The sequence below is a fragment of the Bacillus sp. GM2 genome, assembly GCF_056155945.1.
In genome coordinates this window covers 1,100,515-1,215,857 of sequence record NZ_JBRKSZ010000008.1, presented here as the reverse complement: position 1 = coordinate 1,215,857, position 115,343 = coordinate 1,100,515, and the positions used below count along the sequence as shown (strand labels likewise).

Below are 115,343 nucleotides of genomic sequence, written 5' to 3'. Positions count from 1 at the left end.
CCAAAGTTCATTAAGAGATACCATGGTAAACCTCCTGATCAAACGGGTCTGTCGATACGGAATCATCATGATGGTGGTCATGGTGTGCAGCCCCTTTTTTAATCTCCCGCACAAACAAGTAGACAAGAACGAGCGCCAGTACAAGATAAATCGCTGTAAACGCGATGACGGAAAACAGCAGCATTCCCGCTGATACGTTCGGCGACACGGACTGCGCCGTTGTCAAAATACCGAACACCGTCCACGGCTGGCGTCCAATTTCAGTCATGATCCACCCCGCCGTATTTGCAATGAATGGAAAGGCGATCAAAGCCACCATCGTCCGCAAAAACCATTTGCTTGTTTCGAGTCTTTTGCGGAAGCTGAGATAGAGGCCAGTCAAAGCGGCAACGATCATTAAAAGTCCTGAGCCGGCCATGATTCTGAAACTCCAGAACGTCGTTTTCACCGGCGGAATATAATTTCCTTCTCCGTATTTTTCTTCATATTGCTTTTGCAGCGTCTTCATTCCGGGCACATCGCCGCTGAATTGTTTATAAGCCAAATAGCTGAGCGCATACGGGATGCTGAGCTCTGATTTGTTTTCCTGCTTGTCCGCGTCAATGTTCGCAAGCACCGTCCAAGCTGCAGGATCGCCGCTGTCATCCCAAAGCGCTTCGCTGGCAGCCATTTTCATCGGCTGGCTCTTCATCAGATGCTGTGCCTGCTCATGTCCGCTGAACGCTACGCCGATGCCGGAAACAAGCGCCACAATCATCGCGATTTGAAAGGATTTTTTAAAAAAGAGCAATTCCTGTTTTTTCAGCATTTTATACGCGCTGACACCGGCAATGAAAAACGCACCGGTGGCAAGCGCACCGAAAATGACGTGCGGAAATTCAACCCATAGCTGCGGGTTATTAATAATCGCAAAGAAATCGGTCATTTCCGCGCGGCCGTTTTTGATCGCGAATCCGACAGGCTCCTGCATAAACGAGTTGGCCGCTAAAATCCAAAACGCCGACATGATCGTTCCAAGCGAAACAAGCCAGATGGACAGCAAATGGATCTTCTTCGGAAGCCGGTCCCAGCCGAATATCCACAAACCGATAAACGTCGATTCCATAAAGAAAGCGAGCAGCGCTTCCACCGCGAGCGGAGCGCCGAATACATCACCGACAAAGCGGGAGTACTCCGACCAGTTCATTCCAAACTGAAATTCCTGTAAAATCCCGGTGACCACACCGACTGCAAAATTAATTAAAAATAAGTGCCCCCAAAATTTAGCCATCGTTCTGTAAATGTCTTTTTTCTTTACGACATAAAGAGTTTCCATTAAAGCAACCATAAAGACAAGCCCGATTGACATCGGCACAAAAATAAAGTGAAAGATCGTTGTTGAAGCAAATTGAAATCTTGCCAAAATGAGTTCGTCCACTGTTCCAGTCTCCTCCTCTTCGTTCTAGCCGGACCCGTTGCCGAATGGGCATCACCCTTGCTCAAAGTTTCACATGAATTTTATGAATATGATCACAGACAAAAGGGTGACCTCGGCCCACATTGATGTTCTGTTATTATCCGGATGGTTATTTATACCTGTACTTTACCGCGAATTCCTTCTTAAATAAAGTACATATTCCCTAATTTATGGATGTCATTGTGACAATTATACGAAGAAATTATAGCTATTTTGTGACGTGATGGTTAACAAGAACTAAATCAACATGAGAAAAATGCCCCTCATCCACGCGGAGCATTTCGTCATTCAACATTTGCGATTTTCTGTGCAAAGCCTTGCGGGTCAAAAGAATACCGTGATATGCAAACAAACAAATTCGGCGCTTTCCTTCAGTTTGAAAACGCCCGACGGAAAGTCCTGTTATTTTGTCCAATCTGTGAAATCTTCCTTCAGCCTTCTGCGCACGTCCTTCATCTATGCCTTCATGCAGCACCGGCTGACTGGACTGCGCATTTACCTGCTTGCTGCCGTATCCCTCCCTGTACAGCTATCTTTGAAACATCGCTCCCTCAGGCTTTAACGAATGGATGGAATATTTATGACTTAAAAATAAACAATAACGATACCCTGTTTATTCTATGAAAATCGAACCATACATTTGTTCAAACAAAATACACAAAATTTGTGAAATGTTTCACAATATCCTGCTATACTTAGGTTGTATTTATGATAGATACTTCTTAGTAAACACTTGATGGTGGTGGAAAACATGGAATCAAAATCACTTGTTCTAGTCGAAGAGCTTGCCTTAAAAAAGCAAAGCATCTTTATGCAAAGCCCGCTTCGTTATCTTTTACGGGCTATGCTGGCCAGTATGTTTATCGGGTTCGGAGTCATTGTAGCGTTTAAAACGGGGAATCTCTTTTATGTTGAACATTCTCCGTTCACATATCCAATTGCAGCAATCACATTCGGGGGCGCCATTATTCTAATTGTCTATGGCGGAGGAGATTTATTTACGGGAAATACATTTTATTATACATTGGCTGCGCTTCGTAAAAAAATGCGTTGGCCCACTGTTATCAAGCTGTGGATTTTCAGCTATGCAGGAAATTTAATGGGCGCCGTGTTTTTCGCAGGCCTCATCTTTGCGACCGGTTTATTTAAAGATCCTTCTTCCACCGGCTTTATTCTTAGCGTGGCGGAGCATAAAATGAATACGCCGGTGACCGAATTGTTCTTCAAAGCGATTTTGTGTAACTGGCTTGTCTGCCTTGCGTTCTTTGTTCCGATGGCACAAAAAGGAGACGGAGCGAAAATGTTCTCTATGATGCTGTTTGTTTTTACTTTCTTTATTTCCGGTTATGAACACAGCATCGCGAACATGGCCACTTTTGCCGTCTCCCTGGTGACCGAGCATCCGGATACGATTTCGATTGCAGGCGCAATCCATAACTTGATTCCAGTAACCCTCGGGAACCTGATCGGAGGCGCGTTTATGATGGGCTTCATGTACCACTATGCAAACAAGCCGGGCGGTGAAGAAATCATCAAATAAAAGGATCGTCCATTTTTAAAGGATTCTAAATATGCGGGTTCCCTTCATAAAATCGTGGTAACTTTAAAAATGGAGGTTCAGCAGATGCAAAGTTTTCATTCGCTTTGCCAGCAGTTTGGACATATTTTAAATGGGGAGCCGCACATTGAACACGGTGTCTGTTCTGTCAGCATCAAACGGAATTTGCGCGTCACGATTCAAGGAAGACCAAGCAAGGGAGTCGGCATGGAAGAAGTCATGTTCGAGTCGCTCGATCAAAACGGAACCGCCTTGAATATGGCCGAAGTCGCAATTTTGCCTGAAGAAATTCCGCTGTTTACAAAAAAGCTTGTCGATCAAGGCATCATCATCAGCGCTCTCCACAATCATTGGATTTTTACAAAACCGAATATCTTATATATTCATTTTCAATCTGTAGAACCGCCGCTAACATTCGCAAGAAAAACAGCTGCCGCTTTATCCGTATTGCGATAAAGCAGCAGCTGTTTTCTTTATCCGTTCATTTTTCCCATCTCTGAAAGTGCGACCCTTTCGACTGCTTTGGCCACAATCTCGTGAACATCAGGATTCAGCGGATCAGGCACGAGATCGCCTTGTTTTGTGCAGGATGCGATCGCTTCGGCGGCCGCGACCAGCATCGGGTGGCTGATCGATTCCGCTCCGGCATTTAACACGCCCCTGAAAATACCGGGGAACCCCAGCACATTGTTGACAGACCGTCCATCCGCAGCGTAGGCTGCCCCGGCCTCGAGCGCATCCTCAGGCTCAATCTCCGGCTTCGGATTGGACAGAGCCAAAATCACCTGGCCTTCCCGAACCCATTTCTTATTGATCAATCCCGGAACACCGGTTGTCGCAACGATGATATCGCAGCTTTCCATCAATTCTTCGATGCTTTCAGCCGCATGACCGCCATAGTTCTCTAAACGCGCCATCGCCTCAAGCGATTTATCCGTTCCGACGACACGTTTTACCCCATATGCCATAAACATTCTGCAGATCGCGACCCCTGCCGCACCCAGGCCGATTTGGCCGACATGGGCCTGCTTCAGATCGACCCCTGCACTCTTGGCGGCTGAAATGGCGGCCGCCAGCGTCACCACCGCAGTACCGTGCTGGTCGTCATGCATGACCGGAATATTCAGGTCGTTTTTCAGGCGCTCTTCGATTTCAAAACAATGCGGTGAACCGATGTCTTCAAGCAAAATACCGCTAAATCCGGGCGCGATGTTTTTAACCGTCCGCACGATTTCGTCAGGATCATTCGTATCAAGCAGAATCGGAATTCCGCTGATGTCTGCTAGCTGGTCGAAAAGTGCGGCCTTCCCTTCCATAACAGGCATTCCCGCCACAGGCCCAATGTCTCCCAAGCCAAGGATGGCCGTACCGTCCGTGACAATTGCAACCGAATTGCCGATGCCAGTATAGATATTCGCTTTTTGCGGCTCTTCTTTAATAAGCTCGCACACATTCGCGACACCCGGCGTATACACCCGCCGCAGATCAGCGAGCGAGCGGATCGGCATCTTGCTTTTCATGCGGATTTTGCCGCCTTCATGTGCAGCCAGCACGTCATCTGAAACGGTATGAAGATGGATGCCTTCTTTTAAGTTGCGGATCACTTCAAGGATCTCGGTAAGCTGTTCTTCATGCTCAACTTGAACCGTAATGTTCCGCATCGTATAATTCGGCCCCACCTTGATCGTTTCAACCTCTCCGATATCACCGCCGGCAAGGCCGATCGCCGTTGTCACCTTTCCAAGGTTTCCTGGTGCTGAAGGGATTTCCAGCATCAAATTCCGAATAATATTGTTGCCATTCATAACAGAATACCTCCATCAATTGTTTTAAAATCGGCTACTGAACCGGCGAGTCTTTTTTATCGGTGTACCAAATAAATTTACCTGTGTATCCGTACAAAATCGCAAGGCCGATTGAAACAAAGCTCAGCCACATGAACGGCAGATAAGAGAAGGTTGACACGCCGAGAATCCCCGCCATATATATGCCGTTGTCTGACCACGGCACCATGCCCGACGTCATCGTACCGCCGACTTCCGCGTTTCTGGACAGCACCCTCCGGTCAATTCCGAGCTTGTCATAGCTTTTCTCCATAATTTTCGGCGTCAAAATGAGCGAGACGTACATCGCGCAGCCAAACACATTCGCCAGGAAAGCGACGATAATCGTCGAGAATGTGACGTTGCCGGCAGAAGTCAGCTTTTGCTGGAACTTGGACACGATCACTTTTAAAACGCCTAAGTGCTCCAAAAGGCCGCCAAAGCCCAGACCGAGAATGATGACGACGACCGAACCGAGCATGCCTTGAATTCCTCCGCGGTTTAAGAGCTCGTCCATAAATTTGATCCCGGTCTCGATGGAAAAGCCGTTGTAAGCCGTGCCAAGTGCATCCGCAAAGTTCATGCCTTGGAAGACCGCAGCCCAGATCGCCCCCAAAAGTGCGCCGATCGCGATCGTCGGCACAGACGGCTTTCTCATGGCCAAAAGAACGATAACGATAACAGCCGGAACAAGCATCCAAATATGAATATCAAACGTGTTTTGCAAAGAAGTTTTCAAAAATTCGACTTTCTGCAAATCGACATTTTTACTACCGTAAATAAATCCGGTAATGGTGAACAACACCGCCGTGATCAAATAGGCGGGTACCGACAAGTACAGCATCGCTCTGACATGAGTAATCACTTCGACCTTTGAAAGAGATGACGCAAGCACTGTACTATCGGAAAGCGGTGATAATTTATCTCCGAAATAGGCTCCGGACAGCACGGCTCCGGCTACAAGCGGAAGCGGTAGCCCCAGCCCTTCACCGATTGCCATCATGGCGATCCCGGCCGTTCCTACAGTACCCCAAGACGTACCTGTGGCCACAGAGGTGATCGAACAAATAATGAGCGTGGCAAGCAGGAATATGCTCGGGTGGATAAACTCAAGCCCGTAATAAATCAAAGTCGGCACAACGCCGCCGGCTATCCATGTGCCGATCAGCGCGCCGACGGCAATCAGGATCAATATCGCTTCGAGTCCGTTTGAAATTCCGTTTGTAATCGATTTTTGCAAATCTTCATACCGGTGTCCCAGGCGCAGACCGAGCAAAATCACTAAAAACCATGAAATAAACAATGCCAGCTGAATCGGCAGATCAAATTTGACTGTAAATGAACAAACTATCGCTAAAAATGCACCTAATACACAAATGATTTCCAACATTGATGGCAACCGTGCTGTTTTCAACCTAAATCCCCCTTATTATTGAAACGCTTTCAAAATAAACTACATAAAAATAGCAATCTGCTTCAATTTTTTCTTAAAAATTTAACTAACAACGAACAGTATACCATGAAAAAGGCTTATGCGGTACCACTTCACCGCTGTTATCCTTTCTCTTCATAAAGTTATTGAAGGAAAGCGAAAACACTCTGTGTTTCTATCCCGGTAAAATGCTTCAGAGTGTTTTCGCGTACTGTTTTTTTCCAGCTTAATCCCGATTTAAAAGTTCAGCCCCGGCAATTCCCGGTTTTGTCATTTCATAAGGATTCAAAATCAGATCAAGCTCTTCTTCAGTCAACACGTCGTTTTGAAGACAGAGATCGCGGACGGATTGCCCTGTTAAAATCGCTTCTCTTGCAATTCTTGCAGCTGCTTCGTAGCCAAGATGCGGGTTGACCGCAGTAATGACGCCTGCGCTTTTTTCTACATATGCCTTTAAGCGTTTTTCATTCGCTTCGATTCCTGCTACACAGTGATCGGTAAACGAACGGAATCCGTTGTTCATGATGCTGATGGATTGCAGGAGATTAAAGACGAGCACAGGCTCCATCACGTTCAGTTCGAGCTGTCCGGCTTCAGAAGCAAGACAGATCGTATTGTCGTTTCCGATGACTTGGAATGCGATTTGGTTGATCAGCTCAGCCATAACCGGATTGACTTTCCCCGGCATGATGGATGAACCCGGCTGTCTTGCCGGAAGGGAAATCTCGGCAAGTCCTGCGCGCGGACCCGATGCCATCAACCGAAGGTCGTTGGCTATTTTCGACATGTTCATCATGCATACTTTTAATGCAGCCGAAACTTCTGTGTACGCGTCCGTATTTTGCGTCGCATCCACCAGATGGTCAGCGCCGATTAGCGGAAGACCGCTGATCTCAGCCAAGTGCTTGACAACATTTTCAATATAGCGCGGATCCGCGTTCAATCCCGTTCCAACCGCAGTAGCGCCCATATTGACTTCATACAGATGCTGGCGCGATTGTTTAATCCGTTTGATGTCGCGTTCAATCACGCGGCTGTAGGCTTCAAATTCCTGTCCAAGGCGGATCGGCACGGCGTCTTGAAGATGTGTGCGGCCCATTTTAATGACGTGGTCAAAGTCGCGCGCTTTTTTCTTAAACGCGTCAAGCATGTATTCCATTGTGTCCAGCAGCTTTTCCAGCTGCTTGAGCGTTGAAATGTGAATCGCCGTCGGGAATACGTCGTTTGTCGATTGAGACATATTGACGTGCGTATTCGGACTCAGATGAATATATTCGCCTTTCTTGTGGCCGAGCAGTTCAAGTGCACGGTTTCCGATGACTTCGTTCGCGTTCATATTCATTGAAGTGCCTGCGCCGCCTTGAATCGGATCAACGATGAATTGATCGTGCAGCTTTCCTTCAAGGATCTCATCAGCGGCTTGGACGATGGCATCTCCAAGGCCTTTATAAAGACGTTTTGTCTCCATGTTGGCAAGCGCGGCCGCTTTTTTTACCACTGCCAGCGCCTTGATCATTTCTTCGTGGATTTTATATCCTGTAATCGGAAAATTCTCCGCTGCCCGCAATGTCTGAATACCGTAGTAGACATCGGCCGGAATCTTTTTTTCTCCGAGAAAATCCTTTTCCGTCCGGTATGTCATTTCAGTTTTCATTTTTTAACCCTGCTTTCTTTTTTTAGATGATGATATCGTCTGCAATTGGCGTTTCCATAATCTTTTTGACTTCAGCTTGTTGTCCGGTTTTTCCTAGTGCCCACATCAGCTTCGGAACGATCGCTTCGGTGTTCATATTCCTCGAGCGGATGATGGCATCCTGGTTTACCTTGCGGCCGACCTCGTAAATGCTCATATCCTCTCCTTCTTCAAGGCATTGCGTCGTAATCGCTACGACTACTCCGGAATCGATCAGCTCGTTCACTTTTTCTAAAATGTTTCTTTTCTCAAAAGGAATGCCGCCGCTTCCGTAGCTCTCAATCACAATACCTTTATATGAACCTTTCAGACAATCAAAAAACTCAGGCTTTAATCCGGGATGAAGCTTCACCAGACAAACATCGGTATTTAAGGAAGTATCAAGTTTCAAAGCGCCTGGCTTCACTTCGGGAACCCGTTTGTTATACTCGATCTCCTTGTCATGAATGAAAGCAACGTAAGGATAATTGATGCTTTCAAATGCATCGTAGCTTTTCGTTCTTAATTTGATCGCTCTCGTGCCTAAAATGACGCGGCCGTCAAAGACGACGTAAACTCCGCCGATACCGTCGCACGCGAAGCGGACCGCATCTTTAATATTTTTTTTCGCATCCGTTTTCTTAAATGTAATCGGAACTTGGGAACCCGTAATCGCAACAGGCTTATCAATATTCTGCAGCATGTATGAAAGCGCCGCCGAGGTGTAGGCCATCGTATCGGTTCCGTGCGTGATCACAAATCCGTCGTAGCGGCTGTAATTCTCATATACAGCCTCAGCCATCATCACCCAATGTTCAGGTTGCATGTTGGTGCTGTCTATATCCATTAAAGATTGGCAATCTATCGTATAATTAGAATGGTCATCAGATAAATAGTTGAGAAGCTCTTCCGCTTTAACCCCCGGAGCCAGTCCGTTTTCGCCTTCTACTGAAGCGATGGTCCCGCCGGTGGTCAACAGCAGTAACTTTTTCATGTGCTACACCTCTTTAAGAAGTAGTTTTATACAGTATAAAGCAAGATCGATTTTATCTAAGAAGGCTTGATGCATCAGGAATGTATACGCTTTATGCGTACCTTCAATGCAATTATAGTCCTCAAATGTGAAATAATCAAGAAACTTTATTCATTTCGCGTACACTTTTACTGATAATGTGCTATAATCACTGTGTATCAAAAGGAGCGTAAGATATGAATTTAGATCGATTAACAACACTGAGAAAAAATAAAAAATGGTCATTGCAATATACTGCCGACCGCCTCGGTATTGCGAAAAGCACTTACGCGGGCTATGAATCGGGCTACCGCCGTCCTTCTTTAGAGGCGCTTATCGAAATCGCTGATTTATTCAATACTTCCACTGATTTTTTGCTTGGCAGAGTTGACGATCCCCGGGATGAAAAGGCTAAAAACGAAGCCATTGAACTGACGGAATGGGATAAGCTCAAGCTGGCAGTCGACGGGACGCTTCTTTCCGAAGAAGAAATCAAGCAGATGGTTGCGTTTATCAAGGTCAAAAAAGAGCTGGATGCGGGGTAAAATGACAGCGGTTAACCGCATGCTGCAAGTGTTATAAAAAGAAAAAAACTTGACTGGCTAAAAAGGCCAGTCAAGTTTTTTTGCTTTTATTGATGTAAAAATTTAACGCAAACCGCTTCAGGAGCAGGAACTCCGGACTGCAAAAGCGTCAGCCGGCCCGTTGTCCGGTCTCTTTCAAACAATGTCAATGTCCCTGTTTCCTGGTTGGAAGCGATTAAAAATTGCTCTGAAGGATCAATCTCAAAGTCGCGCGGCCATTCCCCTTCAGTTGATACGTGTTCAACCAGGGAAAGTTCGCCCGAATACTCGTTGATGCTGAAGACGGCAATGCTGTCGTGTCCGCGGTTTGAAGCGTATACAAATTTGCCGTCTTTAGTGACATGGATGGCGCCGCCTTGGCTCGCACCGTCAAAGCCTTCCGGCAATGCCGAAATGACTTGAATCTCCCTGAATTCACCCAAATCAGGGTTGTATGCCAACACGATGACTTCATTGCTCAGCTCCGTTAATACATACGCATACTTTTCCTGCGGATGGAACTCAATATGCCTCGGCCCTGACCCCGGTGCAGTTGCGTGTTTTTTCACCGCTTCAAGCCGGTCCTCTTTCAATTGATACGTAATGATATGATCCGTACCGAGATCGACGGCTACTGCATACTTCTCATCAGGTGTGAATCCGGAATAATGGGTATGCGCTTTTTCCTGCCTCTCATGCGGTCCTGTTCCCTCATGCTGCACTTTTGCTGAAGGCTCAAGCAAGCCGCGGCTTTCATTTAAAGGGTATGCCATGATCGTCCCGTTGTGGTAATTGGCGGACAGAACATAATGGTTATTCTGATCGACGCTGACATGGCAAGGTGACGGTCCTTCCCCGGCCTGCTGGTTGACGAAAGTCAGCTCTCCTGTGGAACCGTCAACACGGTATGCGGCAACCCCGCCTTTATCGCCGTCTTTGACCACTGCATAGAGCATTTCATTGTCTTTGGCGATATTCAAATATGTCGGACTGCCCAGCTTTGCTGCCGGCTTCGGCGTGCTTAACGCCTTTTTTTCCGTATCAAGCTCAAATGTATAAATCCCTTCGCTGTCAGCTTTAGTATATGTTCCGATATAACCTCTGTATTTTGCCATTTGATCCTCTCCTTTTTAGACAGTCGTCCATTCCTATTTTAACTCACAGAAACTGAATTATCATGATCTGGTATGCAAAAACCTTAAGCGCTCACATGAAAAACAACTTTTTATGATATTCTTAACATAAGAGATCTTCACTGCCGCTTTTATAATGGAATCGCTCATTTTCGGCAGCGGAGACTTGTTCATAGGAGTGTTCAAAATGACGAAAATCATGATTGTCGAAGACAGCGAAGACATTCGGAAGCTTTTACGCGATCATTTAGAAAAATACGGATACGAAACGGTTGCAGCGACTGATTTCACCTCTATCCTTGAAATGTTTCTTCAAGAGAAGCCCGATCTGGTATTGCTTGACATCAATCTGCCGTCATACGACGGGTACTACTGGTGCCGGCAAATCCGCCAGCATTCGACTTGTCCGATCATTTTCATTTCAGCGAGAAGCGGAGAAATGGATCAGGTCATGGCGATCGAAAACGGCGGCGATGATTATATAGAAAAGCCTTTTTCATATGAGGTGGTGCTCGCTAAAATTAAAGGCCAAATTCGCAGGGCATTTGGAGAATACGCCGTTAAACAAGGAGAAAAAGTGATTGAATTTGAAGGCGTCCAGCTGTTTGTCGAACGTTTTGAGCTGCGCTGCCGGGATGAGAAGCTCGAGCTTTCAAAAAAGGAAAGCAAACTCTTGGAAGTGCTGCTTGAAAGAGGAGAAAAAGTGACAAGCAGAGACCGGTTAATGGAGAAGACATGGGAAACCGATACATTTATAGATGAAAACACGTTAAATGTCTATATTACAAGGATTCGCAAAAAATTGCGAAGCTTGGACGCGCCCTTCTCAATTGAATCAGTGCGGGGCGAAGGGTATCAGCTGAGGGCGAAATCATGAAGCTGTTTCTAAAAAACCATGCCGTTCTCATTCTTCTGTTTCTTTTTCAGGGCGGATTCGTGTTTTTTTACTATTGGTTTGCCGGCATGCAGACTTTCACTCACCTTTTTTACATTCTCGGCGTTCAGCTTCTGGCGCTGGCGCTTTATCTTTCGTACAAATGGTATGAAGAACACAGAGTCTACCAGTGGGTCAGCTCAGAACAAAAAGATACAGAAATTCCTTTTTTGGGGACGTCTGAATTTTGCTCAGAGCTCTATGAAAAACATATGGAGCTGAGCCGGCTCCACCACCGCAAAATACATGAGATGGAGTCCAAGCTGGAAGACAGGGTAACCTACATGAATCAATGGGTGCATCAGGTGAAAACACCGCTTTCCGTCATCAATCTGATCATCCAGGAAGAGGACGAACCCGTTTTTAAACAAATCAAAAAAGAAGTCCAGCAGATTGAATACGGACTGGAAACGCTCCTCTATTCATCAAGACTTGACCTGTTTGAAAAGGATTTTAAAATTGAAGCCGTGTCACTTGGCGAGCTGCTTAATTCGCAGATTCAGCGCTATAAACGCTATTTTATACAGCACCGGGTCTATCCAAATAAACAGGTTCCCGCTGAAGACGCCGTTATTTACTCTGATCGAAAATGGCTCAAATTTGCCGTTGGCCAAGTCATCACCAACGCTGTGAAGTATTCGTCAGGAAGAAGCGAACGCATCGATATGACGATATTCCGTAAAGGCGAACGCATCATCCTGGAAATCAAAGATTATGGAGTCGGAATTCCTTCACAAGATTTGAAAAGGGTATTTGAGCCTTATTACACCGGGGAAAACGGACGGCGCTTTCAGGAATCAACAGGCATCGGCCTCTACCTTGTAAAAGAGATTGCGGAAAAGCTCAATTATGATGTGAGCATCGCTTCAGAAGTTGGAAAAGGGACGGCTGTTCAATTTTCGTTCCTTACAAAAATGTAAGTCTTCTTTAATAAAACCGCATAGCTCATCCACATCCTCCTTGATATGATTTGTTTACAAAACAAACGTAGAAAGGAGGATTTTTCATATGCAGTCCAAGTCTTTGAAAAGAATCGACACACTCGACTATATACGAGGATTCGCTTTATGCGGAATCATTTTTATGAATATAGATGTGCTGGCGATGATCGACTCCAGAACAGGCGGGCCCATCAGCCATTTGATCGCCCAAATCAAACCGTATGTGTTTGAACAGCGCTTTTATGTCATTTTTTCCTTTTTGTTCGGAGTAGGCTTTTATTTGTTTTTATCTCGCGCTGAACAAAAAAACGCAAATGGGCATTTAATGTTTTTTCGACGACTGGTTGCACTCGCCTTTTTCGGAGCAATTCACCAGCTGGTGCAGCCGGGTGAGGCGCTGCTTCCTTATGCGATATTCGGATTTATCCTTTGGCCGTTTTATTCAATGCGACCCAAATGGATCCTGATCAGTTCATTCGTATTTATGGCAGCAGGAATCGGCTATTTTTACATGCTGAATACGCTGGCGATGTTTTTGCTTGGATTATGGGCAGGAAAAACCCGTATATTCGAGAACCTGTACGTCCATTTGCACGGTCTGCGGCGGATCGGCATCATTTCACTCATCGCCATCCCGGCGGCAATATATTTGCAGTACAAGTTTTACACCACTGAACACTTTGACCGGTTGACCGCTCTAGCAGGACTTGTCATGGGAGTTTTTTATGTATCAGCCTTCATTCAGATTTTGCAGGCGCCGTTTTTCAAGAAAATGCTTAAGCCCCTTCAATACATGGGGAGAATGTCTTTAACCAACTATATTGGACAAACCCTGATCATAATAGCATTTCTTCGCCTGACAGGAATGTATGGACACATCACCCATGCACAGGCCGTCATTCTTTGCATCTGCACACTGGCCATTCAAGCTTTCATAAGCGCATTTTGGCTGAGAGCATTCCGGATGGGCCCGCTGGAGTGGATGTGGAGAATCGCAACATACTGGAAGCGGGCACCACTAAAAAGCACCGCAAAAGGAGGATATCATGACAGACATGCTGATTGTTAAAAACATCAATAAAACATATAAAGGACAAGTCTCTCATCAAGCCTTAAAAGATATTTCATTCAATGTCGAGGGCGGTGAGTTCACGGCGATCATGGGGCCGTCCGGATCCGGAAAAACGACGCTTCTCAATATCATTTCGACGATTGACCGCCCCGATTCCGGCGACATTTTAATTCGCGGAGAAAATCCGCATCATCTGAAGAGGGCCAAGCTTGCCCACTTTCGCCGCAGGCAGCTCGGATTCGTATTCCAGGATTTTAATTTGCTGGATACGCTGACGATCGGTGAAAATATCATGCTGCCCTTAACGCTTGAAAATAAACCGCTTTCCGTCATGGAAGATAAACTTCAGGCGATTGCTGAAAAACTCGGCATCGAACAACTTCTGAATAAACGGACGTTTGAAGTATCCGGCGGACAAAAGCAGCGGGCGGCCATCGCAAGAGCAGTCATTCATCAGCCCGCTCTCATCCTCGCCGACGAACCGACGGGAAACCTCGATTCGAAGGCGTCAAAAGACGTGATGGAAACGATGCAGCACCTTAATGAAAACGACAATGCCACGATATTGATGGTCACGCATGACCCTGTTGCCGCAAGCTATTGCCGGCGCGTCATTTTTATTAAAGACGGAACATTATTCAACGAAATTTACCGCGGCGCCAACCGCCAAGTATTTTATGAAGAGATTCTGAATGTGCTGTCCATGCTGGGAGGAAACGCCAATGACCTTTCTTCAGTTCGCTTATAAAAACGTCGTCCGGAATAAAAGAGCCTATCTCGCCTTCTTTTTAAGCAGCGCGTTTTCAGTGATGATATTTTTCACATTTGCGATGCTTTTGTTCCACCCCGCTTTAGAGAAAGGCTATTTAAACAACATTGCAAAACGGGGATTATCGGTGGCTGAATGGATGATTTTCGCCTTTTCTATTCTGTTTGTGCTTTATTCCGTCAACGCCTTTCTCAAGTCGAGAAGCAGGGAATTCGGGATCCTCACCATCCAAGGAATCGCTCCGGGTCAATTGAGAAAGCTGATTACCGCAGAAAACATCATCATCGGCGTGCTTTCGATCGTTACAGGGATCATCGGCGGTCTGGTTTTTGCAAAAACATTCTTTACGGTCGGCGCTTATATTCTGGAAATGGACGCTTTGCCATTGTATATGCCTTGGAAAGCGCTGGCTCTCACAGCCGCCTGCTTTCTCACGCTGTTTATTTTGCTGTCGCAATTTACGGTTTTGTTTATTAAATCAAAAACCGTTACCAAGCTGATCAAAGGCACCGGGAAAATAAAACCTGAGCCAAAACCGTCCGTTATCTTTTCGGTCATCGGCATCGGCTGCCTCGGCTCAGGCTACTGGCTTGTATTGTTCGCCGACATCCATTTTCCCCAAGCCGTCACGATCTTAATTCTGACGATCATCGGGACTTATTTCTTCTTTAGCCAAAGCAGCATTTGGCTGCTCAGGTTGTTAAAAAAGCGGAAATCATATTATTTGCGTGGAAAAAACGTGCTATGGATATCGGATCTTGTCTACCGGCTGAAAGATAATGCCCGCCTGTTCTTTCTTGTCTGTATTATTTCAGCGGTCGCCTTTACCGCCACAGGCACATTGGCGATATACAAGACCTCTCTCGGAAAAATGGATTCTCAATATGAGATAGAGTACTTATCATACAGCGGGAACCACAAAGAACAAGCACACGTTAAGCTGATTGAACAAAAGCTGACGGACGGAGATTTTTCGTATACAAAGGAAGAAACAAAAGGAATCTATATCAGCTACAGCCAGGGAGATCTCGTTCCTCCGGTGCTTCTGATCTCTGAAGGCGAATTTCAAAAGCACTTCAAGTCAGATTCTGGTGAACTGAAAGACGGCGAGGCACTGTATTATCCGAACGCCTTTGAAGCAAAAGAAAAGCGGGAAGTTCCCGACACCTTGAACATGTTGAACAAAGATCTGAAGCCGGCAAGTGAACAGCTGAAAGTGAAAGGCATAAAAAAACCGCTCATTTCGTTAGACAGCATCGTCGTCGTAAACGGCAAAACCTTCGAAAAGCTGAAAACACAAGGCGAAGCCGTCACATTGTACGGCTATAAGTACAGCGGCTGGAAAAACAGCCTTGATATCAGCCAATCACTGAAAAACAGTATTTATGGAAACTATGCCAATATCCATTTTCAATTTGACGCAAAGGCTATTTCTTATTTTGAAACTGTTCAGCTTCCAAGCCTGAGTCTGTTTATCGGCCTTTTTATTGCGGTTCTCTTTTTTACGGCATCCGGAAGTTTTCTCTACTTCCGCCTGTTTACCGATCTTGAAGAAGATCAAGAGCGCTACCTGTCGCTCTCAAAAATCGGCCTGAGCGAAAAGGAAATGTCGCAGAGCGTGACGATTCAATTGGCCATCCTGTTCTTCTTTCCGTTCGCTCTTGCAGCAGTTCATACGTATTTTGCGATGAAGACGCTCGAGGCGCAGAGTCTTGGTCATTTTGCAGCTCCGGTCTTGATGACGATAGGCGGATTTCTGACCTTCCAACTATTATTCTTTATGATCATTCGAAAAAGCTATTTGAAAAAATTAAAAGGATTTTTAAGGTGATAAAATATGAAAAAAACAATTTCTCTGATTACAGCCGGTTTGGCTGTTGTATGCATCGGCTCTTTTCTGTTCATTCATAATGATGTGACAGACCGGTTCAATCCGCTTGTGAAGAAAGAAAACGTGTATGTCCAGATCAACAAAGACGGTAAGCATCTGAGCCCGGGCGGCTATGAGTACACGCTGGAAGGATATAATGACGCCGGTAAGGAAAAGGAAGTTACATTCTTCGCCGGCGGCTCCCTTCGAAAAAACGCCTACCTAAAGGTACACGCGAAAGGAAAATACGTTCAGACATGGGAAGAAGTGCAGCCCGGCGATATGCCGAGTGCAGTTCGGGCCAAATTGATCAAGCAGTAAAAAAACGGCGTCTAAGCCGTTTTTTCTATGAATCACTATATTTTTACAAAATTCCGAAACTTCTCGGCCTGTTGTTCGTATAAAAACAAAGGTCATATTGGTTAGGAGGTTTTCATATGATTGTTGGAATGATCGGTTTTATCTTGGTAGTATTCTTCCTCTACGCCGCCATGGCACCGTCTGACGGAAACAACAGCGGCAGCAGCTCTTCAACTTTTTTTGTCGGGGGTCCTGATTCATCCGGCGACAGCGGAAGTGATTGCGGTGGCGGCGGTGATGGCGGCGGTGGCTGTTAAGACCTGCGGGCTGCCTTTACCCATCTTCTGCTCGGACCCTTAGGCTGTATGCAGTTCTTGCTGCAGTCAGCCGGGTATGTTCCAGCCATCTCACTTCATCATTCATTCACCATCTAACTCCAAATACGGGATCATCAATCCAGTTGTTTAACCAGACTTCCGATTGGGAATGATGTAAAGACAGCAGATTCCCGATCTTCAAACGATTTAAAAGTCACAATTAATCGATTCTGTTACAAAATATATAAAACTTTGCACCTACTTGTTCGATATTAAAAGAAGACATTCACGATAAGGAGGGTTTTTTCCAGATGATTTTTTTACTGGTTTTATTGGCTCTGTTTATTTTGTATTCATTCTTTTTTGACAAGAACAACAAAAGTTCTTATAAAAAAGCGGCACCGAAAAGCAGAATATTGATCCGCCAGGCAGCCGTGCCGACCGGATTTTTGAGGGTAATCGAAACCGCACCCGGGCAGACGGCAAACCGCCGAACCTCCGAAAGTATGCGCCCGAATCTGCGGCTTGTCATGAGCCCGACGCACCAAAACGAAAAAAAATAAGGAAAGCGGCATCATGATAAATGCCGTCTTTCCTATTGTCTGCTGTGTTCCACCATTCTCCCAAAGGCGTCCGGCGACATCCCCGGCGAGATTCGGACGCGGTGGAGCGCATGCATCCCCTGCTCCCTAGATGCCGCTCCCGGTTCTGTCGTGACAGCCATTTGATAGCCTGCCTCGTTTGCCAGCTTCAGCGTATCTTCGTTATAGCGCCCGACCGGATAACTCAGCATAACCGTGTTTTGGCTGAACATGCGATCAAACAGCGCTTTGGAACGCGTCATTTCATCGAGCTGCTGTCCCGGTGCCAGCCCGTTCAATTCAACGTGATGAATGGTATGGCTTTGAATCGAAATGCCGTTTCGCCTCATCTCATTCATTTGTTTCTCTGTCAAATGGTTCTTTCCGCCGACCGATTTGCCGATCATGAATACGGTCGCCTTCTGACCATATTCTTTAAGGATCGGAAAGGCTTTCGTAAAGTTATCTGTATAACCGTCATCAAACGTAATCAGCACGCATTTTTCACTCGGCATTTTATCTTGTGTTAAGACAATATAGGCTTCTTCAGGTGTCAGTGTGTAATAGCCGTTATCCTTCAGCCATTTCATATGTCCGCGGAACTCCGCCTCCGGTACGCGCAGGCTGTTTCCTGTGGAAATGCTGTGATACATGAGAATCGGAATGCGGGCGGGGCTCTTCACTTTGAGCCAATTGGATGATGGATCATGTTCTGCCTGCTGTTTTGATTGTTTTGCCGCTTTTTGAGCCGTATTTGGTTCTGTTTTTTCCTCTCCTTTTGTTTCATGACCGGAACACCCGTACAGCATCCCTATCAACATAAGCAGCACAAGTAACAGTTTCGTTTTTTTCACAATTATTCCCGCTTTCTATCTATTGAATCCTTTTTAATATCGGTGCGGAACTGGCATTTTTCACTGTTCCTGCTTTGATGAGGAGAGCCAAGCTTTACGCAGTCTGCTGATCCCTTCTTCAATTTCCGTTGCAGAAAGACCCCCAAATCCCGCCATGACGATGGAAGAGCTGCTTTCATGAGGCTCAAGCCAGAAATCTGATACCGGGTAAACTTTCACACCGAGTTTTTCCGCTTTATGTATGAGGTCTTGCGCATGTCGGCCTGTCTTCATCAAAATATGAAGCCCCGCTTTTTCGCCGATGATTTCCACTTCATTTCCGAAATGCGTTTTAATGGCCGAAATTAATGTTTTGTGCTTTTCTTGATAGACTTTTTTCATTTTTCGGATGTGCCTTTCGAAAAAACCTTCTTTCATAAATAAAAACATCGCTTTTTGAATGATGGGTGAAGCAGACTGGCTGTAGCGTCCAAGCTTTTCTTGAAATTCATCCGCCAGCTTTGAAGGCAGAACGATATAACTCAATCTCGCTCCCGGAAGAAATGACTTTGAAAAAGTCCCTAAATAAATGACATTTTCTTTTTTATCAAGCGCTTTTAAAGATGGAATAGGCCTGCCCTGATAGCGGAATTCGCTGTCATAGTCGTCTTCGATAATATAGGCCTTCTCACGGCTTGCCCATTCAAGTAATTTCAGCCTCTTTTGTATCGGCAGAACCATTCCATACGGAAACTGATGTGATGGTGTAATATAAACGAGTTTGGCCCCGGTTGCAGCAAGCTGTGACAAATTGACCCCATCCGTCTCCAGACCAATTGGCTGAATATCACATCCATGGTTAAGGAAAACAGAACGCACACCATCATATCCCGGATTTTCCGCCGCAACCAATCGGCCGTTCATTGAGAGCAGCTGGCAAAGAAGTCCGACTGCATACTGCGTACCGGAACAGATCACAATTTGCTCAGGTGCACAGCGGACACCTCTTGCCTGAAATAAATATTTCGCCAATTCCGTACGAAGACCGAAATCGCCTTTATGATGACCATACAGTAATAATTCATGATCTTCACTGTCCAATGCATTTTGCAGACAACGCCTCCATGTTTTGAACGGAAAATGGCTTAAATCGATATCACCATATTTAAAATCATACGTTGCCGCTGTAGCTTGTCCTGTTTCTTTGGATGCCCGGTTGGTATGAACCTTCAATTGACCAGGCGGTATCAGCGTTTTCTCCAAGGGAAGCACTTTGATGCCGATCCTTGGCCTGCTTTCTGTATAGCCTTCTGCAGTGAGCTGCTGATAGGCGCTTTCAACTGTATTTTTGCTTAGATGCAAATGCTCGCATAAGTAGCGGATCGGCGGCAAAAGAGTTCCCTCAGGGATGCCGCCGGTCTCAATTTCTGTTTTTATATATTGATATAGCTGCATATACAGAGGCGTTTTAAGCTGTTTATTGAGTAAAGGAGTTAATTCTATCATTTTCTGACCTCATCAAGTTTTCTATTATTGTCTCTTTTTAAAGGGACAATAACAACCTAAAATCATCTTAACAATAAAAAGGAGCGTGAATGTGATGGCTCATTCCATTCGGCAAAAACAGCTTGCCTGCACAGATGAAAAAAAGATTGATCAATTTTTAACAGAAGCGCAAACCGGATACCTCGGCTTGGCCGCAGATCAAGATCCATATGTGATCCCTTTGAATTTCGTCTGGAAAAAAGGCTTCATTTATTTTCACGGTGCCTCAGAGGGACGGAAAATGGACATGCTGCAAGAAAATCCTAATGTATGTTTCACAGTCAGCGAACAATATGGAACAATGGTTCATCCCATTCCCGCTAAAACCGATACCGCTTATATGAGTGTCATTCTTTTCGGCACAGCGTCAATCATCACAGACTTAGATGAAGCAACATCCGCGATGCAGGCTCTTCTCGACAAATACGTACCGGGATACTACAGTTCTCCGCTTCACAAAACACATGTCGAAAAGTACAGATCGAGTTTAGGCAGCAAAACCGTTGTCTTTAAAGTTCAGCCCCGAGAGATAACAGCTAAAGAAAACATGCTGAATCAAAGCATGAAATTCGAAAACGGGCGGACCGTACAGGAAGACCATTGACAAAAAAAGACCCGCAGCTTATGCTACCGGGTCTCCTATGGATTGTGCCGCATATCCATCTATAAATTTCAATCCCGCTGTGTACCGCTTTCTCCGCTTCTTTATCCAGCAGACGAGCGCCAGCCGCTGATCCGGATCCTTCTCATCGATACAAACCAGCACATGTTCATTCATCTCAAGCGGGACGCCGGATTCAATCTGACAGCCTGACAAGCTGATGTCCTTAATCATGATCTCGTGAGCGCCTTTCTCTGCATCATCGGGAAACAGCAGTGTTCCCAGACCTTGAAAGGCCTCGCGGACGTGTTTTCTCTTGAATGCATCCGGGCTTTTTTCAGTTTTCATGAAAAAGCGCAGCACTGTTGACAATGTATCAGCCCGCTTTTCCCGGTCGGCCTTTCTCGCATTTTCTTCATTGAACATAAAACCGATCAGCTTGACATACAATTCCTTGTCCATCTCTTTGAAGTGCAGTCCGATTTCAATGTCGTCCGCGTCTTTCGTCGTCCACATCACCCGAGCCGGCACTTTTCCGACCGCATCTATCATCAGACCGTCCACATGATAGTACATGTCCAAATCAGCCTGATAAGGCAGCCTGATACGCGCGCCCGTGTCGCTCACATCGATCAGTTCACATTCGTGCTCATCTCCTGAAACAGTGGAAAAAGCCGCCGGCTTGTTGACTGTGAACCGTTCAGATCTTCGAAATCTCGGCCTGTCAAAGGCAACGAGCAACGCAAGTATGAGACCTGTCATATTATAGAGAACCCAAAATAAATTATACGATGTGACGTTTATATCAAAAGTATGCAGAAATAAAAATTCATAAAGGGTTTTTCCGAGCGCAAACAGTGTCACTGCAAGCAGAATCGCACACGGCAGCGCCGTCGTATATTTGAATTTTCGCCGATCTGTGTTGACGCCCTTCGGTGTGACTTTAAAATCAAACCGCTTCTTGAAAATGAATTCCGACAAAGCCGATATCGCCATGTGCGGCGCCATCGAAGTATCGTAAATATGGCTCCAGCTCATGCTGCGCTGCCGGTCCGAAACAGCTTTAAATGAAAGGTAAGAACCTAAAAACGCAGGCAGCCAAAACGAGGTGATCGACCACAAATCGGTCTTTAAGCTATGTATGCCAAACAGCAAAAACAAGAGCGGCGCCAGGATGTAGACCATCTTAAAAACGCCGAAAAACCAAAAGAGAATACCGTCAAAATAAAGAATGCGCTGCATTGGTGTAAGACCTTTTAAGAAAAGCGGATTCCACTTCTTTCCGCACTGAATGTTTCCCCTGCACCAGCGGTCGCGCTGCTTCAAAAGATCCGTCCACGTTTCCGGCGAAAGACCGACGGCAAGCACTTCCTTGACGAAAACAGATTTAAATTTCGTTTGCAAAAGCATTCCGGTTGCCATATCCTCCGTAATCACGCCTGTCGCAAAACCGCCGATTTCCTCCAAAGCGTTTCTTCTGAAAACCGTATTGCTGCCGACGTACATAACGGCATTAAAACGGTCTTTCCCGGCCTGGAGCCTGCGCAAAAAAAAGTCCTGCTCATTCGGAATGTTCGCTCCGGAAAATAAATTGTACTGATAAGGATCTTCATTATAGAAGGCCTGAGGCGTTTGAACAAAAGCCACTTTTTCCTTCTTAAAATAGCCGACAGTTTTCTGTAAAAAAGAAGGAAGCGGGACCATATCGGCATCCATCGTCACAATCAGTTCCCCGTTCGAGCAGCTCATCGCATGGTTTAAATTCCCTGCTTTTGCATGCTTATTACTTGGCCTTGTAACGTAATGAACGCCAAGTTCCTCGGCCAGCTTTTTAATATCTGTCCGCCTTCCGTCATCACACAAATAAATGTTGACAAGCTCTTTTGGATAATCGAGGTTCAGACAGCCTGCCACTGACTTTTTCAGTACATGGCGCTCTTCGTTATAAGTTGCAATCAGAATATCAACGCTCGGCCAATGGTCTTGATCACCTAGCATTTCCGGCTCCCGCTTCCTTTCCTTCCATACTAGCGTATAAAAGACCAAGAGCTGTAAAAAGCCGATACATTCAGTTACAATCAGGATCACGCCCATCACGATGTCGGCGGGGCGAGAGACAGGCAGTGTATAGCCGAACCGCCAAACAATATACACGCCGTTCGTCATAAGGCACAATATGATTAAAAATCTCTTGAAACGCGGATTCATCCAAGATCCCAAATACCCGATGAGAATCAGGGCAATCATTGCTGCGGGATAGCAGTGTAAAATAAATTCCATTTTCTTCTCCTTATGTGCGGATAAAAACCCTTCTCAAAGGGTTTCTCCAAAGTATTCCTTTATTTCATTCTTTTGCACTCGAATATATTACCATCTTTAGACCTAAAATTCTTTAAAAATAATAAAAAATATAAGACTATAGACTCTTATTCAAAAAAACCATTAGGTTCATATTGATAACCCTCACATATATGCCATCTCAAGATTGAATCTTTTGTCGCAGACGTCCTGTGTCTGTTCGGAGACGGGAGCTGAATGTATCAACGGTTCACACAAGAAAAAAGGTCTCTGCTCCTAAATGTTTGATTTATTTTTGACGGATTAACAGCTTTTTTGTGTCGATTTTTATTCCAGTAAAAGGAGATTCGGGAATTACCGCATCAAAAAAAGCCTGAACAAGGCCATTAAACAGTGTCCAGACACGTCTTTAACCAAATGGAGCCGCTCTAGATCATCATGGGAAAACGGCTAGGTCTTCCTGCACGGTTGTCTGAATTTTGATTTTTTTAGTATACTTAATTTAGTTAAATAACTAGAGCAAGGGGATAACAAAAAGGATGGGGGAAAGAATATGGAAGTAAAAACAAAGGTACAACATATACCGATTCAAACAACAAAAGAACCGGATGAAAATTTTTTCGCAAGAGCAATGAATGTTAAAATCGGCATCATTCCGCTGCCCGTATACTTGCTGCTCTTCGCTTTGATTGTGACGTTTGTCTATATGCATGATCTGAAAAGCGACATTTTAACAGCCATTGCGGTTATGGGCTTTTTCGGATTCACCTTCGCCCAAATCGGAAAGTCGCTGCCGCTTCTTCGTTCTGTCGGCGGTGCCGCTATACTTGCGACGTTTATTCCTTCAGCTATCGTCTATTACCATCTCATTCCCGATGACATTATCAAATCAACAACTGAATTTACAGAAAACTCAAACTTTCTTTATTTGTTTATCTCAGCCATTGTAGTGGGAAGCATTTTAGGCATGAAAAGAGAAACGCTGGTCAGGGCGTTCATTAAAATTTTCATTCCGCTAATTGCAGGGACAATTGCCGCAGCGGCAGTCGGTCTAACAGTTGGTACAATGCTCGGCCTCGGATTTCAGCATACGCTTCTGTACATTGTGATTCCGATCATGGCCGGAGGGGTCGGCGAGGGAGCCATTCCGCTGTCCATCGGCTATTCGGAGATCATGCACATGTCACAAGGGGAAGCTTTTGCACTTGTCATTCCTTCTATTATGTTTGGAAGCTTAAGCGCTGTCATTTTGTCCGGGGTTTTAAACGTAATGGGAAAGAAAAAGCCTGAATGGACAGGCAACGGAAAAGTCGACCGTTTCGAAAGCGGGGACGCACTGCCGCTTGAAAGCCGCGACAAAGACAAAGAAAGCGTTTTTAATCTTTCCCACTTTGCATCGGGAGGCATTCTTGCCGTCTCACTATATTTAGTCGGTATGCTTTCACATGACTTGTTCGGATTTCCAGCACCCGTCATGATGCTTCTGCTGGCTGTTGCCGTGAAACTGTTTCGTTTGGCTCCGGCGAATTTGGAAAACGGCGCCTACGGCGTGTCACGCTTCTTTTCAACTGCTGTGACATATCCGCTGCTTTTTGCCATTGGCGTCTCCATGACACCGTGGGACAAGCTGATCGCTGCTTTTAATATCGCCAATATTATTACGATCGTATCTGTCGTGGTCACGATGATAGCCGTCGGCTTTTTTACAGGAAAGTGGCTGAACATGTACCCGATCGAAACCGCGATTATCAATGCCTGCCATTCAGGTCAGGGCGGAACGGGGGACATCGCCATTCTTAGCGCCGCAGAGCGCCTCGAGCTCATGCCGTTTGCTCAGGTGTCCACAAGAATCGGCGGAGCGATAACCGTTACACTGACATTGCTGCTGTTAGCCCAGTTTTATTGATGAATGAAAAAGCCTGCAGAGCAAAAAACTGCAGGCTTTATATTGTTGATAAATCCGAAAACGACTTTTAGTTTTGGGATTTTGTCATCCTTTCAGCGTGACCCGCAACCCTTGCAGTCTAGGAAGGCCGAGCATCTGAGCGGACTTTCACAGGAAGTGATGACGGCGGCGTTCAGGCAGGACGCCTGGGCGGTTAGCCGTTGAGTGAGCACCGACTTAGCAGGCCTGACAACGAATGTGAGGGTTTGTCGACACGCTGAAGCCTGCAGAGCGAACTGCAGGCTTTCTTTTTAGTATCTAGCGTACTTTCTTCGGAACATAGTCGGGAAAGTCTGTCACAATCCCGTCCACGCCGGCCTTTAAAAGCGGAGGCACTTCATCGCGGGAGCGGACGGTCCATGGCGTAATTTTCATGCCGAGCGCATGAATCCTCGGCACAAGCGTAGGATCAGCGGCCACATTTTTTAAGTTGGCGTTCACATATTTGGCATAGCCGGAAAATGCCTTGAGCTTTGCATCTGTTAAGTCCGCTGCTTTTGACGTTAAGACACCTGTCGGCATCGATGGGAGCAGCTGATGAATTTTGTATACAGAGTTGAAATCAAACGATTGTACAATGATTTTTCCATTTTTAGGCTTATCAATTCTCCGCTCTTTCAATGCCGCTGATACTTTTTCTTCGATTCCCGGATAGCGTGCAGGTTCTTTTAATTCGATCAGCATTCCAATCTTCCCTTTATACCGGTCAAGCACTTCTTCAAATGTCGGAATGCGCTCCCCGGCGAACTGCGGACCGAAGTAGCTGCCAGCATCAAGCTTGCGCAGCTCGGCAAGCGTCAAGTTCTTTACGGCGACCGGCAGCACTGAGCCGATGTCTGTCGTACGGTTTACGGTCGTATCGTGAATGACGACAAGCTCCCCGTCCTTGGACATTTGAACATCCAGCTCGATATAGTCCGCTTTCATCTGAAGCGCCTTTTCAAAGGCAGCCATCGTGTTTTCCGGAGCATATCCCGAAGCGCCTCTGTGCGCAATGACAGCCACTTTTTTAGGCTTCGCCGCCGGCTCTTGCGCTCCCGCATCCGGTGCAAACAGTGCTGACCCGATAGAAACCCCGATCAATGAAGATAACATCAATTTCTTTAATAAAGCTGACACATCATCCACTCCCCTTTTGCTCTTCTCTTGCCAAAGTATAGGTTCGCACTGTTAAGATTATGTTTCAGCAGTCTTTAATTTTCATAAATTTCCTGATAAACAAAAAAAGACCCCTCAGCAGAGATCTTTTTTGGATATATCAGCGTTCGCAGGCAATTTTGTCTTTATCGCGGTCCAGCTTTTTATTGGCGTCATAAAGCGCTTTTGAAACATACGGCTTGTATTTCGTTTTTCCGCCTTTGTTTTTGACCGACTTCGAACGTGCGACGCCGCCTTTATAGTCTTTGTTTAAAGCTTTGCAGTTTTTGTACGTTTTTACCTTCGTTTTTGCTTCTGCCACATCGCCGGCACCCCAGGAAAAACCGATGATAAGACCGGCAGACAAAAGACTCGCTGCTATTTTTTTCATCCCGTTTGACCCCTTTCGTCTCTTTCTTATGTATCTTTTACCATCATAAAATATTTCTCTTATTCACTCAAGAAAAAAATGACATTTTATTGAATAAAAGGTATGGTTTGAACAAAGGACTTTTCACACAAAAACCGGCGCTTTAAGCGCCGGCTTCATCAACATATTGATGTTCACATGTCTTTTTCAAAACAGCGTTAATCTCATAGGCTAATTCCTTCGGATGGATGCACAGCATGTCTTCCAAAGGACTGTTCCAGTTCCCGTTTTTAATCAATTTCAGCGCATAATGGCCGGCCGGACTGCACTCGGGATACCACTCTACATCGAGCAGAAGGCATTTTTCATCATGCCGCAGCTTCAAAAGATCCCGTTTGAAATCTGACCGCCAGGCCTTGCTGTCAGGCGCCAATTCATCGGGGTTTGTACCGGTTAATGAGTGATGCACAACCGTCCAGCCGGCCGGGATTCTAAGCCTCAGCAAATTGCGTGCGCCACCGGAAGCACGAATCCTATCTTCCAACCGTTCGACCAGCTGTTCATACGACGTGTCTGAATCCTCGCTAACCAGCGTTTGATCAGCATTTAGCATCCTGATGACGTACTTCAGTTCTCCAGCATATTCAACTTGTACCATTTTACCGGAGGTTTCATTCTCCAAGGTGAATAGCATACGGCGGAGATCGCGAATCGGCTTTTGATACAAATGATTTTCTTTCACCGTCCAGCCGGCCGGCACCATCAAAGGATGCAATTTAAAAAAATACTGAGATTTGGTCAACGTACTCACATCCTCTTTCCTTATTCTGTCCTCTTTCCTATCAATCTATGTGCCGGGCCGGCTTCTTAGAACAATGGCGGACCAGCACACAAAAAAACCGCCTGACTGCTTTATGAAGCGTCAGGCGGTTTTTCGTTTTTACTCGCCGGTTTTTTCTTTTCCGTAATGATATTTTGATGGATCAACAGGCTTGAAGTCCGAAATCTCGTGGAATCTTAACAGATCTTTATAGAGTACTTGGTCGGACAGATCCAGCTGTTCGGACACCTGTGATTTCAGGTTTTCCGTTTCCTGGTTGCCTTTGATCTCTTTTCCTGTCTTTGTATCGTATACGGTCGTATCAATCATCGTGTACTTCGGCGTTACATAGTTTCCATTTCTGAAAGCCACGGTTTCGTCGTGGTCTTTAGAAAAGAGGTCTGTACCAAAGTTGATGTATTTTTTGCTGTCAATACCTTGCAGGTGAAGAAGTGTCGGCATGACATCCATCTCACCGCCATACGTATGATTGACTCCGCCTTTTTTGCCCGGAACGCGGATCATAAGCGGTACGCGCTGATTCATCGCGTTTTGATACGGTGTAATCTCTTTACCTAATACTTCCTTCATCGCACGGTTGTGATTCTCTGAGATTCCGTTGTGGTCGCCATAGATGACGATGACGGAATCATCATATAATCCCGATTTTTTCAGCTCTTTAAAGAAATCTTCAAGCGCTTCGTCAAGATAGCGCGCCGTCTGGAAGTACCCGTCTACCGTTTTGTCTCCCGTCGTTCCCTTTTCAAGGGTGGCATCCTTTTCATCCAAAATGAACGGATAGTGGTTTGTCAACGAGATTAAATGCGCATAAAACGGCTGTTTGAGCGATTTCAGCTTCGGAATTGATTCTTCAAAGAACGGCTTGTCTTTCAAGCCAAGGTTGACGAGATTCTCCTCTGACATGTCATATGTGCTGGCATCGAAGAATTTGTCATAGCCAATTTGTTTATAGACCTGGTCGCGGTTCCAGAATGACTTGTAATCCCCGTGCATCACGGCGCTTGTGTAGCCTTCTTTTTGGTTCAGAATCGCCGGCAGGGACTGGTACGTATTTTGCCCTTTTGTTACAAACGCGCTGCCTTCAGGCAGTCCGTAAAGGCTGTTGTCCATCATCAATTCGGCATCCGCGGTTTTACCTTGACCGGTCTGATGGAAAAAGTTATCGAAATACATCATGTCATTCTGGCCGTGCGCCAGCTTGTTCAAAAACGGAGTGACTTCTTTTCCGTTCAGCTTATAATCGATCAAAAACGTCTGGAAGCTTTCCAAATGAATCTTGATGATGTTCTTGCCTTTTGCTGCGCCGAAATACTCGTCATTCGGTTTCGCATAATGCGAATTTGTATAGTTGATGACGCTCGTCAGGTCGTCGCTGCTCGCGTATGCCTTTTGGCTCGCGTTTTGGGCAGCCTGAACACCATCATAGATCATGTAATTGTAAGGCCCCAAATACTTGACGATATAATTCCGGTCAAATGTTCTTGTCAAAAGCTCCGGACGGTCTGTCTCAGCAACTGCAAGGTTGATGAAAAACAGCGCCACTCCGCCGAGAACGACAGTTGCAGCCCATCTTTTTTTCAGTTGTGCCGCCTTCAGTTCAGGCAGCTTCACACATAATGCAATCAGAATGATCAAATCGACGAAATAGATAACGTCATGAAATGCCATGATGTCAAAAACGCCATCCGACATGTTGCCGAGGTTTCCGGCTTGTTTTAAGTTTGCAAACGTCAAAAAGTCATCAAAGAAACGGTAAAACAGGATATTTGCATATAAAGCAAACGTCATCACCGCATCAATGATGATGATCCATATCGCCGACCGGCGGCCTTTTGCAAACAAAGCCAAACCGAGTGCAGCAATCGTGAAGCTGAATGGGTTGATAAACAGCAGCATTTGCTGCGTAGACCCTTTCACACCTAAATTAAACTCTAAAAAGTAGGAAGCATAGGTTTTAGCCCATACAAAAACAACAGCTAACAAAAAAAAGCTTAGCTTATGAGAGAATATTTTTTTCATGATAACCTCTACCTTTTTAACTTTTTTCAGACCGCTTTCTGTTTCAGTCAATGAAGCGTGAGGAAACGATAATATATCATTCTACTAAAAGTCTCGGCGGTTTTTCAAGCACGTCCACGGTGAAATCCCCCCGGCTTCCCTCACTCAAACAGTCCACGTCTGCGTAAAAAAATTCCGCATTTAAGACTACGGCCTCTAATTAAGACGAATGAATTTCCCCAAAGGTTTCAGTTATTTTCATTCACCTCGAAAATTGCTCTTTCCCGGACGATTAAATATCTTTATGAAATTCATTTAAATAAGCTTTTCTTCGCGCTTCTGTGAACCGGCCGATCCAGTCCGCACGCGCTTCCTCCGTCATATAGGGCAGAATGTACAGCTCGACCGCTTTATAAAATTCCGGTTCAGGAAGAATGTTGTACGTCGGAATCCGAACCATGCCGTTCCCGCGCGTCTCTATCAGTATATCCATAAAGAAAATGCCTTTCGGGCTGCAGCGGTGCTGCGCCATTTTAAGGCTTTTGATGTCCTTGAACAACACAGATTTCTTCCCTGAGAACAGCCGCCCGTCTTCTCCCTCGATCATGCTGAAGATGATGTTTCCTTTTTTCGTGAAGACCGGAAATATCATTAGAAAAGTAATCAAACCATAGATGATCCCGAAAAGTCCGACTCCCAGGTACAGCAATGAATATTTCGATTCGAGTTTTATTGCTTCATAAAAGAGCCATGCTCCGACCAACCCGAAACCTGCCGTCCCCGCAAAAGCCCATACTCTAAAGAACATTCGGCTTTTCACATCAATTGGCTGTTTTTCTTCCTGTTCCAAAAATAATAGACCTCCTTTACTTCAGCAAGCGGATTTCTATATTAATGATATTCATGCCACAATCTACCTTACCACAGAAACCGGTTTCTGCATAAAACTTGCAGTGTGAGTGATCACGTATTCGTCCAATCAGCAGACGATCTGTCCCTCATCAGACCCGATGAATACAAAAAGGCTCCCGGCCATCTGCCGGCAGCCTTCCCCTATTTTGAAATATCAACAAATCCCTCGCCGAATACATCCCTGACATCGTGGATGATGACAAATGCTTTTTTATCTGTGCTTCTTATAATTTTCTTGAGCATGGACAGCTCTTGTTTATTAATGACAATGTATAGAATTTCTTTGGAATCGCCCGTATAGTGTCCGCGTCCCGTTAATATCGTGACGCCGCGGTCCATCAAGGTATTGACCTGCGCGGCGATCTCGTTTTTATGCTCGGAAATGATCGTGATCGCTTTTTTCGTGTTGAGTCCTTCGATAATGAAATCCATGACCTTTGTGGCGATGTACAGCATGACAATCGTAAACATCAGCTTTTCAGCTCCGATGATAAAGTAGGAACTGAACACGACAACTAAATCGATCATCAGCAAGGCATAGCTGATGTTCCAGTCAAAATATTTATTGGCGATTCTCGCGAGAATCGCAGACCCGGCAGTGGTTCCGCCGACACGGATGATCATGCCGATGCCGACGCCGGCAAAGACCCCGGCAAAGATCGTGCTGATGATCACTTCATCAGCCGGCACCGTCCAATCTTCAGTGACGTGCAGAAAAAATGAATTGGCCGCCACCGCAATGATGGTATAAATCGTCGTTTTTTTATCCAAAAAGCGATAGCCGATCATCAGAAGAATGCCGTTCAGCACAAAGTTTGTGATGCCCGGAGACCATTCAAAAACGTAGTATAAAATCAGCGTGATCCCCGTGACGCCGCCTTCTCCCAAGTCGTTCGGGATGGCGAACAGATTCACGGCTAACGCAAAGAAAAATGCGCCTATCACAATCAGGATCATGTCCATTGCTTTCTTTTTCATATTTGCATCCCCTTCCTTATCCGTAGTCGATTTCCTGTAAAAAGTAAAAAAGCCCCGGAGAGAAGCTCTTTGATCAAGAGCAAAAACTCCTGGGCTTTTATCCCACCGTGTCATAACGATATCTTCGCTATGTGTTTTCTCTCGGACCAGACCAGCGCGGAACGCACTGCGGAACCCTAGAAAACCACCTTTTCTCTGTTATCAATTTGTCATCTTCAAGCATTATAAGTGAAATTTTGGGGTCTATCAACCCCTTTATCAGCCTGAAAGATTTGTTTTTTTGTAAAATAGCTTCCATCTGCCGGCAATAAAACCGTCCTATAATAATAGATATACGTGTTTTGCCTGGGAGGCGCTCTTATGAACAAACAAAAACGGCAATGGCTCATCAAGCAAACCATTCTCGAACATCCGGTAGAAAATCAGGAACAGCTGGCATCCCTGCTGGAAAAACGCGGCATCGCCGTTTCGCAGTCTACCATTTCCCGCGATATTAAAGAAATGTATCTTGTGAAACAGCCCGGTGAAAACGGAAAGCTTGTCTACACGACAAATGCTTCTTTATCCATCAATCCTTCTAAAATATTAAAAGATAAAATCTCCGACGTTGTCCTGCATGTGCATCGGACGGACAACTTGATCATTATTAAAACGATGCCCGGCAACGCCCATGCCATCGGCGTCCTTCTTGATAAGCTCGGAAGCCCGGAAATGCTGGGCTGTATATGCGGGAACGATACATGCCTTGTGATTTCCCAATCGCCTGAGGCAGCCCAATCATTTTGTGATCACTTATGCTGATCCGGCCGTCCGGATCAGCTTTTTTTCCCCTCAAAAAAAATTTTTCAAAAAATCCCCTTTAAAAATATACACGTTTTATACGTTCTATTCTCTGCTCCTGCAAGGACTCATTTTCGATTTATCATAATTATTCATTTTTATTTTTGCTTCATCAAAAAACATGTGAAATATATCACGTTTTCGTTGTTTTCGCTTTCACATCGCGCTTTTCCTTCCTGTTTTAAGCTGTACATGTAACAAAAAGAGCTTAGGAGGCGGGATGATCATGACAACACCGATACACGTTTACTCTGAAATCGGCCCTTTGAAAACCGTCATGCTGAAGCGGCCCGGTCGGGAACTGGAAAACCTTACACCCGAATATCTGGAAAGGCTTCTCTTTGACGATATTCCCTTTTTGCCAGCGGTGCAAAAAGAGCATGACCAATTTGCAGAGACGTTAAAGAAACAGGGAGTTGAAGTTCTTTATTTAGAAAAGCTGACGGCCGAAGCCTTGGATGACGCTTTCGTCCGCGAGCGGTTTATCGATGAGCTTTTAACAGAAAGCAAGGCGGATATCAACGGCGCTTACGACAGGCTTAAAGAGTTCTTGCTCACCTTTGACGCCGATTCGATGGTCGAACATGTGATGAGCGGCATTCGAAAAAATGAGCTGGAACGCGAAAAGAAATCGCATCTTTATGAGCTGATGGAAGACCATTATCCATTTTATCTCGATCCGATGCCAAACCTTTACTTCACAAGAGATCCGGCGGCCGCCATCGGCAGCGGACTGACCATCAACAAAATGAAAGAGCCTGCTCGCAGGAGAGAGTCGCTGTTTATGCGCTACATTATCAATCACCACCCGCGTTTTAAAGGGCATGAGATTCCGGTTTGGCTTGACCGTGATTTCAAATTCAATATTGAAGGCGGAGATGAGCTTGTCTTAAATGAAGAAACCGTAGCGATCGGGGTATCAGAACGGACAACGGCTCAGGCGATCGAGCGTCTTGTCCGGAACTTATTTCAGCGGCAGAGCCGGATTCGCCGCGTACTGGCCGTCGAAATACCGAAGAGCAGAGCCTTTATGCATTTAGATACCGTCTTCACGATGGTTGACCGTGATCAATTCACGATCCATCCCGCCATTCAGGGGCCTGAAGGAGACATGCGGATCTTCGTTCTTGAGAGGGGAAAAACGGCAGACGACATTCATACGACTGAAGAACACAATTTGCCGGAAGTGCTGAAAAGAACGCTCGGCCTTTCAGATGTCAATTTGATCTTCTGCGGCGGCGGAGACGAAATCGCTTCAGCCAGGGAGCAGTGGAATGACGGCTCCAATACACTCGCGATCGCTCCTGGTGTCGTCGTCACCTATGATCGGAATTACATTTCTAACGAATGTTTGAGAGAACAGGGCATTGAAGTTATCGAAATCCCGAGCGGGGAGCTTTCAAGAGGACGCGGCGGCCCGCGCTGCATGAGCATGCCGCTCTACCGCGACGATGTGAAATAGACAAACCTAAAGAAAAAGGAGAGAGATCCATGAACCAAACGATTGATTTAAAAGGCAGAAGCTACTTAGCTGAAAAAGATTTTTCAGAAGAAGAAATCCTCTATTTGCTCGACCTTGCCCAAAAATTAAAAGAAAAAAAAGCGCAAGGCATCAAGCATCGCTATTTGGAAGGCAAAAACATCGCTTTGCTGTTTGAAAAGCCTTCTACAAGAACGCGCTGCGCTTTCACGACAGCCTGTATCGACCTCGGTGCACATCCCGAATATTTGGGCAAAGACGACATTCAGCTCGGCAAAAAAGAATCGATCGAAGACACGGCCAAAGTTCTCGGCCGCATGTTCGACGGAATTGAATTCCGCGGATTTGAACACGAAAAAGTGATTTCCCTGGCAGAGCATTCCGGTGTGCCGGTATGGAACGGGCTGACCGATTTATGGCATCCGACGCAGATGCTTGCGGACTTTATGACAGTGAAAGAACATACGGGACGCGTAAAAGGGATCAAACTCACCTATATCGGCGACGGCCGGAACAATGTCGCCAACAGCCTGCTCATCGGCGGCGCCAAAGTCGGCATGGACGTAAGAATCTGCTCGCCTCAAGAGCTGTTCCCTGATCAGGACATCGTTAAAATGGCGGAAGCGTTCGCCGAAGAATCCGGCGGAAAAATCACCGTCACAAGCGATACAGATAAAGCCGTGTCCGGAGCCGACGTTCTGTATACGGACGTCTGGGTATCCATGGGAGAAGAAGACAAGTTCGCTGAAAGGATCAAACTGCTCAAGCCTTATCAAGTGAATATGGATCTCGTCAAGAAAACAGGAAACGACAACGTCATCTTCCTGCACTGTCTGCCTGCCTTCCACGATCTTCATACAACTTACGGACAAAACGTTTATGAACAGCACGGCCTTAAAGAAATGGAAGTGACGGACGAAGTGTTCCGCAGCAAACACTCTAAAGTGTTCGATGAAGCTGAAAACCGCATGCACACAATTAAAGCGGTCATGGCAGCGACACTCGGCGATCTTGACTGACAGGAAAAGGGGCTCATTCCCTTTTCCATTCTATACCGAATGAGGTGACAAAAATGGCGGAAGAAAAGAAACTTGGGCTGTTTGCACTTATCGCGCTTGTCATCGGCTCGATGATCGGCGGGGGCGCCTTCAACCTTGCAAGCGACATGGCTTCAGGAGCGGGGGCGGGAGCCATTTTAATCGGCTGGATCATCACCGGAGTCGGCATGATTGCCCTGGCCTTCTCTTTCCAAAACTTGACGACGAAAAGGCCTGATTTAGACGGCGGTATTTTCACTTACGCGCGGGAAGGATTCGGCCATTTTATGGGGTTTAACAGCGGCTGGGGATACTGGTTCGCAGCCCTTCTCGGCAATGTCGCATACGGAACGCTGCTGTTCAGCGCAGTCGGATATTTCATCCCTGCGTTTGGAAACGGACAAAACGTCGCATCGATTATCGGTGCAAGCGTAATCCTCTGGTGCGTGCACTTTTTGATCCTGCGCGGGGTACAGTCCGCTGCCATGATCAACTTAATTACGACCATTTCAAAACTGGTACCGATTTTTGCTTTCATTATCGCCATTATCTTTGTGTTTCATCTTGATTTATTTACGAACGATTTCTGGGGAAAAGGGCTGTCGCTCGGTTCCATCGGGACACAGGTCAAGAGCACGATGCTGGTGACCGTCTGGGTGTTTACCGGAATTGAAGGGGCCGTCTTATTCTCAAGCCGTGCCAAAAAATCGAGCGATGTCGGCAAAGCGACTGTCATCGGCTTGATCAGCGTACTCGTGATTTACGTCATGATTACGATGCTGTCGCTCGGCGTCATGAATCAGCAAAACTTGGCCGGGCTTCCGAATCCTTCAATGGCCACGATCATGGAGCATATCGTCGGCAAATGGGGAGCTGTGCTCATCAACTTGGGATTGATCATTTCCGTATTGGGCGCCTGGCTGGCCTGGACATTATTCGCGGGCGAACTCCCGCTGATCGCGGCGCGCGAAGGGGTCTTCCCGAAATGGTTCGGCAAAGAAAATAAAAACGGTGCGCCGACAAATGCGCTGACTTTGACAAACGCCATTATCCAGCTGTTTTTGCTGACGTTTCTCATTTCGGATGCGGCCTACCAGTTTGCATTCTCCCTGGCTTCCTCGGCCATCTTGATCCCGTATCTGTTTTCCGGGCTTTATCAGCTTAAATACAGCTGGCTGCACAAAGAACCTGACCGGGGCAAAAACCTCATCATCGGGATCATCGCAAGCATTTACGGCGTCTGGCTCGTCTATGCCGCAGGACTTGATTACCTGCTTTTGACCATGATTTTATACGCTCCCGGCATTCTCGTATTCCGGGCTGTCCGCAAAGGAAAAGAAGGCCCCGTCTTCAATAAAGCCGAGCTTTTGATTGCCGCCGCGATTCTTATATTGGCTGTCATCGCCGTGATCAGGCTGGCTGCGGGAAGCATTTCAATTTAACAAAACAGAGGTGATGATCAAATGAAAAAAAGAAAAATTGTCGTGGCACTTGGCGGTAATGCCATCCAAACCGGAGATGCCAGCGCAGAAGCGCAAAAGCGCGCGCTTGAAGAAACGGCCATGTATTTGGCGGATATGATCGACAGCGGTGCTGAATTAATCATCACGCACGGAAATGGCCCACAGGTCGGAAACCTGATGATTCAGCAAAAAGAGGCGGATTCTCCGAAAACGCCGGCGATGCCGCTTGAAACTTGTGTTTCCATGACCCAGGGAATGATCGGCTATTGGCTGCAAAATGCCCTTGACCGGGCGCTGCATGCGAAAGGGAAAGGCGGACATGCGGCAACTGTCATTACCCGTGTCGCCGTCCGAGGCGATGATGAAGCATTCCGCAACCCGACAAAGCCGATCGGTCCGTTTTACAGCGAAGCAGAAGCGAAAGAACTGATGAACAGCCGCAACGGCGGCCTCGTTTTTAAAGAAGATGCCGGAAGAGGCTGGCGCCGCGTCGTACCGTCTCCAGCTCCGGTATCGATCCTTGAACATGATGTGATCAATGATCTTGTCGAACACGGACACATCGTCATTGCGGCCGGCGGCGGAGGCGTTCCCGTCATTGAAAACGGCGATGCCGTCTCCGGTATTGACGCCGTCATCGACAAAGACTTTGCCGCCTGCAAACTGGCGGAACTTGTGCAGGCTGACGAACTGGTCATTTTAACAGGTGTCGACTATGTTGCCGTCGATTATTTAAAGCCGACAGAACGCGCGTTGAAACGCGTCACCACCGAAGAACTGAAAGGTTATATAAAAGAAAAGCAATTTGCAGAAGGAAGCATGCTGCCAAAAGTCAAAGCAGCCATCCAATTTGCTGAAGCCAAAAAAGGCAACAAAACGGTCATCACATCCCTGAAATTAGCCAAAGACGCTCTCCAAGGAAATGCCGGCACGATTGTCGAACAAGCCTAAAAGCAAAAGGAAGGGCTCGGGGAGGGTTCTTCCTTTTGCCAATCGTCAAAAACAAGTAAAATTTAAACTATATAGCCGCAACATCAGAAAATCGATAAGGGTGGTCCATATGAAGAACAAAGACATCGTACATCAACTGAAAAAGTTTCCTCTTCTCGCTTCCCTGAATAAAAGAGATCTGGAAGATATGAAACAGTTTATCTATTGGCGCACTTACCATAAAGGCCAGATATTATTTATGGAAGACGACCCCCGGGAACGAATGTACCTTCTTCTCGACGGCTTTATCAAACTCGAAAAATCAAACGAAGCTGGATCCATGTTTTATACCGACTATGTACGTCCTCATACCCTCTTTCCATTTGGAGGCTTGTTTCGGGATGAGCATTATCACTATGCCGCCGAAGCCTTAACAGATATTGAACTCTACTATATACCCATGAACATCTTCGAAGATCTCGTCCGGGACAACAAAAACCTGCTTTACGATATTCTCAATCATTTATCAGACATCCTTGCCCTCCACGAGGAAAGGCTGAAGCGCATTACACTCTCCCATGCCCATGACAGGGTCACACAAGCCATTTACTATTTAACCGAAAGCCTCGGCCAAAAAGAAAGCAATTCAACCGTCATCAACTGTCCGATCACCGCTGCGGAAATTGCCAAAATCTCGGGGACATCCCGCGAAACCGTCAGCGCCGTCCTGAAAAAGCTCCGCTGTGAAGGCGTTATCAGTCAAATGAACAAGCAGATTATGATCAATCGGCCGGAGTATTTTATGTAAATCATATATGAGAAATCATCCCGGCGACAAGCGGGATGATTCCCCCCGCCGCCTTTATTTATACCGGAATTCCTCTGTTTCAAACCGTCTGTTTTTGATGATATCCCGATAAAAGTAAGCTGATTTTTTCAGCGCCCTGCTGCGGTTGTCCTCCAATCGAATCTCAACAAGGCCGTAGCGGTTTTTAAAGGCGTTCATCGGAGAGACGTTGTCCGTGAACGCCCAAAGCATATATCCTTTGCAGTTTGCGCCGGCGCCGATCCCTTTCATCACCTCCCGCAAATGGGCCGAAATAAAATCGATTCTGTAGTCATCCTGAATGACCCCCTCTTCATTTTTAAAACGCTCCTCATGTTCGACGCCCATGCCGTTTTCCGCAATCAGCCATTCGATATTTCCGTATTCATGTTTGATTCTCATCGCCATATCATAGACAATTTGGGGATAGATCTCCCATCCTCTGAACGGATTCATCTTTCTGCCGGGCAGCTCAAAGTATTCATAGTAATATGCGGGATGAAATGGCGTTGAGTCATTCCACTGTCTTGATGGAGCTTTTACACGGCGGGGGTAATAAAGGTTAATGCCGGCAAAATCTACTGTATGCTGTTTGATGATATCAAGCTCCGTCTCATCATGGTCAAACAGCATATCGTGTTTAACCAAGAGCTCCATCAATTCATCGGGATAGACGCCTTTGATGCTCGGATCCAAAAAAACCCTGTTAAAAAACAAATCATAGATGCGGGCCGCTTTTTGGTCATGAGGCGCGCTTGATCTCGCATACGTGACCTCAGGATTTAAAATGACGCCGATTTTTGCGCCTTCTCTAAAAGCGGGCTTCCTTTCCCGAAAAAGCTCCACGACCTTTGCCGTCGCCAATGCCTTATTAAAATTCCATTGCATCCATTTTTTCGTGTTCTGCTCATATGGATATCGAATCGCATCAAGGAAAATCCGCGTTTGCGGGACAATTGGTTCATTAAAAGTAAACCAATATTTCACCCTGTCTCCATACCGTTCAAATACTTTTTCCGCGTATGCCGCAAATAAATCTATGACATGTTTAGACCCCCATCCTCCGTATTTCTCCATCAAAACTGCGGGAATCTCATAATGCTCAAGGCAAATCATCGGCTCCACACCTGACGTAATCAGCTCATTGATGACATCGTCGATATAGCCTGCGTACACTTCGTCAACTTCTGCTGTTTCATAATCAATCAGAAAGCGGGACCAGTTAATCGATGTCCGGTAATGTGTCAAGCCGATCTCTTTCATATGATGGATATCCTCTTTATAGCGGTTATAAAAATCGGTTGCCACCGCCGGTCCGTATCCGTTATGCCATACATGCGGATCATTCTTGTACCACATATCCAAATAAGAATCTTGTGACGGCCGCTTCCCGTCCCCCCCTCTGTCTGCCACGCCGACGCTGCTGCGCCGAGAATAAAATCGTCGGGAATCTTCCACGTTTGTCTCGCCATTTCGTTCGCTCCTTTCAACGCCTTTACATGGAAACATTTTTTTCAGAACTGACCGTAAGGCTTCGATTCAACAACATTACAAACGGAAGATAAATAAGGGCGGAGACGATGATGCATACGATTTGTGTGACGACGGCGCCGAGGCTTCCTCCTGTCGACAGCCAGGCATTGATAATCGGCGGTGTCGTCCACGGCACCATGACAACAGCTTTTCCGGCAAAGCCCGCCGCTGTCGCGATGTAACCGATCGCACCCGTCACAAGCGGTGTCACAATAAAAGGAATCGCCATTAACGGATTCAACATGACGGGAACCCCGAAGATCACCGGTTCATTGATATTGAAGATGCCGGGACCAAATGAAATTTTTGTAATGCTGCGCATATCCTCCCGTTTCCCCGCGATAAAAATCGCGATCAACAGGCCGATCGTGACGCCGGAACCGCCGATGCTCATGTACACATCCCAAAATGGCATCGTAATGATATTCGGAATCGATTCGCCGGCAGCGTATGCATTCATATTGACGGTAATCGAAGCGAGCAGCAAAGGCTCCCTGATCGGCTTCACCATCTGGTTTCCGTGTATGCCGATGACCCAGAAAAACTGTGCGACAAACACGAGCAGCAAAATGCCGGGAAGGCCTTGAATCGCGCCCTCAAGCGGTTTTTGCACGACATTGTACACAGCTTCATGAAGGTATACGCCCGTCAGCCGATGAAAAGCAAATCCGAAGCTGGCGATGATCGTGACAGTAATAATCGAAGGAAATAAAGTGCCGAACGAGACAGAGACATTGGCCGGCACGCTGTCCGGCATTTTAATCTTGAGCCGGTCCATGCTTGAAAGCTTGCTGAAGATTTCAACAGACACAATCGAAATAAACATCCCCAAAAACAGCGACTTCGGATCCGTAAATTCCTTGGCCAGCACGTTAACCACTTCCTGCATCGAACCGTTCACTTCCAACAGCACCGTCGATGGAATGACAGAGATATAGGACATCAGCGCCATTAAGCCGGGAAAAAATGATTCATGCCCATTCAGCTTTCCGAGCTCTATCCCGATCAAAAACACTGCGCCGATCGTAATAAAGTTCAGCGTCGCATAATTGATCGACGCCATAATCGGCTCAAGCGCAGACAAGAACCGAAAAGGCTTGAAAACCGCAAGTCCCGTCTCGGGGCTCATCACCATATTCTGCATCAAAACCGCAAACGCCCCGGCAATGATGACCGGCATCAGCGTGACAAACGCCGACTTAATGACCATGATGTATTTGAAGCTTGTAATTTTAAAAGCGACCCGCTCAAACACCTCGGTCACCTTCGCCATCCTGCTCATTTGCTCTCCCCCTTTTTTTGGTGGTTTGCTTTTACTTTACAATGAAAACGCTTTCTTTTCGGTGCATATTTTTTCCTGTGGGAGAGGAAATTTTTCAGGTTGGGAGGCCAGCAAAGCAGACAACCCGCCGTTTCATTGAAACAGCGGGTCATCTATTTTACTGTGGCAATTGCACTTTGATCGGCTTAAACGGTGTAGAGTAAAATGCGCTTAAATAACCAAAGTCGACAGCAAGCGAATATTGGTCAAGGCTGAAGCTTTTCGCTCCAAATTCACCATCTAACGTAAAGTCTGATCGGAATCGGAGTTTTTCAGGATCAAGCACTTTTGTAAAATTACCTTTTACGCTGTGTCCCATCGGCGCCTCGTCAAAGCCTTTATAATCCGAATCAACCAGCGACATCGTTTCTAAAAAATTTTGCATGCTGTCAATATCGATCTTAGATTGATCGACATGTTTCAGATGATAGTCGACAGACAGTTTGCTTCCGTTTTGTTTCACCTGATCAACGGCAATCTGGAAATCATGGCGGTCAGCGCTCAGCGCGGCGGGCGTATTTGTGAGAGGCAGCGTCTTTTCGGAATCGCCCATACTGCTGCTCGCCTCAATCTTGAGGTATGTTGTTCCTTTATTCACTTTTCCAAGGATCAGCCTTTCTTCGTGACGAACCTTGTTTCCGTTCTTTGTACTGTCTGTCGTCCACTGCCCTCCGCTTATATGAGGGATTTCGTTCCCTTTATCATCGGTCACTTTTATAATTGATGTACGATCGTTTGGATATTCCTCTGAATTGGATACTTCATAGTCGATGACAGTCGATTCTTTTCCGAGAATTACCGTTTTTACGGCGAGTTTATGGCCATCAGCCGATTGTGTATTGTTTTTGGTTATAGGGAGCGTTTTATACGGCAGTTTATCAACCGGAATGTCGAACTTCCATTTCCCTCTGATTCCGTTAATGTCTGTGATCGTAACCGGGAGTGTCAGTTTATCGGGAATATGTTTGTCTGGATAGCCCATTTGAATGTAGCCGGTATAGCCGTCCTCTGTTTTCTTTATGTCTCCTTGAGAAGCGATAGCCCATTTGCGCTCGCCATTAAATAATGTGAAATGAATCATGCTCGCTCCATCATCTAAATCTTTTCTTGTATCGCTTTTTACCTTAAACGTCATACCGATGATTCCGCCGTCAAAATAAACGCTTGTCGCCGTCACGTCTATGTTGTTGCTGGACGCTTTCTCGTTCAGTTCAGTGACAAGCTGGTCCGCCACCAAGTTTTGACCGACATAGTCGTGGAATTGTTGATACGCTTTTCCAAACAGCGGGACGTCAGCCAACACGCTTTGCATCGCTGGGGAAACGAAGCCGCTCCCGAGAAGGAGCACGGCGGCCGCGCCTGAAACAAAAACGGTCCTTTTCACGGCGCGCTTCGGCCGAAACGTTTTTTCCCGCTTGGCCCGCTTGATGCCTTTATCGATTGATTCTTGGATTTCTTTTGCAGGAACATCGATCTTGTTTACTTCGTTTTTGAACCATTGTTTGTCCATGCGTCTTCTCCCCCAGTCAGTAGTTGTTTTAATTCTAGCTTCGCTCTTTTCAAATAGGTCTTAACGGTTCCTTCGGGAGCATTCATCACCCCGGCGATATCATGAATTGGCAGATCGTGATAATAAAATAGAATGATGGCGGTTTGATATTCTTTTCGCAACCGCTGAACAGCTTCAAGCATCCCCATTCTGTCGTCCGCATCCATCTCCTGCTCCTGGCCTTCATCCTGCAGCGGCCTGTCCATTAAAACCACTTTCTTTTTCTTGTCCAATAAGGCATATGCATGATGAATGAGGATTTTCGTCAGCCATGTCAAAAAGTATTCGGGATTCCTCAGCTGGGCAATCGATAAAAATGCCTTGTACGCCGTCTCCTGTACGATATCTAACGCGTCCTCCTTATTTCGCACATATATGTAAGCTGTTCTGTAAAGCTGATCGCTGTGCTTTTGAAACAGCATTTCAAAAGCTTTGGCATTGCCTGCGACAGCTTTCTTAACTAATCTGATTTGCTTCACTGCTGCGCCTCCTTCAAACATTAGAGAGGGGAATTGATGAGAAAAGTTTCAAAAGAACGGAATTTTTTCTCTGCATTAAAAAAATCCGCTATTTCACCGAAAATAGCGGATTCTGTTTATTTCTTTGTCAGCGTCACTTTAGAAGTTCCGGTTCGGCCGAGCGGTTCCTGTTCATGTTTAAGCTCTTCCCTCAGCTCATTCATACTTGATCGTTTGATTCGATATACGGCTTCAAGCCGAACCAAATATTCGGCCCTTGTTTTGAAAGCATGAATGATTGAGATGATCCAAACGATAAGCAAGGCTTTCATAGCCAAATCGAAGAGGAACGTTCTGGCTGTAAAAGCAGCGAATAAAACAGCCGCTGCATATCCGATCCCGGCAAATAACCATTTTCTTTGTTTCGTTCGCGCTGCGATATAAATAAATGCAAACCAGCTTAAAAATCCAAAAGGAACCCATGTGAACACAAGCCAGAATGAATGTGCAAACTCCCATTTCGTTCCTTCATTTGTATAACCTTTAGCCATTTTGATACTCCCTTACAATTGTGATGATCCTTTAGAACTATATTATACTAAATTTTCCTATACAGGAATAAAAGTTTTCGATTCGCCCGCCATGAATGATAAGATAAACATAAAACCAACAATTGGAGATGAAGGAAACATGAAGAACAAACTGATTGAACGTCTCATTTCTTATGCGAAAGTGGATACGCAGTCAAATGAAAACAGTCAGACGACGCCTTCCACTCCCGGGCAGCTGACGCTTGCCAATATGCTTGTTGAAGAGCTGAAAGAAATCGGCATGAAGGACGTCACAATCGATGAAAACGGCTATGTGATGGCGACGCTTCCTTCGAATACGGAAAAAGAGGTGCCGACGATCGGCTTCCTGGCTCATGTGGATACAGCAACAGATTTTACCGGAAAGAACGTCAATCCGCAGGTTATCGAACAATACGACGGAAAGGACATTGTGCTGAATGAATCCCTCAATGTTGTCTTGTCGCCCAAGGAATTTCCCGAGCTTGCAAATTACGCGGGACACACGTTGATCACAACCGACGGAACGACTTTGCTCGGCGCCGATAATAAAGCGGGGATCTCTGAAATCATGACGGCAATCGAATATTTAATTGCGCACCCCGAAATCAAACACGGGAATATCAGAGTCGCTTTTACGCCTGATGAAGAGATCGGCAGAGGGCCGCACAAATTTGACGTCGAGGCGTTCAACGCCGCATTCGCGTATACGGTTGACGGCGGGCCGCTCGGCGAACTGCAATACGAAAGCTTCAATGCCGCAGCCGCGAAAATCACTTGTAAAGGAACGAACGTCCACCCCGGCACAGCAAAAGGAAAAATGGTCAATGCCGCCAAAATCGCGATGCAGTTTCACGCCGGACTTCCGGAAAACGAAGCCCCTGAATTTACAGAAGGTTATGAAGGCTTTTATCATCTGCTTTCAATCAAGGGCGATGTTTCTGAAACGAGCCTCTCTTATATCATTAGAGATTTTGACAGAGACCGATTTAACGAGAGAAAAGCCACCGTCCAAAAAATCGCAAACGACCTTAAAGCCAAATACGGCGAAAACAGTATTACAGTAGACATGAATGATCAATATTACAACATGAGGGAAAAGATCGAACCGGTCAAAGAGATTGTCGACATTGCCTATGAAGCTATGAAAAATCTGGACATCGAGCCGGTTGTGAAACCGATCCGCGGCGGTACAGACGGCTCCCAGCTCTCATACATGGGGCTTCCTTGTCCGAACATTTTCACAGGCGGGGAAAACTTCCACGGAAAATACGAGTATATTTCCGCCGACAATATGGTAAAAGCCGCGAATGTCATCGTGGAAATTGTGAAGCTGTTTGAAGAAAGAGCGTAATACGAAAAAAACGCGGAAAGCGGCTGCAAGACAGCCGCTTTTTTTGCCAGATCAATCTTTATCTGCGCTTTGCCGAAATTAGAACATGTTGCAAGGCGGTTTCTTTTTGGACCGGCATAAAGTCGATTAACATCTCACCGATGCTAAAAATTCTGCTCATTTGGCTTCATTACCTTTCCAAATATCTTTCAACGTCCAGTAAGTGAACTCTTCAACCCGTACATTGCCTTTCTCAGAAAACAGCTCAATCCCGGCTCTTCCTTCTTTAGGATATATGCGGCTGGTCATTGTCGCTTCACCATGGTTTGCAAATACTTCAATTGACGATCTGTCAAGAAACAGATGCAGGGTGAGCTTCTCCTCCGCTTCAAGCCGTACGTTTCTGACACCGTCCCGTGCTTTGCCGGACTTTGAACAGTCGAGCGTCAGCTTTTGATCAACCAAGCTGTACTGGATGATTGTCTCTTCCTGATCAATCCCCCGAATCTTTAAGCCAACCGTTTCGGCACTGCAAATTGTCAAATCAAAAACGGCTACCACTTCAAGAAGCTTTTCGGCTGTCTTGATCAAATAGCTGCCGGAAATCGATTGATTGGCACATTCATGATGTTCTGATTCACGAAGTAATTGAGTCTCCTCGACGGGGTTCATTAAAATTTTGTGATCATCCTTCAACGTCAATTCACGCGGCAAAGTTAATGCCCCGCACCATCCGTCTGCTTTCGTCGGCATCTCTGACTCCCACATATCCATCCAGCCAATCGCAATTCTGCGCCCTTTGTCATCCAACAAAGTTTGCACGGCATAAAAGTCATGGCCATGGTCCAATTCCTTAAAGGAGCCATGGACAAACTCATTCGTTTCTTCATCATAGTCTCCAACCAAATAGCCTGTTTGATACAGATTTTGATATGAATCACCATCCGCCTCTATACCCTGAGGGGAAATCAGCAAAATGTGTTTGCCGTCTAGTTCAAAGAAATCCGGACATTCCCACATAAAGCCGAGACTTCCGTCGCTTTGGGCGAGGACGCCTGCATATTCCCAATCTACAAAGTTAGGCGAGCGGTATAAAATGACCCGGCCGACATTTTCTTTTGAGGCGTTTCCGATCACCATATACCAGGTCTCACGATGCCTCCATACTTTCGGATCGCGAAAGTGGCGGGAGCTGTCTTCCGGCGGCTCTGCGATGACAGGGTTTTCTTTCAGTTTTTCAAAGGCGATACCGTCTTTGCTGACTGCTATATTCTGATTTTGATAGAAATCGTCTTTCTCTTCATCGATCATATTATGCCCTGTATAGATTAAAGCGAGATCGCCGTTATATTCGACTGCGCTTCCTGAGAAGCAGCCGCTCTCATCAAATGCATCGCCAGGGGCTAAAGCGATCGGCAAGTGTTCCCAGTGAATGAGATCCCTGCTCTTCAAATGGCCCCAATGCATCGGCCCCCAATTCTCATCATACGGATGATGTTGATAAAAGACATGATACTCCCCTTTATATTGAATAAGTCCATTTGGATCATTTATCCAGTTTGCCCGGGGCATCATGTGATAGCCCATTCGGTATCGGTGATTCACTTTTTTCACGGCTTTCTTCAATGCTTCTTCTGCCTGCTGAATTCTATTCATCTGTGACATCCTTTCTATATATGCTTTCTTTGTAGACTTTGAACAAATTCAACGTCCTTCTTTGAGTCTAGCAAGGTGAAAATCGAAATAATGGTGAAACAAAGAACCATTGTTCCCATGATGAGATAAGTGTGGCGAAATCCGATGCTGTCGTATAAACCTCCCGCAAGCGGCGAAAAAATCGACGTGCCTACCTGGGATGCGAATTGAAAGCCGACAAGATAAAGTACGGACGAAAGACGATTATCAAAATTAGTCGCCAAATATTTAAACACCGCAATCAGCATAATCGGCAATTCTAAAGCATGAATGAGTTTCATCGATGAAATTCCGACCGGTCCGCTGACAAGTCCGGAGCCGATAATGCGGAAAGCCATTAACAGCCCCGCTAAAATCAAACTTTTTTTAGGACCAAGCTTATTGACGATGAAAGGCGCAAGAAACATCATGCCCGCTTCAATGAATACTTGGAATGAGTTAAGGTATCCAAATATTTGGTTCCCCAGGGCCGGAGTCGGAAATAAGGAAGCGTAGTAAAGCGGAAACTGCTGGTCATAGACGCCGTATACGCAAGTTACGCCGATCACGTACACCATCAAAAACCAGAAATCTTTTAAGAGAAAAAGAGCTCCCACGTCTTTTAATCCGACCGAGTCTGCTCTTTCCTTTTCATCATCTGTCATCTCAATTTTTACGGAAACAATAATGGCCACCAATATGACTGCTGAAACGGACGCTACCCAGAAGTTGATATTCGGATCGATATTGAACAGCTGACCTGCAAAAAATGTCGCCGCAGCCCAGCCGAGGGACCCCCACATCCTTGTTCTTCCATATTCAAATTGATATTTGCGGCTGACCTTTTCAATAAAAGTTTCAATCGCGCCGATTCCGGCGAGAAAAGCAGTTCCCAAATACATTCCGCCGACGATAGCCCCAAGAAAGACATTGTATTGCAAAAGCGGCCCATAGACGAAAATATAAAAGGGACCCGTCAATACGAGAAGCAAACTGATCATAAATAATATGTTTTTCTTCAGCCCGAGCTTATCAGAGATAAAACCGTACAAAGGCTGCATGCACAAAGTAAAGATAGCGTTTACAGAAAAGATAATGCCCGTCGCGGACCCGTTCAAATTGATTTCTTGCCCTAACCAAATCGCAAATAAAGAATAGCTGGAAGACCAAGTAAAAAAGAAAAAGAAAAAATAAGCGCTTAGTTTCCAATACAGACTGTTTGAGCTTTTCATTTTCATTTGCTCCTTTAACCCGATTTGGATGTATCTATTTGATGCCTGTCCCTGAACCGCCCAGGCCATCTAAAATGTAGCGTTGGGCGACAATGTAGATCAGAATCAGCGGAATCGTGGAAATCGTCAGGACAGCCATTACCTGGTTCGTATAAACCGGCTCGGTGCTGTTGATGGCTGTAATCGCCACCTGGATCGGAAATTTCGACTTATCCGTCAAAACCATCAGCGGCCAAATATAGTCATTCCAGCTGCCGATAAAAGCCAATGTCCCCACCGTAGCAACAGCCGGTTTGGACATCGGCAGCATCACCCGCCAGAAAATCTGCCATGTATTGGCTCCGTCCAGCTTGGCCGACTCAATCATCTCCCCCGGGATCGCCATGAAAAAGTTTCGGAACAAATAAATATTGAAAGCCCCGGCAAGTGCCGGCAAAATCACGGCAAGGCGCGTATCAACAAGTCCGAGCTTATGAACAATTGTAAACTGCGAGATTAAAATCGTTTCCATCGGCACGATTAAAAGCGCCAGCAATATGGCAAACAGCACTTTTTTACCTGTGAATTGCAGCTTGGCGAATGCGAAGCCCGCCATACCGTTGATGATGACCGCTCCCGCTGCCACACACAAACCGTAAAACAGACTGTTACCGATATACATGAGTAAATCAAACCGTGACAGCACTTCCCTGTAGGATTGAAACCATTCCGACGGATGAAAAGACGGGAGAAACGCTTTAATGCTGCTGATATTGTTGTAAATATCGGCTTCCGGTTTCATCGATGAAGCGACCATCCAAATCAGCGGAAATATAAACAGAACCGCCAGCAAAACAAGGCATATATATTCCAGTATCGTCAAAGGTCCGAATTTCCTTCTCATCCGCCTTCATCCTCCTTCACCAACTTGCGCTGCGCAAGCGTCACCAATCCAATCATCGTGCCAAACAAGAGCGCAATTGAACTTGCATAGCCGACCATCCGATCGGTAAATCCCGTTTGATAAATATAATAGACAACTGTCATCGTTGAATTGACCGGTCCCCCCTGGGTCATGACCATTGGCTGCACGAGAAGCTTAAACGCACTGATCAGCGTCGTAATAAAGATAAAAACCGACGTCGGTTTCAACAAAGGCAATGTAATATAAATAAACCGCTGCCATTTATTCATACCATCCAATTGCGCCGCCTCGTAGACATCTCCTGGAATGTTTTGCAGGCCCGCTAAAAAAATCAGCATCTGAAATCCGGCTCCCTGCCAGACTGAAACGAAAACAATTGTAAAGATCGCCTGATCAGGACTTGTCAAAAACGGCTGTGGCGGTAAACCGACATGCGTCAGTACGTTATTGATCATTCCTTCATTCGGATTCAGCAAGTACAGCCACAAAACGGAGATGACAACTAGCGACATGACGACGGGGCTAAAGTATGCGACTTTGAAAAACGTATTGGCCTTGCGCTTTTTATTCAACAGAAGGGCCAGCCCGAGAGCGGCCCCGATCTGTAACGGAATCACAAGGACAACAAATTTCAATGTGTTGCTCAAACTCTTCAAGAAAATAGGGTCTTTGAACAATTTGATAAAGTTGTCAAATCCGACAAACTTGCGCAGGTCAGGTGTTAACAAATAATAATCTGTAAATGCGTAGTAAACCGCCATAATCGAAGGAATCACGAGAAATACTGACAAAATCAGCAAGGCCGGACCTAAAAATGTATAGGCCAGCACATTGTCCCGCCACCCTATTTTATCGGCAGGGGTTTTTTTCAGCGGAAAGGCCGTCCTTGCTTCTTTCAACGGAATTTTATTCATGGCTCCACCTTCTAGTTTGCCTTATCGATGGCTGATTGCATTTCTTTTGTACGCGTGTCCAGCACCGATTGAATATCCTGATGCTGATCAAAGAAGCTGATGTCATCGATCGCTTGCTGAAATGCGCGTGTCACCTGTGGATATGCCGGTGTCACCGGTCGTGCATGCCCCGTTTCTTTCAGCTGCTGTAAGAAGACATTCATTTCATCTGAGAATTCTTTTGCCAGCACTTTCTCTGATGAATAGCGCACAGGCAGCGCGGCGATCGAACGGCTCAATTCCAGGTTGGATTCCTTGTTTGTCATCCAATCGACCAATTTTGCCGCCCATTCCTTGTTTTCAGACGTTTGTGTCATGGCAAACTGCCAGCTTCCTGAAGGGGACACAAGCTTTTTTGTTTTTGGCGAAACAGGATACGGCATCACACCATAATCGACATTAGGAAAATTTGTTTTCATGTCGGTTACCGTCCAGACACCGCTCATTTTCATCGGATATTTTTCCGTTTCAAACGCCTGCTTAACCGGAGTCCGGGTCGTGTAACCCTCTTTCAGCATTGTTTGAATAAATGTCATCGCTTCAACGGTCGGTTTGTCGTTAAAAACACCCTCCGCTTTCTTGCCATCTTTTGAAAGGACATCACCGCCGGCCGACCAAACAAATGGCAAAAGCGCATACGTCAGCATTTCGTCTTTTGACTGCAACTGCATATCGATGGCCGGCTTGTCATATTTATTTTTCAGCTTTTTGCAAAGCTCAAGAAATTCGTCCCACGTCCATGGATTCTCAACCGTTGGCAGCGTTTTCAAGTCAACGCCGGCATCCTTCAGCATTTTTTTGTTATAGTAAATACCGACCGACGATTCGCTGACACCGATCGCATACAGTTTCCCCTCGTAGGTTCCCTGTTGCTTAATGCTCGGCAATAAATCATCCTGGTCTTTGATATACTCATCCAATGGCGCAATTACGCCCGATTTCGCATAAGCCGCCGTATTCGGTCCGTCCAAAGTGATCACATCCGGCAGGGTGTTCGTTGTCAGCGCCGCGTTCACTTTGTCTTCATATCCGCCGCCGTTTCCGCTTCTGGGGATGAAATCAATTTTGGCCTCGACGTTTTCAGAGGCATACTTTTTATTAAAAGCGTCCACCCGCTTTTGATAGACCTTTCCTTCTTCACTATCATCAGATACGTGCACCCATACCGTAAGCGTTTTCCCATCTTGGCTATTTGCACTTTTGCTATTGCTGCAGCCCCACATCGCAAACATCAGCAACAACGAAAAAATTCCGAAGAGCCACCTTTTCATCTTTGTTACTTCCCCCCATTTTTCATAAATTAACAAATAAAAGCGCTTTCAAGTGAATTGTATGTCAACCGGTTTCATATGTCAACCGGTTGACATACTTTTTTCCCATTCATTCATCCCGGTACATTTCTCAGAATCATGGCATTTTCTTGCACATATCGGCCCGATTCTCTAAAATAAGTGCGTGACGAGAATTGTAAGCCATTTCAGTAAAAAAGCAGGGGGAAAAGGGAATGAAGCCTAGCATTCACGACGTTGCAAAAAAAGCGGGAGTTTCACCAACAACCGTATCGCGGGTATTAAATAACCGCGGCTATATTAGTGAAAAAACAAAAGAAAAAGTCTATAAAGCGATGGAAGACATCAATTACTTTCCAAACGATTTGGCCCGCTCTTTATTTCGTAAACGAACCCATTTAATAGGGCTCATCATCCCTAACTCCAGCAACCCGTTTTTCGGCGAACTGGCCTTTCATATTGAGAGCATCTGTGCTGCCATGGGCTACAAACTGCTGCTTTGCAACAGCTTGAACCGCAAAGACAAAGAAGAAAAATACTTGGAAATGCTGATGCGAAATCAAGTGGACGGCGTCATCGCCGTGACTTACAACAGGGGAATTTTAAATTATCATCGGCAAAACCTGCCGATTGTCGCCATCGACCATTACTTATCGGAAACGATTCCCGTCATCGGCTCCGATAACTATGCCGGAGGAAGAAAAGCGACAGAACTGTTAATTGCAAAAGGCTGCCGGCACATCATCCATATCAACGGACCAATTGAGCTGAAAACACCGGCAAACCTTAGAAGAAAAGCATATGAAGATGTGATGCGACAACACGGGAGACAGCCGATTACATATGAAGTTCCCTTTCATCAAAATTACCGGGAAATCATCTCAAAACTGTTTGATGAACAGCCTGCAGCTGACGGCATTTTTGCCAGTGATGACCTCATGGCCGCTACAGTCATCACCGAAGCAAAAAAACGCAAAAAAGACATTCCGGGGCAATTAAAGGTGATCGGCTACGATGGAACGGAAACAGTTCAGTCCATCCTCCCGGAATTGACAACCATCCAGCAGCCGATTGAACTCATTTCCAAGACGGCCATCGAGATTTTGTCCAAAGCCATTGAAGGCGAATTCGATGACTTGCCGCTGGAAACCTATTTGCCCGTACAGCTTTTAGAAGGAGAGACGACTTAAATTAATGGCACAAAAAAAGGAGACTTTGACGTCTCCTTTTTCCATATATCTATTCAATTTTAAAAAAGATAAATTTTACATTACTAACCTAAATTTTAACTTATTTTTCTAGACAAACTCACCTCCACATGATAAATTTAAAGACAAGTTTTCAAAAAATTCTAATTTTGGTACGGAGGTGCCTTTCATTGAGCGTAAGCCACTTTTTTCCTGAAACTGTTGTTGCTCTTGTAAAAGACATGTTAACCAAAACCGATGGTTCAACAACCAAAGAGATTGAAACGCTGATCGGCGGCAAAGCCGAAATCGAAGTTTTTCAGCAAAAGAATATTGATTATGACAAACTGTCACCTGAAGAAGCGAGACTGTTTCAACGCGATGATGACATCTTGTTTAGAACCTCCTCTTTGAAATCAGGCGCTGATTATTTATCTTATAATTATGTCTATGTCAAAACAAACTTACTGCCGCCCGCTATCAAACAAGATTTGCAGGAAGAAAGACTTCCCATCGGGAAAATCATTGCAGAACTGGAGTCAAGGCGTGAAATTTTCAGCACGGGCGACTGCCAGGGAAAACATTTCACACACCTTGTACCTGTTTCGGCAGACCGGACATATGCTTTTAAAAAATATCAGATCATCAGCGGCCGACAGTGCATGTTCTATGTCTGCGAGCTGTTCGATTTAGAAAAAATCTGCGAACTGACGCCGGGCTGAATCATGCCCGTCAGCTGCCGCTTTATGAAAGAGCTTCCAAAACCTCCCCAATCCTTCTTCCCTCAAAACAAAAACCCCTGCGAAACAGGGGCTGTTATTTATTGATACACCGTTTTCGGAACGGCAACGACCGGATTTCCGGCAGCATAAGGGGCTACATCGTATTGCTGGAAGACGATCGCAATGCCGTCTTTTGTGTAATAAAAAGCCGTGTTTTTACCAAGGACGATGTCTTTCTTCTTCACATCCGGGAAGAAAATGTCGCTGTGTTTTTGAATATAGTTGTAAATGTATGTTTTTGTCTTATCCATTTTCGATTTTGTATTTAGGATGTCTGATAAATACACCCGTTTTTTAGAGGCAAGGTCATAGTTGAAAGAGCGGACTGCCGTATTTCCGTGCGCTCCGCCGGAGTAGACGTAATTACTTGTCAGGATGCTCAGCTTTTGGCCGGTCCGGTATTTCACTTCAAAGGACGTTTGGTAATCGGTTTGGTATCCGTGCTGTTGACCGTCTTTCTTGTTTTTTACATAATCTTTGTAGGACTGCTCAATATAACGTTTAAAATCTTTGTTGATCTTATTTTGGAGAGATTTGGTGCTTACATTTGAAACCTGCGGGTATTTCAAAGCCTTAACGTTTTTGTAAGTATGGCTCGTGACCGTCGGCTTTTTTTCATTTGCCGCGTATGCAGAAGGAAGTGCGGCCGCACTGTACAGCGCAAAAAACAATATCCCTGTCATCAACATACCTAACGCTTTAAACACTGTTTTTATGTTCATAAGAACCCTCCTTAATCTTTCATTGTTTATCATACCCACTTTGAAATCAGGTACACATGATAGACCGGTGAACTCGATAAAAAGTTTCAGTTTTTGAAAAATATTCTAATTCAATGCGATTCACATGTATTTTAGAGATTTGGAGTCAGACGATCGACAGCTCCAATATGAAGCATATCAACACATCCTGTCCTTAACCGAAAAAGAAGTCGATTGGGCCTATTAAGTATGGGATCAATTAATAAAAGATCTTGATGGTAAAGACAATCATAAAGCGCAATTTCTCTATCATTGAGCATTAGTGACCCGGAAAACAGAATGCTAAGTGACGTATAAAATTTGGAGAGTCGGATTGGCAGGGGATCAACAGCGGAAAATAGTCGTCAAACACCTCGTTGATTGTTTTAACGGCTGCCTTTACGAAAAAAATTACACGCTGATTCGATTTGATATGATCTAAAGCCTTAGACACTTATACGATCCTTGAAGGATGACGATATCAAAAGCACTGCCGCCGGTTTAATCGCAGAAGAAGAGATTGAAAAATATCAAAAAAAGTACAAAACCGTCTGGAAAAATACTCGAATAAATTAAAAATGCTCTTTTATTAACCATTGACATTTTTATAAAAAGTATTAATATTAAAATTATTAAAAAAATCGCATAAAAAGGTTTTCCTTATCAAGAGTGGTGGAGGGACTGGCCCTGTGAAACCCGGCAACCGCTGTCTATGACAGAATGGTGCTAAATCCTTAAGAGCATGTTCGTGCTCTTGAAGATAAGGAGGAGATTGAATATATCAAGCTCTTCCTTATCGGGAAGGGCTTTTTTATGTCTATAAAGAAAGAGGGATGAAGCATGACACAATCAACTGATGTACTGAAGCAAACGCCTGGAAGAAAAATCGGACCGTACAGAGCTGATCAGGTGGGAAGCCTTTTAAGGTCTGAGCCCGTAAAAAAAGCGCGTATTCAAAAAGCGAACGGTGAAATTAGCGCTGAGCAACTGCGCGAAGTCGAAAACGAAGAGATTAAGCGCATTGTCGAAAAGCAAAAAGAAATTGGCCTTAAAGCCGTTACTGACGGGGAATTCCGCAGGTCATGGTGGCATTTCGATTTTCTTGAAGGACTTGATGGCGTAGAAGGATACACAGCGGACAAGGGCATTCAATTTCATAATGTTGAAACGAAGCCGCGAGGTATCAAAGTAACAAGCAAAGTCGATTTTACAAACCATCCGATGCTGGAAGATTATCAATTTCTTCATGATATTGCGGGCACACATACGCCGAAAATGACGATTCCGAGCCCGAATATGCTGTTTTTCAGAGGAAAACTTGGAGAAAGCCCGTACAAGGATCTGGATGAGTTCCATCACGATGTCGCGCAGGCTTACAAAAAAGCGATCCGCGCATTTTACGACGCCGGCTGCCGCTATTTGCAGCTGGATGATACGGCCTGGTCGGTATTTTTCTCAGACAAAGGACATGAGCAGATCAAAGCATTCGGCCGCCAGCCTGATGAACTGCGCCAGTCTTTCGCCAACACGATTAATGAAGCAGTTGAAGGACGCCCGGACGATTTGACGGTCACCATGCACATCTGCCGCGGCAACTTCCAATCAACATGGGTGGCGGAAGGCGGCTACGATGCGGCTGCTGAAACGATTTTCGACGGACTCAATTTAGACGGACTTTTCCTTGAATTTGATGACGAGCGCTCCGGCGGCTTCGAACCGCTTCGCTATGTCAAACGGAAAGACTTGCAGGTCGTCCTCGGCCTCATCACATCCAAATTCGGTGAGCTTGAAAACCCGGATGCCATTAAGCGGCGCATCGAAGAGGCTTCCCGCTACGTCGACCTGAACCAGTTGTGCCTAAGCCCGCAGTGCGGCTTTGCCTCCACAGAAGAAGGCAACCTCCTGACGGAAGAGCAGCAATGGGAAAAACTGCGCCATGTCGTCGAGATCGCTGAAGACGTATGGAAATAACATCTCATATTTGAGACATGCCTAATGACGGCATGTCTCTTTTTTTTTGCCCCTTTATACAATTTAAAATTCCTTCTTGATTTGTTCATAGTTTGATCATATTTGGCTTCTATAATGCTCTTTAGTGAGGTGATCGAACAATGATTAAAAAAAGGAAAATCGATATATTCCTGGTCTTCATTCTTGTATTATCCGCAGCATTAAACTTGTACGGCATCTGGAATAGTGACACAGACAACGCCTACTATACGGCGGCCGTCGAAAGTATGACCCAAAGCTTTCATAACTTCTTTTACGCATCATTTGATCCGGCAGGCTTTGTAACAGTTGATAAACCGCCTGTCGCACTCTGGATTCAGACAGTTTTTGCACTTGTGTTCGGCGTGCACGGCTGGAGCGTCGTTCTCCCTGAAGCCATTGCCGAAGTGATTTCCGTAGCACTCTTGTACTTTATTGTAAAACCTACTTTTGGCAAAACGGCGGCCAGAATTTCAGCTCTTATTATGGCGTGTACGCCGATTGCCGTTGCCGTCAGCCATACAAACAACGTCGACAGCATTCTCGTCCTTTGCTTGATGACTGCAACCTGGATGTTGTTTAAAGCAGTTCGGAAAGGAAAAATCGGCTGGCTGCTCGGCGCATTCTGTATGGTCGGCGGCGGCTTTAACGTCAAAATGCTGCAAGCTTACATGGTATTACCGGCATTCCTGCTGTTTTACATGATTGCAGCAAAAACGACGATTCGCAAAAAAGTTGTGTCTCTTATCACAGCCGTGATTGTTCTGGCAGGTGTTTCCGTTTCCTGGGCGGTTGTCGTCGACAGCCAGCCGGAGAGTTCGCGCCCTTATATCGGAAGCAGCCAGACCAACTCTGTCCTTGAGCTGGCGTTTGGCTACAACGGCATCCAGCGTCTCACAGGCCAAAACGGTACAGGCGGGGGCGGAACCTCCTCATCTGATCAAGATCAAAAGAACCAGCAGCAGGAAATGCCGCAGCAGCAAAGCGGCGATACCGAAAACAACTCAGACTCGGCAAATGGACAAATGGCTCCGCCGAGCGGGGGCGAAATGCCTTCAGGCGGACCGGATGGCCGGCAGGGTGATGTCCAAAGCGGCGGCGGAGGTCCCGGCGGCGGCACGAGCGGCATGTTTGGCACAGGAACCCCGGGTCCTCTCAGACTATTCCAATCTGAGCTTTCCGGACAGGCAAGCTGGCTGATCCCGTTTGTACTGTTCGGCATCATCTGTTTGCTGATCACGGGCCTTCGCGGGCAACGAAAACTCAATGAAACAACGACTGAAACGATTTTCTGGATGATGTGGCTTCTGCCGGTCGCTGCATTCTTCAGTGTCGCAGGATTCTTCCACCACTACTATCTGATCATGCTGGCAGCTCCAATCGCCGCTTTGTCAGGTGCAGGCTGGACGGCGCTCGTTCGCCTTTATCAGGAAGAAACCGGCTGGAAAAAACAGCTTCTGCCGATCGGCATTTTGCTGACAACCGCATTTGAATTGTATATTTTGAGTCCTTATCTCAGCGAAATCGGCATCATCTGGAGCATATTGATCGGCGCTTTCGGCATTGTCACAAGCTGCCTTCTCATCTTTTTCAAAAAAGGAAAGTCATTCAGCTACTATGTAGCACTTGCAGCGCTGCTCGGCATGCTGATCGGACCTTTCTATTGGACGACAGCAACGCTCGCTGACGGTGTAAACGGCATGATTCCGCAGGCCGGACCTAAATCCGCACAATCATTTGGCGGCGGTAGCGGAGGGAAGATGCAGAATAACAACGGCAGCGGACCTCCCGGATTCGGCAGCCAAGACGGCCAATCAGACAGTGATCAAAACAACAATAACGGACCTGGCTTCGGTCCTGGTTCAAACAGCAATGATTCTTCAGCTGATACCGGTTCCGGCCAAAACAGCCAAAATCAGAACGGCGAAGGCGCAAGCGGCCGTCAACAAGGCGAACCAAGCGGCGGCGGCAGCCCTGGAAGCGGCGAGTCAGTCGATGAAGAACTGTTGAGCTACCTTGAAAAAAACAACACTGGTGAAAAATATTTATTTGCGGTCTCCAGCGCAACATCTGCTCAATCTTACATTATCAAAACAGGCAAAGCTGTGATGGCGATGGGCGGATTCTCTGGAAGCGACCCGATTTTGACGGTTGAAAAACTTGAAAAGCTCGTCAAAAACGGCGAAGTCAAGTACTTCATGGTCGGCGACGGCCGAGGCCAAGACAATTCAGAAATCACCAACTGGATTAAAGAAAACGGAAAAGAAATTTCAAAAAGCGAATACAGCAGCTCTTCTTCAAATAACGATTCCCAGTCAGGCGGACCTGGCGGAAATCAGACGCTTTATAAAGTGGAGCTGGATTGATGAAAGGAAAGGTGATGAATATGCAGAGACAAGTCACATTTTCAATCGTAGTCCCTGTCTACAACGAAGCGGAAGTGCTTCAAAGCACCTATGACCGATTAAAAACCGTGATGGACTCGACAGGCGATCCCTATGAACTGATTTTTGTAAACGACGGTTCAAGCGATGACAGCATTCACATGCTGAAGTCGCTTGCTCAGTCAGACCCGGCAGTAAAATGCATCAATTTCTCAAGAAACTTCGGTCATCAGATCGCCATTACGGCCGGCACCGACTATGCTGCCGGCGAAGCGATCGTTGTGATCGACGCCGATTTGCAGGATCCTCCCGAATTGATTTTGGAAATGGCGGAAAAGTGGCGCCAAGGCTTTGACGTTGTATACGCCGTCCGCACAAAGCGTGAAGGAGAAACATTTTTCAAGAAGCAAACGGCCTCCATGTTCTACCGTATTTTAAGAAAACTCACAGACGTTGATATTCCGGTGGATACGGGAGACTTCCGGCTCATGGATCGGAAGGTGGTCAATGAAATGAACAAGCTCAAAGAAAAAAACCCGTTCGTCCGCGGCCTTGTCAGCTGGCTCGGGTTCAAGCAGACCGCCGTCTATTACGAGCGTCACGAACGGCTTGCAGGTGAAACGAAGTACCCGCTCAAAAAAATGCTGAAGCTCTCGCTCGACGGCATCACCTCATTTTCCTTTCAGCCGCTGAAACTGGCAAGCTACTCAGGAATCGCGCTGTCAGCGGTTGGCTTTATATACGCCTTCATCGTCGTCTGCATGAAGCTGTTTACGACAAGCACCATTACCGGGTGGTCTTCGATAATCATTCTGCAATGCTTGTTCAGCGGCTTTATCCTGATCATCCTCGGAGCGATCGGCGAATACATCGGCCGCATTTATGACGAAGTGAAAGACAGGCCGCTATATATCATTGACGGCAAATACGGATTTGAAGAACAGCGGCGGGCGGCAGCTCCGCAGCGCCATATCATGTAGAAGATAAGAGATCCAAAAGGAGGGATTCCGATGAGCATACTAGTTGTCGGGGGAGCCGGTTATATCGGTTCCCACGCCGTTTACACGTTAATTGAGAAAAAAGAAAAAGTCGTCGTTGTAGATTCTCTGGCAACGGGACACGCAGAAGCCGTTCACCCCGAAGCTGCGTTTTATGAAGGGGATATTCGCGACCGGCATTTTCTCAAGCAAGTATTTGAAAACGAGGAAATTGAAGCCGTCATGCATTTCGCAGCATCACCCATTCCATCACAGTCGAATCGCGTTTTTTCTTCTTTCAACGAAAACATGACAGGCATGGAAACCCTGCTTGACGTGATGAAAGAATACGATGTCGGCCGGATCGTTTTTGCATCAAGCGCTGCGGTCTACGGCTGTCCGCAGGACTTCCCTGTCACGGAAGAAACCGAACCAGAAACCGTTCACCCGCACGGGAAAGTCAAATGGATGATGGAGAAAATGCTGATGGAAGCGGAAAAAGCGTATGGCCTGAAATTTGTGATCCTCCGCTCCTTCAATGCGTGCGGCGCCCACCCATCTGCCATCATCGGCGAAGACCGGGGGAGCGAAACACATCTCATTTCAAATGTTCTGCGAACCGCTCTCGGACACCTTCCTTTTGTTCACATAGATCACCCTGAAAACAGAACAGGCTTCCGCGATTATGTTCACGTTCAGGATTTGGCAGAAGCACACGTGCTCGCCATCGGTCACTTGCGGAAAGGCAAGGATAGCCGAATCTACAATCTCAGCTATGGCGAAAGCTACTCCGCTGAACAAATCATCCTTGCCGCCCAATATGTCACAGGCATTCCTCTCATCGCCGCAAAGCTGACAGAAACGGACATCGATTCACAAGCAACATTTGCCGCTTCTTCTTCGAGAGCCAGAAAAGAATTAGGCTGGACGCCAAAGCACAACAGCCTGATCGCAATCATCCGCGACGCCTGGAACTGGCACTCTGCGAATCCGAATGGATATGCGTCGGAGAAGGTGAAGCAAGGGTGAACATAGAATCCTCCCTTTTTTAGAAAGCCGCCGGAATGGCGGCTTTTAGCTTACACGAGAACTCAATTTAATATAAAAATAATTTATTATTGTGAAAATACTTATTTAGGTTGATTTTCTGAGCGCAAAAGGGATAAAATACAGTCAAAATAATAGAAGCTCACTTCTTGTATATAATCAGTAATAGGGTCTGATTGTTTCTACCTGGCAACCGTAAATCGCCAGACTACAAGGAAGTTTGAATAGATTTGATCATGTAAAAAGTGTATTGCGCAAACAATATATCTATTTTTCATTTGCTCTTATTTTTCATGCTTTCTTTATCGGAACCCATGAAAAGTAAGAGCTTTTTTATTTTCAAAAAACATTCGGGAGTTGGCATCATGTATTTTCTCATTAACATTTTAGGCATTTTCATTGTCATGTCCGTGATTTATTTTTGTTCCCCGCGAAAGAAAAGCGTAAAATGGAGGCCGATTCTCTCCCTTTTCATCGTCGAGCTTTTGGTGACATGGTTTATGCTTGGAACAAAAATCGGCGGATGGGCCATCAACCTGATCGCCTCTTTCTTTTCGTGGCTGATCGCTTGTGCAAGCGACGGTATTGCATTTGCCTTTCCGTCCGTGATGGGCAATGAAACCGTTGACTTTTTCTTCAGCGCCTTGCTGCCAATTATTTTTGTCGTGACATTTTTTGATATACTGGCTTATTTCGGAATTTTAACATGGATGATTGATAAGATCGGCTGGGTGATTTCGAAAGTGTCACGCCTTCCTAAATTAGAAAGTTTCTTTTCGATTCAAATGATGTTTCTGGGCAATACTGAAGCGCTCGCCGTCATTCGCGGGCAATTGGCCGTATTAAAGGACAACCGCTTGCTGACATTCGGCATCATGAGCATGAGCAGTATCAGCGGATCGATTCTCGGGTCTTATTTAACGATGGTTCCTGCAACATACGTATTTACAGCGATTCCGTTGAACTGCCTAAATGCGTTGATCTTGGCCAGCATTTTAAACCCTGTGGAAGTCACTAAGGATGAAGACATCATTTACGTACCGCCAAAAGAAGAGAAAAAGGACTTTTTCTCAACGATTTCAAACAGCATGATGGTCGGAATGAATATGGTCATCGTCATTCTCGCCATGGTCATCGGATATGTCGCTTTAACCTCATGTTTGAACGGTATTTTAGGGTTGGTCATGGACGGTTTGACGATTCAAAAAATCTTTTCTTACATCTTCAGTCCGTTCGCATTCCTGCTTGGACTGGCGCCGGGTGACGCGATGTATGTCGCGCAGCTGATGGGGATGAAACTCGCCACGAACGAATTCGTCGCGATGATGGATTTAAAAACGCAGCTAGATACGATTTCGCCCCATACAGCCGCCGTGGCCACAACATTTTTGACGTCGTTTGCCAACTTCAGTACGATCGGGATGATCTATGGAACATACAATTCCTTATTTAACGGAGAAAAATCGGCGATTATCGGAAGAAATGTGTGGAAGCTCCTTGTCAGCGGAATAGCAGTGTCGCTGTTGAGCGCGGGGATTGTGGGGCTGTTTGTGTGGTAATATAGCGATAAAAAGCCGCCTGAAAAATCAGACGGCTTTTCTTCATTTTATCTTCGATTGAATACCTAGATCCACTAAGTTGGCAGTGTTGTCTTTTTTACTTAAATCTATCATAACATTTGTAAAGCCTGCACTTCCCACTAACTTGCCTCTATAGTTTAAACTTAGCACCACAAAGTCTTCACCAAAATAATTAACTTTTGCAATGCTTGGACCATTTTCTTTCAAACCAAGCTCTTTCGCAATCGCTTGATAATCGATATCGAATTGTTTATCGTATTTTTCTTTTCCTTCTGCATAATCCTCTATTGTTTGAATTCGTTGAGTTCCATCGGCCAGTTTATCTTTCGATCCGTTAACATAAACATATTTACCATCATTACTGAGATAATCATCTTTTTTGATATCAATTAATTGGTTAGTTTTTTGATCTACAATCATATGATCGAACAAGAGCAGATATCTTTCCGACGAAGCGATTTTGGGAAACAAATCATAAAATCTTTTTAATTTACCTGATGAAACGCTTTGTTGCAGCTTATCCTTGTTTAGGATTGTGGTTTCAATATGTTGCAAATCATTAGTCAAGAAAATTCCTATGGTTCTGTTTACAGGGTCCTCAATACTATAATCCTGAATAAATAAAGCAAAGGATTTTTGATTCACTGCTTCTATATTGATCTCTGTCTCATCTGTTTTCTTTACTCCATATTCTCTCAACAGTGATGGTAAATCCAATTTCTTTTCGTTTTCCTTTGTTTTTATATTCAATTGAAGATCAGGTTTCATTTTTATTGAGGGCAGATCATACTTCTCTATGTTTTTGACAGAGTGATGGAGGGATTTTTCAAGAGTCTCGCTCTGCTTTAAATCATGCAATAATTTTTTTGGGTTTTTTTCTTTCATCAAAGGCTGATAATAATCTTTTAATTGAGCATCAGTGTATTCATAGAATTGAATATCTTGCTGTCCATTTGATCCTCTTGAAAAAACGTTGGTATGATCATTTCTCAATAAATATTTATCATTATAATCAGTAAAGTAATATTTCATAAATTCCATTAATGCCGGACTATCTTTAGGAAATCCTTTTTCATACACCGTTGAACTCTGGTCTTTGCAACCAGCCGTCAAGAGCATAATGATCAAAAATAGAGAAAGGATTGTTATCCGTTTTTTTAACATTGACTCGCTCCTATTGTCGTTGTTTTTCATTTGTTTCTTCAATCAAATGAATAAATTCTTCATCTTCTACTTCATATATGTGTCCGGGATTGGTTACACCTGAGCCTTCGACTTCAATTTGCGGTTTTTTATCAATTAAATTCCCGAGTATTTCTCCGTTCTGACTTTCTACTGAAACGGTGTCATCACTGCTTATTTTATGTTTTCCGCTTGCGGTATAGTATGGAGAAAAGCTTACGGTATCTTCCATTCTGTATCCCGCCGCAGCCGTAATGTCCATCTTCAAGAGCTTCTGATAGACTTCAGGATTGGCAGACTTCAAATGGTGAATGTCTTCTGTCATTGGCTCGCTGGCCATATCGGTATAGGCATTGCTGTACTCCATCCCGTCGTTGGTATTTCTATTTTTCTCGTTGAAATCAAGATAATCACTCGTATCCTTCGGATCTTGACCGATCTTTTCCGCAGCCCACCGGACATTATTCGCCATTGTACTTAAGTAATTCGTATCATAAGGCGTTCCGATTGTTGTTATGCTTCGAACATGATCGGGATAGTCCATGGCGAATTGCAGCGATCTTCTTCCGCCGTAGCTGTGTCCAAACATATCTATTTTAGTATTCTCATTCATCAATCCCATTTCATTCAGCTTTTCGGCTAAATCATCGCTTGTTTCTTGGCGGTGTTCATTTTTTTGTTCAGTCTCATAAATAATATGCAGCCGTCCTGTTTTATTTTTATATTGAGCTGTATCTTGTAGTTTTTTTAAATCACTTACCTGCTCGATCACCTTTTCGCCATTTAATATTGTAACTCTGTAGTATTCTTTGCTCCCGTCACGATTTACTCTTAAAATAATATCCCCATCTTTTGCGGCTTCTTTTACACTTTCTAAAAAACCGTTACCCGTATCTTCAATCCCATGCACATAAACCGAAACATTTTTAAATCCGGTAAAATTGCCTTTCACATGATTCACCGAATTATACAAGATTGATATGTCGGTTAGAGCTTCGCGCATAGGGGCGCGGTAGACGCGGACTGCGTTTTTAAAGTCCTGGTCGATCTCGTCAATTTTTCCTTTTAAATCTTGATATGTATCAACCAAGACCGTTACATCCGAAACAATATTGGCATATTTTCTTTCTTCTTCATATGTCGGCTTTTCTATCGATCTAAACTTATTTTCCGCCTGTTGTTTGCAATCTTTTAAATCCCGTATCCACATATCGACTTCGCTTTTTAATTCAGTCGAATCGAAGGCCATGACGTTCCCTGTTAAAGATGATGAAATACTTCCATACTGTACGGTTTCCCAGGAGGTTTTGAACGCTTCGAGAAAACGGTTGGATTGGGCAAGGGCCAGAATAGAATTAGCTTTGGATACATGGCTTTTTAAAATATTTTTAACTTCTTGTTCTCTATAATATAACATGCTTTTTTCCTTTCTATCACTTCACTCTTTGCAGCTGCTGTGAAATTAGGTTATCAACACGCGTCAATTCGGCGATTAGTTCATCCGCTTCTTTGGCCAGCTCTTGCAATCTTTTTCTTACTTCAGAAATGATTGCGTTAATCTGCCGCTTTGCTTCAGGCCAAATATGGTCTACATCGCTCCAGGGAAACTTTGTATCAAACATCATCTGCCGAAGCATCGTTTCAAAATGGTTCAACACCTCATCCAGGGTCGATAAATTTGATTCAAACTTAGATGCGGCTTGGCTCAAGGACCGGGCATTAATCGAAATTTCGCTTTTGACCCTTTCAGCGGAAAACGCATAGCTTCTCTCCGATCTGCCCTCAGGTGAAATGTTTACCGGCTGATCGGATTCGTCCGTCATTTCTACAGCCTTTGCAAAGTTTTGTACACTGTCGGCAAAAAATAATAGACAGCTGCTTGCCTTGCTGAAAAACCCGATATGATCGTTCATTTTTTTTTGAAGAGCTGCTGCGGCTTTTCCGCTGTGCCGATCTAATTCCTCACGAAAAAACACCATGTTTTCAAAAACATGGCTAAAAGCGCTTTCTAATTGATTGATTGTTCCGGATGCCTTATGAGGCAGTTCTTTATTAAAACGTAAATGTCCCATATTATTGCTCCCTGTCTTCAATCTTTCCTTGTTCAGCTTCTGTCAGCAGACGATCAAGCTCTAATTCTTTTTCATCGACATAGCCGTAATGATAAACAACTTCAATGTCTTCTTTATTAAAAAGCACGAAACGCTCCTTAGCACCGACAAAACCATTGGGATATTCCGCGGCCGCATAATCTCTAATGACATGATTTGATTCGGAATACACTTGACGGCCTACAATAAGCAAGCGTCTTGCATCGTTAGTCAGGCCTACTACACTGCCGACGGGTAGATATTTTTTCTTAAAAAGCATTGTTATCACCCTTTTCTCTTACATAAATAACGAACTACAGAAAATAATGTAAAAACATAGACAAATCGTAACAAATATGATGACGATATACAACGAACTAAAGAACCAGGATATAAGCCTCACTAGATCTTGAGACTTTGGATTTTAAAAAAGCACCCTTGAAACAGGGTGCTTAGAAATCTCTTCACTATGAAACTTGTCTATCCCAATGGCGGTGCTCGCCGATCGCTTCGACCAGTATTTTTCCAAAGTCGTCTTTGCTCTTATCATCGCGAGAGGTGATAATGCCCGGCTGTGCAGCCGCATGGGATCCGGCGGCGGACAGCAGGAGATCGACCCCTTCGCCTGCGGCTCCGATTGCTTTATAATGTCCGAATGCTTCATTGATAAAATCCGATGCGGCTTTATGCAATTGCAGGCGTTCAATGCTTTCTTGGCCGCCCGGAATATAAACGGCATCGTACAGCACGGAATCGACCGTCTGCAAAGTGTTTCCGACTTCTATTTCTGTGCCGCCGGTCCCTTTGATCACGCCGAGTGCCGAGCTGACAATGTCCGGCATGATGCCGGCTTTTTTGAACTCTTTCAACACCCGGCTGAGGTCCTCATCATCAAAACCTTGTTCTGCTAAAATGGCGACGGTCCTCGTCTGCGGTCGTTTCACCGTGTTCTCCTGGCTTAGCGCAGGGGATTTGAACGTCACATTGGAGCCTTCGTCTTTTTCAGGGGGCTCTACACCTACACCCGCAGCGATTTGCTTGGCAAGCTCCCCGTCAACCCTGTTAAACATATGAACGACTTGGCGGCGGACGTCCTTGCTTTTGACCTTTCCGACTTCAAAGCGGAACGCCGAAATGATATGTTCTTTTTCAACGGGAGACATGCTGTTCCAAAACAGCTTCGCTTGCGAATAGTGATCATTAAAGCTTTCGCTGCGCTGGCGGATTTTTTTGCCCTCGACTTTTTCCTCGTAGTGCACATATCCGCCTTCTTCTTCTGAAGCAGGCGCCGGATCGTTGTTTTGCAGCAAATTTTATGATAAGCGACAGGCCCTTTATTAATCGTCATCCTGTGATAGCCGTCATACTGGTTGTTATGGAACGGGCAGACCGGCCGGTTGATCGGAATTTCGTGAAAGTTCGGACCTCCCAATCGGATCAGCTGTGTGTCCGTATAGGAAAAGAGCCGGCCCTGCAAAAGCGGATCGTTTGTGAAATCGATGCCCGGAACAACATGGCCCGGATGGAAAGCGGCCTGTTCCGTTTCGGCAAAAACGTTATCCTGGTTTCGATTCAGCGTCATTTTGCCGATGATCTTGACAGGAACCATTTCTTCCGGCCAAAGCTTTGTTGGATCAAGGATATCGAAGTCAAACTTGAACTCGTCTTCTTCGTCAATCATTTGCACGCCGAGCTCATACTCCACTTCATCGCCTCTTTCGATCGCTTCCCACAGATCGCGGCGGTGATAATCGGGATCTTTTCCGGCGATTGTCTGCGCTTCATCCCAGACGAGCGAATGGACGCCGAGGACGGGCTTCCAGTGAAATTTAACAAAGCGCGCCTTGCCTTCTTCATTTACAAACCTGAACGTATGAACGCCGAAGCCTTCCATCATCCTGTAGCTTCGCGGAATCGCCCTGTCAGACATCGCCCACATGATCATGTGAGCCGTTTCTTCGTTGTTGGCGACAAAGTCCCAAAACGTATCGTGCGCCGTAGAAGCCTGCGGCATTTCGTTATTCGGTTCCGGCTTAAAGGAATGCACCAGGTCAGGGAACTTGATGGCATCCTGAATGAAGAAAACAGGGATGTTGTTGCCGACAAGGTCGTAGTTCCCTTCTTCTGTATAAAACTTTGTCGCGAATCCTCTGACATCGCGGACGGTATCACCCGATCCCCTGGAACCGGCTACAGTCGAGAACCTGACAAACACCGGTGTTTTCACTGACGGATCTTGAAGAAACTTTGCTTTCGTATACTCCGTCATCGGCTCGTAAACCTGGAAATAGCCATGCGCGCCAAAACCCCTCGCATGGACTACCCGCTCCGGAATCCGTTCATGGTCAAAATGGGTCATTTTTTCACGGAAATGAAAGTCCTCCATCAGCGTCGGACCGCGCACGCCTGCTTTTAAGGAGTGTTCATCTTCAGATACGCGCAAACCCTGGTTCGTCGTCATTTTTTTGCCCCTGTTGTCAGACCGGTACTGTTCGAGTTGTTGATCCTTGCTGTGCTCATTGACTTTGCGGCGGCCATCATTGTTATTCACTTGTCATCCCTCCCCATTCTGATTCCCTATGTAGTTGATCTGGATTGCTATTTTATGATTTACCCTGTCTGTCAGCGAGTTAAACGCAACGCTCGTTAAAGGGAAATGTAATTTTAATAAATTCAAAGTTTAGACAAGAAAACGAATTAAACCGATTTTAAAGGTACACATATTTCACAATACGGGTTGCTCACCATATCACCCATGTATTTTTCCATCATTGGTCTGTTGTCCAGTTGATATTCATTGTTTTGCAGAGATGAAAAAATATCAGAATATGCTTTTTGAATATCTTCTGCTGTATGTTTAACATCGTAAATCATGTATTTTCCGCCGGAAATTTCCCCTTCAAATACTGAATCATCGACTTGATAATCACGCGGTATCACAATACAAGCATCAAATCTACACTGATCAGGAGGTGTTGTTTCCGGGTTATCCTGTGGAATCGCAAACAGAATGGCGGACTCAAGAAGACCTTTTTCCTTAGCCCATTTTTTTAATGCCTCCATTACCTCAATATTCGCAGGACCGTACGGACCAACTCGTCGCATATAAGCAATACGATAGTTTGGAAGTGTTTCAACTTTGAATGTCATAGATTTTTTCTTCCTTTCCTGATTGTTGTTCGTTACGTTTCGAATGTAACATGCTTTAAAAATAATTACATTTATATTTTTAAAATTTTCTGTAAATTTTAAAATGATCATTTTCACAACAAAAAAGAGGATATTCAGAGATTATCTGAACATCCTCTTTCTTTGTTTAATCTAGTGTTTTGCCGTTTGAAGCAATCAAGTCTTTATACCAGTAAAAGCTTTTTTTGCGAATGCGGCGCAAGTCTTTCAAATCAAATTCGTCGCGGTTCACATAAATAAATCCGTAGCGTTTTGAACAGCCTTGATGGGTTGAAATCAAGTCGATGGCAGACCATGGGGAGTAGCCGAAAACATCGACTCCATCCGTAATCGCCAGCTGAATTTGCTTGATATGTTCCTTTAAATAATCGATGCGGTAGTCGTCATTTACGACATCTCCGTCTTCAAGCTGATCAAACGCGCCGAGGCCGTTCTCAGTGATGATCAGCGGCAGCTGATAGCGGTCATAGATCTCGCGCAGCGTCGAACGGAAACCGACAGGGTCGATCTCCCAGCCAAATGCATTTTTCTTTAAGTGCGGATTGCTGCTTCCCCTGTATACGCCTTCTTCTCCCGTCTGCAAATGCTGGTCGCCGCCTCGCGCAGCCGTGTCGCTGCCGTCATCCCTGCTCGCTTCAGCCGTTTGCGATGTATAGTAGTTAAATGCGATAAAGTCCGGCTTGGCTGACCGCACAATATCCATATCTCCTTCGGCGATGACCGGTGTGCAGTCTTTTTCTTTCATATATGCCCATGCCGTTGTATTGTACCGTCCGAATACGGCCATATCCAAGTAAAGCCAGTTGCGGATCGCATTATAGTTAAAAGCCGCCAGCACGTCCTCCGGTTTCGAAGAAGCGGGATAGATGAGCGCGATATTCGGCGCAGGACCGATTTTCGCTTCCGACAGCATCTCATGGCAAAGCTTGATCGCTTTCGCCTGTGCGACAAGCATGTGATGGTTTTGCTGATATAGCTCTTTTTTCGGATTTTCCAAGTTCGGATCGAGTGTACCGAGTGCAGCCCCGTGGAGAATCATCATATTTTGTTCATTGATGGTCAGCCAGTATTTGACGCGATCTCCGTAGTTTTCAAAAAGGATCTTCGCATACTTTTCAAAGGCATCAATCGTGGCCCTGTCCGACCAGCCCCCTTTTTTCTGCAAAGCATTCGGCAGATCAAAGTGGTACATCGTAACAATCGGTTCGATTCCATACTTCAGGAGTTCATCGATCAAACGGCTGTAAAATTCGATGCCCTTCGGATTAATATCGCCGTCCCCGTCCGGAATGATGCGCGTCCAAGCAATCGAAAAACGGTACGCTTTGAAGCCCATTTCCGCAAACAAAGCGATATCTTCTTTATAGCGGTGGTAATGGTCGCTTGCGACTTTAAAATCGGTTGTCCCTTCCGGGTAGCTTTCGCGCGCATCGATGACAGAAGGCCCTTTTCCATCTTCATCCCAAGCGCCCTCCACTTGATAAGCGGAAGTAGATGCGCCCCACAAAAAATCTTCCGGAAATTGAGCTAATGTTTTATATTTCATGATTATTTTCCTCCCATGGTGATGAAATTAAAGTGATGATCGGTTCTTCAGTTTTCACCTTTTTTTGATCCGTTGGAATGATATCCGTGTATTGACCGGAATTTGTAACGATGATCGGTGTTGTCACGTCAAACCCTTCTTCTTTCAAAGCGTCCAGATCGAATTCTGCGAGTATATCACCCCGTTTCACTTTTTGCCCCTGCACCGCTTTAGCATTGAAGTGCTTTCCGTCGAGTCTGACCGTGTCCATTCCGATATGAATCAAAATCTCGGCTCCGCTTTCTGACGTTATGCCGTATGCGTGACCCGTCGGAAATGCCGTTGTCACGATGCCGTCCGCAGGGGCGGTGACAACGCCTTTTGACGGAAGCACCGCGATTCCTTCTCCTAGCGCCCCCGATGCGAACACTTTATCTGATACTTCTGTTAACGGCAGGACTTCTCCTTGCAAAGGGCTGTAAATTGGTTCACCGCCGCTGTTTTCAACGGGCGGCTCTTTCGTCTCGTCCACAGGGTCGTCAAAACCGACAATGTAAGTGAGCAAAATCGATAAAACAAATGAAACTGAGATTCCGATGATGAAGCCGAGAAAGCCTGGTCCATAAAAAATCGGAATCGTCAACAAGCCCGGGGCGCCGGAAGCGAGGGCGACGCTGCCGGAGTATCCGATAATGGCTCCGCCTGCCGCCGCACTGATGACACCGCATACAAACGGCTTTTTCAGCCTGAGCGTCACCCCGTAGACGGCCGGCTCTGTAATCCCGAATATCCCGGTAACGGCAGCAGATCCTGCCAATGCCTTCAACTTCTTGTTTTTCGTCTTCAGCATGACGCCAAATGCGGCTCCTGTTTGGGCAAACACGGCGGCTGCCGTCGCCGGTTTGATGTAGTCCTTGCCGTGGACGGCAATGTTGTTCAAAATGACAGGGACGATCCCCCAGTGTATGCCGAAGATGACAAGGATTTGCCATAGGGCCGCGATAATCGCTCCTGCCAGAATCGGGCTGAGATCAAAAACGGACAGAATCGCCGCCGCGATCCCGTTTCCTGTGTAAACACCGAGCGGTCCGAATACGATCAAAGTTAACGGCACCATCACCGTCAGGCATATTAAAGGGGTGATAAAGTTTTTCACGCTTTCATGAATAAAGCGCATACATAATCTTTCAAGATAGCTCATCACAAATACCGCAAGGATAATCGGGATAACGGTCGACGTATAATTCATCAAGACGACCGGAATGCCGAAAAACTCCGTCTGGGCGCCGCTGTTTTTCAGTTCGAGTATCGTTGGATAGATCAGGGCCCCGGCAATCGTCAGCGCTATGAACGGGTTCGCTCCGAATTTTTTGGCGGCCGTAACGGCGAGCAGCAAAGGCAGGAAATAAAACAGGCTGTCGGCTGCCGCATATAGAATCGTATATGTCGTCTCTTCCGGCGAGAGCCAGCCGGCGTTTGTGCAAATCAAAAGCAGGCCTTTTAAAATCCCCGCTCCCGCCATGACGCCGAGCAGCGGAGTGAAAATGCTGGATACGACATCTACCAATCTACCGGCAAGGCTTCCTGTCTCTTTTTGACTGTGATCGGCCACAGAACCTTCCAACAGTTGAGAGATCCGGCCGATTTCTTGATAGACTTCAGGAACGTTATTGCCGATAACGACTTGAAATTGGCCGCCGCTCTCCACCACAGTTACCACGCCATCCGTATTTTCAAGCGCTTCCCTGTCTGCTTTGGAACGGTCTTTCAGTTTGAAGCGAAGCCTTGTCGCGCAATGGACTAGCGATACAACGTTTTTCTCCCCGCCGACGCGTGCCACAATTTTTTTTGCCATTGATTGAACATCCATCGTTGATCATCTCCTGTCTCTCCTAAAGCCCTATCAAGCTGTTATAAAATAAAAAACCTAAACTAGAGCCCGTCAAAGAAGGCTTAGTTTAGGTTTTGCCTGCCGAACAGTAACAATCCCGTGTTAAGACATCAAGTAAATAAAAAAACCTAAATCACTGTGAAACAAGGGCATAAGAGTGCCGCTTCACAGTCATTTAGGTTTTGCCTGCATGATCAGTAACAATCCTAACAACCTGTATAAGTTGATGTAAGTAAAAAGTAGCATACATTTATCCAATTGTCAACGCTTTCATTTTGGCATCATCCTCTATTTTTGATGAACGACCCGCTCGATATGAATCGTCAAATACAGAAGCTCTTCGTTTGTCAGCTGATGGCCGTATTCTTTTTCGATGTACTGCTTGATTTTATTCGTGCAGACATAAGCGTCGCGGTACTTATTTTTGACGGTTTCAAATAAAAAGTCGTCCCGGCTTTCCATATAGGTTCCGCTGAACAGCCGCTGCGCGAAAAATTTCAAATGGGTAATGAAGCGGTAATAGTGAAGCGCTTCTTCGTCAAAGTCGATATGAAAGTGATATTTGACGATGCTTAAAATTTCCTGCATGACTTTCGTAATATTGACGATGTTCGGCATTTCTTCATTCAGCTCGGCGTTTACGATATGGAGCGCGATAAAGGCGGCTTCATCCTCCGGAAGAGCTGCCCCCGTCTTCTTTTCAATGATGGCCAGCGCCTCTTTGCCGATGGCGAACTCATCTTTATACAGCCGTTTCGTCTCCCAAAGCAGGGCGTTTTTAATATCCAGACCCTTTTTATGCCGTTCGACGGCGAAATGGATATGGTCGGTCAGCGAGACGTAAATGCTGTCATTCAGCTTCTTGCCGAGCTTTAATTTCGCATAGGAGATAATTTTTTCAGACATTTCCATAAATTCGATCGGAATTTCGTCCAACAGCGTCTTAAACCTTTCTGATACATCTTTATTATCAAGCCTGAAAATCTTCTCGATTCTCGATTCATCCACCGCTTCACCAGGCTTTTTTTGAAAAGCGATTCCTCTGCCCATGACCACTAATTCCTGACCCTGTTCATTTAAAACACTGATCACATTGTTGTTGATCACTTTGGCAATTTTCACATCGCGCCACTCCCATCTTGTAAGGGGATTTTTTTATATTTCTTTTTTCATATGGTACACATTGATTGTACAACCTTTTTGGCCTAGGTCAATATGTTTCAGTCAACGTCCGAAATATTTACATTTTACAGAATGCCCGTCCGTGCCCGATTTATAAAAAAAGAGCCGCAGTGCGGCCCTGTAAAAAACCTTCTTAAAAAATGAGCAAAATTCCCGCTGCGACTGACGCCGGACCCGCAAAATAAACGAAGTCTTTTCCGGAAAGCCGCGCTGTTTGATAGTAGGTGCGGTCTTTTGTACCGGTAAACCCTCTCGCTTCCATAGCAACGGCGATTCTTTCCGATTTGCGGATGCCTTGCGAAAACAAAGGCAGCGCATAGCGAATAAACGCCTTCCAGCTGTTTTTTTGCTTATAGCCCCTAATTTTGTGCGCCGCCTTCATCTGCGAAAGCTCAGACTGAAAAAGCGGGACAAAACGGAAGCCGGCCAGCAAGCCATAAGCCCATTTAGGCGACAATCTGCATTGATGAATCAGGCTCATAATAAACTGCGTCAAATCGGTTGTTGACGTAAACAAAAGACCGTATGTGACAAAGCCGAGCATCCGGAGCGCGATTGTCAGTCCATTGCCGACGCTTTCCTCGGTGACGCGGAACCAGGCCCATTCCCAAATCGTTTCCTCACCTTTTCCAAAAGCGGCCATCATCCAGAATACGAGAATAAAAAAGACGAGATAAGGCAACAGCCGTTTACTTAAATAAGACAAAGTCCATCCCCCGAAAAAAATTCCGACGGCAACCGCAAACAGCCAAATGAATAGAGTCGGTTTCGGATTTGAAACAAACATGAGCAAGCACATGACCAGGAGGTGGGAAAAGAGCTTGGCACTCGGGTTCAATGCTGAAAGAAGTGAACCATTGCTTTTCATACGGGAACCCTCTCCTTTCTTTCATGCATGAACCGGTAATGAAGCGGCGGTATCAACGAGAAGCGGCGGACGAGGCCTTGATCAGAGAATAATCGATACGGCGTTCCTTGATATGCCGCTTTCCCTTGATGAAACACGATGACCCGGCCGGAATGCTCGTCTACGATGTCCATGTCATGCGTCACCATCACAATCGTCGTTCCCCGTTCCTGCCGTTCCTTTAACCGCTTGATTAATTCTTGCGCCGTCCTTTCGTCCTGACCGAATGTCGGCTCGTCAAGCAGCAGCAGATCCTGGTCAAACAAAAGCATCGTCGCAACGCTTAAACGTCGTTTCTGCCCGAGGCTTAATGTAAAGGGGTGCGCTTTTTGATGAGCGTCAAGTCCGAATTCCTGCAGCAATTCAGCCGTTTTCTTTTCAACCCGGTCCTCCGGCCAGCCCCGCTGTCTCGCCCCGAACGCGATCTCATCAAACACCGTGTCCCGAATAAATTGAAGCTCGGGATTTTGAAAAACAAAGCCGGCCTTCTCATAGAGCATACGGTCGGACCATTTCTTCAGCTCCCGATCCTCCAGATAAAGGCGCCCTTTTTTGACCGCTTCAAGCCTGATCAGACTTTTTAAAAACGTACTCTTTCCGCTGCCGTTCTCGCCGATGACCGAAATCCATTCCCCCCTTGGAATCTCAAGGGTGATGCCGTCGGCCACGATCTTTTTCCGATAGCCGATCGCCGCGTCGTCTGCGCGGATCAATATGTCTCTGTCCGCTGCAGGCCTGTTTTTCGCCTCCTCCTCTTTCATTTTCAATGTAGAAGAGAGCTTGACGGCGAGCGGATGATCATCTTGTGTGATGACATCTTCCCATACCGCAGGGTACAGTTTCGGCTGCCAGATGCCCGCCGCTTTCATCTCCTGCTGAAAATGTTTCACGATTTCTTCCGGCTTTCCGTCAGCGATGATCTGTCCCTTTCCATTGAAAAGAATGACGCGGTCCATCCACTCGATACAGCCGTCCAGCACGTGTTCGACGAACACCATCGTCTGTCCGCTTTTTCGGGAAACGTTACGAAGCAAGGCAAAGATGTCTTTCCGGCTGGCAGGGTCCAGCTGCGCCGTCGGCTCGTCAAAAAACAGCACTTCAGGCTCCAGAGCGAGCAGGCACGCTAATGCCAGTCTCTGCTTCATCCCGCCTGACAAGGTTTCGATCGGCGTTTTCTTATCTATCTTTAAGCCGACTTGCTCCATCAGCTCCGAGATGATGCCGTCCATATCTTTTCGGGAGACGGACCGGTTTTCTAGGCTAAAAGCGATTTCTTCATCAACATGAAGCATGCAAAACTGCGAATCCGGATCCTGAAACATAACGCCGGCGCTCTTTCTGCGATTGACTTCGCCTGTGACTTCAGCTTCGATATGTTCAGGAATGATGCCGGAAAGCACGGACAACAGCGTCGATTTGCCGCTTCCGCTCGGACCGAGTATCAGCAATTTTTCGCCCTGCCCAATCGACAGCGAGACCCGGTCCAGGACTGTTTCAGGACGATGATAAAAACGGACGGAAAGGTTACTGCATCCGAGAAATGAACGCATCGGCATCATCCTTCTTCCGCTGTTCCTTCATGATCTCATACTGGTTCAGGACTCCCGTTTTCGCAAGCGCTTCGACAACGGCTTTTGCCAGCCAGCCGCCGAGTACAATGCCGCTGATGATTTGGATGATAAGCGTCAAGATCAGCGTTTGCGTCGTATAGTAGGCAAAACCGTTCGCCATCAGGCTGTATGTCATGCTTCCGACCGCGGCAAGCGCACCGGAAAGCATAAGGGTAAACAAGTTATAACGCTTATAGCGAAAGATCGCAAACGCGATTTCCGCACCGGCTCCCTGGAACACACCGATTAATAATGCTGACAGCCCAAAGTGGCTTCCAGTCAGCAGTTCGACCGCCGCAGCCGCCGTCTCGGCAATCAGCGCCGCACCCGGTTTACGGATGATATAAGCGACAATCGGGCTGGCGATCACCCAAATGCCGAACATAAAGTTCGCTCCGACGGGCCCGACAATAGCTGAAACAGGGATCCACAAGGTGGACCATCCTAAGTAAATGACGCCGCATGCAACAGACAAGATCACTGCCATCACGACTTCTTTCATGTTCCAATTCATCGTCTCACCGCCTCCATTTCCACAGGCCAATCTTCAACCGTATAAGCCATCTCCCAAAAGCCGTATTCAAGCTGACAGCTTTGCAAAAAGAGCTCCTTCATTTTTTCTTTTTCAGCCTTGCCCGCTGTTTCGGCCCATTCATCCAGGCGGGCGCAAAACTTTGTCGTGATCGAATCGGTTCTGTCTCCGTAAAAACAGATCCAGTCATAAAATGGATGCGACGGGTCAGGCTGAACGTCCATCATCAATTTTTTTCCGATCTCCCAATATGTCCACGGACAAGGCAGCAAGACGGCTAATATCTCTCCCAGCGTGCCTTCGTGCGCCGCCGTCAGCATATGGCGGATATAATGATGGGCAGAAGGTGCAAGCGGATAGCCCTGCAGAGATTCATACGCCACCCCCGCGGCCCGGCACAGGTTGTTGTGCGGGTGCACTTCGCTGTTTAATACAAACGAAATCTGCTCATGAAACATCTCCATGTCTTTCCGGTTTTGACACTTGGAAATCGCAATTCCGTAGATTTGAATAAAAGCGTTCAAATACTCGTAATCTTGCTTCACATAATGAATAAGCTGCTCCTTTTTCAGCCTCCCGGACGCCAGCTCCAATACAAACGGATGCTCAAAAATGGCTTCAAAAATAGGGTCTGCCTCGCGGCGCAGTTCTGCAGAAAAACTCATGTAGATAGCCTCCTCAGCAATCGGTTTTATAAGGAAGGCACAGGGGGAGCGAGCCGCTTTATACGCAAAAAAGCCGCCCCAAAATGGAGCGGCCTTTGTATGATGAAATCATAAAGACACCGGCTCCACTTCCCTACGCTAGTATGAACTAGATCAGGTTCAAAGGGTCCAAGATCGCTTCTTGTCTCAGCCGGCTTACGGCTCCCCTAGTGGACTTCCTATTACATTAACTTTTACTCTACACATCAATGATTATGATGTCAACCTGAGTTTTTCAGTTTTATTCTTGTATAAAACCGCCGGGTTTCATACAGAAGATGCAGCGGGTAAAATATTTATGGAAAAATGTTAATTTTCTGAAACCTTTTTGCAGGCTTGTTCGTCTAATATAGTGAAGACAAAACATTTGGAGGGGATATTTATGATGATGTTTATCTTGATTTTGACAATGGCTGTGTATTTGTTCTATTCTTTCAGCAAAGACAACCGGCCGGCCAAAAGAACCAACAAGAATCATCAGACACTGACTGTTATTAGGGAAAACCCTTTTACCGCCCCTTCCAATGATGTCAATTGCTAACTTGATAGACAACAAGCAAGCCGCCCGTGATTGGGCGGCTTTTTACGTTTTTATGATTGAAATTGTTCCGCTTCAGTCGATCCCTTCAGTGCAGTGGTTGATGAAGTCCCGCCTGTCACAACCTGGGCGACTTCATCAAAGTAGCTCGTTCCGACTTCGCGCTGATGCCTTGTCGCCGTATAGCCGTGGACTTCGCTGGCAAACTCGGCCTGCTGCAGATCAGAGTACGCCGCCATTCCGCGGTGCTTATATTGGCGGGCCAATTCAAACATGCCGTGGTTTAAGGCGTGGAAGCCTGCCAGTGTGACAAATTGAAATTTATAGCCCATTTCACTGAGCTGTTTCTGGAAGTTCAAGATCGTGTTATCATCCAGTTTGGCCTTCCAGTTGAACGAAGGGGAGCAGTTGTAGGCGAGCAGTTTGCCCGGGAATTTTTCATGGATCGCCTGTGCAAACCGGCGGGCTTCTTCAATATTCGGCTCAGACGTTTCACACCAGATCAAATCGGCATAAGGCGCATACGCCAAACCTCTGGCAATCGCCTGATCAAGGCCCGGCTTTGTTTTGAAGAACCCTTCCGCTGTTCGTTCTCCGGTCAAAAACGGCGCATCATATGAATCGACGTCGCTTGTGATCAGGTCGGCCGCATTCGCGTCCGTGCGGGCAATAAGAATGGTCGGGACTCCCATCACATCTGCGGCGAGACGCGCGGCAATCAAATTACGCACCGCCGTTTGCGTTGGAAGCAGCACTTTTCCGCCCAAATGTCCGCACTTTTTCTCAGACGACAGCTGATCTTCAAAGTGAACTCCCGCGGCGCCGGCTTCAATCATGCTTTTCATCAGCTCGAACACATTCAGCTGGCCGCCGAAGCCCGCTTCAGCGTCGGCCACAATCGGAGCAAACCAATCGATGTCTTCTTTCCCTTCCATATGGTGAATTTGATCGGCGCGCTGCAGCGTGCGGTTGATTTTTTTGACGACTTCCGGCACGCTGTTTGCCGGATAAAGGCTTTGGTCCGGATACATGCTCCCTGACATATTGGCATCGGCTGCCACCTGCCAGCCGCTTAAATAAATCGCTTTCAATCCGGCTTTTACTTGCTGCATGGCTTGGTTTCCGGTCAAAGCGCCCAGCGCCGGGACGAAATCCTCTGTGTGGAGAAGCTTCCACAGCTTTTCGGCGCCGCGCCTTGCAATCGTGTATTCAATCTCGAGCGTGCCCCTCAGCCGAATGACGTCAGCCGCCTGATACGGCCTTGTAATCCCTTTCCAACGTTCTTCATGCTCCCAGCTTTCTGCGAGTTGTTTTTCTTTCAGCATCGCACATTCCCCCATTATATATTTTCATAAGCCGGTATCGTTAGAAATTCCGCGAATTCATCATCCAAAATCAGCTGTTCAAATAACTGTCCGGCCTCTTCAAACCGGCCGCTCCGAAAATGTTCTATGCCGGCTTCTTCGAAGATTTTCTGCATTTCTTCCTCTTTCATCATCTTGACCATTTCGGAGGTCACTTTCCGGCCGTCGTCAAGAACCCCTTTCGGATGGCGAATCCATTGCCAAAGCTGGGCTCTGGAAATCTCCGCCGTTGCTGCGTCCTCCATTAAGTGGTCAATCGGAGCGGCGCCTCTGCCCGACAGCCATGAAGCTAAATAACGGATGCCGGCGCTGATATTAGTACGGACGCCTGCTTCTGTAATCCGGCCTTGCGGCACTTCCAGCAAGTCTTTTTCCTCGACCTTTACGTCTTCCCGCTTTCTATGAATCTGGTTCGCCGACGGCATATGCTGATTGAATACATCGAGCGCCGTTTGAATCATGCCGGGATGTGCGATCCATGTTCCGTCATGGCCGTCTTTTACTTCACGTTCCTTATCTTCGCGGATTTTGGCAAATGCGGCTTCATTGATCTCAGGTTTGTCTTTAGCGGGAATTTGCGCCGCCATTCCCCCGATTGCATGGACGTTGCGTTTATGACACGTTTGAATCGCCAAGAGGGAGTAGGCTCTCATGTTTGGAACCGTCATCGTCACGGTTGAGCGGTCTGGAAGAATGACGTCATCCCTGTTCCTGAATTTCTTAATAAAGCTGAAAATATAATCCCACCTGCCGCAGTTAAGTCCAGCTGAATGCTCCTTCAATTCATAGAGGATTTCATCCATTTCAAAAGCCGCCAGGATCGTTTCAATGAGAACCGTCGCTTTAATGGTGCCCTGCGGAATGCGCAAATCGTTTTGCGCATAAACAAATACGTCGTTCCACAACCTTGCTTCCAGATGGTTTTCGATTTTTGGAAGGTAGAAATAAGGGCCGCTTCCTTTTTTGATCAGCTTTTTTGCGTTATGGAAAAAATAGAGGCCAAAATCGAACAAGCTTGCTGACACGGGCTTGCCGCCGATCAGCACATGCTTCTCTTCCAAGTGCCATCCTCTCGGTCTTACAATGATGACGGCGGGGTTTTCTTTCAGCTCATAGCGTTTGCCTTGTTCATTCGTAAAGGAAATCGTTCCGCGAACCGCGTCCCGTAAATTAACCTGGCCGTCAATGCAGTTTTTCCACGTTGGCGAGTTCGCATCTTCAAAGTCGGCCATAAAGACTTTCGCTCCTGAATTTAAAGCATTGATGACCATTTTTCTGTCGACCGGGCCGGTGATTTCAACCCTGCGGTCCTCCAAATCCCCGGGGAGCGGCGCGACCGTCCAGTCCGCCTCGCGGATGTGCTTCGTTTCCGCCAAAAAACCGGGATTCTTCCCTTGATCAATTTCAGCCTGCCTGATCGTCCGCAAATGCAGCAATTCCCGTCTTCTTCCCCCAAAATGGCGTTCAAGACGTCCGATAAACTCCAGCGCTTCTTTTGTCAAAATCTCTTCATACTGCGGGTTCATCGATCCGGTGATGTGAATTCTCTTCTCCTCTGTTTTCATGTCTCCCTACCCCTTTACATGCATTGTTATAAAACAGTTTGCTTACTCGCCTTTTTTGGAAAGACAGCGCTCGCATTCCATAAAGTAAGATTCAGCCTGCTCCTCCATCTTTTCGCCGCATTCAGGGCAAGTTTTTTTGGGAAGCGTTCTGAAAAATTCCATCGGACTTTTCATGCTCATTTGTGTCACTCTCCTTTTTATAGAACAGTTTTATGTTTTATATTTCTGTTGTAGTACAGTATACAGCGCAAAAATAAAAAAGTACACACCTTTTTCCAAAAAATATTTATTTTTTTCCATTCAAACAAAAATAGATTGTTCTCTTTTTATTCATAACTTGTTCATATTTTTCTTCTAGAATAGGGAACATAAAGAGGTGAAAGTGATGATGAAAATAAAAAATAAACAACTTGATGTCATTCTGATTCTTATTTTGTTGGCAGCTCTTATTCTGAATACATATAACATTTGGCAGGACGATGCCGCCAACCAGTATTACTTGGCGGCGGTCAAAAGCATGACGCAAAGCTTCCACAATTTCTTCTTTGCGTCATTCGACTCTTCCGGATTCGTATCAGTAGATAAGCCGCCCGTCGTTTTATGGATTCAGACTATATGTGCGAAAATCTTCGGCGTGCATACGTGGAGTGTGATTTTGCCGCAGGCGCTTGCAGGGGCGGGTTCCGTCTATCTGCTTTACGCACTGATTAAGGCGAAATTCGGAAAAGGCGCCGCCCGCATTTCAGCGCTAGTGATGGCGCTGACGCCGATCGCGGTAGCCGTAAGCAGAACGAATAATATCGACAGCATGCTCGTCTTCACGCTACTTCTTAGTACATGGTGCCTGATGAAGGCGGTCAAACAAGGCAGGCTGCTCTGGCTTCTCGCTGCATTTGGCCTCATCGGCCTCGGGTTCAATATGAAGATGCTTCAGGCATTTATGGTGCTTCCCGCGTTCTTGCTGTTTTATCTCATCGCGGCCCATGCGAATTGGAAGAAAAAAATCGTGTCAGCGGTTTTATCGCTTATTGTTCTCACCGGCGTTTCGCTTTCTTGGGCGCTTGCTGTCGACTATACATCAGCCGACAGCCGCCCGTATGTCGGAAGCAGCCAAACCAACTCCGTGCTTGAACTGGCTTTCGGCTACAACGGCACAGAGCGGCTGCTCGGCCAGACGACAGGCAACGCCCGCGGCGATATGAACGGTTTTGGAGGAGACATGCAGCAGCCGAACAGCAATGCCCAAGCTCAGAACGGAAACCGTTCGTTCGGCGGTTCCGATGGACAAAACGGCGTGATGCAGCCGCCGGGTGCGAGTGGCGCGACCGACGGCAATGCGCAAACTCAAGACGGAAACCGTTCATCCGGCGGCTCCAATGGACAAAACGGCGCGATGCAGCCGCCAGGCACGGACAGCGCGACCGATGACGGTTCACAATGGGCAAACGGCGGCAGTCAGCCGCCTGCCCGTCGCGGACCGGGCGGAGGCAATGGCGGACCAGGAGGAGGTCAAGGCGGCGGACAAAGCATGAACATGTTCGGCACCGGTGACGCAGGACCGCTGCGGCTCTTCCAATCGGCTTTATCAGGCCAAATCAGCTGGATGCTTCCATTCGCATTATTCGGACTGATCGGCATGATCATCAGCTGGTTCCGCAGCCGCCGCGAAAAAACGGGCGAAATGAAAGAAACAATCTTTTGGGCCGCATGGCTCGTTCCTGTCGCCGGGTTCTTCAGCATCGCCGGATTCTTTCACCACTATTACTTGATTATGCTGGCGCCGCCGATCGCCGCGCTGTCAGGAATCGGATGGTACGCGATGTACGGCCTTTACAAAAATCACAAAGACTGGGCAAGCTATTTGCTGCCGGCTGCCGTTCTGACAACGGCAGCATTCCAAGTGTATATTTTAAGTGCTTATACAAACCAAATCGGCAGCGCCTGGATGTATGTCATGGGAATCATGGGGCTTGGTGTCACCATCGCCTTACTGATGCTGAAGCGAAGCCATCCATTCGGAAAGCAGCTCACCATCATCAGCTTGTGCGTGCTTCTTTTGACACCGGTCTATTGGTCGGCAACACCGATCCTTTACGGAGGAAACAGCGTTCTTCCTGAATCGGGGCCTCAGCTGCAAAGCTCCAACGGAGGCGGAATGTTCAGCTCGGATGTGGACACAGGACTGCTCACATACCTCCGGGAAAATAATACCGGTGAAGAGTACCTGTTCGCGACATTGACAACGGTAACCGCGGCCCCGTATATCATCAATGCCGACGAAAATGTCATGGCGCTCGGAGGCTTCAATGGCACAGACCCGATCCTGTCGGTCAGCGAGCTGAAAAACCTCGTCAAAGAAGGAAAAGTAAAATACTTTCTGATCAGTGACAACTCAGGCAACAGTGAGCTCGTCTCCTGGATCAAAGAAAACGGAACCGAAATTTCGTCTGACCAATACAGCAGTACAACGAACAGTACCGACAGCTCCGGACAGCAGGGCGCAAGAGGCGGCCCGGGCGGCGGACAGCAGCAAACGCTCTATAAGGTTGAGCTGTAAAAGGTGGAAGCCCATCGGATGAGTCCGATGGGCTTTTGATTATGCTTTTCTGAAAATAACCGGCGGATGATGTTCAATATGATAGAGCAGTTTTTCTCCATAAACGGTCATCGTTTTCCGCCAAGGGTCGCCAAGCACGCCCCATTCAAAATTCCGCTGGAAAAAGAAATAGTAATCCCCATTTGGAAAGATCGGAACCGGCCAATCCCCATATTCATCTTTAGGAAGCGGTCCGTGCGGACGAAACATATATCCTTCATGCTGCCAATCGAGTGCGTACATCGTCTCCAGCGGATCTGTACACGCCTTGAAGGCGCCGATCATCATCTCCTCCAAATCGGCAAGGAACCGGCCGTCTGCTTTAAACCCTGCGGACACATCATAGACAATAAACGGGCGCGGCGGCTTCATCTTTGAACATTGAAAGCCAGGCTTCCATTTGACGACCCGATTCGCCTTTGTCCACACTTCATCATTTTCCCTGCTGCTTAAGACGGTCCAGCTCATTAGGTATTGTTCTCCTTTGCCTGTTTGACCTTATAGGTTGGTTTCTGATAGAGCACTCTTTGCTGCTGTTAATGTTTAACCCTTCAATAATTCTCCAGTTCCGCCAAAATGTCTTCCAAAAGAGAATCGATCGGCAATGTAATCGCGTCTTTTGAATTAAAAAAGATGGACGGCTGAATCCCGTCTTCTTTCATGCCCGGCAGCCACTCATTCACAAACTCTTCGAGATCAATCGGTCTGGCTGTACATTCGCACCATTCCTGTTCTGCGCAAAATTCGGCGTAGTCCTTGGCAGGCCAGAACGGAATCATTTTGCGGCCTTGATCATCCTTCGTCATTACCCAGCCGTCGCCATATAATGACCATACCTCTTCAAAATCGGCGATTCTTTTAATAAAATACTCGTACCGCTTCTCTTTCGAAGCCTTTAATAAAGCCTCGATCTCTTTTTTGTGCAGCCTTGGCACGATTCGTTCAATACGCGAAACATCATATGTATGGCAATAAAATTGAAACGTCCCGTCTTCATAATCTTCAACAACATAATTGACATTCTCCCAGCCGGCGTTTAATTGATCGATTTTGAAACCGCCATGCCGGCCTTTAAAATCGGTTAACCGAACAGAAGACACCTCCTTAAATGTCAAATCAATATGATAGCTGTCATTCTCATCTTCATAGAGAACCGTCATATCGATTGAGCTGATGTCTTTTCCATCATGAAATTCCTTGTAGTATTGAAACCGGATAATTTCTTTGATATGAACCGGTGAAAACTCCGGGATTTCCAGATTAAGCTTTTCGTTTTTAGACAACTCCACTATAGTCACCTCTGTATTGGTATGATCAAGCCTTCCTGCGGTTTATGATCGAACACAACAATTTCCTGACGTTTTCATGCATGGCTACCACATGAAAAGTCTCAGGGTAATTTTCGATTTTGTCTTTTGGATAAACTTCAAAAAACGATTTTTTTAGTGATTGGCGCTGCGCCTGAGGCATTTTTTTATCCGCCAAAACGTAACCTAAACTGCCAGCGACGAGCGCAAAATACTCGTAAAAATCCCCTGAAAATCCGTGCCCGTCTTGTTCAAACGCATCCAAATCGGCCGGAAGCGGTCCTGACAAGCGCTTGTCCATATCCTTCAGTTGATTTACAGTATCAGCATCAAGCTGATAATATCTGTATCTTTTCTTCATTGTCATTCACCCGCGAATCCTCAAAAATTCTGTTTTGTCAAAAGAAATTGGAGCTCAATCATTGCATACATCATTGCTCATCGCCTTTTACAATCACATTTATATACCTTGAGCTTCGACTTTAAGATGCGACATTCCGGGAGAGAGCGAAAAATATGTTTCGTCGAAGAAAAATGCCCCCTTTGATGATGCATTATTCCACGACATATACATCAGTCGCATCAAATTCAAACCAGAAGACCTTCCCCTTTGATTCGATACGTAGGAATCTTATAGTTCGCGATCTCCTCTTTAAAACTGTCGCGCAGTTCTTGAGAAACCATAAAGGAAGGATTATGCAGTTCATTTATAACCGCGGCCACTTCAAGCACTTTTTGGCCATCCCGATAGGAAACTGAAGTTCCATCGGCTTCTGAATCAAAGGCTATCCTCCCGAATCCTCTTTGCTTTAATTCTTTTCTAATAAGGGAGACAGCCTGCTCTGTCGTTTCTTGATTCAATAATGCTGCCACATCTGCATAAAACCAATATTTAATGACAGGATCGGGAAAATAGATATCTATTAATCCTAACCGAAACTTTCCTTGCTGCACTTTCTCACCTCACCATTGGGGCCATTCCAGTATTCTTTTATCCAATCCTTTAGTTCCTCTTTATCATGCAAATATGTTTCAGGTGAATCCTTTAAATCGAATCCGCTTAGTAAAATCAACAAATTCCATACCCTCTCATCTTCTACTTCCGGATCGTCAGCGTATACATAACCACCTGCCCAATCTGAAAGTTCCTCTCTCGCCAAATCTCCTTTTAACACCTGTTTCATTTTGCAGATACAGTCCGATAATTCAGGTTTTTTCACATCTAACACCTCTTTTTTTATCGAATGTGATTCTCCCCATAGGCTTTCTAAACATATCTTAGTCGATATCGTAATCTTCCCATTCTTTCCAAGCATTATTTGGGACCCCTGCACAAACCGGACCTTGTCCAGTTTCAAGATATTCTGCAAATGATTGAAATGAAACTAATTCACTTGGGCTAGTTAAATAATCGGGATACTCCCAATTCTCTGTTTCGTATACTCCTTCATAATTGTCTTGTAGCCCTAATTTATTCAGAAGATTTCCGGGTTTTATCCAAAGAGCCTCTCTGAAAGAAGGATCTTTAAACAGGTTTCTAAAGTATGTTTTCCACGCTCCTTCTTTTATCTGTTTTTGGTATCTGTTTCTCTGGTTAGCTTTTATACAGTAAAGACTTTCCGCAATTTCAATTTTGGATACTTCGCTTAATTGATCTAGATTACTTTCATAATATGTTACCAGCTCACCTGCTTTGGTCGTTAAAAAGAAGTCGTCAATAATGATTAAGCTGTAGTTGTCTGAAAAACTGTTGCTGTATGCATGAATAGACAGAAAAGGCCCTTTATCATCTATTTGAAAGCATTGTATTGAAAGTAACCAATGTTCTTTATTTAACCGCATTAACGTACACTTACTGCCGATATAGTTACATTCGCGCCATTCAAAAATCGGTCGGTTTAATTCACTAAATTCATCGTCTAATAAACTAAGAATTTCTCTGCTTTTAATCAATGTATTTCTCCCTTAAATACCTTTTTAAAAATAATCAACAGAATCTGTGGATGCCCACATTGGCCACTCTGTATTTCCACCGGCATGGTTCGGTAGATATATTTCCTTTTTGCGGAAAATATCTTCAGCAATTGATTGAAAGAAAGGAGAAAGACTTGGCAAATCCTTTTCTGTTTCTGGATGTCTCCACGTTTCTGTTGAATACAATTGATCGTACAATAACGGGAGACCAGCAGTTTGGAGCTGTTCATGTTCTGTCAGCCAGAGAGTGTCGAGAAATAAACGGTTTTTACTCATCTGCCTCAAACAGGTGATCCATTCATTCTCCGCATTAATATTTGCTTGCACTTTTTGCTCAATGAAAAAATGAAAAACTTTCTCTCTAAGGACAACACTAAACGGATTTTTTGCAAAACCGTTTCCCACATCCTCCAACTCTAATTTGTTTCCTTTTTCGTTCAAAAATGCAAACGGCTCATCAACTAAAAAGCTGACCTCATGATTGGTTACTTGATTGCCCATCGCATGAAAATCAATGGCCGGCCCCAATTTTGACAATCCGAACAACTGAAACGTCAAGAGCCAGTTATCCCCTTCAACAAATACCGAAAGTTTGCCTTTTGCGAAGTCGAAATTTCCGTTATCAAGCAATGGAAACTCTCCCTTTTTGAATGAATCATCAAGCAATGCAAGCATCGCTTCTTTACTTTTGAGCACGATCATCACCTCCATTGATGTCTTTTAATATGTAATTTTTTAGTATATTTAGCATAGCGTGTAATTAGATTTCTATTAATATAATCGTTTGGAAACTGATTTTAAGTCATAAAACGCCTTACCGCTAATCCAATTTCCAAAAGCTCATGGTGTTTTATAATTGTTTAATAGCTACCATGGCTACTCCTAATTTATATATCAAGCCACACACTGGATATTTATTTATGTTTCATACTTAATGATATCTTCCATTGAAGTGCCGTTAGAATACTTCATTAGAATCGTCTCTATACATAAATGGCCGAATATTCCTATTGGGTTATAAATGGCCTTACCTGTTTTCTGATCTACTTCTGTTAATATATCATCTCCACCTAAAGAGCCTTCTTTTCCTTCACTAATAAAATATTTTCCTTCCTCATAAGTAATAAATCTTAATTTGGATTCCTCATATTGTTTCAACAAATCTTGAGTTGCTTTAGAAACAACCTTCCAATCACCCTGAAAAAAACCAGTGTAACTTGTATTTGCTACAAATAGTTTATTTTCTTCTTTTAGTAAATCAAGTATCTTAGCTTTACTCAGCTTCTGATCAACAAAAATGTCATAATACTGAATTAGCACATCATCATCTTTGTGTTTTGCCAAGTTTCCTTCCAAAACCCATGCATAACTGTATTTATTTATCTCCTCTAAGGAAATCTCAATAATAGCGCCGGGCACAATTTTTGACAGGGACTTTGCTTTTTTTGTAAAAGCTTTTATATCTGTAATTTGTCTTTCGTTTAGCTCTGGAAAAAATGAATCTCCACTTGTGTTCAGCACTTGAAGCAATGTTACGAAAAATTCATCTAACGCGGGTTCCCTATCCAAATGCTTCTTGGACATTTTATAGAATTTCTCTACTGCTTCGTGAAGGATGTCCAATCCGTCATCACCGATCATAATGTTCTTGTTTTTATGTTCTTCTTCCCAAAAGCCCAATAGAAAACTCCTTTCCACTTTTTCTTCTCTATTGTATCTGACAGCAAGCATTCATAGCGTCCTTTGAAATGTAGCCGTCCCCAAAAGAAAGACTAATCGCTCTTTTGCATCAAAATGGTTGAATCACAAACTCAAAATCAACGGTCTCTCTTTTTCAGCATGGATCACTTTTTCCATCGTTTAGCTTCATTATTATCTATATTTTAACCGATGCATAGAACTGTTACAATATTCCTAAAATATTTAAGGGATTAAAATCCAATAAAAATTACATTTTTTTATATTCATTGAGCGAAGCAAAAAAGGCTGCCCCCACTCGGGAACAACCCTTTCATTCGTCTCTGATGCTGCGGCCGAGATTCCACACGGCTCAGCTACAGCGCCGACTTGATCACTTTCTTACCGTAAAGAACGGACAGCAAACCGAAAATAGAATACAGAACGGTGTACAGCACCATCACGATGATCATTGGCGTCCGCACCTCTGCTCCGAATAAGAACCAGCCGGATTGGACAGCAAAGTAACTGTGAGACAGGCCGATAACCAATGGAATTCCGAAATTATACATTTGCTTGATTCGTATCCCCTTCAGAAGATCCCCGCGCGTGAAACCAAGTTTTCTCAAGATCGTGTAATTCGGTTTCTCATCTTCGCTTTCGTCCATTTGTTTAAAGTAAAGGATGCATCCTGATGTGATCAGAAACGTAAGTCCTAGAAATCCTACGATAAACATGGCAAGTCCGAAAAGCGATTTTTGAGCTGTGCTTGCATCGAGGAGCGATAAATGCTGATCGTTTTGATTCACTGTTGCAAACAATTCATTTGCCTGCTGAATCTGATCTTCATCTTTTAAATTGATCCCGTAAAAAAGACTCGACTTCTGCTGTAATTTTGGATCTTTGTCTTGGCTCAGACGTTTAAACAGCGCATCATCCACAACGGCTACAGGCAATCCGCCGCTGGTAAAGTTGAAGGATAAGAGGGACTCTTTTCTCAGCCCTAAATAGTTTAATGGAATCGTCTCATGCTCGCTCTTTACCTTAATGGCCCCCGTCTCTTTTAAAGCCATAAGTTTCTGGAGAAGGTCGTTATATCCTGAGAAAATGACGTCTCCTTTGTGCACGTCAATCCCGTCAATCTCTGCATCGCTGACTACGGCGAGGGGTAATTTCCCCGGGTCACCAGCCATATTTTCAGGATCCCCTTCGACAACTTGTTCCAGATTGAAAGTCGCCTGAATGACATGAATTTCTTTTTTGCTGTATGAAATGTTGTTTTCATCCAATAGTTGTTCGAACCGTTTTGCATCCTTTTGATTTGTCATAGAGAAATCAGCCGCCACATTTTGTTCGGCGGCTTTCTCTGCAGAGTAGTACGAAATATAGCACAAGGATAACAAACCGATCGCCAGTGCCGTAACAGTGGTGATGATCGTTAATAATAGAGCGTTTGATTTCAGCCGGAACATGATCGATGAAAGGGACAGCACTTCATAAATATTTAAGTAGCCTCCTTTGCTTTTGCGGATGATATTGGAGACAAAGCTGACCGATCCTTTATAAAAGAGGTACGTTCCGATGATAACGGTACCGAGAATAAAGCTCATCGCATAAAACAGCTCATCTATGGTCTTGAATTTTCCGCTGAACAACTCAGTGGAAATGTAATATCCCGACAAAATAAACAAGATGCCCAATAAGCCAATGATCATTTGAAAAACGGATATTCTCTTTACCTTATCTTCCGTAGCTGATGTCGCTTTAAATAATGACAAAATGCTTTGCTTTTTGATAAACGTATAATTCATCACCATCACCAGCAGGTAGATTCCGCAGAATACAATGACAGTTTGCATAAGCGCTTCTCCGGAAAAATTCAATTCGGTTTCAGCTTGAACATCAACTATTTTAAATAAAGTCATAAGCACGAGCTTTGAGATCGAAAACCCGGCAAACACCCCAATGACCAAAGAGCCGAAATACAGCATGACATTTTCCAAACTTAAAATACGGAAGATTTTTTGCTTCCTCATGCCGATTAGCTGGAATAAACCGATTTCTTTACTGCGCCGCTTAATAAAAATCGTATTGGCATACAAAATAAAAACTGCTACTACTGCCACTAGAAGAATGGAAGCTGCTTTCAAAGCCACTGCACCTTTTATCGATGCCTTCACTTCATCGATCGCCGGATCATACTGCAGCGTAACAAACGCAAAATAAAGCGCCACGCTGAAGATTAACGCAAACACATAAAGGTAATAGTTCCGTATATTCTTTTTCAGGTTGCGGAAGATCAGCTGATTAATACTCATGCTGAACCCCGCCTAACACGCCTTGCGTTTTCATGATGTCCTGAAAGAACATCTGCCTGTCTTGTCCGCCTTTATTCAGCTGCGTATAAATTTGTCCGTCTTTAATGAAAACCACTCTGCTGCAGAAGCTCGCGGCGACGGGATCATGGGTGACCATAATGATTGTGGCTCGGCGCTTTTGATTTAACTGGCTCAGCTTGTTTAACAAGTCTGATGCGGATTTCGAATCAAGCGCACCGGTCGGTTCGTCAGCGAAAAAATAATGCTCGGTTCATGAATAAACGCCCTGGCTGCTGATGTGCGCTGTTTTTGCCCGCCGGAAATTTCATTCGGATACTTATTCTTCAGCTCAAAGATGCCTAATTCTTTCGCGACTTCCTCAAATTTTTGACCGGCTTCTTTTTTTGATATTTTCGTAATCGACAGCGGCAGAAGGATATTTTCTTTCACTGTCAGCGTATCGAGCAAATTGTATTCTTGAAAGATAAATCCTAAATGCTGCTTCCTGAATTCAGCAAGCTGTTTTTCCTTCAGATTCGTCATCTCAGCTTGGTTGATGTTAATCGTTCCGCCGCTCACCTGGTCAATAGAGGACAGAACATTGAGCAATGTTGTTTTGCCTGAACCTGACGGGCCCATAATACTGACAAATTCACCCTTTTGGATCTGAATGTCAATTCCCTTTAACACTTCGTGTTTATTGTGCTTATTTCCATAGCTTTTTCGTATTTTTTTCGCTTCTAAAATCATCATTTTTAAAATCTCCTTTTGACTGGATATTTTTATTATAGAAAGGAGGACAGCCGTTTTCCTTCGATTCAGCGAACAAAAAAGAAAAGCGTGTGACACTTTTGTCACACGCCAAGCACACGGGAAAATTCGTTCCGCTTCGGAAAAATCAGCGTAAAGGTTGTCCCCGCTCCCGGTTTAGAATCAACCTCGATATGAATCAGGAGCGGCTTTGCCGCTTTTTTCGCCAAGTACAGCCCCATTCCCGTGGCGGCCTGATCATGATGCTCCGTTGTTGATGTGAAACCTTTGTCAAACACACGCGGTATATCTTTTGGATCGATGCCCCGTCCAAAATCTTGAACTGCGAGATGCACCTGGCCATCTTGTTCATAGCTTTTAATCAAAATATCGGATGCTTCGCTGTATTTCACTGCGTTTGTCAGCAGCTGCCTCATGATAAAAGACAGCCATTTCGCATCGCTGAGCACTTCCCCGGCCTCAAGCTGTATATCAAACCCGATCCCTTTTGGAATGCACCATGATTGCAAATCTTTTAGTTCTTTAAAGATTAAAGGTTTGAGCTCTAGAGCTTCAAGAGACAAGTCATTTTCGATAAATGACATCCGCTTTTGATGAAGCTGGCGATCGAGCAGCAGGTGAACGCGCAGCCATTCATAGTCGAGTCTCGATTTTAATGATTGATCGTCAATCGTCTCCATGATCAAATGCATGGCGGTAAGCGGCGTTTTCACTTCGTGTATCCAGGCCATGAGCTCATCTTTTTCATTCTCCAGCGCCAGGCGATGCTGCGCCGCCTCTTGCTTTAACTGTTTCGTTTGTTCGGCTATGCTTTTTTCAATCATCGTTTCGAAAGGCGTTTCCGCCTCTCGAATGTTTGTCACGTCGAGATTGTGATCCCATTCTTCCAGGCTTTTATAAAACTTCGTTTCCCTCCGAAAGCGGACAAGTACAAAAACGATAAAAATAAATGAAGACAAATAGGTCATATATAAAATCGACGTAAAAGGAATGGATGAATCGACATAAGCGATAAACAGAAAGACGATCTGCTGCAAGACAAATATGGCGATCCAGCTTCGCCTCTCGGTCAAAAACGCTTTCAGCATTCTCATCATCCTTCTTCTTTCGCCATATAGCCCTGGCCGACCTTTGTCTCAATATATTGCCCCAAGTTCAAGGTATCCAGTTTTTTTCTCAAACGGTTTACGTTGACCGTCAGCGTGTTATCGCTGACAAAACGCTCATCGTTCCATAAGCTTCTCATCAATTCTTCCCTGCTGACAATTTTGTTTTTTTGGTCGATCAATTGTTTTAAAATGAACATTTCATTCCTCGTCAGCTCGATCGCCCCCGCCTTATTGCTGACGCGGTTTTGCTCGGGATCAACGGTTGCACCGCACCACGCTTTCTTCAGAATCTCAGGCTCTGTATTATAGTCGTAAACACGGCGGAAAATCGCCTGGATTTTGGCAATCAGCACGTCAAAATGAAACGGTTTCTGAATATAATCATCTGCTCCAAACTGCATGGACATGACCATATCAGCCGGATGGTCGCGCGAAGATAAAAAGAGAATCGGAACGTTGGAACGGGAACGGATCTGCCGGCACCAATGAAACCCGTCATATTTCGGCAGCTGAATATCGATAATGACGCAATCGGGCTTAATCGCCGCAAACTCCTGCATCACTTCGCTGAAATCGTCGATGCCGTACACCTCGTATGACCACCCGGTTAACCGTTCTTTTATTTCCTGAAACAGCGATTCATCGTCTTCGATCAACAGCAGTTTAAACATTTGCCTCACCGCACTTTTTGTCTTTTTTCTAAGTCAAGTGTATAGCAAATCGTTTTCATGCGCTACAGAGAAAAAAGCTGTCCTGTAAAGGACAGCCATTTTAAATATCACAAACTCTCGCCATTCGTTTCGATCACTTTTTTATACCAGTAAAAGCTTTTCTTTCTCGTTCTTGCAAACGTGCCGTTTCCTTCATTGTCACGGTCGACATAAATATAGCCGTAGCGTTTTTTCATTTCGGCGGTGGATGCGCTGACCAAGTCGATCGGGCCCCATGATGTGTAGCCGATTAAGTCGACGCCGTCTGCGATCGCTTCTCTTACTTCTTTTAAGTGATCGCGCAAATAGTTGATTCTGTAGTCATCTTGTATCGAACCGTCTTCTTCGACGACATCGACGGCGCCGAGCCCATTTTCAACAATGAAAAGCGGCTTTTGATAGCGGTCGTACAATGTATTCAGCGTAATGCGGATTCCTTTAGGGTCGATCTGCCAGCCCCATTCGGACGATTCAAGGTACGGGTTTTTAACCCCTCCGAGCAAGTTGCCTCCCGTTTTTGCCAAATCTTCCGGATTCGTGCTCGCAACCATTGACATGTAGTAGCTGAAACCGATATAGTCGACTGTGTTTTCCTTCAGAATGTCTTCATCACCTTCAGCCATCTCAATCGCAATTCCATTTTCCTTAAAGAAGCGCTTCATATAGCCCGGATAAGCTCCGCGTGCCTGTACGTCCGAGAAAAACAGCGTTCTTCTCTCATTTTCCATCGCGGCGAGCACGTCTTCCGGTTTTGGCGTCATCGGGTATGTCGTCGTTGCGGCAATCATACAGCCGATTTTAGCGTCCGGAATAATATCCTTGCCTGTTTTTACCGCAAGGGCGCTTGCGACAAATAGATGATGCGCCGCTTGGTACATCGCATTTGACTGGTTTTCGCCTTCTTCAAATACAAGGCCACCGCCTGTAAACGGCGCATGCAGAACCATGTTGATTTCGTTGAACGTCATCCAATATTTCACTTTGTCTTTATAGCGGGTGAAAACCGTTTTCGCATAATGTTCATAGCACTCGATCACTTTCCGGTTTTTCCAGCCTCCGTATTTTTTAATTAAACCGAGCGGCATTTCATAGTGGGATATCGTCACGACTGGCTCAATATTGTATTTTAATAGCTCATCAAAGAGGCGATCGTAAAATTCGAGTCCCTCTTCATTCGGTTCACTTTCATCACCGTTAGGAAAAATCCGCGTCCAGGCAATCGATGTTCGAAACGCTTTAAATCCCATTTCGGCGAAAAGAGCGATGTCTTCTTTGTAGCGGTGGTAAAAATCGATGCCTTCGTGATACAGGTTCAATGACTTCATCGACTCATCGAATGGATACATGACCCCGTTCGGCGACACATCAGCTGTCGAGAGCCCCTTTCCGCCGACATTATAGGCGCCTTCTACTTGGTTTGCGGCAACCGCTCCGCCCCATAAAAAACCATCAGGGAATTTTTTCGTTTGTTCAGTCATATCCTTTCACCTCATCCAAATTTGTCGAGCTTTCCTCTCTCTATGCCAGCGCGATCAGCGCTTCCTCAATGTCAACGCTTTCATCTGTTTTCAAAGGCTTGATCGACTGGTACCGGTCCGTATTTGTGATGATAACCGGCGTGATTAACTGATAGCCTGCATCCTTAATCGCATCCATATCAAATGAGACAAGCTGGTCTCCCGGCTTTACAGCGTCTCCTTTATTGACATGCACGGTAAAGTGCTCACCGTTCAATTTCACCGTATCGATTCCGATATGGATAATAATTTCTGCCCCATTGTCGCTAGTGATGCCGAGGGCGTGCTTCGTTTGAAAGACGGTCGTGATCGTGCCTGATACAGGCGATACCACTTTGCCTTCTTCTGGCTCAATGGCAACACCTTTTCCCATGACTTCTCCTGAAAATGTCGCATCATCCACTTCACTCAATGCTTTGACTTCGCCTTTCAGCGGGCTTTGAATAATTTCTTCGGCGGCCGCGTTGCCTTGAGGTTCGTCTTTAGCCTGAACTTCATCTTCCTGTGAAGGCACATCTTCAAACCCTAGCAGATAAGCGATAATCGTCGCTGCAAAAAACGCTATAACAAGGCCAATCATCGCCTGAACGAATGTAGGGCCGATAAATGTCGGAATGCCAGGCAATCCGGCGTTGCCTCCAACAATGTAGGATGCAACTCCTGTGACACCGTAAAAAGCACCGCCGACGGCTGCACCGAGAAGCGCTGAGACAAACGGCTTTTTCAGCCTCATGTTGACACCGTACATCGCCGGCTCCGTGATTCCCATCAACGCCGTGATGCTTGTCGTCATCGACAACGATTTGAACGTCTTATTTCTTGAGCGTAAAAAGACTGCGAATGACGCGCCCGCCTGCCCCATATTGGCCAGAAACATGGCCGGCATCAAGTAGTCGTATCCGTTTTGAGTAATATTATTAAGCATAATTGGCACCAGCGCGTAGTGCATTCCCGTCATAATGATGAGAGAGAACGTTCCGGCCAACAGAACCATTGCAATGAGGCCAGCATGCTGGAATAAATAATTCACACCGACAGATAGATAGTTTCCGATAATCGCTCCGAGTGGACCGACCGTGATCAATGTAACGGGCACGACAATCAGCAGGGTGAAAGTCGGAACAAAGATGAGTTTCAAAGAAGTCGGGGTGATTCTATCAATCCATTTTTCTACATAAGATGAAATCCAGATGGCAAGCAAAATCGGAATCACCGTCGACGAATACGTGGCAGCGGTTACAGGCAATCCGATAAAGGAAATGCTTTCCCCTGAACCGAGGAGCGCTGTCAGATCGGGATGCAGAATCGCCGCTCCGATCGCCGCAGCAACATAAGGGTTGCTGCCGAATTTTTTCGCTGCACTGACCGCAAGCAATAAAGGCTGGAAGTAGAACGCACCGTCGCCGATAGCAGTCAGAATAGTGTGCGCCTGGCTATTCTCGCTCAGCCAGCCGAACGTCACGGCTAACGCTATAATCCCCTTGATCATACCCGCACCGGCGATCGCCGGCAGAATCGGTGTAAATACGCCGGAAATGACATCAAAGATGGCGCTCATCACATTTGTCTTTCCTTCTGCTTTCTGCATGCCAGCCTTTCCCTCGCTCAGTCCGCTGTTTTCGATAATCGCTTTGTAAACTTTAGGCACATCATTTCCAACGATAATCTGAAACTGGTCGCCGCTGATGTTGGTGCCCATTACAGCCGAAAGACTTTCCAGTTTCGCGCGGTCTGCCTTCGCATTGTCATAAAGGTTGAAACGCAGTCTTGTCATGCAGTGAATCACGCTCTGTACGTTCTCTTCACCGCCCACGAGTTGTAAAATGTCCTTCGATACTTTATTATAATCCATATGAGTACCTCCTCTTTTGGGGGAATCTGCCGGACTGAAGGTGGCCGCCTTCACCCGGCTTTTTTATTGGCTTGACGCCGCAATGAATCCTCGGAATCTCACATCACCTCCTCATTTTGGGTATAAAAAAAACCTAAATTACGCCGGCTTGAACGGGACGATGTCCCAGAAAGCTGTACGCAACTTAGGTTTTGCCTGCAAAAGCAGTAACAATCCATAAGAAACTTGCTGATATTAGTTTGTAACTATACTGTAGCACCTGTTTTTGTTCATGTCAACGCTTTCATTACAAATGTCTCATAAAAACCAGAATACATGAAAACTAAAAACTAAGACTTTATACCTTTATTTCTATGTTTTCTAGCTTTCGCCGCCTTTTTCATAAGCAATTCGGGGTTTCGCCTTGCTTTCCTTCGTGCTGCCGGCTGTGCAACTGCGTCTTTCGGTTCCTGCTGCTTATGAAGAATGAATCCGGCAGCCATGAACGGAATCCCTGATAAGTTTGTGAAAATGTTTTTAATGCCCATCGCTAAAATAAAAGATCCCCATGGAGAAAACGGATCTTTTTTGATTTTCACGTAAGCGGTGATTTCCAGGGCAATAAAAATGATCGACTGTGCTAATATCACAATCAGCAAGCTCAAAATAAACAAGAGAGCAAAATTAAATAACGTGCCTGAGTAGATCATCAACTTCAACGCGGCTACGAAAGTCCCAGCCTCCATATATCCGTCCGTGACATTTGGATTCCAAACGGCATAAGCGTCAAACTGATGTTTGAAATGAAAAAACAAAAATAATATAAACAACCAATATATGCTATGTAAGCTAATGCCTAATAAAATGAGTCTGTTTGCTGCTTTGTTTTGCAATGTTGTTCCTTCTTCCGTTTATGATTGAAGAGAATAAACCGTCTCTTCCTGCTTTGGCTGAAACGCCTTTATTTCGTTGCTGTCCAGGTCTTCCTGTAATATGCAAACCTTTTGAATCTGCCTGTTTTGATAATGGTGAAAATAGTAGCTACAAGTCTCGCTGCACATCACCGCCGTATATTGGGTGTAATCGTCTTCGCCATTGTCAGTCATGACAATCCCTTTGGGAATATTCATATTGGAGAGAATATGAAACACGGCAGAAACGCCTTCTGTTTCGTCGGACACAGGCTTCATGTGCTCTTTCAAAACTGCAGCCCTGACAAAACGGGATGGCGGTGTAAAGTCTCCCGGCAATCCGGACAGCCCGGAACCTTGACCAAAAGCCGACAGCGTCATGTCTCCCATTTTTTTCGCGGCAAACTGTCCCGGCTGAAGACCGATATAATTGCGCAAATTGGTCAAATGCCAAGGAAAATCTGGACTGTTCGTCAGCACGCCGACCGGATTATCATGAATTTGAATCCCGCCGGCCGCCGGTTCAACAACGATGCTCGCACCGGAGCGGTCCGTTAATAGCCAATGAAGCGGCGTCACCGTACTGAGCAAGCTGACCTCTCTCTCAACAATGTTTACGGAAACAGCCGCTTTTTTCACTTCCTCCAAATCGCCGCATTCCGACAGCACCCATGTCACAAATTCGTGCGGCGCAAGATTGCGGCATTGCTCTTTAGTCTCGCTTTCATACACAGCATAGCCCGGGAAATAAAGCGCTGCGCAAGACAATCCTTTTTCATTCACACCATCGGCAAACAGCGCATTATTGAGCTTTCTGCCCATCCCGATAAACGCATACCGGCCGGCATGCTCGCTGCCGTCTGCTTCACTTTTCCATTTGTAGCGACGCGGATGCAACAGCACTTCCCCGTTAAGCTCAAAATCAAAATCCATCGTCCTCGCCAATAAATGCTCCCGACCAGCAGTCGTCAACGTGATACTTGTACACATTGCGCTTCATCCTTTTTGTTTGATATTACACTTCGTGAACTATTTTTATGTTAACGAATTGGAAAAGATTCGTCAAAATGTTGCTTTAACTAGATGAAATAACCACAAAAAAACCTCGATTTCCAAAATAATGGCAATCAAGGAATTAAATGAGTTTAATATCTTTTTTATTTCAACAGATAATTTGAACTTAAAGGAATTTAAGACATTTTCTAACTGACTGTTATCATCGATTCTTCAAAATAATCTATAATTTCAATGGCTAATGCATGTGTTATATTTGTAGATTGAGACTCCTGACTGTATTCTTTTGCTACAAGCATTTTAATTTCGGGCTTCTCTAGGAAAGAAACTAACTCATTCTTTCTTCTATATGCTTCATTTCCATTGGGTAACAACAATGAATCGTCTCCGCTTATTTTTGAAAATTTCTTTTCCCTATTGAGTTCAAAATTATTAAATAAGTCTATAATATTACTGTCTTGGCTTGACAAAATTACTGTTTTTATTGAATTATAATAAATTTGTGGATCAAGACAGTCTTCTATCTCTGTTTTTTCATAAATGGTTCCTTGTTTTGCAACGTCTAATAATTTTATAACTTCTTCATTATTAGATTTAAACACCTGCAATCGTCTTAAGGATATAGGCATATCTTTTAAATTTTCAAATTTATAATTCATTTTTGTCTCATCTGTATCGATAATACAAAGAATCTTTCCTTTAAACTCTTTTCTCTCTTTCTTATCTATAAGAAGTGGATTAAGTAAAAGATTGAATAACTTCACAACATTTCCACAGCCGCCAACTGGTAGAATTCTGTATTCTTTATTTTCTGGCAATATTGTGTCTAGATAAATTTTATCGTCTCCACCCTCACATATTATCCAATTACTATGAGTTTCATTTGTTTTTATATAGCTTAAGATACTAGTAGCCAAATCAAACATACTCTTCAATTCTACATCTTCTGGAAAGCTTCTTTGATTATCCAAGTAATTAAAAAAGCTATATTGGTTTATTTTTAAATTATCAATACTTTTTTCTAAATGTATTAACTGTCCCTTAGTAGTTATAGGTAAAAAACCATACCAATGTGTTGTAATTATTATCTGACTATTAAATTTATTAGCTAAATCCTCTATTCTAGTAAATTGAGCAAAGCAGTTTGCAACATTTAATGAAACTTCTGGTTCATCGATAGCTAACACGATTTCTTTTTCCTTTTGATTAAAGTTAGAAAGAAAAGCATATGCTATGTCTACTAAAGCCTTTCTCTGTTCTCCCGAACTTAATTTTGAAATTTCCCGTTGATTATGTCTTAATGACTTCTTTAAAAAATATGCTTCAAGTATTTTATCTCTTAAATCAGTCCTTGTTAATCGTTTTTTATAATTTGCACTAACCCCATAATCATACCTTGTATCAATACATTTTATTTTCTCATTTATTTCATCCATAAATTTATCAAGATTTTGATTAATATAACTTAAAAAATTAATATTTCTACCTTCAATATTTAATGGTTGTTCAATAATTTTATCTACTAACTCTAGTACATCCCTACTCATCAACTTTTGCATTTGTTCCGCTTCAATTTTAAGTATATCATTTGCTCTTTGTTCTACTGAAATATAAACATAAGAGTAGTGTAACAAAATCATTTTCCTGATTTTATCCATCCTCTTTTCCGATTCTTCAATTAATTTCCCCAAGTACCCTTGAAAGGGATTTAAGGTAGTTTTTCCATTACTCTTAACACCTATAACTAATAGATAGTAATCTTCTTTATATCTATCCTCTAATTTTCTTTTCATTTCAAAAAATTTATCTATATGCTCTCTACGAGAACTACCTCGTACAATACCATCTAAATTACCCCATATATAGTCGCTTATTTTAGTTAAATCAGCTATTGTTTTTTGAAATTCATTTATTTCTGCCCTATTAAATCTATTATGATTCTCAAACCTTGCATTAAACTCTTTTTTATTAATCAAGAAAACCGGAGAAATATAGACATCATCCTTTTTTGCTCCTTTATAAACATTCCACTCTCTATTATTGAAGAAAACGTCTATTGCTTCTAAAATTCCACTTTTCCCAACTCCATTATTGCCTATGTATACTGTATATTTATCATGTAACCCTATAGTAATGGGAACAAAATAAGCCTTATTATATGATTTGTAACCATTTATAAAAGATGATATTAACATAGAACTTAATCGATCCCTTCAAAAATATATTGTGTTTTTGTTTTCAAATATCAAATTCTATCAACTTATCGATTTTCCTAAAAACAATACGAACTATTTTCAGTGACTACCCAAAAAATCACACTTCTTCCATTAAAGACAAGTACATCTATATTATCGGTTGTTTTTCTTTATATTTCAACTTTAGTTTTGTTTTAAATAATTTTTACAGCTGTATGTAATTATAGGCCTGCCAATAAAAAAAGGGTGGTGTTAAACCACTCCTTCTTTTTATATACTGTCCTGTCGATAAAGTTCTCTAGATTAACTTTTAAAATTGTTTCGCTCGATTTATATTAATTTTGCATGTCACTACTCCCCCAAACTGCATCCCCCTCACGAGACAACGCACTAAACGTCATCACCTTACGCTCAGAAGCCGCATCCCACTGGCGCAAAAACACGCCATCGTAGGTTTTTCCGTCGATCTTGAGTTCTATTTTGTTATGCCCCGTGTTCTTCCACGTTCCGGCTACTGCGCCTGTTATTTTGCCGTTTTGATTCAAGCGGATTTCTTTCGATTCTTTAATATCTGCGGAGATGTCTTTGCCGTGCCTCACCAATTCGTAATCGCCAATCACATCTGACTTTTTAACCTTTTCAAGCTTCTCTCCGGCATAGCGGTGAGGGGCGACAACCGGCCAGCCTTGTTTGTTCATCAGCAATTGGTGGACGCGGACTTCGTGCTCCTCGCCCCGTCCCGGGAAGCGGGTGTGGAAGATTAAATATGATTTACCGCTTTTTTCATCGTAAAAGGCAGAGTTATGGCCCGGCGACACATAGCCGTTTTTATTGTTAAATGAGAAATTTCCCATCAGTTTGACGCCGTACGGTTCGATTGAACGATCGTCAAAAAGCGTTCCTTCTTTGCCGCGGACGTCAATCATCGCGTGGCCTTCTGCATCATAATAAGGGCCGTCAGGGTTTTTGGAGCGGGCGACGCGAATGTTGTACCCGCCGTCAGCGGCAAGCCCCCCGAAGGACATGTACAGGTAGTAATACTGTGTTTCAGGATGGTAGAGAATATATGCGCCTTCAATACGGCTGTGGTTGCCGCCGATCAGCTTTTTGCCGTATCCCTGTCCCGGAAGCGGAAATCCGGTTTTCTTGTCCATTTCTAAAATAAAAATTCCGCCGGAATAGGAGCCGTACACCATCCACAGCTTTCCGTTTTGATCAAAGAATGTGTGGGGATCGACGACATTTGGGTGCTTTGTCGCGTCATAAGGCGTCCCGTCATTGCTGATCCCATCCATTCCCGACTTCAGAAAAATGCCTTTATTTTTGTATGGGCCTTCAATGTCGTCTGCGACAGCAAGCCCGAGGGCGGATCTCGGAGAATCCCCGCGGCAGGCGTTGTAATACATATAAAACTTGCCGTCCTCAAGCTGGGTGACATCAGGCGCCCACAACGTATCAGATTCAGCCCATTCAAAGGTTTCTTTTAATTCTTCATAGACGTTCGGAATCAGAGGATTGCCGTCGTGAACACTCGAGGAAATTTGCGTCCAATTCATCAGGTCCGTCGATTTGGCCGAAGCTAAATGGGAGCCGAAGACATAGTACGTGCCATTCGCTTTAATAATCGATGGATCATGTACCGTCACTTCTGAAAAAACAGGTTTTTGAGTTTGTGCAGAGGCTTGGTTTGGCGCGAAACATGCAGCAATGATGAAAAGCAATGCAAGGACTTGGATGAAACACTTTCTCATATTCATTTGTTCTCCTCTCTTTTAAAACGCTTTCATTTTTTGACAATCCATCATATGCTGCTTATCCAAGGTTTATTACGAGCAAAAAAGCTCCCGACAAAATCGGCAGCCTAAGATTATTTCCTCGCTTTATGCACTTTCAGCAATTTCCCTTTCACTGTCGTGTTTTTCATCGCATCTAAGACGAGCGGACCTTTGCCGTTTAAAATTTCAACGAATGAACCTTGCTCCTGGATCGTGATAATCCCGATATCCTCAGCCGAGACGCCGTCAATTTTAGCAATCGTTCCGACGAAATCAACGGCTCTCAGTTTCTTCTTTTTTCCCCCGTTAAAGTAGAGCCTCATGATTTCTTTATTTAACGGTTCGCTCTTGTCCTGTTTAAGCTCCGGTTTCGTATTGATTTTCTTTAGAAAAGCCGCTTTTGCTCGTGCAATTTCTTCTTTTGACGGCGTCTCAATAATAGGAATGGGAAAGCCGATATAGTCTTCAATATCAGCGATCATCCCCTTTTCACGCGGACTGGCAAGAGTAATCGCTTTTCCCCGGCTGCCGGCTCGGCCTGTTCTGCCGGTACGATGCACATAGCTTTCTTGATCTAATGGCAGCTCATAGTTGATGACATGTGTGATGTTCTCAATGTCGATACCTCTTGCCGCCACATCTGTCGCGATTAAATAGCGGAACGCTCCCCGTCTGAAGCGATTCATCACGGCAAAACGGTCCTCCTGCGGCATACCTCCGTGAATTTTCGCGCACGGATAACCCAAACCGGCTAAGCGCCGCTGCAACTCATTCACTTGCTCCTGTGTGCGGCAAAAGACGATGCAGCTGTCCGGGTTTTCAACAATGATCAGATCCACTAAAAGCGAAAATGGATCATTTTCATCTACAATGATCAGTTGATGCTCGATGTCTGCGGTTGTCGTACCGCCTGCTTTCATCTCGATTTTTAAAGGGTCTTTCATATATTGAAGGGATAGCTGCTCCACATCCTCCGGAAAAGTTGCAGAAAACAGCATTGTCAGCCGTTCTTCAGGCAAATGGCGGATGATCGCTCCCACTTGATCGATAAATCCCATATTCAGCATTTTATCGGCCTCATCGATGACAAGGTATTTCAGTTTTTCTAATGGAAAGGTTCCTTTTTCAATGTGATCCAATACGCGGCCCGGCGTCCCGACAACGATATGGCATTTTTGCTTGAGCTCCGTTTTTTGCCGTTCAAAGGACGACTTCCCGTAAACAGCCGCTGCTTTTATTCTTTTATAGCGGCCGATGTTCGTCAAATCCTCCTTTACCTGAGCGGCAAGCTCGCGCGTCGGTGTCAAAATCAAGGCTTGCGGTTTGTTCTCTTCCCATTCGGTCAACTCGCAAAGCGGAATTCCGAACGCGGCCGTCTTCCCGCTCCCCGTCCGCGATTTCACAACAACATCCCGCTTTTTAAGCGCCGCGGGAATCACCTCGCTCTGCACCGCAGTCGGGTGCTTATACCCTAAATGATCGAGCGCTTTCGTAATATCGCCGCTTAATGCATATTCTTTAAAACTGGCTTTGCTCATGTATGGACTCCTTTTGGTCATATGATTTCCAGTGAATGATGGTGTTATGAATGTGATTATACGCGAATCATGACTGATTTCAAAAAGACATGAAAAAGAGGCTGCAATCAGTGCAACCCTAAGAAACACCCTACAGTATCAATTGTTTTCAAAAATTAATCCGATCATAGTAAGCTCCCACAGCAAAACAGCGATGAAAATGACGCCCAGTAGACGCTGTAATACAAAAGGGAGGCGGGCTAAAACGATTTGGACTTCGTAATTTAAAGAGGAAACCAGAATGGCTACATATCGAAAAAAGTCGGTGATCAGCCCATTTGATTCGTCATATACGTTGACTTCATATAGCTTAATGATTAATGTTGGTACAAACAAAGAAACAAATGCAAACACCATGTTAATTGTTAAATATATGATAAGCGCAGAATTGGGATACGGTATATCCCCTGACATCGCAAATCCAAAAAATAAACTAAAAATAGAAAAAACAAATATACCTATTGGGATATTGGTCTTTCTTATAGCTCTTGAAGGAGGGCGCGCAATTGTCTTTTTTGTTTGAAAACCATATACCAATGCAAGTAAAATGATAAACAGCTCAGCAATGCAAACAAACATAAAAAACATAACATTGGCGTTTTTTTCCCAATAAGGTTTATTCAACAACAATAGAGCAGTTAACAATATTAGAATAACATTGCTTCTCAGCCAAAAGAATCGGCTTTTTTTAAAAGAGAACATAAATAGAAATCCTTTCTACTATAAATCATAAAATTCATTCATTGTATCCACTATTTTCCCAAAATATTCGTCGACTGCCACTGGTAGAAGATATAGCGAGCCAGTTTTTTTAATATTTTCATAATCTAAATGCCAAATGAAATTATCACTTCTTAATAAAAAAGCAACTTGATCTAATCTTGTTTGATTTTGAATATAGTCACTTTCTACAAAAGAAATATTATCGAGCTCTTGGTTGTTTGCTAAAAAGTCAAAGGAAAATTGACTTATAGTCGGATGCGTTTTCGGGTCTTCCGCCATTCTTTTAATAACGTCAGCTTCAACCTCGTGAAACTCATCAAATGAATCTTCATCCATTTCAAAAATTTCATGTTCTGGTTTTTTATCTGTATATGAATGATAAAATGTTTTCAACATTTCTAAAAACGACTCTCTGCTTCTTAAAATCGAAAAACTATGATTTTGATTTTCGATCTCCTGCACAATGAGTTCATCTTTTTGAACATGGTGTACAATCAGCACCCTTTTCCGATGGATACAACGAACTTTTCGCTTTGATTGAATGAGTAAGTGAATCAGGTTTTCTAACCCTTTTTGTAAATTAGATTCTGTGCCATCAGCCCAATATCCTCTTTGTTTTAAAAGATTTTCGGCTTGAATTGAAAATGGCTCAATATCTTTTTCATCTTGAATCAACTGCTGATCATTGATAATATCTTCAGCAGCTTTTTCATACCTACACAATAAAAATGCGGCAACGAGTTCATTTGTTGTTAATATAATTTTAGAGTCTAACATTATACTCCTCCTTATTACCTGAACCAGCTAGTGACAAATTCCTTTGCACCTGAGAGTCCGTCTGAAATTGTATCTGTAGTTTCAGAGGCCTTTTGACTTAACCATTCACCAGCTTCCTTACCTTTATCTTCTATCCAACCTGCAGCATCTTCTCCCCATTCTTTTACTTGATCTCCCGCAATTATGGATCCAGTTATACCAATACCAGCTCCAATTGCTCCTCCAATAAGGGTGCCAGGACCTGGACATACTAATGAACCCAGTCCAGCTCCGCTAGCGGTCAACGCTCCAACTCCAGCATCCATTCCAATCCCTGCTGAAAATCGGCCAAATTTTTCGAACCAAGATTTATCTTTATTATCATCACTAAAAAACTCAGCTCCATTTGTAGTCAAGGAGAATATTGTTCCAGCATAAGGTATTTTTTTGGCGAGTTTTGTAATACTAGCTTCATCCTTAAACTTCCCAACAGTCCCTTTCACATCAACCTTAGTCTTATAACTCTTCAGTTCCTCTGGCTTATGCTTTAGGAAACTTTGGCTCTCCAAAATTTTCTTGTAGGAGATCCTTGTTGTGTTAGGCCCCAATCCAACAATCTTTCTCAAAAGGCCGCTTGGTTTATTTTGAAATTTGCCGAGCCATTTTTTTATTGGTTTGCTTGAGTTTGGATCGCCTTTTTTCAGGATGTTGTAAACAAACTGAGCCACCTTGGAATCGTATTTTCCGTTAGCTCCTTGCGTCCATTTCGGAGAGGCTTTCACACGGAAGTTTCCTTTTCCGTCTTTTTCAAGCTCAAGCATTTTCGTCGCCAGTACATTCACGGCTATGACGCCTTTTGTTACGGCCAACGCGCCGTTTCCTGTTCCGATTAAATCAAGCCATTCAGCGATTCTGCCCATCATTGTCGGATCGTCTTGTTTTTCTGCTAAATCAACGGCTTCGTCAATCATTTGTTTAACGACATCTGTTTCAGAAAAGTAGTTTTCAACCTCTTTAATCGTTTTTTTAGATAAGATCGCGCCTCCCTTTGACCAAGTGTTCACCTTTTCAGTGAGCTTGGATAGCTGAGCGATCGAATTTGACGATTGTTTTAATATAGAATTAGCATCGCGATCAAGCTCTTTTAAATCAGACACCGTGTTGTTCACATGTTTTTTGGCTTCGGAAATATGCTCATTAAATGATGCCAAAGAGATAGATCCGCCCCCAATTAAGTGGCTGATTTTATCAACTTCGTCATTAATCGAATCAACCGTATCATTCGTTTGACGTTTCAGTTCTGTTAAGCCCTTTTTGACGTCATGCGTCAGAAATTCTTCTTTTACAAAACCCTCTGTTGATTCATAAGTTCTGATTTTTGCTTTAATGTCTTTTAAATTCTGTATGTATTGATCTATAAAGTGCTGAAAATAAAGCAGCACGGGAAGATGAAGAACAGAAAAGTGTTCTTTGATCGCATTTCCGCCTTCTCCTTTTAATGCATCATCAAGCTCTGCAATTTTTTGTACACTTTCCCTTATGGCGTTGATCTCTTTTTCCTCCTGCTTTTTTTCCTTAATCAATTGGTCAATCGCGTCAATGACTTCAGAAACATCTAAAACTTTCAAGAGAAAACCAGCCCTCCTTATTTCATTTTTTGAGAGATGTTTTTATCAGTATCAATCAAGACTTTAATGTTTGACCATGCGTCCTTTTCAACTGATGATAGCGCCTCCTTGTATTTTTTTAGTAGTTGCTCGTATTCCTTTTCGATTTTTTTTATTTTGTTCACTACATCCATTGAAGAATTAGAGATATCGGCTTTTGAACCTGATATCGAAAGTGCGCTGATTTTTGTCTGAAGGCTTGAAAACACCGTTTTGACTTCTTCTGCTTTTACCTTTATTTCTGCCATTATTTCACCTCAATGATTGACTTGTTTTTTTATATCTGTAAGCTGTTGTTTTTGTATACTTAGAAACATCTCCATATTAGAAATTTGCATTTCAAGATTTTCAATCTCTTGCTCAATATGCGAAATCAGACCATCTGTTTCTCTCTGTATATTTTGATAGCTGTGTGCAATGTTTGATCTAATATTGATAAATTGCTTTGTATGTCTGCCATTCCATATATGTGATGTAATATCTGGCTGATTGATGAGAGTGGCATTGTTTGAAAGGGTGTGAAGTTCACCGGTAATAGCTGTTTTTGCTTTTTTCAGTTCAGCGATTTTGCTTTGGGTATCCTTTATATTGTGAGATAAAGAAGAAATATCTTTTTCCAAAGAAGAGATTTTAGCAGCATGGTTAGACATATCGGGTTCACCTCATTTTTCAGAAAATAAAAATCCGCACGTTACTATTCGCTTATTCCACTGTATTTCGGTTAGGTATATTGTTGCTTTACGGGAGAATCTAACGTTCTTGTAAATCAGACCTTTTTCATATTACAATATCATCCAAAATAGGTAAATAGGATAATGGACTTGGTTTTCTTGGATTTTCTTGAATCGATCAATTCAAGATACAAACGATGTTATTTAAAATAGCGTCCTGGACTTAGTTCAAATGACCTTTTCTCAAATTCCGTGACATCAAAAAAACAGCACACACCCAAAGGTATGTGCTGTTTTGCATGTTCCTCTATTCCGTAATCACCGTATGCACAAGCTTCGGTGCTTCGGCTGTTTCCGCGATTTGGATGTTGTCGTAGACTTTTGCGATGACGTCATCGACATTTTCGCGGTTTGCGTATAGGGTAACCAATGGTTCGCCTTTTTCGACTGCGTCGCCGACTTTTTTGCGGAGCATGATGCCGACGGCGAGGTCGATTTTGTCTTCTTTTGTTGCGCGGCCGGCGCCCAGCAGCATGGCCGCAACGCCGATTTGATCGGCGACGATTTCAGACACGACACCCGCTTCTTTGGCAGGAACGTCGATTTTATAGGCAGCCTGAGGCAGCTTTTCTGGGTTATCCGCGACAGAGCTGTCGCCGCCTTGATTCTGCAGGAAGTCTTTGAATTTTTGCAGCGCTTTTCCGTTTTTCATCACGTCGATCAGTTTCTCTCTTGCTTCGTCAAGGGTCTCCGCTTTTTTGGCGAGAACGACCATTTGGCTGCCCAATGTTAAGACAAGCTCAGTCAAGTCTTCAGGACCTTCGCCTTTTAATGTATCAATCGCCTCTTTCACTTCAAGCGCATTTCCGATGGCAAACCCCAGCGGCTGGGACATGTCGGAGATGACGGCCATCGTTTGGCGGCCGACATTGTTTCCGATGCGGACCATTGCTTTTGCAAGGTTGACTGCATCTTCATCGGTTTTCATAAATGCGCCGGCGCCCGTTTTGACGTCAAGGACAATCGCATCCGCCCCTGCGGCGATTTTCTTGCTCATGATCGAGCTGGCAATCAGCGGGATCGAATTGACCGTGCCTGTCACATCGCGAAGGGCGTACAGTTTTTTGTCAGCAGGCGTCAAGTTTCCGCTTTGGCCGATAACGGCGACCTTGTCGCGGTTGACGAGCTCGATGAATTCATCTTTGGAAAGTTCCACGTGAAACCCTTTGATCGCTTCGAGCTTGTCAATTGTTCCCCCTGTGTGTCCGAGGCCGCGTCCCGACATTTTGGCGACGGGTACGTCGAGAGCCGCGACAAGCGGTGCAAGTACGAGCGTCGTCGTGTCGCCGACGCCTCCTGTTGAGTGTTTGTCGACCTTGATACCTTCAATCGCGGAAAGGTCGATCGTTTCGCCTGAGTTGACCATCGCCATCGTGAGATCGGCCCGCTCTCTGTCCGTCATGTCCTGAAAATAGATGGCCATCGCCAGAGCGCTCGCTTGATAGTCAGGAATGCTGCCGTCGGTGTAGCCTTTAATGAAAAATTGAATTTCTTCTGTTGTCAATTCTTCTCCATTTTGTTTTTTGGTGATGATATCAACCATTCTCATTGTGATCACCAGTCCTTTTTTCAATGTTTATCAATAGATCAATCCTACAACGGTCGCTGTCAAGAAACTGACGAGCGTTGCGCCGTACAGCAATTTCAACCCGAAGCGCGCGACGACGTTTCCTTGTTTCTCATTCAGTCCTTTAACCGCACCGGCGATAATACCGATCGATGAGAAATTGGCAAATGAGACGAGGAAGACGGAAACAATCGCTTCGGTGCGGCCGCTGAAATGGAAGCTGCCTTGTGCGAGAGACTGCATCGCGACAAATTCATTTGAGACCATTTTGGTTGCCATGATACTTCCAGCATTCACCGCTTCATGCCATGGAATACCCATCAGGAAGGCAAACGGTGCAAAAATAAATCCGAGCAGTTCCTGGAATGATATACCTAGTGCGGCGCTGAAAATGCCGTTAATCATTGCGATGATCGCGACAAATCCGATCAGCATGGCGGCCACGACGACGGCGACTTTAAAGCCGTCCATAATATATTCGCCCAGCATTTCAAAGAAGGATTGTTTTTCCTCTTCCTGTACCTCTACCATATCATGTTCTCGATCGACTTCATAAGGATTGATAATCGAAGCGATAATAAATCCGCCGAATAAGTTCAATACGAGCGCGGTGACAACGTATTCGGGCTTCAGCATCGTCATATAGGCGCCGACGATAGACATCGAGACGGTCGACATCGCCGAAGCGCACAGCGTATAAAGTCTGTGTTTAGGCAGCAGGCCAAGCTGCTTTTTTAACGAAATGAATACTTCAGATTGCCCCAGTATCGCCGAAGCCACGGCATTGTATGACTCCAGTTTGCCCATCCCGTTGATTTTGCTGAGCGCAAGACCAATATATTTTATAATAAACGGAAGGATTCTCCAATATTGCAGAATACCGATTAAAGCAGATATAAAAACAATCGGTAGAAGTACGCTGATGAAGAATGTGGATTCATTCACATTCACCAGTCCGCCAAAGACAAAATTCACACCTTCTGCCGCATATTCAAGCAAATAGCCGAAGCCCTTGGCAAAACCGCCGACGAGATAGTTTCCGACACCCGTGTTCAGCAATATATATCCCAATGCGAATTGCAGCACGATCATGACGATAACCGGGCGGTATTTCACTCTTTTCTTTCCGCTGCTGACCAGCCATGCAAGCCCTAAGACGACAAATAAACCAATGAGCCCGATGAGATATTTCATGTTTTGATCCTCCTGGTGATGTATTCGCTTACATTTTTGTATCTGCGCGCAGGAAGCTTCCGCTTCCCGCCGCACTGGATCTTAGTAGTTATCTTCATTTTTTCCTTCTGCTCCGCTGACGATGGAAACGCCTGCGCTTGCACCGATCCGTGTCGCTCCTGCTGAGATCATGGTTTCAACGTCCTCTTTTGTTCGAATCCCTCCGGATGCTTTGACACCGATGTCTGGTCCGACGGTTTTCCGCATCAGGGCGATATCTTCCGCTGTCGCTCCGCCGGTTGAGAACCCGGTTGAGGTTTTGACAAAGTCGGCACCGGCAGCAACAGCCAGGCGGCAGGCGCGCTCTTTTTCTTCGTCTGTCAACAGACACGTTTCAATGATGACTTTAACAAGCGCTTTATCTTTTGCGGCTTCAACGACCGCGCGGATGTCGGCCTCGACAAAGTCATCGTTTCCGTCTTTTAAAGCGGCGATGTTGATGACCATGTCCACCTCTGTCGCGCCTTTTGCGATAGCGTCTTTTGTTTCAAACGCTTTTGTCTCTGTCGTGTTGGCGCCCAGCGGAAAACCGATGACCGTGCAAACGTCGATTTCCGTTCCCTTCAGCTCTTCGGCGGCAAATTCGACCCATGTCGGGTTGACGCAGACTGAAGCGAATTGGTATGCTTTCGCTTCTTCTATTAATTTCTTAATCTCGGATTTTTGTGTATGCGGTTTCAATGCTGTATGATCAATGAGATTTGCAATCGTCATTTACTAGCACTTCCTTTGTATAAGATAGTTTCAGCATAACCGATTTTTGAACAAATGTAAATTATCATATGAAATTTTGTTCAATAGAAAATAAAGTAAAATCCAGGCTGTTCTTCCTGGACACTTCAGTCATCAAGCAGTTCTTTCGCCGTGTGCTGATCAATAATCAGCACATTGGCATACTTGCCTTTGAGCGCACCATGAATAGCGGCTTTTTTCCGGCTGCCGCCCGCTACGAGAATCGACCGTTCTTTTTCCCTCAAGTCAGCCAATTCAATGCCGATCGTCCGCGAATCGATAGCATCGCTGCAAATGTTTCCTTCCGCATCAAAAAAGCGCGAACAAATATCGCCGACTCCACGTTCTTTCAGGAGGGCTTTTTCCTCTTCATGAAAATACCCCAGCCTGAACAGCAAGGCTTCATCGCGTACCGTGCCGACTGTAAATAACGCAATGTTTGCCTGTTTTCCCATTTCTATGATCCGCTTGATGTGCCTGTCCTGTTCCACCATCTGTTTGACTTCCGGATTGTCAAACACGACCGGAAGCGGCAAATACCTCGGCATCGTTTGAAAAGCTTCGGCAAACAGCTGAATCGTTTCAGACGAATAAGTGTTGACGCTGGAATGGCTGATTCCGCCTTTCAGTTGAACGACCTCTGCGCCCTTCACCTGTTTAGGCTGCATATTTTGGGCGATTTGGTACATCGTCGTCCCCCAGCTGACGCCGACAATGTCGCCGTCCTTGACTGCGCCGTGCATATATTCGGCCCCGAAGCGGCTGAGATAATGCGTGATGGTCGTATAATCCGCGGTCGGCGAAAAGACAACATGCGCTTCTAGAAGCCCGTATTTTTCCTCAAGCATCGCACCGAGCGCATCCATATCTTCAAACGGGTCCATAACGCGGATTTGGACATACCCCTTTTCCTTGGCGAACTGCAGCAGCCTTGATACCGTCGGTCTTGAAATCTGCAGCTGTTCGGCGATTTGCTGCTGGCTGTAGTCAGACTGATAGTAGAGCCTCGCTGCTTCAATGCTCAATTGCTGTTTTTCCTTGTCCATCACGTTCCTCCCCTTTAGTAAAGCTTTAACCCATATTATATAGGTTCATGCTCCTTCTCATCCAGCTGAATTGCAAAATACGGTCCGGATGCAGACTCATGCGTCACCGCATATGTCCATGTCATATGTTTATCCGTTATATATGCATCTTCTTCTCCTTTCAGATCTGCGGCTATCAGTTGTTCAGCATGTTCAAGAATATAGGCGTCATACGTGTGCTGGTAGAATAAAAAGCAATCGCGCTTCGGCTGTTCGCTAAAGGCTTGATCGGCCTGTCCGCCGGTAAAACACGGCTTCATCCCATAGCTGAATAAATGCCACAAAAAATGGCTCACCAAGATCGCGTCCCTTTCCGGAAGCTCCATGCTTGCGGCAAAACGGTTTTCCCACGTTTTTCTCAAGTAAGAGCCCCACTTCGGTATTTCTGTCACTTTCACATTTTGTCTTTCAAGCTTGCTGATGATGTACATTCAGGCCCTCCGTTTATTTTATTTTTCCAAGCGCTAGCACACCCGCTAGTTCTCTTCTACATTTCCCCTTTTAAAAATCAATACGAAAATCCTGCTATTGATGGAAAAACATTTTATTATTGGACTCACGTCCTGTTTTTGGATAGTCCAAAAAGATCAAATAAATCTAGCAATCTCCATTTTTTCATTTATAATAAATAAGTCAAAATCATTACTCAAAAAAACATTCGGGGTGATCTATCGTGAAAGCACCCGTGAGGTATATATGGATTGGTATGATCCTGTGCTTTTTATCCGTCAGTCTGGCCGTCGGCTGCATCAAAGCTGAAGATCAGTCAGATGATGAGAAAAATGATGAAGCGCTTCAGCCTGCCGAACACTTCGTTTACCGTCATTTAATGAGCGATCAGGGGCTGATCAAAACCGGCTTTTCCGACCAGCCTGTTTACTTGTCGGAATCGCTTGGCTTGTGGATGGAGTTTTTGATCAGCAAAAAAGACGGCGAGCATTTCCATGAGCAATATCAGCACCTGAACGAATCCTTCCTTATGAACAACAACCTGGTGTCATGGCAAATCCAAAACGGCCAGGCAAGCGGGGTGAACGCCCTGATCGATGATCTCAGAATCATGGTGAGCCTCGATCAAGCGGCAGCTCTATGGGGAAACAGCGAGTATAAACAAACCGCTCGGAACATCGGTGCCGCATTAAGAAAATACAACATGAACAACGGGATATTGACGGACTTTTACGACTCCGCCTCTCAATCCGCGGCAAAAGATATCACGCTTTCCTATATCATGCCGGATGCGCTATCCATCTTGAAAAAGAATGGAGTGATAAATAAAGAACTCGAAAGTCGGAATGCCAGCATTCTTTATCTCGCCCCTTTGAAAAACGGTTTTCTCCCAAAAGCATACAGTACAGAAACGAAAGCATACACCTATGACCATGAAGTCAATCTCATTGATCAGCTTTACGCAGCTTGGCATTTACCTCCGAAGGATCAAAAAGCCGCTGTATTAGCGGATTGGCTCAAACAGACGTTTCAAACCGGCGGAAAACTGTATGGCCGGTATTCGCTCGATACAAAAAAGCCGGCGGTCCAATACGAGTCTCCATCCGTCTACGCGTTGGCGATTTTATTCTTCATCAACCAAAACGAAGATAAAACCGTCATTAAAGCGCTGTATGATCGAATGAATGATTTTGAAATTCTTGATTCGTCCGAGACGTATTATGGGGGATATATGAGCGGAAATGATACGCATTCTTTTGATAATCTGCTGCCCCTATTAGCCGAAAGGAAGCTTTTAAATGAAAATCTCATTCAATGAATCGCATAAAATGTTTGCTTATATGACAGGACTTGCAGCAGCGCTTGCGTTGTTCATCCATTATATCTCAGTCCAGCGGTTCGAACCCGTTCTCATCATTTGCATCACACTTGCCATCATCGCAGCAGGAATATGGCTCGGATCGATTTACGCACTGGCTGGGACCATCATCGTCCTGTTTGTTCTCGGCACTTTGATGATGTTTTTTCACACAGGCCAAGGAGAAGCTGCTTCGTCTGAAACCGGACTGCAAATGCTCGTCATCTGGGGAGTGGCGCTGTTGCTGTTTTCCTTTATGTCAGGGAGAATACACGACATCGCGATCGGACTTCACCGCTCCGTCAAACACCTTCAAGACGAAATCAAAAGCTTTGTTGCGATTGACAGGGTGACAGGCTTTGATAATAAACAGAGGATGAAGCTGGAGCTGTCAGAAGAAATCAAGCGGGCGGAGCGGTATGGCAACTCGTTTGTTTTTTTACTGCTTCATATGCATTAATTCAAAGAGTTCAAATCCCTGTACGGAGAAAAAGAAACCGATCGTCTCTTTCAATTTGTCAGCAGTCAAATCAGATCATGTGTCCGGGAAACCGATAAAAAGTTCCGGCCTGCCGAGGAGCGGTTCGGCATCCTGCTGACACACACGCCTGCCGAACATATGCCCGCCGTCCTTGAAAAACTGAAGAAACAGCTGGATACGTACCAGCTGAAAAACGGCAAGTATGTCACCTTGACCTTCCACGTGTGCCACTTATCATATCAGAACGATTTAAAGACTGCCGATCAATTTTTAGAAGAACTAGAAAACGAGATGATGATGAATGAACTGTAAGCGGCTATTACTTCTATACGCGGCTGTGCTTATCCTGTCTGCGGCTTTTTATGTTCCGGACAGCGCCGAGGCAAAGCAGCAGGAGCACGGCATTCTCATCGTCTATTCAACATTGGATGGAAAAGAGTCAGCCGATGTGAAAATTCTCGACCTTATCGCCGGCCATTTTTCATCCCGTGTGGCCGTCATAAAAGACGCGGATGTCAAAGCATCGGATCTCGCAACAAAAGACCGCGTCATCTATTACGGACAAACGAAAAGAAAGCTGAGCAAAAAGCTCGCGCAGCTGATCAGCTCCTCCAAAAAACCTGTGATAGCGATCGGCTTTAACGCCGGGCAGTTCAGCCAATTTGCAGGTCTTACGCTCAAAAGCAAAGACAATGTGTATCAGATTCGCAGCACAAATGAGGAAAACGATTCCTCTTTAGAAAGCGGAGTCCGTGTCCTCGACGTATCAGGATTGAAGGGAAAAGCATTGTACACATACAAAGCTGACGAAGGAAAAGCTCGTCCTTTTGGATGGAAAACCGGCAAAGGAAACGTGTACATCGGGTTAACCGATTTGCTAAACAACAGCCTCCTCGCCGCTAAACAGCTCAGACAGGCATTTGGTGAAACGGCCGGCAGCACGCTGTTATATTTGCGGCTTGAGGATATCAGCCCGATGTCGGATGAAAAACTGCTGCTCCAAGCCGGATCTTATCTGCATAAACGGAATATTCCTTTTATCCTTTCTGTGATTCCGGTATATGTCAATCCTGAAACAGGCGACAAAGTCTATATGTCTGATAAGCCGAAGCTGGTCAAAGTACTGAGGAAGCTTCAGGATATGGGCGGAAGCGTAATTGTCCACGGGTATACCCATACATACCGCTACAGCGAAACCGGTGAAGGATTCGAGTTTTGGGATGCCAAAGCCGATCAGCCGATCACATCGGAAAATGCGGAAGAGCCCGCGACCCTTTTGCAAAAGGAACAGAGCTTTCCGAATGAAGAGGCATATCGAAACTATTTGAAGCCGTTCAGAAAGAATGAAGAAACTTACACGCGGCAGAAGCTGACGAACGCTATTGAGGATCTCACCGCGGAAGGGCTGTATCCGCTCGCGTTTGAAGCGCCGCACTATACGGTGTCAGAGCACGGCTATCAAATCGCCTCACAATATTTCACAAGCTTGTTCGGCCAGGTTCAGCTTAGCGATACAACATGGAAAACGTCAGGCGCCGGTCCATTTGTTACGAATCCGGCCATGCTCCATGGGATGACGCTCTATCCCGAGACAATCGGCTATGTCGATCAATCGGAGCAAAATCCGCTCGGCAAAGTCGAGGAGCGCATCTCTCAAATGATCGATTTTGAAGGCGGAGTAGCCGGCGCATTTTATCATCCTTATCTTGGAATGAAATATCTTCCTGAACTGGTTGATCAAATGGAACGCATTCCAAACAGCGAATGGCTCGATATTAAAAAGACAAAGCAAACTGTTAACACAGATAAAGTAGAAATTCACACAAGCGGAGATGGAACGATTCAAGTCAAAAAGCAAAGTCAGCCCCATTGAGACGTTTTTCGATCATCACCAGCAAAGCCCGCTGGAAAAGGCGCTTTGGATTCTCTCTCTTATTGTGCTCTTGTTTGTTGTCATGTTTGTGAGCTATACCCTTTACTTGAGAGCCACATTAAAAAAACGAATCTTTAAGGAGAGAAAAAGCCGTGGGTA

The 115,343-nt window shown here is 45.1% G+C and carries 100 protein-coding genes, 6 pseudogenes and 4 riboswitches (3 of these 110 cut by a window edge); of the genes and pseudogenes, 33 read left to right on the top strand and 73 right to left on the bottom strand.

All coding sequences use genetic code 11. The annotated features are described in order from the left end of the window. From cydB to ACVC9U_RS20770, 3 genes are all read right to left on the bottom strand, one after another. Positions 1 to 24 carry the 5' portion of a cytochrome d ubiquinol oxidase subunit II gene (gene cydB / locus ACVC9U_RS20780; protein ID WP_020453435.1) on the bottom strand. It extends 993 nt beyond the left edge of the window, so only the first 24 of its 1,017 coding nucleotides appear in the window; the start codon lies at positions 22 to 24; its stop codon lies beyond the left edge, outside the window. Further along, on the bottom strand, positions 11 to 1,417 hold the full coding sequence (locus ACVC9U_RS20775) for a cytochrome ubiquinol oxidase subunit I (protein ID WP_075751656.1): 1,407 nt from the start codon (positions 1,415 to 1,417) through the stop codon (positions 11 to 13). Before ACVC9U_RS20775 ends, cydB begins: the two co-directional genes overlap by 14 nt. A 247-nt stretch (positions 1,418 to 1,664) precedes the next feature. Beyond that, complete coding sequence (locus ACVC9U_RS20770; RefSeq protein WP_441391464.1) at positions 1,665 to 1,871, bottom strand: hypothetical protein; 207 nt, start codon at positions 1,869 to 1,871, stop codon at positions 1,665 to 1,667. 336 nt (positions 1,872 to 2,207) lie between these two features. Between ACVC9U_RS20770 and ACVC9U_RS20765 the strand changes: the two genes are divergently transcribed. Both ACVC9U_RS20765 and ACVC9U_RS20760 read left to right on the top strand, forming a co-directional pair. Further along, the gene (locus ACVC9U_RS20765) at positions 2,208 to 2,996 is read left to right on the top strand and encodes a formate/nitrite transporter family protein (protein ID WP_075751658.1); all 789 of its coding nucleotides are present in this window, start codon (positions 2,208 to 2,210) and stop codon (positions 2,994 to 2,996) included. A gap of 84 nt (positions 2,997 to 3,080) precedes the next feature. Then, positions 3,081 to 3,470, top strand: coding sequence for a DUF1259 domain-containing protein (locus ACVC9U_RS20760; RefSeq protein WP_075751659.1), 390 nt, complete (start codon positions 3,081 to 3,083; stop codon positions 3,468 to 3,470). A gap of 17 nt (positions 3,471 to 3,487) precedes the next feature. Here ACVC9U_RS20760 and ACVC9U_RS20755 read toward each other — a convergent pair whose 3' ends face one another. From ACVC9U_RS20755 to ACVC9U_RS20740, 4 genes are all read right to left on the bottom strand, one after another. Further along, positions 3,488 to 4,819, bottom strand: coding sequence for an NAD-dependent malic enzyme (locus tag ACVC9U_RS20755; protein WP_075751660.1), 1,332 nt, complete (start codon positions 4,817 to 4,819; stop codon positions 3,488 to 3,490). Between the two features lie 34 nt (positions 4,820 to 4,853). After that, positions 4,854 to 6,251, bottom strand: coding sequence for a Na+/H+ antiporter NhaC (gene nhaC / locus ACVC9U_RS20750; RefSeq protein WP_075751661.1), 1,398 nt, complete (start codon positions 6,249 to 6,251; stop codon positions 4,854 to 4,856). A 244-nt stretch (positions 6,252 to 6,495) separates the two neighbouring features. Beyond that, on the bottom strand, positions 6,496 to 7,923 hold the full coding sequence (gene aspA / locus ACVC9U_RS20745; protein ID WP_069500850.1) for an aspartate ammonia-lyase: 1,428 nt from the start codon (positions 7,921 to 7,923) through the stop codon (positions 6,496 to 6,498). A gap of 22 nt (positions 7,924 to 7,945) precedes the next feature. Next, a complete protein-coding gene (locus ACVC9U_RS20740) occupies positions 7,946 to 8,935 on the bottom strand; it encodes an asparaginase (RefSeq protein ID WP_069500851.1) in 990 nt (329 codons plus the stop codon). A 215-nt stretch (positions 8,936 to 9,150) separates the two neighbouring features. Here ACVC9U_RS20740 and ACVC9U_RS20735 point away from each other — a divergent pair, with 215 nt between their 5' ends. Further along, complete coding sequence (locus tag ACVC9U_RS20735) at positions 9,151 to 9,498, top strand: helix-turn-helix domain-containing protein (RefSeq protein WP_020453443.1); 348 nt, start codon at positions 9,151 to 9,153, stop codon at positions 9,496 to 9,498. Positions 9,499 to 9,584: 86 nt separating this feature from the next. On the opposite strand, the gene ACVC9U_RS20730 is transcribed toward ACVC9U_RS20735, so the two are convergent. Next, positions 9,585 to 10,631: a lactonase family protein gene (locus ACVC9U_RS20730; RefSeq protein WP_069500852.1), complete on the bottom strand. Its 1,047-nt coding sequence runs from the start codon at positions 10,629 to 10,631 to the stop codon at positions 9,585 to 9,587. Positions 10,632 to 10,836: 205 nt separating this feature from the next. Here ACVC9U_RS20730 and ACVC9U_RS20725 point away from each other — a divergent pair, with 205 nt between their 5' ends. The 8 genes from ACVC9U_RS20725 to ACVC9U_RS20690 all read left to right on the top strand — a co-directional run bounded on the left by ACVC9U_RS20725 (position 10,837) and on the right by ACVC9U_RS20690 (position 17,415). Next, positions 10,837 to 11,526 carry a response regulator transcription factor gene (locus ACVC9U_RS20725; RefSeq protein WP_069500928.1) on the top strand — a complete coding sequence of 230 codons (690 nt, stop codon included), beginning with the start codon at positions 10,837 to 10,839 and terminating at the stop codon, positions 11,524 to 11,526. Then, complete coding sequence (locus tag ACVC9U_RS20720) at positions 11,523 to 12,503, top strand: sensor histidine kinase (RefSeq protein ID WP_069500853.1); 981 nt, start codon at positions 11,523 to 11,525, stop codon at positions 12,501 to 12,503. Before ACVC9U_RS20725 ends, ACVC9U_RS20720 begins: the two co-directional genes overlap by 4 nt. A 163-nt stretch (positions 12,504 to 12,666) precedes the next feature. Then, positions 12,667 to 13,593: a DUF418 domain-containing protein gene (locus ACVC9U_RS20715; RefSeq protein ID WP_392388744.1), complete on the top strand. Its 927-nt coding sequence runs from the start codon at positions 12,667 to 12,669 to the stop codon at positions 13,591 to 13,593. Then, on the top strand, positions 13,571 to 14,344 hold the full coding sequence (locus tag ACVC9U_RS20710; RefSeq protein WP_069500855.1) for an ABC transporter ATP-binding protein: 774 nt from the start codon (positions 13,571 to 13,573) through the stop codon (positions 14,342 to 14,344). Before ACVC9U_RS20715 ends, ACVC9U_RS20710 begins: the two co-directional genes overlap by 23 nt. Beyond that, on the top strand, positions 14,319 to 16,196 hold the full coding sequence (locus ACVC9U_RS20705; protein ID WP_069500856.1) for an FtsX-like permease family protein: 1,878 nt from the start codon (positions 14,319 to 14,321) through the stop codon (positions 16,194 to 16,196). Before ACVC9U_RS20710 ends, ACVC9U_RS20705 begins: the two co-directional genes overlap by 26 nt. Before the next feature lie 6 nt (positions 16,197 to 16,202). Then, complete coding sequence (locus ACVC9U_RS20700; protein WP_069500857.1) at positions 16,203 to 16,556, top strand: YxeA family protein; 354 nt, start codon at positions 16,203 to 16,205, stop codon at positions 16,554 to 16,556. Between the two features lie 116 nt (positions 16,557 to 16,672). Beyond that, positions 16,673 to 16,852 (top strand): hypothetical protein, encoded by a 180-nt coding sequence (locus ACVC9U_RS20695; RefSeq protein ID WP_069500858.1) that lies wholly within the window; start codon positions 16,673 to 16,675, stop codon positions 16,850 to 16,852. Between the two features lie 311 nt (positions 16,853 to 17,163). Then, complete coding sequence (locus ACVC9U_RS20690; RefSeq protein ID WP_069500859.1) at positions 17,164 to 17,415, top strand: hypothetical protein; 252 nt, start codon at positions 17,164 to 17,166, stop codon at positions 17,413 to 17,415. Between the two features lie 32 nt (positions 17,416 to 17,447). Here ACVC9U_RS20690 and ACVC9U_RS20685 read toward each other — a convergent pair whose 3' ends face one another. Both ACVC9U_RS20685 and pdxR read right to left on the bottom strand, forming a co-directional pair. Then, complete coding sequence (locus ACVC9U_RS20685; RefSeq protein ID WP_075751662.1) at positions 17,448 to 18,287, bottom strand: polysaccharide deacetylase family protein; 840 nt, start codon at positions 18,285 to 18,287, stop codon at positions 17,448 to 17,450. A 60-nt stretch (positions 18,288 to 18,347) separates the two neighbouring features. Further along, positions 18,348 to 19,772 (bottom strand): MocR-like pyridoxine biosynthesis transcription factor PdxR, encoded by a 1,425-nt coding sequence (pdxR, locus tag ACVC9U_RS20680; RefSeq protein WP_154495468.1) that lies wholly within the window; start codon positions 19,770 to 19,772, stop codon positions 18,348 to 18,350. A 94-nt stretch (positions 19,773 to 19,866) separates the two neighbouring features. On the opposite strand from pdxR, the gene ACVC9U_RS20675 reads away from it, so the two are divergent. Next, positions 19,867 to 20,415 carry a pyridoxamine 5'-phosphate oxidase family protein gene (locus ACVC9U_RS20675; RefSeq protein ID WP_154495466.1) on the top strand — a complete coding sequence of 183 codons (549 nt, stop codon included), beginning with the start codon at positions 19,867 to 19,869 and terminating at the stop codon, positions 20,413 to 20,415. Positions 20,416 to 20,433: 18 nt separating this feature from the next. Here the strand turns inward: ACVC9U_RS20675 and ACVC9U_RS20670 are convergent, their stop codons facing one another. Further along, positions 20,434 to 22,692: a glycosyltransferase gene (locus ACVC9U_RS20670; protein WP_075751663.1), complete on the bottom strand. Its 2,259-nt coding sequence runs from the start codon at positions 22,690 to 22,692 to the stop codon at positions 20,434 to 20,436. A 571-nt stretch (positions 22,693 to 23,263) separates the two neighbouring features. On the opposite strand from ACVC9U_RS20670, the gene cimH reads away from it, so the two are divergent. Next, a complete protein-coding gene (gene cimH, locus ACVC9U_RS20665) occupies positions 23,264 to 24,616 on the top strand; it encodes a citrate/malate transporter CimH (protein ID WP_075751664.1) in 1,353 nt (450 codons plus the stop codon). A gap of 297 nt (positions 24,617 to 24,913) precedes the next feature. On the opposite strand, the gene ACVC9U_RS20660 is transcribed toward cimH, so the two are convergent. From ACVC9U_RS20660 to ACVC9U_RS20635, 6 genes are all read right to left on the bottom strand, one after another. Continuing rightward, positions 24,914 to 25,774, bottom strand: a complete 861-nt coding sequence (locus ACVC9U_RS20660) for a glycerophosphodiester phosphodiesterase (protein WP_075751665.1) — start codon at positions 25,772 to 25,774, stop codon at positions 24,914 to 24,916. 139 nt (positions 25,775 to 25,913) lie between these two features. Beyond that, positions 25,914 to 26,183, bottom strand: a complete 270-nt coding sequence (locus tag ACVC9U_RS20655) for an excalibur calcium-binding domain-containing protein (protein ID WP_075751666.1) — start codon at positions 26,181 to 26,183, stop codon at positions 25,914 to 25,916. A 142-nt stretch (positions 26,184 to 26,325) separates the two neighbouring features. Further along, entirely contained in the window at positions 26,326 to 26,973 is a 648-nt protein-coding gene (locus ACVC9U_RS20650) for a hypothetical protein (protein ID WP_256700597.1), read from the bottom strand. A gap of 129 nt (positions 26,974 to 27,102) precedes the next feature. Further along, a complete protein-coding gene (ltaS, locus tag ACVC9U_RS20645) occupies positions 27,103 to 29,022 on the bottom strand; it encodes a lipoteichoic acid synthase (protein ID WP_075751667.1) in 1,920 nt (639 codons plus the stop codon). Between the two features lie 271 nt (positions 29,023 to 29,293). After that, the gene (locus ACVC9U_RS20640) at positions 29,294 to 29,851 is read right to left on the bottom strand and encodes a YfjD family protein (protein WP_075751668.1); all 558 of its coding nucleotides are present in this window, start codon (positions 29,849 to 29,851) and stop codon (positions 29,294 to 29,296) included. Between the two features lie 203 nt (positions 29,852 to 30,054). Continuing rightward, complete coding sequence (locus tag ACVC9U_RS20635) at positions 30,055 to 30,891, bottom strand: YitT family protein (protein WP_071583650.1); 837 nt, start codon at positions 30,889 to 30,891, stop codon at positions 30,055 to 30,057. An 84-nt stretch (positions 30,892 to 30,975) separates the two neighbouring features. Beyond that, positions 30,976 to 31,082, bottom strand: a riboswitch (guanidine-I (ykkC/yxkD leader). 169 nt (positions 31,083 to 31,251) lie between these two features. Between ACVC9U_RS20635 and argR the strand changes: the two genes are divergently transcribed. The 6 genes from argR to ACVC9U_RS20605 all read left to right on the top strand — a co-directional run bounded on the left by argR (position 31,252) and on the right by ACVC9U_RS20605 (position 37,449). Next, positions 31,252 to 31,692, top strand: a complete 441-nt coding sequence (gene argR, locus ACVC9U_RS20630; protein WP_020453463.1) for an arginine repressor — start codon at positions 31,252 to 31,254, stop codon at positions 31,690 to 31,692. 265 nt (positions 31,693 to 31,957) lie between these two features. After that, positions 31,958 to 33,193, top strand: coding sequence for an arginine deiminase (gene arcA, locus ACVC9U_RS20625; protein WP_441391463.1), 1,236 nt, complete (start codon positions 31,958 to 31,960; stop codon positions 33,191 to 33,193). Positions 33,194 to 33,222: 29 nt separating this feature from the next. Next, positions 33,223 to 34,230 (top strand): ornithine carbamoyltransferase, encoded by a 1,008-nt coding sequence (argF, locus tag ACVC9U_RS20620; protein WP_065644374.1) that lies wholly within the window; start codon positions 33,223 to 33,225, stop codon positions 34,228 to 34,230. A 53-nt stretch (positions 34,231 to 34,283) separates the two neighbouring features. Continuing rightward, complete coding sequence (gene arcD / locus ACVC9U_RS20615) at positions 34,284 to 35,690, top strand: arginine-ornithine antiporter (RefSeq protein ID WP_441391462.1); 1,407 nt, start codon at positions 34,284 to 34,286, stop codon at positions 35,688 to 35,690. A 21-nt stretch (positions 35,691 to 35,711) separates the two neighbouring features. Continuing rightward, positions 35,712 to 36,662, top strand: coding sequence for a carbamate kinase (gene arcC / locus ACVC9U_RS20610; protein ID WP_075751671.1), 951 nt, complete (start codon positions 35,712 to 35,714; stop codon positions 36,660 to 36,662). 109 nt (positions 36,663 to 36,771) lie between these two features. Further along, positions 36,772 to 37,449, top strand: coding sequence for a Crp/Fnr family transcriptional regulator (locus ACVC9U_RS20605; RefSeq protein WP_020453468.1), 678 nt, complete (start codon positions 36,772 to 36,774; stop codon positions 37,447 to 37,449). Between the two features lie 54 nt (positions 37,450 to 37,503). On the opposite strand, the pseudogene ACVC9U_RS20600 reads toward ACVC9U_RS20605, so the two are convergent. The 5 genes and pseudogenes from ACVC9U_RS20600 to ACVC9U_RS20580 form a co-directional block, all read right to left on the bottom strand. Continuing rightward, positions 37,504 to 38,939, bottom strand: a pseudogene (locus ACVC9U_RS20600) (glycoside hydrolase family 1 protein). A gap of 23 nt (positions 38,940 to 38,962) precedes the next feature. Next, positions 38,963 to 40,282: a PTS sugar transporter subunit IIC gene (locus ACVC9U_RS20595; protein WP_065644370.1), complete on the bottom strand. Its 1,320-nt coding sequence runs from the start codon at positions 40,280 to 40,282 to the stop codon at positions 38,963 to 38,965. 157 nt (positions 40,283 to 40,439) lie between these two features. After that, complete coding sequence (locus ACVC9U_RS20590; protein WP_441391461.1) at positions 40,440 to 41,831, bottom strand: DUF4179 domain-containing protein; 1,392 nt, start codon at positions 41,829 to 41,831, stop codon at positions 40,440 to 40,442. Beyond that, the gene (locus ACVC9U_RS20585; protein WP_145653312.1) at positions 41,801 to 42,370 is read right to left on the bottom strand and encodes a sigma-70 family RNA polymerase sigma factor; all 570 of its coding nucleotides are present in this window, start codon (positions 42,368 to 42,370) and stop codon (positions 41,801 to 41,803) included. The genes ACVC9U_RS20590 and ACVC9U_RS20585 overlap by 31 nt, the downstream gene beginning before the upstream one ends. 95 nt (positions 42,371 to 42,465) lie before the next feature. Further along, positions 42,466 to 42,879, bottom strand: coding sequence for a hypothetical protein (locus tag ACVC9U_RS20580; protein WP_075751676.1), 414 nt, complete (start codon positions 42,877 to 42,879; stop codon positions 42,466 to 42,468). 139 nt (positions 42,880 to 43,018) lie between these two features. On the opposite strand from ACVC9U_RS20580, the gene pepT reads away from it, so the two are divergent. Beyond that, a complete protein-coding gene (gene pepT / locus ACVC9U_RS20575) occupies positions 43,019 to 44,251 on the top strand; it encodes a peptidase T (RefSeq protein ID WP_441391460.1) in 1,233 nt (410 codons plus the stop codon). Positions 44,252 to 44,407: 156 nt separating this feature from the next. Here the strand turns inward: pepT and ACVC9U_RS20570 are convergent, their stop codons facing one another. The 5 genes from ACVC9U_RS20570 to ACVC9U_RS20550 are packed head-to-tail and all read right to left on the bottom strand — an operon-like array spanning position 44,408 to position 50,264. Next, positions 44,408 to 45,886 carry a glycoside hydrolase family 32 protein gene (locus tag ACVC9U_RS20570; RefSeq protein WP_441391459.1) on the bottom strand — a complete coding sequence of 493 codons (1,479 nt, stop codon included), beginning with the start codon at positions 45,884 to 45,886 and terminating at the stop codon, positions 44,408 to 44,410. Between the two features lie 14 nt (positions 45,887 to 45,900). Continuing rightward, positions 45,901 to 47,136 (bottom strand): MFS transporter, encoded by a 1,236-nt coding sequence (locus ACVC9U_RS20565; RefSeq protein WP_441391458.1) that lies wholly within the window; start codon positions 47,134 to 47,136, stop codon positions 45,901 to 45,903. A 34-nt stretch (positions 47,137 to 47,170) separates the two neighbouring features. After that, a complete protein-coding gene (locus ACVC9U_RS20560) occupies positions 47,171 to 48,019 on the bottom strand; it encodes a carbohydrate ABC transporter permease (RefSeq protein WP_059230907.1) in 849 nt (282 codons plus the stop codon). Then, positions 48,016 to 48,954, bottom strand: a complete 939-nt coding sequence (locus ACVC9U_RS20555; protein ID WP_165428427.1) for a carbohydrate ABC transporter permease — start codon at positions 48,952 to 48,954, stop codon at positions 48,016 to 48,018. The genes ACVC9U_RS20560 and ACVC9U_RS20555 overlap by 4 nt, the downstream gene beginning before the upstream one ends. A gap of 11 nt (positions 48,955 to 48,965) precedes the next feature. Further along, positions 48,966 to 50,264, bottom strand: coding sequence for an ABC transporter substrate-binding protein (locus tag ACVC9U_RS20550; protein WP_441391457.1), 1,299 nt, complete (start codon positions 50,262 to 50,264; stop codon positions 48,966 to 48,968). 233 nt (positions 50,265 to 50,497) lie between these two features. Between ACVC9U_RS20550 and ACVC9U_RS20545 the strand changes: the two genes are divergently transcribed. Together ACVC9U_RS20545 and ACVC9U_RS20540 are read left to right on the top strand one after the other, a co-directional pair. Further along, positions 50,498 to 51,472 (top strand): LacI family DNA-binding transcriptional regulator, encoded by a 975-nt coding sequence (locus tag ACVC9U_RS20545; RefSeq protein ID WP_441391456.1) that lies wholly within the window; start codon positions 50,498 to 50,500, stop codon positions 51,470 to 51,472. A gap of 188 nt (positions 51,473 to 51,660) precedes the next feature. Continuing rightward, a complete protein-coding gene (locus tag ACVC9U_RS20540; RefSeq protein ID WP_441391455.1) occupies positions 51,661 to 52,191 on the top strand; it encodes a chorismate--pyruvate lyase family protein in 531 nt (176 codons plus the stop codon). A gap of 98 nt (positions 52,192 to 52,289) precedes the next feature. On the opposite strand, the gene ACVC9U_RS20535 is transcribed toward ACVC9U_RS20540, so the two are convergent. Continuing rightward, the gene (locus tag ACVC9U_RS20535; RefSeq protein WP_441391454.1) at positions 52,290 to 52,973 is read right to left on the bottom strand and encodes a DUF3298 and DUF4163 domain-containing protein; all 684 of its coding nucleotides are present in this window, start codon (positions 52,971 to 52,973) and stop codon (positions 52,290 to 52,292) included. A gap of 675 nt (positions 52,974 to 53,648) precedes the next feature. After that, a riboswitch (SAM riboswitch) is annotated at positions 53,649 to 53,758 on the top strand. A gap of 73 nt (positions 53,759 to 53,831) precedes the next feature. Between ACVC9U_RS20535 and ACVC9U_RS20530 the strand changes: the two genes are divergently transcribed. From ACVC9U_RS20530 to ACVC9U_RS20510, 5 genes are all read left to right on the top strand, one after another. Beyond that, entirely contained in the window at positions 53,832 to 54,962 is a 1,131-nt protein-coding gene (locus ACVC9U_RS20530; protein ID WP_441391453.1) for a 5-methyltetrahydropteroyltriglutamate--homocysteine S-methyltransferase, read from the top strand. A 140-nt stretch (positions 54,963 to 55,102) separates the two neighbouring features. After that, positions 55,103 to 57,346, top strand: a complete 2,244-nt coding sequence (locus tag ACVC9U_RS20525) for a glycosyltransferase family 39 protein (protein WP_441391452.1) — start codon at positions 55,103 to 55,105, stop codon at positions 57,344 to 57,346. After that, complete coding sequence (locus ACVC9U_RS20520) at positions 57,346 to 58,344, top strand: glycosyltransferase family 2 protein (RefSeq protein WP_441391451.1); 999 nt, start codon at positions 57,346 to 57,348, stop codon at positions 58,342 to 58,344. The genes ACVC9U_RS20525 and ACVC9U_RS20520 overlap by 1 nt, the downstream gene beginning before the upstream one ends. 30 nt (positions 58,345 to 58,374) lie before the next feature. Continuing rightward, positions 58,375 to 59,370, top strand: coding sequence for a UDP-glucose 4-epimerase GalE (galE, locus tag ACVC9U_RS20515; protein WP_441391450.1), 996 nt, complete (start codon positions 58,375 to 58,377; stop codon positions 59,368 to 59,370). Between the two features lie 147 nt (positions 59,371 to 59,517). Beyond that, positions 59,518 to 59,619, top strand: a riboswitch (purine riboswitch). 134 nt (positions 59,620 to 59,753) lie between these two features. After that, positions 59,754 to 60,947 carry a nucleoside transporter C-terminal domain-containing protein gene (locus ACVC9U_RS20510; protein ID WP_441391449.1) on the top strand — a complete coding sequence of 398 codons (1,194 nt, stop codon included), beginning with the start codon at positions 59,754 to 59,756 and terminating at the stop codon, positions 60,945 to 60,947. Positions 60,948 to 60,989: 42 nt separating this feature from the next. Here the strand turns inward: ACVC9U_RS20510 and ACVC9U_RS20505 are convergent, their stop codons facing one another. The 13 genes and pseudogenes from ACVC9U_RS20505 to tenA all read right to left on the bottom strand — a co-directional run bounded on the left by ACVC9U_RS20505 (position 60,990) and on the right by tenA (position 75,741). Beyond that, positions 60,990 to 62,132, bottom strand: a complete 1,143-nt coding sequence (locus ACVC9U_RS20505) for a hypothetical protein (protein ID WP_441391448.1) — start codon at positions 62,130 to 62,132, stop codon at positions 60,990 to 60,992. 10 nt (positions 62,133 to 62,142) lie between these two features. Beyond that, positions 62,143 to 63,567 (bottom strand): alpha/beta fold hydrolase, encoded by a 1,425-nt coding sequence (locus tag ACVC9U_RS20500; RefSeq protein ID WP_441391447.1) that lies wholly within the window; start codon positions 63,565 to 63,567, stop codon positions 62,143 to 62,145. A gap of 16 nt (positions 63,568 to 63,583) precedes the next feature. Further along, the gene (locus ACVC9U_RS20495) at positions 63,584 to 64,222 is read right to left on the bottom strand and encodes a hypothetical protein (RefSeq protein WP_441391446.1); all 639 of its coding nucleotides are present in this window, start codon (positions 64,220 to 64,222) and stop codon (positions 63,584 to 63,586) included. A gap of 1 nt (position 64,223) precedes the next feature. Then, on the bottom strand, positions 64,224 to 64,520 hold the full coding sequence (locus tag ACVC9U_RS20490) for a DUF4176 domain-containing protein (protein WP_441391445.1): 297 nt from the start codon (positions 64,518 to 64,520) through the stop codon (positions 64,224 to 64,226). A 187-nt stretch (positions 64,521 to 64,707) separates the two neighbouring features. Further along, a pseudogene (locus tag ACVC9U_RS20485) lies at positions 64,708 to 66,791 on the bottom strand (catalase). A gap of 146 nt (positions 66,792 to 66,937) precedes the next feature. After that, entirely contained in the window at positions 66,938 to 67,390 is a 453-nt protein-coding gene (locus ACVC9U_RS20480; RefSeq protein WP_441391444.1) for an AraC family transcriptional regulator, read from the bottom strand. A gap of 166 nt (positions 67,391 to 67,556) precedes the next feature. Continuing rightward, entirely contained in the window at positions 67,557 to 68,975 is a 1,419-nt protein-coding gene (locus tag ACVC9U_RS20475) for a glycoside hydrolase family 1 protein (protein WP_441391443.1), read from the bottom strand. After that, positions 68,965 to 70,824 (bottom strand): PTS beta-glucoside transporter subunit IIBCA, encoded by a 1,860-nt coding sequence (locus ACVC9U_RS20470; RefSeq protein WP_441391442.1) that lies wholly within the window; start codon positions 70,822 to 70,824, stop codon positions 68,965 to 68,967. Before ACVC9U_RS20470 ends, ACVC9U_RS20475 begins: the two co-directional genes overlap by 11 nt. Before the next feature lie 309 nt (positions 70,825 to 71,133). After that, a complete protein-coding gene (gene licT, locus ACVC9U_RS20465; protein ID WP_243941429.1) occupies positions 71,134 to 71,967 on the bottom strand; it encodes a BglG family transcription antiterminator LicT in 834 nt (277 codons plus the stop codon). A 193-nt stretch (positions 71,968 to 72,160) separates the two neighbouring features. After that, positions 72,161 to 72,895 carry an energy-coupling factor transporter transmembrane component T family protein gene (locus ACVC9U_RS20460; RefSeq protein WP_441391441.1) on the bottom strand — a complete coding sequence of 245 codons (735 nt, stop codon included), beginning with the start codon at positions 72,893 to 72,895 and terminating at the stop codon, positions 72,161 to 72,163. Next, entirely contained in the window at positions 72,892 to 74,484 is a 1,593-nt protein-coding gene (locus ACVC9U_RS20455; RefSeq protein ID WP_441391647.1) for an ABC transporter ATP-binding protein, read from the bottom strand. The genes ACVC9U_RS20460 and ACVC9U_RS20455 overlap by 4 nt, the downstream gene beginning before the upstream one ends. Then, positions 74,459 to 75,058 carry an ECF transporter S component gene (locus ACVC9U_RS20450; RefSeq protein WP_043925260.1) on the bottom strand — a complete coding sequence of 200 codons (600 nt, stop codon included), beginning with the start codon at positions 75,056 to 75,058 and terminating at the stop codon, positions 74,459 to 74,461. Before ACVC9U_RS20450 ends, ACVC9U_RS20455 begins: the two co-directional genes overlap by 26 nt. Continuing rightward, positions 75,055 to 75,741, bottom strand: coding sequence for a thiaminase II (gene tenA / locus ACVC9U_RS20445; RefSeq protein WP_441391440.1), 687 nt, complete (start codon positions 75,739 to 75,741; stop codon positions 75,055 to 75,057). The genes ACVC9U_RS20450 and tenA overlap by 4 nt, the downstream gene beginning before the upstream one ends. Positions 75,742 to 75,854: 113 nt before the next feature. Continuing rightward, a riboswitch (TPP riboswitch) is annotated at positions 75,855 to 75,959 on the bottom strand. 203 nt (positions 75,960 to 76,162) lie between these two features. On the opposite strand from tenA, the gene ACVC9U_RS20440 reads away from it, so the two are divergent. Next, positions 76,163 to 76,321 (top strand): hypothetical protein, encoded by a 159-nt coding sequence (locus ACVC9U_RS20440; protein WP_243941423.1) that lies wholly within the window; start codon positions 76,163 to 76,165, stop codon positions 76,319 to 76,321. Between the two features lie 50 nt (positions 76,322 to 76,371). Here the strand turns inward: ACVC9U_RS20440 and aceA are convergent, their stop codons facing one another. From aceA to yhfH, 3 genes are read right to left on the bottom strand one after another with little or no spacing between them, the layout of a single operon-like run. Next, entirely contained in the window at positions 76,372 to 77,643 is a 1,272-nt protein-coding gene (gene aceA / locus ACVC9U_RS20435; protein ID WP_152846003.1) for an isocitrate lyase, read from the bottom strand. A gap of 14 nt (positions 77,644 to 77,657) precedes the next feature. Continuing rightward, entirely contained in the window at positions 77,658 to 79,247 is a 1,590-nt protein-coding gene (gene aceB / locus ACVC9U_RS20430; RefSeq protein ID WP_441391439.1) for a malate synthase A, read from the bottom strand. 42 nt (positions 79,248 to 79,289) lie between these two features. Continuing rightward, positions 79,290 to 79,427 (bottom strand): protein YhfH, encoded by a 138-nt coding sequence (gene yhfH, locus ACVC9U_RS20425; RefSeq protein WP_152846001.1) that lies wholly within the window; start codon positions 79,425 to 79,427, stop codon positions 79,290 to 79,292. A gap of 214 nt (positions 79,428 to 79,641) precedes the next feature. Here yhfH and ACVC9U_RS20420 point away from each other — a divergent pair, with 214 nt between their 5' ends. Then, the gene (locus tag ACVC9U_RS20420) at positions 79,642 to 81,804 is read left to right on the top strand and encodes an ArnT family glycosyltransferase (RefSeq protein ID WP_441391645.1); all 2,163 of its coding nucleotides are present in this window, start codon (positions 79,642 to 79,644) and stop codon (positions 81,802 to 81,804) included. A gap of 39 nt (positions 81,805 to 81,843) precedes the next feature. Here the strand turns inward: ACVC9U_RS20420 and ACVC9U_RS20415 are convergent, their stop codons facing one another. The 29 genes and pseudogenes from ACVC9U_RS20415 to ACVC9U_RS20275 all read right to left on the bottom strand — a co-directional run bounded on the left by ACVC9U_RS20415 (position 81,844) and on the right by ACVC9U_RS20275 (position 111,454). Next, positions 81,844 to 82,311, bottom strand: coding sequence for a DUF2716 domain-containing protein (locus tag ACVC9U_RS20415; protein WP_145651000.1), 468 nt, complete (start codon positions 82,309 to 82,311; stop codon positions 81,844 to 81,846). Between the two features lie 83 nt (positions 82,312 to 82,394). Continuing rightward, on the bottom strand, positions 82,395 to 83,132 hold the full coding sequence (locus ACVC9U_RS20410; RefSeq protein WP_441391438.1) for a DUF2750 domain-containing protein: 738 nt from the start codon (positions 83,130 to 83,132) through the stop codon (positions 82,395 to 82,397). Positions 83,133 to 83,157: 25 nt separating this feature from the next. Continuing rightward, entirely contained in the window at positions 83,158 to 83,517 is a 360-nt protein-coding gene (locus ACVC9U_RS20405; RefSeq protein ID WP_252607275.1) for a YxiJ-like family protein, read from the bottom strand. A 221-nt stretch (positions 83,518 to 83,738) separates the two neighbouring features. After that, a complete protein-coding gene (locus tag ACVC9U_RS20400; RefSeq protein ID WP_441391437.1) occupies positions 83,739 to 84,104 on the bottom strand; it encodes a hypothetical protein in 366 nt (121 codons plus the stop codon). After that, complete coding sequence (locus ACVC9U_RS20395; protein WP_441391436.1) at positions 84,080 to 84,466, bottom strand: hypothetical protein; 387 nt, start codon at positions 84,464 to 84,466, stop codon at positions 84,080 to 84,082. The genes ACVC9U_RS20400 and ACVC9U_RS20395 overlap by 25 nt, the downstream gene beginning before the upstream one ends. Further along, a complete protein-coding gene (locus ACVC9U_RS20390; protein ID WP_441391435.1) occupies positions 84,429 to 85,103 on the bottom strand; it encodes a DUF7003 family protein in 675 nt (224 codons plus the stop codon). The genes ACVC9U_RS20395 and ACVC9U_RS20390 overlap by 38 nt, the downstream gene beginning before the upstream one ends. Before the next feature lie 24 nt (positions 85,104 to 85,127). Further along, positions 85,128 to 85,820 carry a DUF7003 family protein gene (locus ACVC9U_RS20385; RefSeq protein ID WP_441391434.1) on the bottom strand — a complete coding sequence of 231 codons (693 nt, stop codon included), beginning with the start codon at positions 85,818 to 85,820 and terminating at the stop codon, positions 85,128 to 85,130. 222 nt (positions 85,821 to 86,042) lie between these two features. Then, positions 86,043 to 86,855 (bottom strand): hypothetical protein, encoded by an 813-nt coding sequence (locus ACVC9U_RS20380; protein WP_441391433.1) that lies wholly within the window; start codon positions 86,853 to 86,855, stop codon positions 86,043 to 86,045. 323 nt (positions 86,856 to 87,178) lie between these two features. Then, complete coding sequence (locus ACVC9U_RS20375; protein WP_441391432.1) at positions 87,179 to 89,119, bottom strand: ABC transporter permease; 1,941 nt, start codon at positions 89,117 to 89,119, stop codon at positions 87,179 to 87,181. Further along, positions 89,109 to 89,872: pseudogene (locus ACVC9U_RS20370) on the bottom strand (ABC transporter ATP-binding protein). The gene ACVC9U_RS20375 and the pseudogene ACVC9U_RS20370 overlap by 11 nt, the downstream one beginning before the upstream one ends. A gap of 101 nt (positions 89,873 to 89,973) precedes the next feature. After that, the gene (locus tag ACVC9U_RS20365; RefSeq protein WP_075212913.1) at positions 89,974 to 90,978 is read right to left on the bottom strand and encodes a sensor histidine kinase; all 1,005 of its coding nucleotides are present in this window, start codon (positions 90,976 to 90,978) and stop codon (positions 89,974 to 89,976) included. Positions 90,979 to 90,983: 5 nt separating this feature from the next. Beyond that, the gene (locus ACVC9U_RS20360) at positions 90,984 to 91,670 is read right to left on the bottom strand and encodes a response regulator transcription factor (RefSeq protein WP_101561291.1); all 687 of its coding nucleotides are present in this window, start codon (positions 91,668 to 91,670) and stop codon (positions 90,984 to 90,986) included. A 107-nt stretch (positions 91,671 to 91,777) separates the two neighbouring features. Next, a complete protein-coding gene (locus ACVC9U_RS20355; protein ID WP_441391431.1) occupies positions 91,778 to 93,187 on the bottom strand; it encodes a glycoside hydrolase family 1 protein in 1,410 nt (469 codons plus the stop codon). A gap of 40 nt (positions 93,188 to 93,227) precedes the next feature. Next, complete coding sequence (locus ACVC9U_RS20350) at positions 93,228 to 95,078, bottom strand: beta-glucoside-specific PTS transporter subunit IIABC (protein WP_441391430.1); 1,851 nt, start codon at positions 95,076 to 95,078, stop codon at positions 93,228 to 93,230. Between the two features lie 329 nt (positions 95,079 to 95,407). Continuing rightward, positions 95,408 to 95,887 carry a hypothetical protein gene (locus ACVC9U_RS20345; protein ID WP_441391429.1) on the bottom strand — a complete coding sequence of 160 codons (480 nt, stop codon included), beginning with the start codon at positions 95,885 to 95,887 and terminating at the stop codon, positions 95,408 to 95,410. A gap of 81 nt (positions 95,888 to 95,968) precedes the next feature. Continuing rightward, the gene (locus ACVC9U_RS20340; RefSeq protein WP_075751708.1) at positions 95,969 to 96,958 is read right to left on the bottom strand and encodes a choloylglycine hydrolase family protein; all 990 of its coding nucleotides are present in this window, start codon (positions 96,956 to 96,958) and stop codon (positions 95,969 to 95,971) included. A gap of 212 nt (positions 96,959 to 97,170) precedes the next feature. Further along, positions 97,171 to 99,177, bottom strand: coding sequence for an AAA family ATPase (locus ACVC9U_RS20335; protein ID WP_003177753.1), 2,007 nt, complete (start codon positions 99,175 to 99,177; stop codon positions 97,171 to 97,173). A 335-nt stretch (positions 99,178 to 99,512) separates the two neighbouring features. Further along, positions 99,513 to 100,934, bottom strand: coding sequence for a glycoside hydrolase family 43 protein (locus tag ACVC9U_RS20330; RefSeq protein ID WP_009329963.1), 1,422 nt, complete (start codon positions 100,932 to 100,934; stop codon positions 99,513 to 99,515). A gap of 110 nt (positions 100,935 to 101,044) precedes the next feature. Continuing rightward, entirely contained in the window at positions 101,045 to 102,490 is a 1,446-nt protein-coding gene (locus ACVC9U_RS20325) for a DEAD/DEAH box helicase (RefSeq protein WP_009329965.1), read from the bottom strand. Positions 102,491 to 102,628: 138 nt separating this feature from the next. Next, positions 102,629 to 103,231, bottom strand: a complete 603-nt coding sequence (locus ACVC9U_RS20320; RefSeq protein ID WP_003177759.1) for a hypothetical protein — start codon at positions 103,229 to 103,231, stop codon at positions 102,629 to 102,631. Positions 103,232 to 103,249: 18 nt separating this feature from the next. Further along, positions 103,250 to 104,029: a hypothetical protein gene (locus ACVC9U_RS20315; RefSeq protein ID WP_003177761.1), complete on the bottom strand. Its 780-nt coding sequence runs from the start codon at positions 104,027 to 104,029 to the stop codon at positions 103,250 to 103,252. Positions 104,030 to 104,043: 14 nt separating this feature from the next. After that, positions 104,044 to 105,636 (bottom strand): ribonuclease YeeF family protein, encoded by a 1,593-nt coding sequence (locus ACVC9U_RS20310; protein WP_003177763.1) that lies wholly within the window; start codon positions 105,634 to 105,636, stop codon positions 104,044 to 104,046. 17 nt (positions 105,637 to 105,653) lie between these two features. Further along, positions 105,654 to 105,923, bottom strand: coding sequence for a YwqI/YxiC family protein (locus ACVC9U_RS20305; protein ID WP_009329967.1), 270 nt, complete (start codon positions 105,921 to 105,923; stop codon positions 105,654 to 105,656). Positions 105,924 to 105,932: 9 nt separating this feature from the next. Next, a complete protein-coding gene (locus tag ACVC9U_RS20300; RefSeq protein ID WP_003177767.1) occupies positions 105,933 to 106,325 on the bottom strand; it encodes a DUF5082 domain-containing protein in 393 nt (130 codons plus the stop codon). Positions 106,326 to 106,653: 328 nt separating this feature from the next. Then, a complete protein-coding gene (locus ACVC9U_RS20295; RefSeq protein ID WP_003177769.1) occupies positions 106,654 to 107,955 on the bottom strand; it encodes a pyrimidine-nucleoside phosphorylase in 1,302 nt (433 codons plus the stop codon). A gap of 30 nt (positions 107,956 to 107,985) precedes the next feature. Beyond that, the gene (locus tag ACVC9U_RS20290; RefSeq protein WP_003177771.1) at positions 107,986 to 109,167 is read right to left on the bottom strand and encodes a NupC/NupG family nucleoside CNT transporter; all 1,182 of its coding nucleotides are present in this window, start codon (positions 109,165 to 109,167) and stop codon (positions 107,986 to 107,988) included. 81 nt (positions 109,168 to 109,248) lie between these two features. Beyond that, the gene (gene deoC, locus ACVC9U_RS20285; protein WP_003177773.1) at positions 109,249 to 109,920 is read right to left on the bottom strand and encodes a deoxyribose-phosphate aldolase; all 672 of its coding nucleotides are present in this window, start codon (positions 109,918 to 109,920) and stop codon (positions 109,249 to 109,251) included. A 125-nt stretch (positions 109,921 to 110,045) separates the two neighbouring features. Next, positions 110,046 to 110,984 (bottom strand): sugar-binding transcriptional regulator, encoded by a 939-nt coding sequence (locus ACVC9U_RS20280; protein WP_003177775.1) that lies wholly within the window; start codon positions 110,982 to 110,984, stop codon positions 110,046 to 110,048. A 35-nt stretch (positions 110,985 to 111,019) separates the two neighbouring features. Further along, a complete protein-coding gene (locus ACVC9U_RS20275; protein WP_441391428.1) occupies positions 111,020 to 111,454 on the bottom strand; it encodes a DUF4275 family protein in 435 nt (144 codons plus the stop codon). 254 nt (positions 111,455 to 111,708) lie between these two features. On the opposite strand from ACVC9U_RS20275, the gene ACVC9U_RS20270 reads away from it, so the two are divergent. Beyond that, positions 111,709 to 112,791, top strand: coding sequence for a hypothetical protein (locus tag ACVC9U_RS20270; protein WP_025807337.1), 1,083 nt, complete (start codon positions 111,709 to 111,711; stop codon positions 112,789 to 112,791). Further along, positions 112,772 to 113,623 (top strand): annotated as a pseudogene (locus tag ACVC9U_RS20265) (diguanylate cyclase domain-containing protein). The gene ACVC9U_RS20270 and the pseudogene ACVC9U_RS20265 overlap by 20 nt, the downstream one beginning before the upstream one ends. Then, positions 113,613 to 115,343, top strand: a pseudogene (locus ACVC9U_RS20260) (DUF2334 domain-containing protein) (it continues 1 nt past the right edge of the window). Before ACVC9U_RS20265 ends, ACVC9U_RS20260 begins: the two co-directional pseudogenes overlap by 11 nt. Continuing rightward, positions 115,337 to 115,343: pseudogene (locus ACVC9U_RS20255) on the top strand (glycosyltransferase family 2 protein); it runs 1,251 nt beyond the window's last position. The pseudogenes ACVC9U_RS20260 and ACVC9U_RS20255 overlap by 8 nt, the downstream one beginning before the upstream one ends.

Coding starts and splice junctions, on each gene's coding strand:
- ACVC9U_RS20765 (WP_075751658.1), top strand. CDS start 2,208: ATGGAATCAAAATCACTTGTTCTAGTCGAAGAGCTTGCCTTAAAAAAG.
- ACVC9U_RS20760 (WP_075751659.1), top strand. CDS start 3,081: ATGCAAAGTTTTCATTCGCTTTGCCAGCAGTTTGGACATATTTTAAAT.
- ACVC9U_RS20755 (WP_075751660.1), bottom strand. CDS start 4,819: ATGAATGGCAACAATATTATTCGGAATTTGATGCTGGAAATCCCTTCA.
- aspA (WP_069500850.1), bottom strand. CDS start 7,923: ATGAAAACTGAAATGACATACCGGACGGAAAAGGATTTTCTCGGAGAA.
- ACVC9U_RS20740 (WP_069500851.1), bottom strand. CDS start 8,935: ATGAAAAAGTTACTGCTGTTGACCACCGGCGGGACCATCGCTTCAGTA.
- ACVC9U_RS20735 (WP_020453443.1), top strand. CDS start 9,151: ATGAATTTAGATCGATTAACAACACTGAGAAAAAATAAAAAATGGTCA.
- ACVC9U_RS20730 (WP_069500852.1), bottom strand. CDS start 10,631: ATGGCAAAATACAGAGGTTATATCGGAACATATACTAAAGCTGACAGC.
- ACVC9U_RS20725 (WP_069500928.1), top strand. CDS start 10,837: ATGACGAAAATCATGATTGTCGAAGACAGCGAAGACATTCGGAAGCTT.
- ACVC9U_RS20720 (WP_069500853.1), top strand. CDS start 11,523: ATGAAGCTGTTTCTAAAAAACCATGCCGTTCTCATTCTTCTGTTTCTT.
- ACVC9U_RS20715 (WP_392388744.1), top strand. CDS start 12,667: ATGAATATAGATGTGCTGGCGATGATCGACTCCAGAACAGGCGGGCCC.
- ACVC9U_RS20710 (WP_069500855.1), top strand. CDS start 13,571: ATGACAGACATGCTGATTGTTAAAAACATCAATAAAACATATAAAGGA.
- ACVC9U_RS20705 (WP_069500856.1), top strand. CDS start 14,319: ATGACCTTTCTTCAGTTCGCTTATAAAAACGTCGTCCGGAATAAAAGA.
- ACVC9U_RS20700 (WP_069500857.1), top strand. CDS start 16,203: ATGAAAAAAACAATTTCTCTGATTACAGCCGGTTTGGCTGTTGTATGC.
- ACVC9U_RS20695 (WP_069500858.1), top strand. CDS start 16,673: ATGATTGTTGGAATGATCGGTTTTATCTTGGTAGTATTCTTCCTCTAC.
- ACVC9U_RS20690 (WP_069500859.1), top strand. CDS start 17,164: ATGATTTTTTTACTGGTTTTATTGGCTCTGTTTATTTTGTATTCATTC.
- pdxR (WP_154495468.1), bottom strand. CDS start 19,772: ATGATAGAATTAACTCCTTTACTCAATAAACAGCTTAAAACGCCTCTG.
- ACVC9U_RS20675 (WP_154495466.1), top strand. CDS start 19,867: ATGGCTCATTCCATTCGGCAAAAACAGCTTGCCTGCACAGATGAAAAA.
- ACVC9U_RS20670 (WP_075751663.1), bottom strand. CDS start 22,692: ATGGAATTTATTTTACACTGCTATCCCGCAGCAATGATTGCCCTGATT.
- cimH (WP_075751664.1), top strand. CDS start 23,264: ATGGAAGTAAAAACAAAGGTACAACATATACCGATTCAAACAACAAAA.
- ACVC9U_RS20655 (WP_075751666.1), bottom strand. CDS start 26,183: ATGAAAAAAATAGCAGCGAGTCTTTTGTCTGCCGGTCTTATCATCGGT.
- ltaS (WP_075751667.1), bottom strand. CDS start 29,022: ATGAAAAAAATATTCTCTCATAAGCTAAGCTTTTTTTTGTTAGCTGTT.
- ACVC9U_RS20635 (WP_071583650.1), bottom strand. CDS start 30,891: ATGAAAAAGAAAGCAATGGACATGATCCTGATTGTGATAGGCGCATTT.
- argR (WP_020453463.1), top strand. CDS start 31,252: ATGAACAAACAAAAACGGCAATGGCTCATCAAGCAAACCATTCTCGAA.
- arcA (WP_441391463.1), top strand. CDS start 31,958: ATGACAACACCGATACACGTTTACTCTGAAATCGGCCCTTTGAAAACC.
- argF (WP_065644374.1), top strand. CDS start 33,223: ATGAACCAAACGATTGATTTAAAAGGCAGAAGCTACTTAGCTGAAAAA.
- arcD (WP_441391462.1), top strand. CDS start 34,284: ATGGCGGAAGAAAAGAAACTTGGGCTGTTTGCACTTATCGCGCTTGTC.
- arcC (WP_075751671.1), top strand. CDS start 35,712: ATGAAAAAAAGAAAAATTGTCGTGGCACTTGGCGGTAATGCCATCCAA.
- ACVC9U_RS20605 (WP_020453468.1), top strand. CDS start 36,772: ATGAAGAACAAAGACATCGTACATCAACTGAAAAAGTTTCCTCTTCTC.
- ACVC9U_RS20595 (WP_065644370.1), bottom strand. CDS start 40,282: ATGAGCAGGATGGCGAAGGTGACCGAGGTGTTTGAGCGGGTCGCTTTT.
- ACVC9U_RS20590 (WP_441391461.1), bottom strand. CDS start 41,831: ATGGACAAACAATGGTTCAAAAACGAAGTAAACAAGATCGATGTTCCT.
- ACVC9U_RS20585 (WP_145653312.1), bottom strand. CDS start 42,370: ATGTTTGAAGGAGGCGCAGCAGTGAAGCAAATCAGATTAGTTAAGAAA.
- ACVC9U_RS20580 (WP_075751676.1), bottom strand. CDS start 42,879: ATGGCTAAAGGTTATACAAATGAAGGAACGAAATGGGAGTTTGCACAT.
- pepT (WP_441391460.1), top strand. CDS start 43,019: ATGAAGAACAAACTGATTGAACGTCTCATTTCTTATGCGAAAGTGGAT.
- ACVC9U_RS20570 (WP_441391459.1), bottom strand. CDS start 45,886: ATGAATAGAATTCAGCAGGCAGAAGAAGCATTGAAGAAAGCCGTGAAA.
- ACVC9U_RS20565 (WP_441391458.1), bottom strand. CDS start 47,136: ATGAAAAGCTCAAACAGTCTGTATTGGAAACTAAGCGCTTATTTTTTC.
- ACVC9U_RS20560 (WP_059230907.1), bottom strand. CDS start 48,019: ATGAGAAGGAAATTCGGACCTTTGACGATACTGGAATATATATGCCTT.
- ACVC9U_RS20555 (WP_165428427.1), bottom strand. CDS start 48,954: ATGAATAAAATTCCGTTGAAAGAAGCAAGGACGGCCTTTCCGCTGAAA.
- ACVC9U_RS20550 (WP_441391457.1), bottom strand. CDS start 50,264: ATGAAAAGGTGGCTCTTCGGAATTTTTTCGTTGTTGCTGATGTTTGCG.
- ACVC9U_RS20545 (WP_441391456.1), top strand. CDS start 50,498: ATGAAGCCTAGCATTCACGACGTTGCAAAAAAAGCGGGAGTTTCACCA.
- ACVC9U_RS20535 (WP_441391454.1), bottom strand. CDS start 52,973: ATGAACATAAAAACAGTGTTTAAAGCGTTAGGTATGTTGATGACAGGG.
- ACVC9U_RS20530 (WP_441391453.1), top strand. CDS start 53,832: ATGACACAATCAACTGATGTACTGAAGCAAACGCCTGGAAGAAAAATC.
- ACVC9U_RS20525 (WP_441391452.1), top strand. CDS start 55,103: ATGATTAAAAAAAGGAAAATCGATATATTCCTGGTCTTCATTCTTGTA.
- ACVC9U_RS20520 (WP_441391451.1), top strand. CDS start 57,346: ATGAAAGGAAAGGTGATGAATATGCAGAGACAAGTCACATTTTCAATC.
- galE (WP_441391450.1), top strand. CDS start 58,375: ATGAGCATACTAGTTGTCGGGGGAGCCGGTTATATCGGTTCCCACGCC.
- ACVC9U_RS20510 (WP_441391449.1), top strand. CDS start 59,754: ATGTATTTTCTCATTAACATTTTAGGCATTTTCATTGTCATGTCCGTG.
- ACVC9U_RS20505 (WP_441391448.1), bottom strand. CDS start 62,132: ATGTTAAAAAAACGGATAACAATCCTTTCTCTATTTTTGATCATTATG.
- ACVC9U_RS20500 (WP_441391447.1), bottom strand. CDS start 63,567: ATGTTATATTATAGAGAACAAGAAGTTAAAAATATTTTAAAAAGCCAT.
- ACVC9U_RS20495 (WP_441391446.1), bottom strand. CDS start 64,222: ATGGGACATTTACGTTTTAATAAAGAACTGCCTCATAAGGCATCCGGA.
- ACVC9U_RS20490 (WP_441391445.1), bottom strand. CDS start 64,520: ATGCTTTTTAAGAAAAAATATCTACCCGTCGGCAGTGTAGTAGGCCTG.
- ACVC9U_RS20480 (WP_441391444.1), bottom strand. CDS start 67,390: ATGACATTCAAAGTTGAAACACTTCCAAACTATCGTATTGCTTATATG.
- ACVC9U_RS20475 (WP_441391443.1), bottom strand. CDS start 68,975: ATGAAATATAAAACATTAGCTCAATTTCCGGAAGATTTTTTGTGGGGC.
- ACVC9U_RS20470 (WP_441391442.1), bottom strand. CDS start 70,824: ATGGATGTTCAATCAATGGCAAAAAAAATTGTGGCACGCGTCGGCGGG.
- ACVC9U_RS20460 (WP_441391441.1), bottom strand. CDS start 72,895: ATGAAAAGCAATGGTTCACTTCTTTCAGCATTGAACCCGAGTGCCAAG.
- ACVC9U_RS20455 (WP_441391647.1), bottom strand. CDS start 74,484: ATGCGTTCATTTCTCGGATGCAGTAACCTTTCCGTCCGTTTTTATCAT.
- ACVC9U_RS20450 (WP_043925260.1), bottom strand. CDS start 75,058: ATGAATTGGAACATGAAAGAAGTCGTGATGGCAGTGATCTTGTCTGTT.
- tenA (WP_441391440.1), bottom strand. CDS start 75,741: ATGAGTTTTTCTGCAGAACTGCGCCGCGAGGCAGACCCTATTTTTGAA.
- ACVC9U_RS20440 (WP_243941423.1), top strand. CDS start 76,163: ATGATGATGTTTATCTTGATTTTGACAATGGCTGTGTATTTGTTCTAT.
- aceA (WP_152846003.1), bottom strand. CDS start 77,643: ATGCTGAAAGAAAAACAACTCGCAGAAAGCTGGGAGCATGAAGAACGT.
- aceB (WP_441391439.1), bottom strand. CDS start 79,247: ATGAAAACAGAGGAGAAGAGAATTCACATCACCGGATCGATGAACCCG.
- yhfH (WP_152846001.1), bottom strand. CDS start 79,427: ATGAGCATGAAAAGTCCGATGGAATTTTTCAGAACGCTTCCCAAAAAA.
- ACVC9U_RS20415 (WP_145651000.1), bottom strand. CDS start 82,311: ATGAGCTGGACCGTCTTAAGCAGCAGGGAAAATGATGAAGTGTGGACA.
- ACVC9U_RS20405 (WP_252607275.1), bottom strand. CDS start 83,517: ATGACAATGAAGAAAAGATACAGATATTATCAGCTTGATGCTGATACT.
- ACVC9U_RS20395 (WP_441391436.1), bottom strand. CDS start 84,466: ATGCTTGGAAAGAATGGGAAGATTACGATATCGACTAAGATATGTTTA.
- ACVC9U_RS20380 (WP_441391433.1), bottom strand. CDS start 86,855: ATGCTTGCTGTCAGATACAATAGAGAAGAAAAAGTGGAAAGGAGTTTT.
- ACVC9U_RS20375 (WP_441391432.1), bottom strand. CDS start 89,119: ATGAGTATTAATCAGCTGATCTTCCGCAACCTGAAAAAGAATATACGG.
- ACVC9U_RS20365 (WP_075212913.1), bottom strand. CDS start 90,978: ATGCTGAAAGCGTTTTTGACCGAGAGGCGAAGCTGGATCGCCATATTT.
- ACVC9U_RS20360 (WP_101561291.1), bottom strand. CDS start 91,670: ATGTTTAAACTGCTGTTGATCGAAGACGATGAATCGCTGTTTCAGGAA.
- ACVC9U_RS20355 (WP_441391431.1), bottom strand. CDS start 93,187: ATGACTGAACAAACGAAAAAATTCCCTGATGGTTTTTTATGGGGCGGA.
- ACVC9U_RS20350 (WP_441391430.1), bottom strand. CDS start 95,078: ATGGATTATAATAAAGTATCGAAGGACATTTTACAACTCGTGGGCGGT.
- ACVC9U_RS20340 (WP_075751708.1), bottom strand. CDS start 96,958: ATGTGTACAAGTATCACGTTGACGACTGCTGGTCGGGAGCATTTATTG.
- ACVC9U_RS20335 (WP_003177753.1), bottom strand. CDS start 99,177: ATGTTAATATCATCTTTTATAAATGGTTACAAATCATATAATAAGGCT.
- ACVC9U_RS20330 (WP_009329963.1), bottom strand. CDS start 100,934: ATGAATATGAGAAAGTGTTTCATCCAAGTCCTTGCATTGCTTTTCATC.
- ACVC9U_RS20325 (WP_009329965.1), bottom strand. CDS start 102,490: ATGAGCAAAGCCAGTTTTAAAGAATATGCATTAAGCGGCGATATTACG.
- ACVC9U_RS20320 (WP_003177759.1), bottom strand. CDS start 103,231: ATGTTCTCTTTTAAAAAAAGCCGATTCTTTTGGCTGAGAAGCAATGTT.
- ACVC9U_RS20315 (WP_003177761.1), bottom strand. CDS start 104,029: ATGTTAGACTCTAAAATTATATTAACAACAAATGAACTCGTTGCCGCA.
- ACVC9U_RS20305 (WP_009329967.1), bottom strand. CDS start 105,923: ATGGCAGAAATAAAGGTAAAAGCAGAAGAAGTCAAAACGGTGTTTTCA.
- ACVC9U_RS20300 (WP_003177767.1), bottom strand. CDS start 106,325: ATGTCTAACCATGCTGCTAAAATCTCTTCTTTGGAAAAAGATATTTCT.
- ACVC9U_RS20295 (WP_003177769.1), bottom strand. CDS start 107,955: ATGAGAATGGTTGATATCATCACCAAAAAACAAAATGGAGAAGAATTG.
- ACVC9U_RS20290 (WP_003177771.1), bottom strand. CDS start 109,167: ATGAAATATCTCATCGGGCTCATTGGTTTATTTGTCGTCTTAGGGCTT.
- deoC (WP_003177773.1), bottom strand. CDS start 109,920: ATGACGATTGCAAATCTCATTGATCATACAGCATTGAAACCGCATACA.
- ACVC9U_RS20280 (WP_003177775.1), bottom strand. CDS start 110,984: ATGGACAAGGAAAAACAGCAATTGAGCATTGAAGCAGCGAGGCTCTAC.
- ACVC9U_RS20275 (WP_441391428.1), bottom strand. CDS start 111,454: ATGTACATCATCAGCAAGCTTGAAAGACAAAATGTGAAAGTGACAGAA.